84 protein-coding genes and 1 pseudogene are annotated in these 106170 nt (G+C 66.6%); 45 read left to right on the top strand and 40 right to left on the bottom strand.

What is annotated here, in order from left to right; genetic code table 11:
• Positions 1–161: succinate dehydrogenase, cytochrome b556 subunit (locus FHS02_RS30145; protein ID WP_443094250.1), on the bottom strand; the 161-nt coding region annotated here is incomplete at its 3' end.
• A 157-nt stretch (positions 162–318) separates the two neighbouring features.
• Between FHS02_RS30145 and FHS02_RS30140 the strand changes: the two genes are divergently transcribed.
• The 3 genes from FHS02_RS30140 to FHS02_RS30130 all read left to right on the top strand — a co-directional run bounded on the left by FHS02_RS30140 (position 319) and on the right by FHS02_RS30130 (position 2387).
• The gene (locus FHS02_RS30140) at positions 319–1278 is read left to right on the top strand and encodes a LysR family transcriptional regulator (RefSeq protein ID WP_137312153.1); all 960 of its coding nucleotides are present in this window, start codon (positions 319–321) and stop codon (positions 1276–1278) included.
• A complete protein-coding gene (locus FHS02_RS30135) occupies positions 1265–1732 on the top strand; it encodes a hypothetical protein (protein WP_137312154.1) in 468 nt (155 codons plus the stop codon). The genes FHS02_RS30140 and FHS02_RS30135 overlap by 14 nt, the downstream gene beginning before the upstream one ends.
• 205 nt (positions 1733–1937) lie before the next feature.
• Positions 1938–2387, top strand: a complete 450-nt coding sequence (locus FHS02_RS30130; protein WP_175424668.1) for a GNAT family N-acetyltransferase — start codon at positions 1938–1940, stop codon at positions 2385–2387.
• A gap of 145 nt (positions 2388–2532) precedes the next feature.
• On the opposite strand, the gene FHS02_RS30125 is transcribed toward FHS02_RS30130, so the two are convergent.
• Positions 2533–3075, bottom strand: a complete 543-nt coding sequence (locus tag FHS02_RS30125) for an ester cyclase (RefSeq protein WP_137312156.1) — start codon at positions 3073–3075, stop codon at positions 2533–2535.
• Between the two features lie 1967 nt (positions 3076–5042).
• Here FHS02_RS30125 and FHS02_RS30115 point away from each other — a divergent pair.
• Complete coding sequence (locus FHS02_RS30115) at positions 5043–5447, top strand: GFA family protein (protein WP_137312157.1); 405 nt, start codon at positions 5043–5045, stop codon at positions 5445–5447.
• A gap of 48 nt (positions 5448–5495) precedes the next feature.
• The gene (locus FHS02_RS30110) at positions 5496–5891 is read left to right on the top strand and encodes a hypothetical protein (protein WP_137312158.1); all 396 of its coding nucleotides are present in this window, start codon (positions 5496–5498) and stop codon (positions 5889–5891) included.
• 108 nt (positions 5892–5999) lie between these two features.
• On the opposite strand, the gene FHS02_RS30105 is transcribed toward FHS02_RS30110, so the two are convergent.
• Positions 6000–6896 (bottom strand): MBL fold metallo-hydrolase, encoded by an 897-nt coding sequence (locus FHS02_RS30105; RefSeq protein WP_137312159.1) that lies wholly within the window; start codon positions 6894–6896, stop codon positions 6000–6002.
• A gap of 121 nt (positions 6897–7017) precedes the next feature.
• On the opposite strand from FHS02_RS30105, the gene FHS02_RS30100 reads away from it, so the two are divergent.
• A complete protein-coding gene (locus FHS02_RS30100; protein WP_137312160.1) occupies positions 7018–7977 on the top strand; it encodes a GlxA family transcriptional regulator in 960 nt (319 codons plus the stop codon).
• Positions 7978–8040: 63 nt separating this feature from the next.
• On the opposite strand, the gene FHS02_RS30095 is transcribed toward FHS02_RS30100, so the two are convergent.
• Positions 8041–9063: a glycoside hydrolase family 43 protein gene (locus FHS02_RS30095; RefSeq protein ID WP_137312161.1), complete on the bottom strand. Its 1023-nt coding sequence runs from the start codon at positions 9061–9063 to the stop codon at positions 8041–8043.
• 305 nt (positions 9064–9368) lie between these two features.
• Between FHS02_RS30095 and FHS02_RS30090 the strand changes: the two genes are divergently transcribed.
• Together FHS02_RS30090 and FHS02_RS30085 are read left to right on the top strand one after the other, a co-directional pair.
• Complete coding sequence (locus FHS02_RS30090) at positions 9369–10328, top strand: alpha/beta hydrolase (RefSeq protein WP_137312162.1); 960 nt, start codon at positions 9369–9371, stop codon at positions 10326–10328.
• Positions 10329–10481: 153 nt separating this feature from the next.
• Positions 10482–11780: a glycoside hydrolase family 28 protein gene (locus FHS02_RS30085; RefSeq protein WP_175424670.1), complete on the top strand. Its 1299-nt coding sequence runs from the start codon at positions 10482–10484 to the stop codon at positions 11778–11780.
• A gap of 67 nt (positions 11781–11847) precedes the next feature.
• Here the strand turns inward: FHS02_RS30085 and FHS02_RS30080 are convergent, their stop codons facing one another.
• A complete protein-coding gene (locus FHS02_RS30080) occupies positions 11848–12942 on the bottom strand; it encodes a glycoside hydrolase family 43 protein (RefSeq protein WP_137312164.1) in 1095 nt (364 codons plus the stop codon).
• Between the two features lie 235 nt (positions 12943–13177).
• Here FHS02_RS30080 and FHS02_RS30075 point away from each other — a divergent pair, with 235 nt between their 5' ends.
• The gene (locus FHS02_RS30075; RefSeq protein ID WP_137312165.1) at positions 13178–13990 is read left to right on the top strand and encodes a TorF family putative porin; all 813 of its coding nucleotides are present in this window, start codon (positions 13178–13180) and stop codon (positions 13988–13990) included.
• A gap of 65 nt (positions 13991–14055) precedes the next feature.
• Entirely contained in the window at positions 14056–16002 is a 1947-nt protein-coding gene (locus FHS02_RS30070) for a methyl-accepting chemotaxis protein (protein ID WP_307722185.1), read from the top strand.
• A gap of 35 nt (positions 16003–16037) precedes the next feature.
• On the opposite strand, the gene FHS02_RS30065 is transcribed toward FHS02_RS30070, so the two are convergent.
• Positions 16038–17045, bottom strand: a complete 1008-nt coding sequence (locus tag FHS02_RS30065; RefSeq protein ID WP_137312166.1) for a serine hydrolase domain-containing protein — start codon at positions 17043–17045, stop codon at positions 16038–16040.
• A 651-nt stretch (positions 17046–17696) separates the two neighbouring features.
• Here FHS02_RS30065 and FHS02_RS30060 point away from each other — a divergent pair.
• Positions 17697–19643 (top strand): hybrid sensor histidine kinase/response regulator, encoded by a 1947-nt coding sequence (locus FHS02_RS30060; protein ID WP_137312167.1) that lies wholly within the window; start codon positions 17697–17699, stop codon positions 19641–19643.
• Between the two features lie 257 nt (positions 19644–19900).
• Here FHS02_RS30060 and FHS02_RS30055 read toward each other — a convergent pair.
• Positions 19901–20887, bottom strand: a pseudogene (locus tag FHS02_RS30055) (IS1182 family transposase); the annotation flags it as partial.
• A 254-nt stretch (positions 20888–21141) separates the two neighbouring features.
• Between FHS02_RS30055 and FHS02_RS30050 the strand changes: the two are divergent.
• Positions 21142–22131, top strand: a complete 990-nt coding sequence (locus FHS02_RS30050; protein WP_137312169.1) for a zinc-dependent alcohol dehydrogenase family protein — start codon at positions 21142–21144, stop codon at positions 22129–22131.
• A 105-nt stretch (positions 22132–22236) separates the two neighbouring features.
• Here the strand turns inward: FHS02_RS30050 and FHS02_RS30045 are convergent, their stop codons facing one another.
• Positions 22237–23148, bottom strand: a complete 912-nt coding sequence (locus FHS02_RS30045) for a LysR family transcriptional regulator (RefSeq protein ID WP_175424671.1) — start codon at positions 23146–23148, stop codon at positions 22237–22239.
• A gap of 63 nt (positions 23149–23211) precedes the next feature.
• Positions 23212–23622 carry a winged helix-turn-helix transcriptional regulator gene (locus FHS02_RS30040; RefSeq protein WP_137312170.1) on the bottom strand — a complete coding sequence of 137 codons (411 nt, stop codon included), beginning with the start codon at positions 23620–23622 and terminating at the stop codon, positions 23212–23214.
• A 120-nt stretch (positions 23623–23742) separates the two neighbouring features.
• On the opposite strand from FHS02_RS30040, the gene FHS02_RS30035 reads away from it, so the two are divergent.
• The 4 genes from FHS02_RS30035 to FHS02_RS30020 all read left to right on the top strand — a co-directional run bounded on the left by FHS02_RS30035 (position 23743) and on the right by FHS02_RS30020 (position 28173).
• Complete coding sequence (locus tag FHS02_RS30035) at positions 23743–24744, top strand: zinc-dependent alcohol dehydrogenase family protein (protein WP_137312171.1); 1002 nt, start codon at positions 23743–23745, stop codon at positions 24742–24744.
• Between the two features lie 530 nt (positions 24745–25274).
• Positions 25275–26204, top strand: a complete 930-nt coding sequence (locus FHS02_RS30030) for a LysR family transcriptional regulator (protein WP_137312172.1) — start codon at positions 25275–25277, stop codon at positions 26202–26204.
• A 123-nt stretch (positions 26205–26327) separates the two neighbouring features.
• Positions 26328–27323, top strand: a complete 996-nt coding sequence (locus FHS02_RS30025) for an MBL fold metallo-hydrolase (protein ID WP_137312173.1) — start codon at positions 26328–26330, stop codon at positions 27321–27323.
• The gene (locus tag FHS02_RS30020; protein WP_308700807.1) at positions 27307–28173 is read left to right on the top strand and encodes an NADPH-dependent F420 reductase; all 867 of its coding nucleotides are present in this window, start codon (positions 27307–27309) and stop codon (positions 28171–28173) included. Before FHS02_RS30025 ends, FHS02_RS30020 begins: the two co-directional genes overlap by 17 nt.
• Positions 28174–28281: 108 nt before the next feature.
• Here the strand turns inward: FHS02_RS30020 and FHS02_RS32015 are convergent, their stop codons facing one another.
• The gene (locus FHS02_RS32015; protein ID WP_137312175.1) at positions 28282–29868 is read right to left on the bottom strand and encodes a methyl-accepting chemotaxis protein; all 1587 of its coding nucleotides are present in this window, start codon (positions 29866–29868) and stop codon (positions 28282–28284) included.
• A gap of 288 nt (positions 29869–30156) precedes the next feature.
• On the opposite strand from FHS02_RS32015, the gene FHS02_RS30010 reads away from it, so the two are divergent.
• Together FHS02_RS30010 and FHS02_RS30005 are read left to right on the top strand one after the other, a co-directional pair.
• Positions 30157–31512, top strand: a complete 1356-nt coding sequence (locus tag FHS02_RS30010; protein ID WP_137312176.1) for a sugar MFS transporter — start codon at positions 30157–30159, stop codon at positions 31510–31512.
• 20 nt (positions 31513–31532) lie between these two features.
• Positions 31533–34127 carry a family 20 glycosylhydrolase gene (locus FHS02_RS30005; RefSeq protein ID WP_229422471.1) on the top strand — a complete coding sequence of 865 codons (2595 nt, stop codon included), beginning with the start codon at positions 31533–31535 and terminating at the stop codon, positions 34125–34127.
• A 13-nt stretch (positions 34128–34140) separates the two neighbouring features.
• Here FHS02_RS30005 and FHS02_RS30000 read toward each other — a convergent pair whose 3' ends face one another.
• The 4 genes from FHS02_RS30000 to FHS02_RS29985 form a co-directional block, all read right to left on the bottom strand.
• A complete protein-coding gene (locus FHS02_RS30000; RefSeq protein WP_229422472.1) occupies positions 34141–35211 on the bottom strand; it encodes a glycoside hydrolase family 43 protein in 1071 nt (356 codons plus the stop codon).
• A gap of 12 nt (positions 35212–35223) precedes the next feature.
• Positions 35224–36903 carry a glycoside hydrolase family 43 protein gene (locus FHS02_RS29995; protein ID WP_137312177.1) on the bottom strand — a complete coding sequence of 560 codons (1680 nt, stop codon included), beginning with the start codon at positions 36901–36903 and terminating at the stop codon, positions 35224–35226.
• Positions 36904–37029: 126 nt separating this feature from the next.
• Positions 37030–40233: a TonB-dependent receptor gene (locus FHS02_RS29990; protein WP_175424672.1), complete on the bottom strand. Its 3204-nt coding sequence runs from the start codon at positions 40231–40233 to the stop codon at positions 37030–37032.
• 515 nt (positions 40234–40748) lie between these two features.
• On the bottom strand, positions 40749–41723 hold the full coding sequence (locus FHS02_RS29985; protein WP_308700806.1) for an IS1595 family transposase: 975 nt from the start codon (positions 41721–41723) through the stop codon (positions 40749–40751).
• Between the two features lie 127 nt (positions 41724–41850).
• Here FHS02_RS29985 and corA point away from each other — a divergent pair, with 127 nt between their 5' ends.
• Both corA and FHS02_RS29975 read left to right on the top strand, forming a co-directional pair.
• Positions 41851–42819, top strand: coding sequence for a magnesium/cobalt transporter CorA (gene corA, locus FHS02_RS29980; RefSeq protein WP_137312179.1), 969 nt, complete (start codon positions 41851–41853; stop codon positions 42817–42819).
• A 231-nt stretch (positions 42820–43050) separates the two neighbouring features.
• Positions 43051–43338 (top strand): hypothetical protein, encoded by a 288-nt coding sequence (locus FHS02_RS29975; RefSeq protein WP_221403986.1) that lies wholly within the window; start codon positions 43051–43053, stop codon positions 43336–43338.
• A gap of 51 nt (positions 43339–43389) precedes the next feature.
• Here FHS02_RS29975 and FHS02_RS29970 read toward each other — a convergent pair whose 3' ends face one another.
• The 3 genes from FHS02_RS29970 to FHS02_RS29960 form a co-directional block, all read right to left on the bottom strand.
• Complete coding sequence (locus tag FHS02_RS29970; RefSeq protein ID WP_137312181.1) at positions 43390–43890, bottom strand: arsenate reductase ArsC; 501 nt, start codon at positions 43888–43890, stop codon at positions 43390–43392.
• Positions 43891–43974: 84 nt separating this feature from the next.
• A complete protein-coding gene (locus FHS02_RS29965; RefSeq protein ID WP_137312182.1) occupies positions 43975–44226 on the bottom strand; it encodes a hypothetical protein in 252 nt (83 codons plus the stop codon).
• A 96-nt stretch (positions 44227–44322) separates the two neighbouring features.
• Positions 44323–46632, bottom strand: coding sequence for a DOMON domain-containing protein (locus FHS02_RS29960; protein WP_175424673.1), 2310 nt, complete (start codon positions 46630–46632; stop codon positions 44323–44325).
• Positions 46633–46798: 166 nt separating this feature from the next.
• On the opposite strand from FHS02_RS29960, the gene FHS02_RS29955 reads away from it, so the two are divergent.
• Positions 46799–47275 (top strand): GNAT family N-acetyltransferase, encoded by a 477-nt coding sequence (locus FHS02_RS29955; protein WP_137312183.1) that lies wholly within the window; start codon positions 46799–46801, stop codon positions 47273–47275.
• A 15-nt stretch (positions 47276–47290) separates the two neighbouring features.
• Here FHS02_RS29955 and FHS02_RS29950 read toward each other — a convergent pair whose 3' ends face one another.
• Both FHS02_RS29950 and FHS02_RS29945 read right to left on the bottom strand, forming a co-directional pair.
• Entirely contained in the window at positions 47291–47914 is a 624-nt protein-coding gene (locus tag FHS02_RS29950; protein ID WP_137312184.1) for a response regulator, read from the bottom strand.
• Positions 47911–51078, bottom strand: a complete 3168-nt coding sequence (locus FHS02_RS29945) for a sensor histidine kinase (RefSeq protein WP_137312185.1) — start codon at positions 51076–51078, stop codon at positions 47911–47913. Before FHS02_RS29945 ends, FHS02_RS29950 begins: the two co-directional genes overlap by 4 nt.
• 228 nt (positions 51079–51306) lie before the next feature.
• Between FHS02_RS29945 and FHS02_RS29940 the strand changes: the two genes are divergently transcribed.
• On the top strand, positions 51307–51768 hold the full coding sequence (locus FHS02_RS29940; RefSeq protein ID WP_175424674.1) for a winged helix-turn-helix domain-containing protein: 462 nt from the start codon (positions 51307–51309) through the stop codon (positions 51766–51768).
• On the opposite strand, the gene FHS02_RS29935 is transcribed toward FHS02_RS29940, so the two are convergent.
• Positions 51716–52420, bottom strand: a complete 705-nt coding sequence (locus tag FHS02_RS29935) for an SDR family oxidoreductase (protein ID WP_137312187.1) — start codon at positions 52418–52420, stop codon at positions 51716–51718. The two genes, FHS02_RS29940 and FHS02_RS29935, sit on opposite strands and share 53 nt — an antisense overlap.
• Before the next feature lie 195 nt (positions 52421–52615).
• Here FHS02_RS29935 and FHS02_RS29930 point away from each other — a divergent pair, with 195 nt between their 5' ends.
• Both FHS02_RS29930 and FHS02_RS29925 read left to right on the top strand, forming a co-directional pair.
• A complete protein-coding gene (locus FHS02_RS29930; RefSeq protein ID WP_137312188.1) occupies positions 52616–54058 on the top strand; it encodes a catalase in 1443 nt (480 codons plus the stop codon).
• A gap of 56 nt (positions 54059–54114) precedes the next feature.
• On the top strand, positions 54115–54459 hold the full coding sequence (locus FHS02_RS29925) for a winged helix-turn-helix domain-containing protein (RefSeq protein WP_137312189.1): 345 nt from the start codon (positions 54115–54117) through the stop codon (positions 54457–54459).
• 18 nt (positions 54460–54477) lie between these two features.
• On the opposite strand, the gene FHS02_RS29920 is transcribed toward FHS02_RS29925, so the two are convergent.
• The 5 genes from FHS02_RS29920 to FHS02_RS29900 are packed head-to-tail and all read right to left on the bottom strand — an operon-like array spanning position 54478 to position 58080.
• A complete protein-coding gene (locus tag FHS02_RS29920) occupies positions 54478–54990 on the bottom strand; it encodes a DUF2306 domain-containing protein (protein ID WP_137312190.1) in 513 nt (170 codons plus the stop codon).
• An 11-nt stretch (positions 54991–55001) separates the two neighbouring features.
• Positions 55002–55556 carry a cysteine hydrolase family protein gene (locus FHS02_RS29915; protein WP_137312191.1) on the bottom strand — a complete coding sequence of 185 codons (555 nt, stop codon included), beginning with the start codon at positions 55554–55556 and terminating at the stop codon, positions 55002–55004.
• A 23-nt stretch (positions 55557–55579) separates the two neighbouring features.
• On the bottom strand, positions 55580–56386 hold the full coding sequence (locus tag FHS02_RS29910) for a hypothetical protein (protein WP_229422473.1): 807 nt from the start codon (positions 56384–56386) through the stop codon (positions 55580–55582).
• Positions 56387–56412: 26 nt separating this feature from the next.
• On the bottom strand, positions 56413–57363 hold the full coding sequence (locus FHS02_RS29905; protein ID WP_137312192.1) for an alpha/beta fold hydrolase: 951 nt from the start codon (positions 57361–57363) through the stop codon (positions 56413–56415).
• Between the two features lie 18 nt (positions 57364–57381).
• The gene (locus FHS02_RS29900) at positions 57382–58080 is read right to left on the bottom strand and encodes a dienelactone hydrolase family protein (protein ID WP_137312193.1); all 699 of its coding nucleotides are present in this window, start codon (positions 58078–58080) and stop codon (positions 57382–57384) included.
• Between the two features lie 177 nt (positions 58081–58257).
• On the opposite strand from FHS02_RS29900, the gene FHS02_RS29895 reads away from it, so the two are divergent.
• From FHS02_RS29895 to FHS02_RS29885, 3 genes are all read left to right on the top strand, one after another.
• Positions 58258–59382 carry a mannitol dehydrogenase family protein gene (locus FHS02_RS29895; protein ID WP_175424970.1) on the top strand — a complete coding sequence of 375 codons (1125 nt, stop codon included), beginning with the start codon at positions 58258–58260 and terminating at the stop codon, positions 59380–59382.
• The gene (locus FHS02_RS29890; RefSeq protein WP_137312195.1) at positions 59379–60218 is read left to right on the top strand and encodes an amidohydrolase family protein; all 840 of its coding nucleotides are present in this window, start codon (positions 59379–59381) and stop codon (positions 60216–60218) included. Before FHS02_RS29895 ends, FHS02_RS29890 begins: the two co-directional genes overlap by 4 nt.
• A 177-nt stretch (positions 60219–60395) precedes the next feature.
• A complete protein-coding gene (locus FHS02_RS29885) occupies positions 60396–62105 on the top strand; it encodes an amidohydrolase family protein (RefSeq protein ID WP_137312196.1) in 1710 nt (569 codons plus the stop codon).
• Between the two features lie 16 nt (positions 62106–62121).
• On the opposite strand, the gene cydX is transcribed toward FHS02_RS29885, so the two are convergent.
• From cydX to cydD, 5 genes are read right to left on the bottom strand one after another with little or no spacing between them, the layout of a single operon-like run.
• The gene (gene cydX / locus FHS02_RS29880) at positions 62122–62283 is read right to left on the bottom strand and encodes a cytochrome bd-I oxidase subunit CydX (protein WP_137312197.1); all 162 of its coding nucleotides are present in this window, start codon (positions 62281–62283) and stop codon (positions 62122–62124) included.
• 29 nt (positions 62284–62312) lie between these two features.
• Positions 62313–63470, bottom strand: a complete 1158-nt coding sequence (gene cydB / locus FHS02_RS29875) for a cytochrome d ubiquinol oxidase subunit II (protein ID WP_137312198.1) — start codon at positions 63468–63470, stop codon at positions 62313–62315.
• A gap of 4 nt (positions 63471–63474) precedes the next feature.
• Positions 63475–65067 (bottom strand): cytochrome ubiquinol oxidase subunit I, encoded by a 1593-nt coding sequence (locus tag FHS02_RS29870; protein WP_137312199.1) that lies wholly within the window; start codon positions 65065–65067, stop codon positions 63475–63477.
• A 52-nt stretch (positions 65068–65119) separates the two neighbouring features.
• Positions 65120–66823 carry a thiol reductant ABC exporter subunit CydC gene (gene cydC / locus FHS02_RS29865; protein ID WP_137312200.1) on the bottom strand — a complete coding sequence of 568 codons (1704 nt, stop codon included), beginning with the start codon at positions 66821–66823 and terminating at the stop codon, positions 65120–65122.
• Positions 66820–68502 (bottom strand): thiol reductant ABC exporter subunit CydD, encoded by a 1683-nt coding sequence (gene cydD, locus FHS02_RS29860; RefSeq protein ID WP_137312201.1) that lies wholly within the window; start codon positions 68500–68502, stop codon positions 66820–66822. Before cydD ends, cydC begins: the two co-directional genes overlap by 4 nt.
• A gap of 204 nt (positions 68503–68706) precedes the next feature.
• On the opposite strand from cydD, the gene FHS02_RS29850 reads away from it, so the two are divergent.
• Positions 68707–69258 carry a GbsR/MarR family transcriptional regulator gene (locus FHS02_RS29850; protein WP_229422474.1) on the top strand — a complete coding sequence of 184 codons (552 nt, stop codon included), beginning with the start codon at positions 68707–68709 and terminating at the stop codon, positions 69256–69258.
• 64 nt (positions 69259–69322) lie between these two features.
• Positions 69323–71326, top strand: coding sequence for a PAS domain-containing sensor histidine kinase (locus tag FHS02_RS29845; RefSeq protein WP_137312202.1), 2004 nt, complete (start codon positions 69323–69325; stop codon positions 71324–71326).
• Between the two features lie 526 nt (positions 71327–71852).
• On the opposite strand, the gene FHS02_RS29840 is transcribed toward FHS02_RS29845, so the two are convergent.
• From FHS02_RS29840 to glf, 7 genes are all read right to left on the bottom strand, one after another.
• A complete protein-coding gene (locus FHS02_RS29840; RefSeq protein ID WP_137317205.1) occupies positions 71853–73280 on the bottom strand; it encodes an efflux transporter outer membrane subunit in 1428 nt (475 codons plus the stop codon).
• A gap of 33 nt (positions 73281–73313) precedes the next feature.
• Positions 73314–74246 carry an efflux RND transporter periplasmic adaptor subunit gene (locus FHS02_RS29835; RefSeq protein ID WP_137312203.1) on the bottom strand — a complete coding sequence of 311 codons (933 nt, stop codon included), beginning with the start codon at positions 74244–74246 and terminating at the stop codon, positions 73314–73316.
• A complete protein-coding gene (locus FHS02_RS29830; RefSeq protein ID WP_137312204.1) occupies positions 74236–74445 on the bottom strand; it encodes a DUF1656 domain-containing protein in 210 nt (69 codons plus the stop codon). Before FHS02_RS29830 ends, FHS02_RS29835 begins: the two co-directional genes overlap by 11 nt.
• 5 nt (positions 74446–74450) lie before the next feature.
• The gene (locus FHS02_RS29825) at positions 74451–76547 is read right to left on the bottom strand and encodes an FUSC family protein (RefSeq protein WP_137312205.1); all 2097 of its coding nucleotides are present in this window, start codon (positions 76545–76547) and stop codon (positions 74451–74453) included.
• Positions 76548–76553: 6 nt separating this feature from the next.
• On the bottom strand, positions 76554–77003 hold the full coding sequence (locus FHS02_RS29820; protein ID WP_137312206.1) for a MarR family winged helix-turn-helix transcriptional regulator: 450 nt from the start codon (positions 77001–77003) through the stop codon (positions 76554–76556).
• Positions 77004–77096: 93 nt separating this feature from the next.
• Complete coding sequence (locus FHS02_RS29815) at positions 77097–79184, bottom strand: DUF4132 domain-containing protein (RefSeq protein WP_137312207.1); 2088 nt, start codon at positions 79182–79184, stop codon at positions 77097–77099.
• A gap of 206 nt (positions 79185–79390) precedes the next feature.
• Positions 79391–80545: a UDP-galactopyranose mutase gene (gene glf, locus FHS02_RS29810; protein ID WP_137312208.1), complete on the bottom strand. Its 1155-nt coding sequence runs from the start codon at positions 80543–80545 to the stop codon at positions 79391–79393.
• A gap of 212 nt (positions 80546–80757) precedes the next feature.
• On the opposite strand from glf, the gene FHS02_RS29805 reads away from it, so the two are divergent.
• Positions 80758–82203 carry a hydroxysqualene dehydroxylase gene (locus tag FHS02_RS29805; RefSeq protein WP_175424677.1) on the top strand — a complete coding sequence of 482 codons (1446 nt, stop codon included), beginning with the start codon at positions 80758–80760 and terminating at the stop codon, positions 82201–82203.
• On the opposite strand, the gene FHS02_RS29800 is transcribed toward FHS02_RS29805, so the two are convergent.
• From FHS02_RS29800 to FHS02_RS29790, 3 genes are all read right to left on the bottom strand, one after another.
• Positions 82187–83281 (bottom strand): calcium:cation antiporter, encoded by a 1095-nt coding sequence (locus FHS02_RS29800; protein ID WP_137312210.1) that lies wholly within the window; start codon positions 83279–83281, stop codon positions 82187–82189. The two genes, FHS02_RS29805 and FHS02_RS29800, sit on opposite strands and share 17 nt — an antisense overlap.
• A gap of 341 nt (positions 83282–83622) precedes the next feature.
• Positions 83623–87309, bottom strand: coding sequence for a TonB-dependent receptor (locus FHS02_RS29795; protein WP_229422475.1), 3687 nt, complete (start codon positions 87307–87309; stop codon positions 83623–83625).
• A gap of 240 nt (positions 87310–87549) precedes the next feature.
• Positions 87550–88575, bottom strand: coding sequence for a pectinesterase family protein (locus FHS02_RS29790; RefSeq protein ID WP_137312211.1), 1026 nt, complete (start codon positions 88573–88575; stop codon positions 87550–87552).
• 326 nt (positions 88576–88901) lie between these two features.
• Between FHS02_RS29790 and FHS02_RS29785 the strand changes: the two genes are divergently transcribed.
• The 15 genes from FHS02_RS29785 (at position 88902) to FHS02_RS29715 (ending at position 105929) form a co-directional block, all read left to right on the top strand.
• Complete coding sequence (locus FHS02_RS29785; RefSeq protein ID WP_371861447.1) at positions 88902–89195, top strand: UxaA family hydrolase; 294 nt, start codon at positions 88902–88904, stop codon at positions 89193–89195.
• Between the two features lie 2 nt (positions 89196–89197).
• On the top strand, positions 89198–90430 hold the full coding sequence (locus FHS02_RS29780) for a UxaA family hydrolase (protein ID WP_137312213.1): 1233 nt from the start codon (positions 89198–89200) through the stop codon (positions 90428–90430).
• A gap of 92 nt (positions 90431–90522) precedes the next feature.
• Complete coding sequence (locus FHS02_RS29775) at positions 90523–91482, top strand: aldo/keto reductase (RefSeq protein WP_229422935.1); 960 nt, start codon at positions 90523–90525, stop codon at positions 91480–91482.
• Positions 91483–91546: 64 nt separating this feature from the next.
• The gene (locus FHS02_RS29770) at positions 91547–92413 is read left to right on the top strand and encodes a fumarylacetoacetate hydrolase family protein (RefSeq protein ID WP_137312214.1); all 867 of its coding nucleotides are present in this window, start codon (positions 91547–91549) and stop codon (positions 92411–92413) included.
• 88 nt (positions 92414–92501) lie between these two features.
• Positions 92502–93809, top strand: coding sequence for an L-fucose:H+ symporter permease (gene fucP / locus FHS02_RS29765; protein ID WP_229422476.1), 1308 nt, complete (start codon positions 92502–92504; stop codon positions 93807–93809).
• Positions 93802–94566, top strand: coding sequence for an SDR family NAD(P)-dependent oxidoreductase (locus tag FHS02_RS29760; RefSeq protein WP_137312215.1), 765 nt, complete (start codon positions 93802–93804; stop codon positions 94564–94566). The genes fucP and FHS02_RS29760 overlap by 8 nt, the downstream gene beginning before the upstream one ends.
• 100 nt (positions 94567–94666) lie before the next feature.
• On the top strand, positions 94667–96811 hold the full coding sequence (locus FHS02_RS29755) for a TonB-dependent receptor (protein WP_137312216.1): 2145 nt from the start codon (positions 94667–94669) through the stop codon (positions 96809–96811).
• A complete protein-coding gene (locus FHS02_RS29750) occupies positions 96795–97076 on the top strand; it encodes a hypothetical protein (RefSeq protein ID WP_137312217.1) in 282 nt (93 codons plus the stop codon). The genes FHS02_RS29755 and FHS02_RS29750 overlap by 17 nt, the downstream gene beginning before the upstream one ends.
• A gap of 41 nt (positions 97077–97117) precedes the next feature.
• Positions 97118–98749, top strand: coding sequence for a PepSY-associated TM helix domain-containing protein (locus tag FHS02_RS29745; protein ID WP_217496881.1), 1632 nt, complete (start codon positions 97118–97120; stop codon positions 98747–98749).
• Positions 98742–99068 carry a DUF3325 family protein gene (locus tag FHS02_RS29740; protein WP_175424678.1) on the top strand — a complete coding sequence of 109 codons (327 nt, stop codon included), beginning with the start codon at positions 98742–98744 and terminating at the stop codon, positions 99066–99068. Before FHS02_RS29745 ends, FHS02_RS29740 begins: the two co-directional genes overlap by 8 nt.
• 234 nt (positions 99069–99302) lie before the next feature.
• On the top strand, positions 99303–101453 hold the full coding sequence (locus tag FHS02_RS29735; protein WP_137312219.1) for a TonB-dependent siderophore receptor: 2151 nt from the start codon (positions 99303–99305) through the stop codon (positions 101451–101453).
• Positions 101454–101462: 9 nt separating this feature from the next.
• Positions 101463–103322, top strand: coding sequence for an arylsulfatase (locus FHS02_RS29730; RefSeq protein WP_137312220.1), 1860 nt, complete (start codon positions 101463–101465; stop codon positions 103320–103322).
• 9 nt (positions 103323–103331) lie between these two features.
• Positions 103332–104384, top strand: a complete 1053-nt coding sequence (locus FHS02_RS29725) for a formylglycine-generating enzyme family protein (RefSeq protein WP_137312221.1) — start codon at positions 103332–103334, stop codon at positions 104382–104384.
• A gap of 94 nt (positions 104385–104478) precedes the next feature.
• The gene (locus tag FHS02_RS29720) at positions 104479–105057 is read left to right on the top strand and encodes a DUF2325 domain-containing protein (protein ID WP_137312222.1); all 579 of its coding nucleotides are present in this window, start codon (positions 104479–104481) and stop codon (positions 105055–105057) included.
• 152 nt (positions 105058–105209) lie between these two features.
• The gene (locus FHS02_RS29715; RefSeq protein WP_137312223.1) at positions 105210–105929 is read left to right on the top strand and encodes a DNA-binding protein; all 720 of its coding nucleotides are present in this window, start codon (positions 105210–105212) and stop codon (positions 105927–105929) included.
• Positions 105930–106170 lie beyond the last annotated feature (241 nt).

Below are 106170 nucleotides of genomic sequence, written 5' to 3'. Positions count from 1 at the left end.
AGGTACAGGATGAACGGCAGCAGCACGAACAGCAGCATGCCGCTGATGCGGTGCAGGATCGATACGATGGCCGACAACGGCATGCGGTATTGGCCTAGTTCACCGATGTGGATGTTGCGGTATTCTCTCCGCGGTTTTCTTTGGGTTTCTTGTACAGCCATTGGAGACCTCTCACCTGGTTATAAATCCCGCGCGTGACCATGCCCATGATCAACGCAGGTTGCAAGGCGTGGATTATCGTGGAATGCCGCTATACTGTCCAATATATGAAACGTTTTGAATCAAGACGATAATCAGATACCGGAGCGGGAGGTTGTCATGGAATTAAGACGTTTGCGCTACTTCGTTGCCGTGGCCGAGGAGGGCAATGTGACCCGCGCAGCCGAGCGCCTGGGCATCGGCCAGCCGCCGCTGAGCCAGCAAATCCTCACGCTGGAGCGTGAACTCGACGTGCCGCTGTTCCATCGGACAGGGCATGGCATGTCGCTGACCGAGGCCGGCAAGGCGCTGATGGTGGACGCGAGACGGCTGCTGAACGATGCGCAGAGTGCTGTTGCAAACGCGCAACGCGCGGGCCGCGGTGAAACGGGCCACCTGCACCTGGGCTTGACGGCCTCTGCGGCCTTTCACCCGATCGTGCGCGCGCTGATCCGCGCTTTCCGCGCCAACTATCCCGGTGTCGCGCTGACCCTGACCGAGGGCACCACGACCCAGTTGCTGGCCTTGCTGGAGGAGGGCCGGCTTGACCTGGCGCTGATGCGGCCGGGAACCCACTCGTTTGCCGGCATCGCGCTGTACCAGATCGCCAGCGAGCCGATGAAGGTGGTGCTGCCGGCCGGCCACCGGCTGGCGAAGCTCCGGCGCATTCCGCTGACGGCACTGGCCGGCGAATCCTTCGTGCTGATTCCCCGCGAGGAAAGCCCGATGCTGCACGACGAGATCCTGAATGCCTGCCGGCTGGCCGGCTTCGAGCCGGTGCCGGGCCAGCAGGCGCCCCAGCTGTCGTCGGTCGTCAATCTGGTGTCCGCCGAGTTCGGCGTATCGATCGTGCCCGCTTCCGTCAGCCAGATCCGCGCCGAGGGCGTCGTCTACGTGGACATCGCCGATGTGAATGTCGTCACCAACCTGGCGCTGGCCTCGCGCGATGCCGAACCGTCGGCGAAAGTGGTCAATTTCCTGGCACTGGCGGACCAGGCGCGCTCGGCGGCGTCGGCCGGGGCGCGCGGGCATCCCGCGAAACGGCGCAAGGCGAAGGAGGCGGATCATGCTCAAGCCTGATGTGGCGTCATGGCGGGTGGCGCCCGGCATCCTTGCCCGCGCCATCGGGCTCGGCTTCCTGTCCATGCTATTGGCGCTCGCCCTTGCGCACAGTTCCGTCCTGGCGCAGGGCCGCCTGCAGACCGGTACCAGCGGCACGGTGGCCTATGCCAGCGGCGGCAGTACCGTGGACGAGCGCGCCGCGCTGGCCGCCATGCGCGACAAGTACAACCTGCGCCTTACCTATGCGGTCCACGACAGCGGCGCCATGGTGACCAATGTGGCGCTGACGGTCGACGACGTGCGGCAAGGGCGTGTCTTTGCGCTGGCGGGCAGCGGGCCGCAGGTCTACCTGAAGCTGCCGGCGGGGACCTACACGGTGTCGGCCATCTGGAAGGGTGTCGAGCAGCGGCGCCGGGTCACGCTGGACCGTTCCGGCGACGGGCGCGAGCTGTTCCTGTACTGGATCCCGTGACGTCGATGGTTGCGGCGGACGTGAGCGGCCCGGACAGAGCACTCACCATGGCGGACAGCCGATCGTCGACGAGCGGCGATTCGACGGGCTGCGATTCGACGGGCTGCGATATTTCCGCATAAAATCGTCGTCCGTTTCTTATTTCAACTTTGTCATGCAAATCCGTCAGGCACGTCCCACCGATAATACGGAAGCCCGAGCCGTCGTGTTTAAATCCCTGGCTTCATTCGGCCTCGTCGCCGATTTCGAGACGCTGGACGCTGCCATTGGCGTTATCGGACAGCCCGGCTCGCCCAACGAGATCGAACTGGTGGCGGAGATGGCTGGCAAGATAGCCGGCTGCCTGGTGATCCAACGCCGAACAGATAGTTCCGCCAAGTTGTTCGGCTTCCATGTCGATGCCAGCATGCAGGGACGTGGCCTCGGTCGCGCGTTACTTTCCGAGGCCATCGCCGAGGCAGCCAGGCGGGGTTTCGCCGAGCTGGAACTGGAAACTTGCGGCGGGATGCACGCTGCGATTCATTTGTATGAGTCATTTGGGTGGAAGCGTGGGCCCGACCCGCTGCCGGGGAGTGGAGGGGATCGCTTTTATTCGCTGGCGTTGATTGAGCAGGCGCCGCGGGCAATTGGAAAGCGGGCTGCTTTGGGAACATGAGTGCGGCTTACTGAATGGCAGCAATCGGCTGGCGTTAGCAGTCGTTGCCTCGACCAACTTTATTGTTAGCGCCGCGGGCCCCTGCTCGATCGGGCACACCCGACGAACTACCACGCCGTATTCGCCGCCGGCGGCGCCTTGCGTCTTACTTCACCATGCCCAGCTGCTTGAACATGTTGATGTCTTCCAGGTGCCAGTTGTCAGTGATCTTGCCGTCGACGACCTGGTAAAGGTCCATGGCCTGGAAATCGATCTTCTGGCCTTTGCCCTGCACCTTGCCCATTTTGCCCGTGAACGTGCCCGTGAAATGCAGGCGCACGACGACACGGTCGCCGGCGGCGACGACTTCCTCCAAGTCGGCGCGCAGGTCCGGCACGGCGGCGCGAAACGCCTGCGACGCCTTGATCGGACCTTGCGGGCCTTGCGGACGGCCTGCCGGCAGCGTGCGGTCTGTGAAATTCGGGGCCAGCGCGGCCTCGGCGAATTCTGGCTTGCCGGTGTTCCAGAACGCGGCATAGCGGCGGGCGGCCAAGATATTAGCGGCGGTGCCCGGGCTATCGCCGTTGATCACGCGGGGCGTCGGCAAGTCGGCGTCCGTGGCGGCGTAGGCGGCGGGCACTGCCAGGGAGCAAACGGCTATGGCGGCGAGCAGGGAAAAGCAATGCGGACGGAAGCGGAAAATAGTCATGGGTCGATCCTTTAGCTGTGGATGAAATGGCGGGCGCCATCCGCATGATAGCGCTATCAAACGACGTGATCAATGATCCGTGAGGAACGCCGCGTGCCGGTTGCGCGGCAGGCGGCTGGTGCCCGTGATCTTCCGCCAGACCACCATTCGGGCATCGCCGTAGCACCGCGCACTTCGTTCGACCGAATGACCCGTTCCTCGACAAGCACGGCATCAAGCATGTCATCGACAAGGTCTATGCATTCGACGAAGCCGAGCAAGCCTACAAGCATCTGGCGCGTGGACCATTCGGCAAAGTGGTGATCAAGGTTGCCGATCAATCTCGACCGCTAGCCTGCCAGAAGTAGGCCCTGCGGAAGACAAGGCTAACGATAAGGACGCTGTGATTGAACGTCTGCAATGGGGTGGAACCTGACGGTCGTGACAGTTCCCGACCATTGCGGTGCGGCAAGCTGCTATGCTGCGTCTAGCGGCCGAGATCGGCCAGAAGCGGTCCTTGGGGTTCCCAACGGCGGCTGTATCGACACAACGTTTCAACGACTTTTGAAAGATCGGCATGCTACGACTCGGAAGAGTGTTGTTGGTAGCTCTGATGCTATTCCCTCTCCCTGGGCTTACCGCCGACTGTGAGGTAGTCCCTGGCGGCGAGTTCGGTTCCGAGATTGGCAAAATCTCGCGCGTTAGCCAAACATCCGGATTCATTGTCGAAGTACAGGACAGTGACGTTGCTGGGAAACGGAGGACGTGGGAACGATACCGCTTCGATGGCAAAAGATTTCTACGACTTAGGACGCCCTAGCTGCGTTTGTTGACCGTCTGCTTCGGGGCGGAACCTGCCTGTTGTGGCAGTAAGTGACGTTCCACCAGATCCGGCCCGCATGAGCTTCTTTATCAGCCTGCCGCTGCACATGCTGCAAAAGAATGCGGTCCACCAGCTGTTACAGATATCGGTCGCGCCGCCGCGCGATGTGCGGCGCGGCGCAGTGCACGCCGGAGGGCATTGAAAACCATCCACTGCCTGCGTCCTCGTTTTCTGCGACTCGTCTAAATCGATCTAAAAGTATCGAAAAAAGTCTAATGCGCTCTCGTTCCAACCACCTGCCATCGAATAGTGTCTAAAAGGTCGCCTGCCTGGGTCTATTCCTATCTATCTCAAACAAGAAAAAGTCTAAAGCGACCTAATCGCCGGGTGCCGATCCAAAGTTTATATCCGTTTAGAGAGAACGAATCATGGAACAGCGTTCCTGGCGACGAGGCGGATCCGCGCTGACGACTGACGGGCACTCAGATGCTCGTTCGCTAAACCAGTCTAAAAAACCAACAGGAACAGTCTAAAACGGTCTCAGACGACCGTGCCGAACGGTCTAATTCCGCCCGGAGTCCGCCGGAAAAAATCGATTCCGGTCTAATTTTTCGCGCGCAACGCCGATTTCAGACCTTATTAGAGCATTCGAGCTCGTTTTAGAGCGTTTTAGACCGGATGTCGTGAAGGGTAACGTGCATCCCACGGCCAGCCAGCGTCATGTCAGAGCCAACTGGACTGTAGGATCGCCCTCCCACATGGTCGGTCAAGCAATCGGTCACTGACTGACCTCTACTGGGCGGACACCCAAAGGTCCGCAATAGAGCGAGAGCTGCCGTTGCACTGCGCTGGAGCAGGCTGCCAAGTAAATAATTGCAAGGTAGGTATGACGCACTCTGCGAAAATCGTTCTAGTCTCGACTTCCGCCTATTTTCCTGAGCGCGACAAGCAATTTTTTGCAGGACATGATCGCTGCGCGAATCGAGCTTTCTGCGCAACAGGGGTGGGCACGAAGGGGTGGGAAGATGCCTTGATCGGGCCGGATAAGTCCCAAGTTATTCATCGGTGAGTGCATTAGTTCGAACGTCCGCTTGGAGGCGGAATCAGTTTGCCGCAGGTTCGGCAGCAAGAGCCCAGGATTGAGCTTTCTCCTACGGAGCACACAATGGCAACAAGAACCGCATCGTGCAGCTGCGGCCAGCTGCAGATCGAAGTGGCGGCCGAGCCGAACGGCGTCGGCATCTGCCATTGCCTGGCCTGCCAGCGGCGCACCGGCAGCGTGTTCGCGCCTGTTGCCGGGTTTCCTCTTCCCTATACCGTCAGCGGCCGCTCCACGGCCTACGTGCGCGTGGGCGACGCTGGCTGCGGCTTTGTCTACCATTTCTGCCCGGTGTGCGGCACGACGGTCTTTCACACGGAAGACGACGTCGACGATGAAGTGTTCGTGGCGGTCGGTGCTTTCGGCGACCCGGACTTCCCGCCGCCGCAGATATCAGTGTACGACTGCCGCCGCCATCCCTGGGTCCAGCTGCCTCCCGGAACCCGGGCGTTCGAACGTGATCCCGACTGAGTGCCACGGCACGCTTACAATCGCATCAACGAAACTGACTGGTCAACAATGCAGAAAATCGCTTTCGATACACTGATGCGCCTGGCACAGGCTTCCGCTGCCGTCACGGTTCCGTGCACGTGCAACATCGTGCCGGTTGCCGCCTGGAGCGCATTGCCGATGACGCTGGAATTGAATCGGTTCGAAGAGACCGGCGTGCTGTTCGACGATCCCTACGACGAGCCGACGTTTGCCGAGTTTCACCCCGCCGGGACGCGCTACGACAGCGACACTGCCCCGATCGCGCTGAATTTCTACCCCTACAATCGCTGCGCCGTGGCGCGCTGCCTGGACTGTGGCCGCCACTATCTGCGCTATAACGAGGCGGGCGGCTACTTCACGGAACTGCGTATTCGCGCGTTGCAGCCGGAGCTGATCGTCGATACCCCCGCACCGGGAGCGTAGCTGGCCAGTCTGGCACCAGCGCATGAATTACGGGTGGGATTCCAAGCGAAATGTCCGCTTCCCGGCAGGGTTTCGCAGTCATCGGAACCCGGCATGGAAGAATAATGTTCAGAACCTCAACACCTCGCCATCGGCAGGAATGCGCACGCGGTCGCCGATCTTGTGCTCTTCCACGTGGTCGCGCAGTTCCTTGCGGCTCAGCGTCATGTGGTTGATGGCATCCATGTGGGTGGCGATGATGGTCGCGTCGGGCATGGCCTGCCAGGCGTGCAGCACATCGTCCTTGCCCATGATGATGGAGCCGGTGTAACCCTTCATGCGGGCGTCGCCCGTATTGAGGATGACGACGTCGGGCTTGAACCTGGCCAGCGTGCGATCGACGGTTGCGTTCCATACCGTGTCACCCACGATATACACGGTCTTGGCGCCCGGTGCCTGGAACACGACACCCATTGCCTCACCCAGCGCGTCGCCCAGCGGCTTCTTGCTGTACATCTCTTCGGTACCGTGCCGGCCGCCCGTTTTGGTCAGGCGCACGCCCTCGAACTCGGTGCTGTCGGTCATGATGCGCACATCGGTATAACCCTGGCTGCGGATCACTTTGGCGTCGGCTTCATGCTGGACAAACAGCGGCATCGCTTTCGGGATGAATTTGTGGTCGCCGCCGTCCCAATGGTCGAGGTGGGTATGGGTGACGATCACCGCGTCCACGCCGCGCATGATGTCCTTCACCGGCAGCGGCAACTCTACCGTCGGGTTGCGCAGCTCGCTGTGGAACGTGCCTGGAAAGCCGGGGTAGGTGCCTTTCCTTGCCAGGAAAGGATCGACCAGGAAGGTCTTGCCGGCGTAATCGATCTTGGCCGTGGCGTTGCGGATCTGCTGGACCTGAACCGCTGCCTTGGCAGTGGCAGTGGCAGTGGCAGCGCCAGTGTCGGCGTGGGCGATGCCCACTGCGTTGCTGGCAGCCAGTGCCATGGCCATGGCCAGTGTTTTGAGGGCTTTCATTGTTACTGCTCCTGATGAAGTATCGACAGGCAGCATTGTGGCGGGGGCGGCGCGAACATGAAATCGACCCGAATGCCAACTATCGAAACTTTCGGGCCAAATCCGCTATCATCCGGCCATCATGCAGAAAAAGCCTCCGGTCGTTGCCCTCATCCTTTATGCCAGCTTCAGCCCGTTCCACTTCTCGGTGCCTTACCTGGTCTTCAGCGCCGCGCAGCCGGAAGGGCCGCTGTTCGATTTGCGCATCGTCTCGTCGGGCGCGGACTCGCTCAGCGCCGAGCGTGCGTTGACGGTGCATCCTGATGGCGGGCTGGAACTGGCGGAAACAGCCGATATCCTGGTGGTACCCGGGTGGCACGACCTGGACGCCCGCCCCGGTGACGATCTGGTGGGTGTGCTGACGCGCGCCCACGCCAGGGGGGCGCACGTGGTGGGACTATGCTATGGCGCCTATCCGCTGGCGTACGCCGGCCTGCTCGACGGCAAGCGGGCATCCACGCACTGGATGGCGGAGCAGGATTTCTGCCGGCGCTTCCCGCGTGTCAAGCTCGATATGAATGCGCTGTATGTCGAGGAGGACAAGCTGATCACGTCGGCGGGCACCGGCGCCGGACTCGATTGCTGCCTGTACCTGGTGCGCGAATATTATGGTGCCCGCGTGGCCAACAAGGTGGCGCGCACGATGGTCATACCGCCTCACCGCGAGGGTGGCCAGGCCCAGTTCATCGAGCAGCCGGTCGCCGCGTCCACCCAGGATGCGCAGCTCAACATCCTGCTCGACTATCTTCGCAATAACCTCGACCGGGCACACAGCATCGACGACCTGGCCGAGCGTACTGCCATGAGCCGCCGCACCTTTACCCGCCACTTCAGCAAGGCGACGGGCATGACACTGGTCGACTGGCTGGTCAATGAACGCCTTCACCGGACGCGCGAACTGCTGGAAACGACATCGCTGTCGATCGACAGGATTGCGGGTATGGCAGGGTTCCAGACGCCGACCTCGTTCCGCCAGCATTTCAAGAAGCGGTTCCAGGTCAGCCCGAGGGACTGGCGCAAGACCTTCAGCGCCATGAAATAGCCGGAAGTACCGTTGAAAAGCCTGCGTTGGTTCAGGCGCTGTTCGCGCCAAGCCGGGGCGCCATCAGGGACGGCTGCTGTCCGCCGCCTTGTCCGCCACCGGCTCGCCGAAATCCGGCGTACCGTCCGCGCGCCAGGCAATGGCCTGCGCGCGCGTATGCCGGTTCGGATCGTGCAATGAGTCGCCGGGAATGTGTTCGTAGGAGCGCGCGTGGTAGACCAGGATGTCGGTCTTGCCGTCCGGCGTGGTGGTGAACGAATTGTGCCCGGGGCCGTACTGGCCGGTGGCCTGGCTGCTGGCGAAGACGGGGCGGGCCGACTTCGACCATGAACGGGCATCGAGCAGGTCGGCGCCGGCATCGGCCGTCAGCATGCCCAGCGCATAGTTCGCATCGGTCGCGCTGGCGGAATAGGTGACGAACACGCGGCCGTTCTTCACCAGCACGGCCGGCGCCTCGTTGACGTCGAACTTGATCTTTTCCCACGGGTGCTCGGGCGTCGTGAGCAGGGTTGCCGCACCGGTGATCGACAGCGGCGTGTCCATCTCCGCCATATACACGGCGGTCATGTGCTTGTCCGACGCGGGCGGGCGCTGGGTCCACAGCAGGTAGCGCTTGCCGCCGATGGCGAACGTGGTGGCGTCGAGCGCGAATATTTCCCAGCCCGTCTTCAACTGCCCGCGCTCCTTCCATGTGCCCTCGAGCGGATTGGCGGCCGCGTTTTCCAGCACGTACAGGCGAATGTCCATCGGTGCGTCGGCACGGCCTGCGGTGAAGTAGATGTACCACTTGCCATCGATCCGGTGCATTTCCGGCGCCCAGATGCTGGCACTCATCGGGCCGGCCGCGTGCTTGCGCCACACCACCTTGCTCTCTCCCTTGCCGATGCCGTTCAGGTCGCGCGCGCGGCGCACCTCGATCCGGTCGTATTCGGGCGCCGTGGCGGTCAGGTAGTAGTAGCCGTCCGGCTGCAGCGTCACGTGCGGATCGGCGCGCTGCTGCACCAGCGGATTGTCGAACACCGGCGCGGCGCCGGCGGGCAGGGCGAGGAGGGCTGCGGCGATCAGGGAAACGAAACGGTAAGGCATGGCATCCGGAGGTCGTGGAAGTGCGGGGAGTGTGCCATCGCAGGCGCCGCGCGCACCAATCACATTTGCCCGCGCAAGGATGCCCGAATCGGTATCGCGGCCCGCCGGCGCTGCCGCGACGGAAGTTCCACTGTTGATGTTTGCGCTATCTTTCGGGGCGCGATTATGCGACCATTCATCCACGGTGGTGTATCTGTTTGCGCTACCTTGGTGGGCCGGACGGCACGCGATCACGGCGCTGTCCTGAACGCCTGATTGACCGGCCATGCCAGCCAGGCACGGCCGGAACCTCGAGAGGAGATCGAATGCAAGCCAAGATTTGCATGGAGACAAAACGCCGCCCGGTTCCGCTGGCGGCAAGAATGGCCGCCGGCGCACTGCTGCTGGCCTGTGCGTTCGCTACGCCGGCCATGGCGCAGGACGACCGGATGACGCCGATCGCGGCCCCGGCCCAGCCGGATGCGATCGTGCTGGACACCGGCCCGCTGCCGGGAGCGAAGGTGCAGGAATCGTGGCACCGCCAGTACGGCAGCGTGTTCGCCCGCAACGTCACCGTCGCCACGCTGACGCCGGTGCTGCCGGCCCGCGCCAAGGCGACCGGTGCCGCCGTCATCGTGGCACCCGGCGGCGGCTTCCGCACGCTGTCGATGAACAACGAAGGCTGGGACGTGGCGCGCGCGCTGGCCGACAAGGGCGTCGCCGCGTTCGTGCTGAAATACCGCCTGGTCCAGACACCGGCCGAGATGCCCGCGTTCGAGCGCAGCATGGCCGAGATGTTTTCCGGCGCCGCCCGCCCGCGGCCGCAGCAGAATCCGGCCGTCGAACTGGCGCCGCAGATCGCCGACGCCCGCGCCGCCTTCGCCCTGGTGCGTGCCCGCGCGGCGGAGTGGGGCATCGATCGCGACCGCATCGGCATGGCCGGCTTCTCGGCCGGTGCCATGCTGACGCTGTCCACGGCGCTGCATGGCCAGGATGCCAAGCCGGCCTTCATCGCCAACATCTATGGTCCGCTGACGCCGGTCACACCGCCGCCCGATGCGCCGCCGCTGTTCGTGGCGCTGGCGGCGGACGACCCGTTCTTCGCCAACGCCGGTTATGGCCTGGTCGACAGCTGGCGCGCCGCCAAGCGCCCCGTCGAATTCCACCTGTACGAGCAGGGCGGCCACGGCTTCGGCATGTATCCGAAGACGACCACCAGCACCGGATGGTTCGACGGCTTCACCCGCTGGCTGGGCATGCACGGCTACCTGCAGCGCAAGGGCTAGCGCCAGGTCCTAGCGCAAGGTTCTAGCGCAAGGTTCTAGCGCAAACGAGGCCGCGCGGCGGCACCGATCAAGTTCCTGAGTGATTCGGTGCAGCGCTGGCCTGCCGGGGCGGCCGGCTCTACCATGCCCTGTCTTGTCCATCGGAGAGCCGGCATGTCCCACCCTTCCACCGCCCGCCGCGGCGTCGCCCTGTCGCTGCTGGCGGCCCCAATGCTGGCACTGCCGGCCTGCGCCTCGCTGGCCCAGCCACGGCGGGCCGCGATCACCGACTTCGGCGCGCTGGCCGACGACCGGACCGTCAATACCATCGCGATCCAGAAGACCATCGACCACGTGGCCGGGCAGGGCGGCGGCACGGTGGTGGTGCCGCCCGGCGTATTCGTCAGCGGGGCGCTGTTCCTGAAGCCGAAGGTGCACCTGCACCTGGAGCAGGGCGCAGTGCTGAAATGCTCGACGGACATGCGCCACTTCCCGGCGCAGCGCACGCGCATCGAGGGGCATTTCGCGCCGAGCTTCAATCCGGCGCTGATCAATGCGAACGGCTGCGACGGCCTGAAGATCACCGGCGCCGGCACCCTCGACGGTGCGGGCCGGCCGATCTGGGACCTGTTCTGGAAGCTGCGCAAGGCGGCGCCGGATCCGCACAACTTCGCCAACATCGGCGTGCCGCGCGCCCGCCTGGCGCTGATCGAGCGTTCGCGCGGCGTTACCGTCGAAGGCGTCACGTTCAAGGATTCGCAGTTCTGGAACCTGCACCTGTACCGCTGCCAGGACGTGACGGTGCGCGGCGCCCGCTTCGAGGTGCCGGACGACTACAAGCAGGCGCCCAGCACCGACGGAATCGACCTGGACAGCTGCCAGCGCGTGACCGTCGAGGACTGCTATTTTTCCGTCACAGACGACTGCATCGCCGCCAAGGGATCGAAAGGCCCGCAGGCCCTCGAAGACAAGGACAGCCCGCCCGTCGAGCACATCCGCGTACGCAACTGCGAGTTCCGGCGCGGCCATGGCGTGATGACGCTGGGCAGCGAAGCCACGCTGGTGCGCGACGTGCTGGTGGAGAATTGCCGGGTCGGGCCGCGGGTGCAGAACGTGGCCGTGCTGAAGCTGCGCGCCGATACGCCGCAGCACTACGAGGACATCCACTTCCGCGGGCTGACGCTCGATTCGGACAGCGGGCTGATCGTGGCCATCCGGCCGTGGACGCAGTATTTCAACCTGAAAGGCGCGCCGCCGCCGAAGTCGATCGTGCGCAACGTCAGCCTGGTCGGCATCAAGGGGCGCTTCGGCACGTTCGGCAAGATCGCGCCGAATCCGGGCCAGACGGAGATCGGCGACATCCTGCTCAAGGATATCGACGTCGCGCTCGGGACGGGCACGCTGGACGCCACCGGTGCGCCCGGCCTGCGGCTGGAGAACGTGCGCGTCAATGGCAAGCCGCTGACGCTGTAGCGGCAAGCCGCTGGCGCTGGCGCTGTAGGCAGGTAAACGCCCCTTACCGCGCCTCTCGCTTTGCCGCTTACTGCGCGGGCTTGCAGTGGTCCCGTTTCGGCGGCGGCGACGGTGCCATCGCGTGGTCGCCGTCGAGGTCCACGCGCTGGTTCAGGACCTCGATCCTGCCGCCCGCGTCGCGCACTTCGTACAGCTTGCCGCGCGCGTTCTTGAACGGCCGGTGCACCACCAGCATGCGCTTGCCGTCGAACGTGTCGAACAGCATGCCGTGGCCGGAATCTCGGCGCACGATCGGCTCGAGCTGTTCCCACGGGCCGGCCAGTTCGCCGGATGCCGAGCGGGCCACCGACTGCACGTACCCGTTGCGGTCATAGCTCGACCACAGCATCAGCAGGCTGCCATCCTTCGACGGGTACAGTTGCGGGCCGTCGGTCACGTAGACATTGGCCTTGGCGGGCGTGCCGTCCGGCGCCACCGGCCGTTGCCCGTTCGACCACGGCGCGCTGGACGCCTTGAACAGCAGTTTCGGCGGTCCCGCCGGTTTCAGGTCCTGCGTCAGCGGCAGCGCCTCGATGGTGCCGTCGCCGGCCTGGATCCACTCGTGGGCATACACATACGACGGCTTGCCGGCGCGGTCCACGTACAGCGTGCCGTCGAGCGTCATCAGGCCTGCCGGGGCCACCGGCTCGCCGCCGTTGGCCACCGTGAACGGGCCTTCGGGGCGGTCGGCCACCGCCATCACGGTGCCGCGCCGGTAGGCCGGCCAGCCCGAGGCCGACGGCGCGGCGATCCTTGCCGCCTCGTTGTGCAGCGTGGTGAACAAATAATACTTGCCGCGCCACGCATGCACTTCCGGTGCCCAGGCGCCGCCGTTCGCCCACGAGTTTTCGGGCAGGCGGAACACCACTTTCGGCGTCGTCCACGTTTTCAGGTCGCGGCTCTGGTAAGCCATGATGCCGGTGCCGCATTCGCCGCTCACCGACGGCACGTTCGACGTGTACAGGTAATACGTGCCGCTGGCCTTGTCGGCCACCACGAACGGATCGTGCAGCGGCATGTCGGGCATCGCCAGGCCGCCCGGCGCGGCGGCACCGGCCGGCAGCGCCGGCGCGGCCAGTGCCGTCAGCAAAAGCGCGGACTGCGCGAGGGGGCGTGCTTGCATAGTGTCTCCGGGTCAAGATAACGGCCGAGTGTAGCCGACCGTGCCCGCCGCGGAGAAGAGCGGGCCGATCAATCGGCTGACCGGTTTGTTGCATCGGCGTCGCACCGCGGCAAAAAAGCCGTGGACAAAAGGGCAGCTTTCACGACGATAGCCACGGATCGGCGCTATTATTGCCGTGTGGCTACATCTCGCCACCGATCCCGCGGCAGATCCGCCGCCCCTTGCCCGACATCCAATGATTCAACGCCCATACCGGAGCCGTGCGCTCCTGCCCGTGCTTTGCCTTGCCGCGTGTGCGGCCACGCTACAGGCGCCCCTTGTCCAGGCTGCCGAAACCGCCGGCGAGCCGCCGGCGCCGCAATGGTCCGCGAACGCGGGCGTCGTGTCGCAATATGTCTCGCGGGGCATCCGCCAGACCTGGGGCAAGCCCGCCGTGCAGGGTGGCGTCGACTACGTGCGGCCGGACGGCTGGTCCGCCGGCACCTGGGCGTCCACGGTCAGCGACAGCTTCATGGAAGAGGGCCGTGCCGAGTGGGACCTGTACGGCGGCTACAGCGGCAGTGCCGGTGCCATCGGCTACAGCGTGATGGCGTATTACTACGCCTACCCGGGCGCCCGGATGAGCGCCACCGGCGACCGCTTCAACTATGCCGAACTGGCGCTGGGGGTGACCTGGCGCGCCGCGTATGCAAGGTACTACCGCACCGTCAGCGCGATGTTCTTCGGCATTCCGGATTCGCGCGGTACCGGCTACCTGGACGTGGGTGCCAATCCCGGTCTCGGCAACGGCTGGACGCTGAACCTGCACGCCGGCAATGGCCGCGTGGCCGGTGCCGGCAACGGCATCTGGAACTGGCGCGACGCGAAGACGGGCGTCACGAAGGACCTGGGCGGCGGCTGGAGCGCGACCGTCGCGGTAACGCGCGCGTGGGGCAGGACGAACATCTACAAGAGCTATACGACCGGCATGCCCGATGCGGCCGGGAACATCCGCCTTGCCAACGTGGCCAAGGCAACGGCCATCGTCGGCTTGAATCGCGCCTTCTGACCGCGCCTTCTGATCCCGCTTCTGAACCGCCTTCCGACTCGCACTCTCTCACGGAACCCGCATCAGTGAAAATCCTGAACAACCTGTCCCTGAACGCCCGCATCGGCACCGCCGCGACCACGCTGGTCATCGTCAGCCTGGCGCTCGTCGCAGCCATCACCGGCATCCGCAACCGCGACAGCGCGGAGCAGGCCGCGATGCAGCTCGCCCGGACGTCGGCCGCCGGGGCCGCGGCCACACTGGCGGGCCGCATCGAAACGAATTTCGCCGCCACGTCGACGCTGGCCGGCACCGTCGGCGCCACGCTGGCCGCCGGCCGCAACCTCTCCCGCGAGCAGGTCGACGAGGCGGCGCAGGCCATGCTGCGCGGTTCGCCGGACCTGATGGGCTCCTCGGTGACGATGGAGCCGAACGCGCTCGATGGCCGGGACGCCGAATTCGCCGGCCGGAAGCCCCGTTTCGACGCGACCGGCCGCTACATGCCGTACTACACCCGCCAGGCCGATGGCCGCCTGCACGTCGAACCGATCACCTTCAGCGACAAGCCCGGCGCCAACGACTGGTATGACATCCCGAAAAAGACCGGCAAACGCTACTTCACCGAACCGGTCGCGTATCCGGTGGACGGCAAGGATGTGCTGATGACATCCCTGATGGCGCCGGTCGTCGCGAACGGCGAGGTCAAGGGCGTGGTCAGCGGCGACCTGCTGCTGACGAAGCTGGGCGAGATCCTGGCCGGCATGAAGACGGTCGAGCAGGGCCGCCTGTCGCTGGTGTCGAACGAAGGGCTGTACGCCAGCCACCCGGATGCGGCCCGCAACGGCAAGAAGGCCGGCGACATGCCGGCCGAGGCGCTGGCCGCCGTGCGTGCCGGCCAGCCGTTCCAGTACGAGGTGGACGGCATCGTGCACCTGGTGGAGCCGCTGCGCCTGGAAGGCGGTGCCGCTCCCTGGTCCGTGCGCCTGTCGTTCCCGAAAAGCGTGGCGACCGCGCCGGCGCACCATCTGCTGATGTATACGGCCGGTGCATCGGCCGCCTGCGCAGTTATCGCGGCCTTCCTGATGCTGTTCACGCTGCGCCGGCTGATGCGCCCGCTGCGCGACCTGTCCGCAACGATGGCGCAGCTGGCCGGCGGCAATGCCGACCTGACGAAGCGCCTGGCGGTCGACGGCAACGACGAGCTGGCTGTCATCGGCAACGGCTTCAACGTCTTCGTCGGCAAGATCGAGAGCGTGCTGGCGCGGGTGCGCGACAGTTCCGCCAGCGTGGCCGTCGCCAGCACCGAGATCAGCCAGGGCAATGCCGACCTGTCGGCGCGCACCGAACAGCAGGCCAGCGCGCTGGAAGAAACGGCGGCGTCGATGGAAGAACTGACCAGCACCGTGCGCCAGAATTCCGACAACGCCGCGCAGGCGCGCCAGCTGGCCGACAGCGCGTCCGGCGTGGCCACGCGCGGCGGCGCGGCGGTGGCCGAAGTGGTCGAGACGATGGCGGCGATCAATGCCTCGTCGGGCAAGGTGGCCGACATCATCGGCGTGATCGACGGCATCGCGTTCCAGACCAATATCCTGGCGCTGAACGCGGCCGTCGAAGCGGCCCGCGCCGGGGAACAGGGCCGCGGTTTCGCCGTGGTGGCCAGCGAGGTGCGCAACCTGGCCCAGCGCAGCGCCGCCGCGGCGAAGGAGATCAAGGCCTTGATCGGCGAGTCCGTGGCCCAGGTGGAACGCGGCAGCGCGCTGGTGCAGGGCGCCGGCGCCACGATGGAGGAAGTGGTGGCGAGCGTGCGCGGCGTGGCCGGCATCATCGCCGAGATCGCGGCGGCCAGCGTGGAGCAGAGCGGCGGCATCGGCCAGGTCACGCAGGCGGTCGGCCAGATGGACGGCGTGACGCAGCAGAACGCCGCGCTGGTCGAGGAAGCGGCTGCCGCGGCCGAAAGCCTGAAGCACCAGGCGGCCACGCTGGTGGCGCTGGTGGGCGAGTTCCGGATCGGGGATCGGGCGCAGCAAGCCTGACCGATGCGTGCATAGCGACTGATCCGACTCGCGCGCTACTTCAGCGCGGCGGAAAGTATCCGATCCATGTCCGGCCGGGTACGCTGGCAATTGGCCAGATGAATGATCGATGTGCGGATTTGCGGGAGTCTGACGATCAAACTGCCAAATCCCCAAAGACTACCGCTGTGGAACACCACTTCCTGTCCAAACCTTTGCGTCACCTCCAACCCGAATCGATAGTCAGGTACCGTTCCGTCCAGCAGCGGCGAGGGCTGCAGCATGGCATGCACGAGGCTGGAACTGTCCGACCACTGGCGATGCCATTCCATTTCCCATCGCGAGAGCTCTGCGGTGCTGCCATAGATGCCGCCATCGCCGACCGTGTTGGCGTTACCGAGGTGCTGTTTGTAGCCGAACGGGCGCGACCGGTCCGACTCGTAACTGGTTACGCGGTGTTCGATCACAGCGAACCGGTCGTCATCGAAGGTCAAGCGATGGATGCCGACAGGCGCAAACAGGTTTTCTCTGGCGTAGTCTGTAAGCGGGATCCCGGCGAGGCGCTCGACCAGGGCAGCAAGCAGGATGTAGTTGCTGTTGCTGTAGCGGTGCTCGGTGTGCGTTGGACACTCGACCGTGTCCATGCACGCGATTATTTTCAGGATCGTGTCGTTATTGAAGTAGTCGGCTTCATGACGTCCCAGCTGGCATTGCAGAAACTGGAAATAGTCCGGGATCCCGCTGCTATGGTTCAATAAGGTTCGCAAGGGGAATGCTTGTTCGAACTTCGCCAGCTCGGGCAGATAAGTGCAAACGTCGTCGTCAAGGCTGACAATGCCGTGATGGACCAGGGTCATGACACAGGCCGCGGTGAACTGCTTTGATACGGACGCCAGGTAGTAGGCTGAATCGCGCGACAGCGGCACTTTCAGTTCGAGCGAAGCGAGCCCGTGATGGATTTCAAACACCGTTTCCGCATCACGCATGACGACTGCACTGAATCCCGGCCCCTGTGACGGTAAGTCCGCCGCCAGATGCCTGTAATAATCCCAAAGTTCTTGCACAGCGCCCCGGCTTCTGTTTAAGGAAAACCGGGATTGTACAAGTCAGGCGAGTGCGCAGTGTCAAGAAGTAATTTGGGAATGAATGCTCTGGGGTGGAAGCCGCCGTGCACTTGACGGCAGCAATCGGCCAGAAGCGGTCCTTCGACATCTGTGTCGCACTTGCCTATGCTTCGAAGGCGTACCTCATCACTTCTCGCTGCCCAGCCTGGGCAGTTTGTCCAACAGTATGGACGCTATGTTGCGGCGAACGGCCGAGATCGGCCAGAAGCGGGACCTTTGCCCTTGTCGTAACGACCGGTCTGGCAGCGCCCATCTCGGTCAAGGGCATCGCTCATCTAACGGAAAGAGGTCCAATCGTGCCCTATGTGCGATTTAACCTACAACCTGATGAGGGTATTTTAACCCCGCGCACATTTGCAAAAAACACACCCACCTCGTACGCTGATACTTTTGCATGCTTAGTATCGAAGCGCCGGTTTTGACCCCGCTGAGCGCCACGATCAGAAATTCCGCGCCAGTCAGGTTCAGCCATTAAAATTTAATCTGCTTATGCATGAGATCGCCTTGGATTATTGACGAGATCATTTTGCCAATAAGTGTCATGCAATACGATCATACTATCTTATCTGAAATCAAAAGGCGCGCAAAGATATGATCAAGCCGTATGCAGTCTCATCGCTCCCGCCCAACCAGCTGGCTGAATTAACCCGGTTGATGATAGAAGAAGTTAAGGAAGCAGCGGTTTTTTTTCTAGATCCTAATGGCGTCATAGAAAGCTGGAATAGTGCAGCGGAACAAATTAAAGGGTTTACCGCAGAAGATGCGATCGGTAGTCACTTGTCATTGCTGTACACAGATGAAGACAAGGCTCTGGGATGGGCGGACCATAACCTGCACGAAGCACTAATAAATGGGTTCTTCAGGGAAGAGCGTTGGCGGCAACGTAAGGACGGCAGCGTGTTTTGGGCTAGGGTTTTACTCACAGCCTTGCGCAATGAAGCTGGCGAACATATTGGGTTCTCAAAAATTACACTCGACCTGACAGAACATAAACTTCTCGAGCGCTGTGTCAAAGAAAAGGAAGAGACCAGGCGAGTGCTATCAGCTGCTAATGCAGGCACATGGACGTGGCATCCTGAGAAGGGGCAGATGGACGTTTGCAAAAACTTCTTATCTCTGTTAGGTCACACTGGCGATGACGCCACAATTACGTTTGTACAGTGGTTAAATTTCATCCATCCAGATCAGCGGAACGTGGTGAAAGACCAACTCGAAAGTGCATATGCCGGCGCCCATCGTGACTCGGTCCATATTGAAATGTTGATGCACGAGAAAGGCGGCACGTATCGTTGGTTTGCTGCGCGTGCAGAATGGCATCAGGAAAGACCAAGCGATCCGTACATGCTTCAAGGCGTAAACATCGATATTCAAGAGCTGAAAACCATTGGGGAGGAACGTCAGCAGGCGAATGAACGATTAAGGGCTGAGGATGTTCGTAAGAATGAGTTTTTAGCCATGTTGGCACATGAATTGAGGAATCCTCTTGCGCCTATTAGCGCAGGGGCAGACGTCTTGGCCTTAGTGAGGCAGGATGAGGAGCGGGTACGAAAGATCGGTGAAATCATCAGTCGGCAAGCCACCCATATGACTAATCTCATCAATGACTTGCTGGATGTGTCACGAGTAACACGCGGCTTAGCCGAGCTCGAAAATAAAACTCTGGATGTGCGCCATGTGGTGCCTGACGCCGTCGAGCAGGCAAATCCACTTATCCAATCAAAGCATCATCACTTGACTTTACATATCGCTCCGCAAACTGCGCTTGTCAGAGGCGACAAAAAGCGCTTGGTGCAGGTGGTTGCAAATCTGCTCAACAATGCGGCCAAGTACACCCCAGAAGGCGGAAATATTGCTTTGAGAATCGAAGTGCAGGAATGGCATGTGATTTTGGAAGCTACGGATGATGGAATTGGCATGGAGCCAGAACTGCTCGATCACGTGTTTGATCTTTTTGCGCAGGCAGAACGCAGTTCGGACCGTTCCTCCGGTGGGTTGGGGCTAGGGCTGGCATTGGTCAAAAGCATCGTTGAAATGCACGGCGGGAAAGTTTCTGCTGCAAGCGAAGGGATCGGTAATGGCAGCAGAGTTACCGTGGTCCTGCCGCGAATTCATCAGAATTTGGAAGCGCCAGTCGAACACGGCGGCGGTCACCCTCTACAAGACGGGTCGCATCTAAAAATTTTGGTAGTTGACGACAACGTCGATGCTGCAGCAATGTTGAGTATGATCCTGGAAGCATCGGGTCATCAAGTGGCTGCGGAAAACGAAGCGAGGCGAGCCTTGGAACGAGCGAGCCGGGAAGCACCGGACGTCTGCCTGCTTGATATTGGACTACCAGAAATGGACGGACATGAATTGGCCCGACGACTTCGTGCCCAGCCTACCACAGCGAATGCGGTGCTAATTGCAGTCACCGGCTACGGCCAGAAAAACGATCGAGAAAAAGCTCTCGCCGCTGGCTTTGACCATCATTTCACAAAGCCTGTAGACGTAAAAAAACTGAGTTTAATACTTTCCGAAATTAGCTTATCCAAATAGCTGCTGGTTCTTAGGCGCAGACCTAGGCAGCATGAGAGATCCGCTTGGGGGCGTTAGCGGACTCTACAGTACTCCGCAATCAGCCCAGAGCGTGTAAAAACTTACAACGAAGGGCTGGGAGCCGAATTGTTCGGACTAGGGCTAATTCTGGAATAAACGGAAGCGTTCCAGCCTTCGTAGACCGATTTGGGTGTTTTCAGCAAGACCAGCACGGAAAGCGCCTCAAGCAGGCTTGGGAGCGTCACAAAATGGGCGTATGCCCTGATCGCTGCCAGCATCCTCTCAGCCCCGAGAATCGTCATCAAACGCCTGAAGTTATAGGCGAGCGCGTGCAGGCTCATCTCAGCCTTCACACCCTCCAGGCCTTCCGTCAGGAAGTGTGTCGCTCCCATCCATGCCTTGATGGTTGCGTACGGATGCTCGACAGTCGAGCGCCGGATTCGCATCGCATCCGGCGTCTGCTCAAGACGCGCCTGCATCTCATCGAGCACGTCCTGATGTTCCCGGCGCGTTATGCGTCGTTGCGGGCTTGGCGTGCATTTGTCCTTGAGCGGACAGCCCTTGCAGTTCGAACTCCAGTACCGGTGGTTCGTCATGCCTTTCTCGATGCTTGCGAAGCGCCATATGAGGGATTCGCCTGCCGGGCAGCGGTACTCGTTCTTTTGCGGGTCGTAGATGAAATCGGCCTTGTCGCACCGACCGTCGGCTTTGGCGCCGGAGGTTTTCGTAGGCGGCACCAAAGTGCAGATTCCAGCTTCGTGGCAAGCCAGGATTTGTTCCCCCTTGAAGTAGCCGCGATCCGCAATTGCCGTCAATGTCGTCGTGCCGATCGCAGTGCGCGCTTTCTTGGCCATGCCAGACAATTGGTCGCGGTCGCTGCCGGTATTGGTTACCTCATGCTCTACGATCAAATGATGCTTGGCGTCGACCGCAGTCTGCACGTTGTGGCCAACAATTCCTGAACCGCGCATCATCATCGAGCGCGAGTCCGGGTCAGTTAGCGAGATCTGCGTTTCCCCAGTCTCTATCAGCTTCGCTTCAATTTCCTTCAGCGTAGCCATTGGCGATTTCATCGCTGCGATCTTGTCGTTCAGGCGAACGCTTTTCGCCTGTGCGGTAGTCGGTTCGTGCCGGTCGGCCGTGTCAAGTTCTGCCAGGTAGCGACTGATGTTTGCCTCGATCTCGGCCATCCTGCGCTTGAGTTTTGCATCGGTAAAATTGCGGGCGCTGCTGTTGACGCCACGTTTTTACACAGGCTGGGCCAACAGCGGCCCGTCAGCGATCAGGCCCCACCGTGCGTAATAACGCATCCTTGTGGCGATAGTTATCAATTCCGGAAACAATCAGTTGCCGTCAGCCGATCTTCTCGACGATCGAACACCTCTTTATAGTTTGCCGGTGTCCAGCTTACCTCGCCGTCCTTCGACGCTGGCGTAAGCGGATCCGTCAATTACCAATTCCGTCACCTTGACGGCATATCGAAAGCAGGAGAAGAGTTATGGCACGTCATGTTCGTTTTCACAAAACCGGTGGTCCTGAAGTTCTGCAAATCGACGAGGTACCCACGCCCGAGCCGAAGGCCGGCGAGGTACGCATCAGCGTCCGCGCGCTGGGCCTGAACCGCGCCGAGAGCATGTACCGCTCCGGTCGCTACGTGATCGAGCCCACCTTCCCGGCCACGATGGGCTATGAGGCATCGGGCGTGATCGACGCTGTCGGACCGGAGGTAAGCGGTCTGGCAGTCGGCGATTCGGTCGCCGTCATCCCGGCCTTCATGTTCGACCAGTACGGCCTGTATGGCGATCTCGTGATCGCCCCGGCCCGCGCCGTGGTCAAGAATCCGGCTGGCGTAAGCTATGAAGCCGCAGCCGCCACCTGGATGCCGTTCACCACTGCCTGGGGCGCACTGATCGACCTGGCCAACCTGGGCAAAGGCGACTTCGTGGTTCTGTCGGCGGCGTCGAGCAGTGTGGGGCTGGCCGCGATGCAGATCGCCGCGTCCGTCGGCGCCACCCCGATCGCCATTACCCGCAATGGCGAGAAGACCGATGCACTGAGGCAGGCAGGCTTCGCCCACATTCTGCAGACCGGCCTGGACGACATCACTGCGGAGATCATGCGCATCACCGGCGGCGCCGGTGCACGCGTGGTCTTCGATCCGGTAGGTGGCCCCGACTTCGAAAATATCGTCAAGGCGACGAGCAAGGATGCCATCGTGTTCATCTATGGTGCACTGAGCCGCGACGCAACCCCGGTGCCGGTGCTGCACGTGCTGGGCAAGCACACAACGATCCGCGGCTACGAATTTATCGAAGTCACGGCCGATGACGAGAAACTTGCCCGCGCCAAGACCTTCATCAGCGAAGGTCTGAGCGCTGGAAAGTTCAGCCCGCAGATTGCCAGGGTCTTCCCGTTCGATGAGATCGTCGAAGCCACCCGCTTCCTCGAGTCCAACGCGCAGTTCGGCAAGATCGTGGTCAGGCTGTAACGGTCAGGCTGTAAGTCTTGCCGGCGCACAGCCATGTGCGTCCGGAAGCCCCCGCTGCGGGGCTGTTGGCCGTGCAGGGGACGACGCTACCTGTTCATTCCCCGATTACTCAAGCCAGGTGCGGTCGATCGCGAGGAAGTGCTGTTGAAGCCAGTCCGAGAATGCCCGCAGCGGTGGCGCAACATGCGACCGGCTGGGATAGACCAGCGAGACAGGGCGCGGGGCGGGACGGTATTGCGCCAGGACCTCAACCAGCGTCCCATCGCGAAGATACCGATCCACCAGAATTCCCGGCACTTGAATCAAACCGAAGCCGGAGCGGGCGCACTGGACATAGGCGGCTGCGTCACTCACCAGCATCGAGCTGTCAGGTAGCAGCGATCTGCTCGTCCCATTCTGGCGGAAGTGCCATGGCAGCGTGCGCTTGCTGATTCCTGACAGAAAATTGACGCATCCATGCCGGTCAAGATCGTCCGGTTGCTCGAGCGCCGGTGCTGTCTCGAGATAGCCCGGCGCTGCGCAGGTAATCATCACGAGCGCACCCAGGCGGCGAGCCACCAGACTGGAATTCGGCAGTTCGCCGATGCGCAGCACGCAATCGACCCCTTCGGCGACGAGGTCGACCGAGCGATCGCTGACCCCCAGCGTGATCGACAACCTGGGGTACGCATTCCGGAACTGGCTGACCGACGCCATGAAGCCCTCTACGGCAAACGCCGAAGGGATATCGATCCGGAGCCGCCCGCTAACGGCGTTCCCCGGAGCCTGAAACATCGCCACCGCTTCCTCGACCCCGCCGAGAATCTCTTCAACCTTGGCCAGGAAGGCTTCCCCTTCGGCAGTCAAGCTGACCTTGCGTGTCGTTCTCTGGAACAGTCGTACATCCAGCGACGCCTCGAGCTGGTTGATGGCCAGCGTGACCTGCGGCCGGCCGATCTGCAAGGACTCGGCGGCCTTGGTGAAGCTTTGAAGCTGTGCCACCTTGGCGAACAGGCGCATTGATTGAAAGAGCTCCATCGTCACCTCTACTTCATTGTTTGCATTGCCGGGGTGGTGCAGCCGGCGCCCACAGTGCGGCGATCACTCCTCATTCCGGGGCGATATAGCGCGTCCAGACGCGGCCCTGTTACGCTCCACAGTGTCCAGCAACGTCGCGTTGGCTTCCGCCCAATCGTAAAGTGCCAGCAAGGGTTCGACGAATTTCTGTCCCAGCCCGGTCAGCGAATACTCGACCGCCGGCGGCACCACCTGGCGCACCTTGCGCGCGACAAGCTGGTCTCCTTCCAGTTCCCGCAGGGTTTGGGTCAGCATCTTCTTGGAGATCCCCGGCATGCTGCGCTGTAGCTGTCCGGTACGCAGTGGGCCGAAACTGAGCACGTAGATCACCATCGACGTCCACTTCGGTGTGAGCAGCATATGGATGCGTCGCGGCAAACACGTTTCGCTAACGACCAGCGGGTCGGGTGGTTGGCGGACGGTAGGAGTGGTCATGGTTACTCTTGGGTGCCTATGGTTCGAAAAAGTGCCTAATTTACTTGTGGGGCCGTATCGATCAATATTACTCCACACCTCATTTTATTTCCAAGAACCATTGTTAAAGGAAGCCCATCAATGACCACCCAAACCATGCGCGCGCTCGTGCTGAACGATTACGCCAACGGACAATTCAGCGACGCCCGGGTCCCACGGCCAGTGCCTGGCGCCGGCGAAGTCCTGGTGCAGATTTTTGCAAGCGGCGTCAATCCGATCGACTACAAGATTCGGAGGGGAGCCGCCCCGTACGCGGAGCCGGAGCTGCCTGCCATCCTTGGCACCGACCTGGCCGGCGTCGTGGTCGACGTCGGCCCCGACGTCACCGGCTTCAAGGTTGGTGACGAGGTGTACGGCCTGACCGGCGGCGTACGCGGCATGCCTGGGACCCTCGCCGAGTTCGCAGCGGTGGACGCACGCCTGCTGGCGCCGAAGCCGAAGAACCTCAGCATGCGCGAGGCCGCAGCACTGCCCCTCGTGTTTTTGACAGCGTGGGAAGGCCTCGTCGACCGGGCTCGTGTGCATGCCGGCCAGCGCGTGCTGATCCAGGGAGGCGCTGGCGGCGTCGGTCACGTCGCAGTCCAGATCGCACGCGCGTTCGGTGCCGCGGTCTACGCCACCGCCTCAAGCGGCAAGCACGACATCGTCAGGAGCTACGGGGCCACGCCGATCGACTACCGGACGACGAAGGTGGCCGACTACGTTACGCAGTATGCGGACGGGGTTGGCTTCGACGTTGTCTATGATACGGTCGGTGGACAGACGCTCGACGACTCGCTTGTCGCCGCCAAGCCGTACGGTCACGTGCTCAGCTGCTATGCGTTCAGCGAACACAACCTGGCTCCTGGCTCGCTGCGCTGCGTGACCCTGTCAGGTATCTTCGTGCTGCTGCCGATGCTCAGTGGAGAAGGGCGCGCCCATCATGGTGAAATCCTGCGCGAAGCAACCCGCCTGGCGGAAGAAGGAAAGCTCAAGCCGCTGGTCGACCAGAAGCGCTACACGCTGGCGGATGCCCATGCCGCCCACGATGCACAAGAAGCCGGCAAGGCATTGGGCAAGATCGTCATCGACATCGCATCCTGACCCATGGCCGGGCCGTCGCAAGCGGTCCGATGTCATGAATCGTCAGGGGCATGATCGGGCTGAGCCTTGCCGGTGTGACGGCACCCGGGCAACGGCCTGAATGTGGATCGCTGCGCGACGTCACCCCACCCGGCAGAATGGGCCGGGCGGGTGGCCGTGATCCGATCGTCAGTTCGAAGGAAATGCCGGCAGAACGAATTCCGACAGCTCCCGCAGCACGTTGCGTGCTGGCCGGCGAGAAGCCGCATGGCGCGCGATCCACTCCAGGTCCTGGCGGCTGCGTCCCGTCACGATCGTCGGGATTTTCCCATGGGCCGGTTTTGGCAGCAGGTCCGGCGAGCCGTCGAGCGAGCCAAAACGCCCAGACCTGCTGGTGTGTCTGCTGGCATTGCTTGTTCCTTCTTCGCTGGTAGCTGCGGCCTCAGGCGCTGTCGATGCATGCGGCGGATCTGGAAAGTCCAGTCGATCCCGGCAAGCGGAATAAGTAGGTAAAATTCCAGGCTTTCCAGCCCCACAGTCCATAATCCTCCATGGAAGATCGTTTCGTAGGCATCCGCGAATTTGTCCTGACCGTTGAGAAAGGAAGCCTGACTGCGGCTGCTGCGCAGCTCGGCATTACCGGCTCTGCGGTCGGCAAGAGCATCTCCAAGCTGGAGGCGCGGCTGGGTGTGCAGCTGCTGCACCGTACGACGCGCCGGATCGACCTGACAGGCGAGGGGGAGGCTTATTTGCTGAGCTGCCGCCGCGTATTCGAGGAGCTCGAGCAGACCGAGTCATTCCTTGCGACTGGTCACCAGCACCCGATAGGTCGGGTGCGTGTGGACCTGCCGACGACCTTTGGACGCCGCCACATCGTTCCAACGTTGCTGGATCTTGCGGAGCGCTACGAGAAGCTGGACCTGGACGTCACCTTGCGGGATCAGCCTGTCGACATGGTCGCCCAAGGAATCGACCTGGCTGTTCGTATCGGCGAATTGGGTGACCACCCCGATCTGATCGCCCGCCGGCTGGGCGAGCAGCATCTGATGACGTGCGCCTCGCCCGGATACCTGTCGCGCAGGGGCGTACCGCTGTCCTATGCCGATCTGTTCCAGCACGATTGCCTGACCGGGTGGCGACGTGGCGCCAGGCCTGCCTGGCTGTTGAAGGACGAGCAAGGGAAATTCGAACGACACGAGGTATCGGCACGGCATGAGCTGACAGACGGCGACGCGCTTCTGGAGGCGTGTATCCGCGGTGCTGGACTGGCACAGCTTCCTGTCTGGTTAGCCGGTGAAGCGATCCAGTCTGGAGCGCTGGTGCCAGTGCTCCCGGAAATTTCCGGCGCCTCGATGCCGATCCACGTGATCTGGCAGAAGACGTGGCACATGCAACCGAAGGTGAAAGTGACCGTCGATGCGCTGACCCAGCTGGCCGCCGCGCGTTCTGATATTTTCAATGCCAAGTGCGACGCATTGTAGAGCTGGAGGATGAAGTCTTCATCCAGGGATCTACTTACTGGAATTAGACACCGGATTTAGACTGCTATCAACGTTGTAGCTGAATGCATCAACGGTCGATCAATCGTTTATGAAAGCAGAACCATGAGTAAGAAATTCGGGATCCACGCGCGCAATCTGCTCTCCAACCTGGTCATTTCCTCGCTGATCGGTGCCACGGCGGCCCATGCCGCGGCACCGGTGCAAAGCGAGCAGGCCCCGGGCTTTTACCGGCAACAGGTCGGTGACGCGGTGGTCACGGCAGTCTACGATGGCTATCTCGATCTGGATCCCAAGGACTTGTCGGGAATGACCCAACAGCAGATTCAAGTCCACATCGCCAAGCTGTTCCAGGCAAAGAACTCCACGGTGCAGACCGCGGTAAACGCCTATCTCGTCCATACCAAGGACAACCTCATCCTGATCGATTCCGGCTCGTCGGATTGCTTCGGCCCGACGGTGGGGCGCCTGGTCGACAACATCAAGCTGGCCGGCTACGATCCTGCGGACGTCGATACCGTGCTGCTGACGCACCTGCACCCGGATCACGCCTGCGGCATCACGACACCGGGTGGCAAGCCGGCGTTTCCAAATGCGACCATCTGGGCCGACCGCAAGGATGCGGACTTCTGGCTCAAGCAGTCGTCGGCATCCAAACTGCCTGCAAGCCAGCATGTGTTCCTGAAGATGGCGCAGGCCGCAGTCGCACCGTATGCGGCGCAAGGCCGGTTCAAGACGTTCACCGGCAGCGACACGATCGTGCCGGGTGTCACCGTGGTGCCTTCCAACGGCCATACGCCGGGCCACTCGTCCTACCTTGTCGACTCCGGCGCGGAGAAACTTCTGGTCTGGGGTGACATCGTGCATTTCCATGCAGTCCAGCTGCCACACCCGGAAGTGACGATCGAAGTCGACGTCGCTTCCGAAGAAGCGGTCGCCTCACGCCGGAAGATCCTGGCGGAAGCCACTCAGCAGAAATGGCTCGTGGCCGCGGCCCATCATCCGTTCCCCGGGCTTGGCCATGTGCGCAAAGAGGCTATCGGGTATTCCTGGGTGCCTGTCGAGTACGCGCCGCTGAAGACCGCTGCCAAGGTCAAATAACCTGGGTAGCTCTCGGCCTGTCAGGCGCCATAAGCAATATGACCGGCCACATTATCTTGCTTCGTCAACTGTCAAAGCATTACACGTCCATGAGAGGAAATTTATGAAAATCGGCATTTTGGGAACAGGACATATCGGCAAGACGCTCGTCGTGCGCTTGAGCCAGGCCGGGCATGACGTAAAAGTCGCCAATTCGCGTGGTCCCGAGACGATTGATGTGCAGCTTCTGTCCTCCGGTGCACGTGCCGTGACCACCGAGGACGCACTCGTCGATGTGGACGCAGTCATTCTATCCATTCCACTTAACCGCATTCCCGGCGTCGCGCCCCTGGTCGCTCGCCTCCCGGAGAGGACAGTGGTGATCGATACATCCAACTACTATCCGTTCCGCGACGAAAAGATCGACGCCATCGAGCAAGGACAGGTCGAGAGCCTGTGGGTCGCCGAGCAGCTTGGTCGCCCGATCGCCAAGGCTTGGAATGCGATTGGCTCGGCATCCCTGGCCAGGAAGGCAAAGCCTGCCGGAGCATCCGACCGGATCGCCATTCCAGTGGCCGCGGATCGAGATCACGACCGCGAGGTAGCCATGTCGCTGGTCAACGATACCGGTCTCGATGCCTTCGACGCCGGCTCGCTCGCGGACTCGTGGCGCCAGCAGCCCGGCGCGCCAGCCTATTGCACCGATCTTTCCTATGCCGAGATCGGCGCTGCCCTGGATGCGGCGGAGCGAGACAGGCTGCCGAAGCGCCGAGACCTCGGCGTGGCGGTAATGCAGGAACGCCTTGGGGACGGCACGACCAACCCCGACGAGGAATGGGGCGTGCGCCTGGTCCGCGCTATCAACATGTAAATGTGGCCCCGCGCCGCGTCGATACATCCTGCAAGAGTGCATGGTCCGCAATGGGGCGGAAGCAGTCGTACGTGACCAAGGCCCAGGTGCCAGGCTGATGGCCGTGTTTCAGATGGCCGCCAGGGCCAGCCGCCGTGCCGGCTGCTCGTCCTCCACCGAGAACCGCCCCACGGCCGCCAGCAAGTCCCGGGTGCGCTGCTGCATCGCCTCGGCGCCGTGGGCGGCCTGTTCGACCAGCGCGGCATTCTGCTGCGTCACCTGGTCCATCGCGATCACGGCCTGGTTGACCTGGTCGATCCCGTCGCTCTGCTCGCGGCTGGTATTGCCGATTTCAACCATCAGCGCCGAGACCCGTTCGATCTCGGCCAGCACGGCCGACATGGTCCGGCCCGCTTCACCCGCATACCGGTTGCCGGCCTCGACCTTGCCGGCCGATTCCTCGATCAGCGCCTTGATTTCCTTTGCCGCGGCGGCCGAGCGCTGCGCCAGGTTGCGCACCTCGCTGGCCACCACCGCGAAGCCGCGGCCCTGCTCGCCGGCGCGCGCCGCTTCCACGGCAGCGTTCAGCGCCAGGATGTTGGTCTGGAAAGCGATGCCGTCGATGACGCCGGTGATGTCGCCGATGCGCCGCGACGATGCGCTGATGTCGCCCATGCGCTCCACTACCTGCGCCACTTCGGCGCTGCCCTGGGCCGCCACTTCGGCCGCCTTGCGGGCAATGCGGCTCGCTTCCTGGGCATTGTCCGCGCTCTGGCGCACGGTGCTGGTCAGTTCTTCCATCGACGATGCCGTTTCTTCCAGAGAGCTGGCCTGTTGTTCGGTGCGGCCCGACAGGTCGTGCGAGCTGTGGGCGATGTCGCCTGCCGAGCCGGAGATCGCATCGGCATTGGCGCGTACATCGCGCACGATGCCACCGAGGCTCTCGCTCATCGTGGCCAGCGCGCGCAGCAGCTGGCCCGTTTCATCGTCGGAACCGGCGACGATGCGTCGCGACAGGTTGCCCGCGGCGATTGTGTTGGCGATGTCGACAGCCTCGCGCAGCGGCAGCGTGATGCTGCGGCGCAGCCAGTACGCCATCGCCGCGGCGAAGGCCAGCCCGGCGCCGGCCAGCACCAGCGTCAGCGTGCGGCCGCTGGCATAGGTCTGCCCGGCCTGCACGGCGCTCTTTTCCATCAGTTCGCCGCCGAGGCGGTTCATATTGTGTACCAGGTCCATGTAGGTTCCGTGGCTGACGGACAGTGGCCCGAGCAGCAGTTGCGTCGCTTCCGGCTTGTTGCCGTCCGCCAGCAGTGCGAGGAAGCGCGCCTGGTCCGCCTCGTAGCGCTCGCGCGCCGCCATGACGGCCTTCATGCCGGCCCGGCCCTTGTCCGTGGTGATCCGGCTCTCGAAATCGCGCAGCGTTGCCGTGGCTTCCGCATCGCGCGCCTTCAGGCGGGCGCGCTCGGCCTGCAGTTGCGCGGGATCGTCGGCGATCAGCAGGCTGCGCATCGTCGTAGCCGCTTCCTGGATGCCGTCCAGTGCGCGCGTGCCCAATACCACTTTCGAATAGCGGTCGCGGACCACCAGGTCGATATCGTCGTATAGGGACGACTGGCGCGAAATGCTCAGCAGCGTGATGCCGGCGAGGACCAGCACGATGATGCCGAAAGCCAGCGTGAGGCGGGTACCGATGGAGGCGCGGATAATCATGGGCATGAATGAGAATGATGATTTTGGGCAATATCTGCCAGTTTACCGGTATTCGCCGTGCCGAGCCTCATTCCCTGCGTCGCCTGTTGCTTTTACGTCTTGACAGCTTGTCCACCTGCCGTTGGCCGAGGCCGGGGGCGTGCATACCACTTGCCACTGGTCTTAAAGCGGTACTACTGCTAGCATGATTCCCGGACAACATGGTTCACCGACAACACAGGGGAGTCGCATGCAGCAACCGACCAGGTTTCACCGCGCCGTACCGGCCACGCCATCGGAGCGCACGCCGTGGAAATGAGCATCGACACCGCCGGCGGGCCCGCCCGCCATTCGACGCGGGAGGTGGTGGCCGGCATGCTGTTCGTGGGGCTGCTGTTCTTCATCCTCGGCTTCGTCACGTGGCTGAACGGATCGCTGGTGCCGTTCCTGAAGATCGTCTGCGACCTGAACAATTTCCAGGCCCTGTGGGTGACGTTCGCGTTCTACATCGCCTATACCGTGATGGCGCTGCCGTCGGCCGCCGTACTGCGCAGGACGGGCTACAAGCGCGGCATGACGATCGGCCTGGGCATCATGGGCATCGGCGCGCTGCTGTTCATTCCCGCCGCGCACAGCACGCGCTACGAACTGTTCCTGGCCGCGCTGTTCGCGCTGGCCACCGGCATGACGCTGATGCAGACAGCCATCAATCCGTACATCGTCTGCCTCGGTCCGCGCGACAGCGCCGCCATGCGCATCAGCATCATGGGCCTGTTCAACAAGGGCGCCGGCGTGGTGGTGCCGCTGATCTTCACGTCGCTGATGCTGGCCGATATCGACCGGTTTTCGCATGCCTCGCTGGCCACGCTGGAGCCGGCGGCGCGCGCCGCGATGCGCGCCGGGCTGGCGCAGCGGCTGGTGTTCCCGTATGCCTGCATGGCGGCGCTGCTGTTCGCCATCATGGTCTTCATCCATTTCTCCCGCCTGCGCGATATCGCGCCCGAGGAGGATGCGCCCGACGCGCAGGCAGGGCAGGGAGCTCAGGTGGCAAAGACCGGCGTGCTGCAATTCCCGCAACTGGTGCTGGGCGCGCTGGCACTGTTTGCCTACGTCGGCGTGGAAGTCATTGCCGGCGACACCATCGGCCTGTACGGCCATGAACTGGGCGTCGCCAATTTCGGCGTGCTGACGTCGTACACGATGGTGTGCATGGTGCTCGGCTACCTGGTCGGCGCGGTGGCGATTCCGCGCTGGCTGTCGCAGCAGCGCGCGCTGCTGCTGTCGGCACTGGCCGGCATCGTGTTCACGATCGGCGTGGTCACCGGTTCCACGCGGGACGGCGCCATCGCGGCGGCGCTGCTGGGCTGGACCGGCATCGCGCCGGTGCCCGATACCGTGATGTGCCTGGCGCTGCTGGGCATGGCCAACGCGATGGTATGGCCGGCCATCTGGCCGCTGGCGCTGCAGGGGCTGGGCCGCTACACTGCCAGCGGGTCGGCGCTGCTGATCATGGCCATCTGCGGCGGCGCGGTGCTGCCGCTGCTGTACGGCCACCTGTCCGACCTCGCCACGCCGCGCGCCGCGTACTGGCTGCTGCTGCCGTGCTACTTGATGATCCTGTGGTACGCCGTGAGCGGGCACAAGCTGCGCAGCTGGCGCCGCACCGAATGACAACGCACCGGGAGACACGCTTGGGGAATCGAACGAAGGCCTGGGGCAGCGCCCCGGGCGCACGGCACTGGCTGGCGATGCTGGCACTGCTGGCGCCCGCATCGGCAACGGTGGCGGCAACCGCGCAGGCAGCCGTGAGTGCAGTGCCCGCGCAGGCCGCGTCCGCGGCGGTGCCGGATGGCGCGGTCAGGGCCGGCAGGCTGCAGGTGCGCTGGGAGCTGCAGCGCAATGTCTTCACGGAAGCGGCGCCGGACGGGCGTACCCAGGCGCGGCTGATCGTGACCAACAATGACAGCCAGCCGTTGCCCGCGCGCGGCTGGTCGCTGCATTTCAACAGCATGGATGCGCTGCAGACCGGCGCCGTCGGCGCTGGCCTGGTGCTGGAACAGATCGCCGGCGGCTATTTCCGCCTGAAGCCGGGCGACGGCTTCGCCGGGCTGGCGCCGGGCCAGTCGCTGGAAGTCAGCCTGCTGTACCCGTACCGCATCGTCAAGCTGGACAAGGCGCCATCCGGCCCCTACCTGGTGTACGACGCCGCGCCCGACGTGGGCATGGCCATCGCCGACTTCGCGCTGCTGCCGGTCACGCGGCCGGAACAGGTCGATACCGGCAAGACCGGCCTCAATCCGCGGGTCACGCCGGCCGACACGTATCGCCGCAACGCCCGTGCCGGCCTGCTGCCGGCGGCCGAGGTGCCGCCGGTACTGCCGACGCCACTGCACATGCAGCCCGGCGCCGGCAAGCTGCGTTTGACGGGAAATGCTTCGGTGAAGGCGCCGGCCGCGCTGGCTGCCGAAGCGGCGCTGGCGCGCGAACTGTTCAAGTCAGGCGGCGCCCCGTTGCAACTGGGCGTGGGCAAGGTGGAAGGGCACGACTCGCCCGAAGCCTATCGGCTGACCATCGGTGAAAAGGACGGCATTGCGATCACCGGCAACAGTGCGGCGGGCGTGTTCTACGGCCTGCAGACGCTGCGCGACCTGATGCCGCTGCCCGGCGCCGCCGATCCGGCATTGGCCGAGGTGGCGATCACCGATGCGCCGCGCTTCGGCCACCGCGGCTTCATGCTCGACGTGGCGCGCAATTTCCACGGCAAGGAAACGGTGTTCAAGTGGCTCGACCTGATGGCGCGCTACAAGCTCAATACCTTGCACTTCCACCTGACCGACGACGAAGGCTGGCGCCTGGAAATCGCCGGCCTGCCGGAGCTGACGGCCATCGGCGCGGTGCGCGGCCACAGCGCGAAACCGGGCGTGCGGCTGCAGCCCGCCTACGGCTCCGGCCCCGATCCGCGCGACGCGAGCGGCAGCGGCTATTTCAGCCGCGCCGACTACATCGAGATCCTGCGCTATGCCAAGGCGCGCCATATCGACGTGATCCCGGAAATCGAGATGCCCGGCCACGCGCGCGCCGCCGTGCAGGCGATGGAAGCGCGCTACCACCGGCTGAAGGCGGCCGGCAGCAAGGATGCGGCGAAGTACCTGCTGCACGATTTCAGCGACCGCTCGGTCTACAAGTCGCCGCAGCTGTACACGGATCACGTGATCAACCCCGGCCTGGAATCGAGCTTCACCTTCATCGGCCACGTGGTGGCGGAAGTGGTGAAGCTGCACCGTGCGGCCGGCGTGCCGCTGCGCACGATCCACATGGGCGGCGACGAGCTGCCCGACGGTGCATGGGAAAAGTCGCCCGCCAGCCTGGCGCTGATGCGCCAGAAAAAGCTGGAAACCAGCGCGGACCTATGGGATTACTTCTACGACCGCGTCGATGCCATCGTCAGGAAGCACGGGCTGTACGCTTCCGGCTGGGAGGAGATGGCCGCGCGCAAGACCCTGCTGGCCGGGCGCCACAAGCTGATACCCAACCCCCGTTTCACGCAGCGCGGCTTCTCCGCCTATGTCTGGAACAATACGGTGGGCGCCGAGGACCTGGCCTACCGGCTGGCCAACGCCGGCTACGACATCGTGCTCGCGCCGGTGACGAAGATGTATATGGACATGGCCGCCAACCAGAACCCCGAGGAGCCGGGTGTCAACTGGGGCGCCTACGTGGAGCTCGACGACGTCTACGGCTTCATCCCGTTCGACTACCTGAAGAACGCCAGCGCCGAGGCCCGTCTCGGCAAGGACGGCCTGACCGATTACGGCAGGCGCCGCGTGCGCGGCATGCAGGCCACGCTGTTTACGGAAACCGTGCGCGACCCGGCCCGCATCGACTACCTCGCGATGCCGCGCCTGCTGGCGGTGGCCGAGCGGGCCTGGGCGCCGGACCCGGCCTGGGCCACCGAAGGCGATGCGGACAAGGCGGCCGCGCTGTACGGCAGCGCATGGTCCGGATTCGTCAACGCGCTGGGCCAGCGCGTGCTGCCGCGCCTCGACCTGGAGCGGGTGGGCGTCGACTACCGCATCGCGCCGCCGGGCCTGCTGGTCGAAGGCGGCCGCGTGCTGGCCAACCACGTGCTGCCCGGCATGGCGCTGCGCTATACCGTCGATGGCAGCGCCCCCACTGCCGCCAGCAAGCCGGTCACCGGGCCGATCGCCGAACGGGGCCTGATCAAGGTGGCCGCGTTCGACCGTAACGGCCGGCCGGGTGTGGTGGCCAGCGTAGACAACCGCTGACCGCCAGCAATTGTCAGCGAGGCGGCGGTGCCGTCACGCCGGCCTCGGTCTGCACCACCGTCTTCATCGTGCCGTCCGGGTTGTACTGCAGGTGTTCCACGGTGACGGCGCGCCGGCCGATGGCGCCGTTCATGTCGCCGATCGCCAGCGTGGCGTTGTGCAGGAACAGGTACCAGTTGTCCTTGAACTGCACGATGCCCGGATGGATCGTGAAGCTGTACTTGCCGGAACCGGTGAGCAGGCCGCGGTGCGTCCACGGGCCTTCGATGCTGGGCGCGGTGGAGTACGACACGTGCTCGTCGCGCTGCGTGGTGCGGTCCAGCGACGCATACGTCAGGTAGTACATCTTGCCGCGCTTGTGCAGCCATGGGCCTTCCTCGAAATGCGGCGGCGTGATCTCGCGGATCGGGCCGTCGATCTCGGTCATGTTGGGTTTCAGCTTGGCGATGTAGCACTGGCGGTTGCCCCAGGCCAGCCACGTGGTGCCGTCGTCGTCCGTGAACACGGTGGGGTCGATGTCTTCCCAGCTGTGGGTACCCTTCGGCGTCATCGCGTTGGTAACGAGGGCCGAGCCGCGCGCATCCCGGAACGGGCCGGTCGGCTTGTCGGAAACCGCCACGGCGATGGCCTTGCCGGGATGCGTGCCATCGTGTTCGACGGCGGCATAGAAGTAGAACTTGCCGTTCTTTTCGATCGTCTGCGATGCCCACGCATCGGCCTTCGCCCACTTGAAATCCTTGACGTTCATGATGGGGCCGTGATCGGTCCACGTCTTCATGTCCTTCGTCGAATACACCAGCCATTCGCGCATGTTGAACATTTCGTCGCGCTGGGCCTGGTCGTGGCCCACGTAAAGGTACAGCGTGTCGCCGACCACCAGCGGCGCGGGATCGGCGGTGAACTTGTCGCGGATGATCGGGTTCGATCCGGGCGCAGCTTTCGATCCGGCCTGCGCGGGCTTGTCCTGCACAGGATTGACCTGCGCCGCCGGCGCGGCCATCGCGGTTGCCATCGATGCCGCGCACAGCGCAACGCCGGCCACGTAAAGTGCCCGGCGGGCTGGCTGTCTCGTTTCTGGTTTCATGGTGGTTTCCTCTTATTTATTGATGTTCGCCTGCACATACGGACCGACCACGACGCCGACGAAGCCCTTGGCCTTCTGCGTGGACAGGAACGTCACGTCGACGTCCGCTTTCAGTGTCTTCAGCTGCTTGCCGACGCCATCACCGTAGCGGTAAGCGGACTGTCCGCCGCGCATCTCCATGGCCAGTTCGACGCGGCCGTCCGGCGCCGGCGCGGTGCCGAGCAGCGTTTCCTTGCCGCCTTCGGACTTGTACAACGCCACGACGCGTTTTCCCTCCACCCGCGCCACGCCCAGGAACATCCACGCGCCATCGTTCTGCATCGCCAGCAGGCCGGCGCGGTCGCCGTCGCGCCGGGGCGCGTAGTCGACGACGGTCGATACGGTGGCGTCGTGGTGCTGCTGGCGCCGGCCGACGAAGCCCGGCACGCCCGCCAGGTCGCCCAGCGGCTGGCCCGCATGCAGCACCAGTGCGCCGTCTTTCAGCTCGTGGATCCTGCCGCGGGGCGTGCGCAGGCCCATCCAGTGCGGCGACAGCGGCGCGTCGAATTCGTCGACATAAGCGAAATCGCCGTTCAGCGGCACCGCCGGCGCGGGCTGCGCCGGCAGGTTCGGTTTTGCGTGGGTGTACGGCACCGGCTTGCCCTGTTCGAGGATCGTCGGCCAGCCATCCAGCCAGCGCACCGGCAGCAGGAAGGTATCGCGGCCGATGTTATAGAAATTGCCGGGGTAGGGGCGCGTGGCCAGGAATGCGGCCCACCATTCGCCGTTCTGCGTCTGCACGAACTTGGCGTGGCCGGCAGTGGTGACCGGGTTGGGGCGCTGCGGGTCCAGGTCGCGTTGCGTCAGGATCGGGTTCGCCGGTCCCGGCACGTAGGGCCCCATGACGTCCTTCGAGCGGAACACCACTTCCGAGTGGTTGTCGGCGGTACCGCCTTCCGCGCAGATCAGGTAGTACCAGCCGTCCTTCCTGAAGATGTGCGGCGCCTCGATCCAGATCGGGTTCTTCTTCGGGTCGACGCCGCCGTCGACCAGCACCTTCGGCTTGCCGATGCGCTGCAGCGACGAGGGATCGAGCTCGGTGATCCAGATGGCGCGGTGGCCGTCGTAGCGGGGCGTGCCTTCGGGTGCATCGTTGTGCACGACATACATCCTCTCGCCATCGCGGAAGATGGAAGGGTCGATGCCGTTCAGGCCCTGCACGGTGACGGGCTTAGACCACGGTCCGGCCGGATTGGTGGCCGTGACGATGAAGTTGCCCACGCCGCCGGGGCAGCTGGCGCAGGTGGTGATGATGTAATAGCGGCCATCGTGGTACGAGATGTCCGGCGCGAAGATGCCCTGCGAGCCGCGCACGCCGGTGAAGTCGATCTGGCCAGGGCGGTCCAGCGCGTTGCCGACCTGCGTCCACGTGACCAGGTCCTTCGAACGCATGATGGGCAGGCCGGGGAAGTTGGTGAACGACGACGCGACCATGTAGTAGTCGTCGCCGGCACGGACGATCGACGGGTCGGGGTAGTAGCCTGCGAGGACCGGGTTGACGAATTCGCCGGCGCGCGGCTTTGCCTGTTCCTGCGTCTGGCCCGTGTAGCCGAAGCGCTCGAAGCGCGCGCTGGTCGCGGGGTCGTCCGCAGCCTCCGCGCGCAGAATGGTCGTGATGCACAGTGCGGCCAGCAGTGCCGGTGGATATTTCATAGGAGGACTCAAGTAGATGTGCCTGAAAAAAAGTGCGGCCCCGTGATGGCAGGGCCGCCAACTCGCCGGAGCGAGACCATGAACCGTTACATTGAAACTGAAACCAAACTGAAACTGAAACTGAAACTAGAACGCCGTGCGCAGTGACACCGTGTAGCTGCGGCCCGGCTTGTACTCGTCGTAGATCGCGTTGCTGAACTGCGTGTAGGTCTGGCTGATCGCGTTGTTCAGGTTCCAGGCCGACACCGTCACGTCGGTGTTGTACGCGAAATTGAACATGCGCTTCAGGTTCATGCTCAGCGACAGGTCGACCTGCTTGCGCTCCGTCGTGTACGCGTAGGCGCCGCCATCCACCGACAGGCCCGTGCTGGTATTGACCACGTGCGACGCCGTGTACTGGCGCGACACGCGGGCCGACAGGCCGTTGCGTTCGTAGTACAGCGTGAAGTTGTTGGTGCGCGGCGGCACGCCGGCGACGGGCGGCGCATTGACGGCTTCGTCGGTCTGCTTGGTGTAGGTGAAGTTGCCGGTGAAGCCGAAGCCCTTCACGGGCAGCATGTCGAGCGGCTGCTGCCACGTCAGTTCAACGCCCCGCACCTTCAGCTTGGTGTCGATGTTGTACGGCGCGGTGATTTCCACCAGGTGGTTGGCCCGCCCGCCGCTGGAATCGACGGCGACCTGCTGCGCGTCCGTCAGGCCGATGGTGCCGTACAGCGCATCCAGTTCGGCCAGCGTGTACTGCAGCACGCGCAGGCCGGGGCGGCTGGTGATGTCCTTGGCGAACACGCTGCCCGCCACGTAGGCTTCGCGGCTGAAGTAGTACTCGAGGCCGGCATCGTAGTTGTTGGCGGCGAACGGCTTCAGGTTCGGGTTGGTGAGGTTGCCCTGGCGCGCGCCCTGGTCGCCGATGGAAACGCGGGTCTGGCGCAGGTCGGCCGGGTTGGCGCGCGTCAGCGATTTCGAGCCGGACAGCCGGAAGATCGTGTTCGGCGTGATGTTGTACGCCAGCGTGGCCGACGGCAGCGTATTGCTGTAGTGAACCGTCTCGTAGGCCCACGACGAGATGTTCGGATACAGTCCGCCGGCCTGCAGCCCGGCGTTGCGCGGATCGGCCACCGACGACAGGTCGCCGATCGTCTGCTTGGTGCGCGCATGGCGCAGGCCGGCGTTGTAGCGCAGCGTGCGGCCGAAGACCTCGGCGCGGCCATTGACTTCTGCATACGCCGACGACACCACTTCGCGGATGTAGCCGCCGCTGCCGCTGTTGAAGCCGTTGTAGATATTGTCGCGGAAGTACTGGTAATCCGTATCCTTGGCGAACTTCGGCCAGTCGACGGTGATGAAGCCGTGGTTGCTGGCGTGCGCGTAGTTCGGTACCGCGGCATTCGGCACCACCGAGCCCAGGTACGCCAGCGGCGCGCCGCCGGCCGTGTAGCCGGTGCCGTAGCCCGGGTAGGCCGTGGCGGCATCGGCGATCGGACCCGGCGTGCTGCGCCCGTCGCAGCCGGGCGTGCGCAGTTGCGGGTTCGGCCCGAACAGCCGCGCATTGACGTTATTGCCGCAGGCAACGTTCATCCACGCATCGGCCGTGCTGTAGCCACGGTAGCGCCGTTCGATGTCATCCCACGCCGCGCCCACTTTCAGCGACAGGTCGCTGTCGCCCCACGCCACGTTCAGGCGCGAACCCTTGGTGGTGTTGGTGCGCTCGTACAGGTCCATGCGCAGTCCGGACAGGTTCTGGCCGGCCTGGTACCAGCCGAAGTTGGCCGGGTCGTTGACGTCCAGGTTGCCCGTGTAGGTCGGCGTTTGCCCTGGCGTGGTGTTGTCGTAGTCGATGACCGAGTTCGCCGAACGGGTGGCCAGCAGCACGGTCGGCATGTCGCGCCAGAACGTGCTTTTCGTGTAGTTCACGTGGCCGTCGACCGTCCACTTGTCCGCCGGGCGCCATTCGAAGCCGGGGTTGAAGCTGCGGAACAGGGTCTTTTCCTTCATCGGCCGGAATTCCAGCGACCAGAACGTGTTGGCGAACGTGCCCTTGGTGATCACGCAGCCCGTGGTGCAGTCGCTGCGGTCGAATTCCAGGCCGATGGGAATCGGCGTGTTGGCGCGCGTGCCCACGTTCATGCCCTCGGACAGCATGCTGTTTTCCTTTTGCGCGAACAGCGTGTCGAGGTAGATGTCCCACTGGTCGTTCGGCTGCCACTGCACGCTGATCACTTCGCCGGCGCGCTTGCGTTCGCCCTGGTAGATGATGTGGCGGCCCAGGCGGCCCATCAGGCCGTTGTCGATCTGCTGGATCGTCGCGCCGGGGTTCAGCGCCAGCAGCATGTTGCGGTCGATCTGCTTGCCGGGCACGAGCACCGATTGCGCGTACGAGGGCAGGGCGGCGAGCGGCAGGCCGGCAGGTACCGTGTCCGGCGTCGATTGCGAGCCGCCGCCCGTGCTGTTCGGCTTGTCCGCCGGGTTGGCCTGGAATCCCTTCAGCTGCAGGTTGCGCATGTCGACGGTCTGGAAGGCGTCGGTCTTGTACTTCGTGTTCCCCCAGGCCACGCCGCCGAGGATGCCGAAGCGCCCGAAGGTGCTGCTGTTCCAGGTGTTGCTGATCAGGCCCGAGCCGGTATTGCCCCATTTGCCGTCGCGGTCGCGGTAGTTGCCGGACAGCGTGAACGCCGAGCGCAGGCCCTGCTTGTCGAACGGGCGCACGCTGCGCATGTTGACGGTGCCGGCGATGCCGCCCTCGATCACGCTGGCCTGCTGGCTTTTATAGACGCTGGCGCTGCGGAACAGCTCGGAGGGCAGGAAGTCCATGTCCACTTCGCGGTTGGCGCTGATGTTGCCGCCCCAGCTGCCGGCCGACGCCGACGCCATCGGCGCACCGTTCAGCAGCACGCGGGTAAACGCCGGCCCCATGCCGCGGATCGAGATGTTCATGCCTTCGCCGTCGATCGAGGCACGGGTGACCTGCACGCCGGGCACCCGCGACAGCGCGTCGGCGATGTTCGGATCGGGGAACTTGCCCATGTCCTCGGAGAACACGGTATCGGACAGGCCGATGTTGTCGCGCTTTTCGGCGGCCGACAGGCCCAGCGAGCTGCGGAAACCGCTGACGGTCACCGTGGCGACCGGTGCCGTCGGGTTGTTCGACGCATTCGGCGTGGCGGCCGTGGCGCCGGCGCTGGCATTGGCATTGGCGTTCGCGGGAACGGGTCCCGGCGGCGTGTCTGCCTGCGACTGGGCAAAGGCGCTGCCGACGATTGTCGAGATAACGCTCAGTACGAGCGCATCGCGACCCAAGCGGCGCCGGGCGGCGCCTGCAACTGTTTTGTTCATCCATGTCTCCGTTATTGTTGGCCTCGACGGGCGCTGTCGGCCGGTGGTCCCGTGCCGCATGTTCTGCTGGATTTTTATTGCTGGACTAACAACATCTTTGCTTGCTTCGACTGGTTCCTGGTGCCGTGCTCCTTGGGCCGCAATTGGGCTGTCGTGATACCGTTGATCAAAGAATGATATGCGCAACCATCGATCATCTGCGTGAGCGGTTGAGCCATCCTGGCCCCCATTTTCACTGCGCTGAAATATTTGCTGGGCGTGAAACGGAATCTAGACCTTGTTTTAACGCTAATCCAATAACTTATCACGCGAGATTGATATCTAAAACGATATCAAGTCGCCTGATTTCTTCGAATCGTCTCGTAAGTCTCTGGATTGAAATGAATAGCGCAATCATGACCATTGGTAGCGCTTCCAATTTCTTTTTGACCCCTGCACGGCAATTGACGTGTTTTTGCAACATCGTCCATGCTGCAGGCGCTGTCACCCGAACGTGTGGAAGTTTCGCCAGGTCATCAAGAAACGGCGCAATTGCCGCGCAGGGCGGCGATCAGGCAGTCTGCTGGCGCGGACCAGCGCTGCCCGTCGAGGCCATGGCGCCAGCCCAGGTAGTTCGGCAGGTATTTCCTCGCCACGCCGTTAAAGCGCGACAGCCAGCCATGAAAACGGCTGTGATAAGCGTTCACGTGTTGCAGGTGGAGGGCGCCTCGGCTACGTACACCCGCGCTCAGGTTGACTGCTTCATGTACGAAGCCGGCGCGGCGCGCAAATGTGCGGTAAGCAGCAGCGCTGTCCGACACCAGCAAGACATCGGCGGCCAGTACCGGCGGCAGGTGGCGCTCCAGTTGACGCGCCGTAACCGGGCCGCGGCCGCAGACAAAATCCCGCGTTTTGCCGTCACGGTCGCGTGCCAAGAGGATGCAGTCGAGTTCCTTGGAGATGCCGCGCCGCCTGGCCTTGCCGCCACGCCGGCGTGCCGGCCGGTCCAGGTGCCGGCTGCCCTTTTGCGATTCGAGCAGATAGGTCTCATCCGCCTCGACAATGCCTTGCAGCCGGGGTGGCCGGTCGTGCCGTGCTGATCCCATGAAACGATGGCGCCAGCGAAAGCTGGTGTTGCGGTGGATGCCCGTGGTGTCGGCAGCGCCCCGGACCGTGCGGGAATCCAGCACCGCCTGCAGGAAAGGCAGCCATTTGCCGCGCAGGCGCAAGAAAGCGAACGGTGTGCCGGTCAACGCATTGAAGGTGCGGCGGCACGTCACGCAGCGGTAGCGTTGCAGCCCACCAGTACTGCCGTGACGGTGGATGCGGGTCGCGGTGCAATGCGGACAGCGATCACAGGGGCGGCCATACTTTTCGATCAATTCCAGACAGGTCGCCAGTGACGAGGCCGACTCGAGCAGGGACCGCAATGTCGCCAGTTGGGCGCCTGAGAAGCCGTCGAGTTGCCCGCGCAATCGTTCCAGCAAGCTGTTGAAAACGCCGCCATGCATCGCCGCCTCCATCGTCAATACGGCTGAGACAGAAATGGGGACGAATGGTTCAGTTCACCCCACGGAATCGGGTGACAGCGCCATGCTGTAAGCTCATGCTTTTGCACCAACCTCTTGCACGTCACCCATGCTGATCAACTGCGTCGCCTACCAGGAAGGCAAGAAACTGACCGATGTTCCCGTGGTGGACATCAGCGAATACCTGAAAGAACCCGAGACCTTCGTCTGGGTCGCGCTGCGCGACCCGAATGTCGACGAGATCGCCGTCATGCAGGATGAATTCAGCCTGCACGAACTGGCCGTCGAAGATGCCGCGCGGGGCCACCAGCGGCCCAAGATGGAGGAGTACGGCGCCAGCATCTTCATGGTCGTGCACGTCGTGGAACTGGAGGACGACGAGCTGAAGATCGGCCAGCTGGCCGTCTTCGCGGGACCGAACTACGTGCTGTCGGTGCGGCGCGATTCGGCGCAGGATTTTCTCGGCGTGCGCAAACGCGCCGAGCGCGAACCGCACCAGCTCGGCAAGGGCGCCGGCTTCGTGCTGTATGCGCTGGTCGATGCCGTGGTCGACCGGTACTTCCCGATCGTCGACATGCTCGAATCCGAACTCGAATCGATCGAAGACCACATCTTCAGCCAGAAGGATGCGCAGCGCGCCAACGTGGAGCGCCTGTATGCGCTCAAGCGCAAGGCGCTGGTGCTGCGCCACGCCGTGATTCCGCTGATGGATGCGGTGGGACGGCTGCATGGCGGCAGGGTGCCGGCCGTGGTGGCCGATACGCAGGACTACTTCCGCGACGTGCACGACCACCTGTTCCGCATCGCCGGGCGGCTCGACGCGGTGCGCGACACGATCAATACCGCGATCCAGGTGACGCTGTCGATGGTGGCCATCGAGGAGAACGACATCAGCAAGAAACTGGCTGCCTATGCGGCGATCTTCGCCGCGTTCACCGCGTTCGCCGGTGTCTGGGGCATGAATTTCGAGTTCATGCCGGAGCTGAAATGGAAGTACGGCTACCCGTTCGCGCTGTTGACGATGGCGACGGTCTGCGGCTACCTGTTCCGGCGTTTCCGGAAAGCGGGATGGTTGTAAAGGCGCCGTTGCTGCCCAGATGGGGGGTGTGCAAAAAACCCCTCATGATGTAAGGAAATATTTACTATTTGTCATAAACACGTCATACTTCAAGCCCTCCAAGTAATGCTCCAGACGCAGCACTGATAACGCTAGCAGCACCGGTCATCGGAGCAGATAGCCCATTCGGAAGAATCCGCAGGCGCGTCACCTCGTGTGGCCGCGCCCGGTAGCTCGCTGAGGAGGTCGAAGATGAGAACAACGGTAATGGAAGTGGCAGTAGCGGATGCGCCGGTTGACGAGGCGTGCCGTCGGGTAATGCAGAAATTGCTGGAAGCGGGTTGCGTCATGGCCGACGTGCCATATTCGCTGGAACCGTTCCAGGTAGCCGAGCCGGATATGCGCTACCTGTTGCAGCACGGTGAAGTGTATGAACCGGGAACGTCCCTGGTGATGCCGGTGCTGCAATCCGTCTCGGTGGAAAAGAAGGGCGCCGATGTCGGCAAGATTTCGTTTGTGCTGGCGGTGAATTTGGCCTGATCGCTGACCTGATCGCTGGCTTGATCGCGCGGCGCGTTGCCGCGCCAGGCATCACGCGGCGGTGCGGCCGATATCCGTCACGTGCTGGTGGATCGCATTCTTTTCCAGCATGTGCAGCGGCAGGCTGACGAAAATGCTCATGCGCGCGCGGATCTGGTGGAACGCCCGGTGAAACGCGGCACGCTTGTGCTCTTCGGTATCGGCCGCAGCTGTCGGGTCTTCGACATCCCAATGCGCGGTGATCGGGTGGCCCGGCCAGTACGGGCACGCTTCGCCGGCGGTCTCGTCGCACACCGTGAAGACGAAATCCATCACCGGCGCATCCGGCGTCGCGAACTCATCCCAGCTCTTGCTGCGCAGCCCGTCCAGCGGATAGCCGGTCGGCCGGATCTGCTCGAGCGCCAGCGGGTCGATGCCGCCGTCCGGGCGGCTGCCCGCGGAATAGCCGCGGAACCGGCCATTGCCCATCGTCGACACCAGTGCTTCGGCCATGATGCTGCGCGCGGCATTGCCGGTGCACAGGAACAGAACGTTATAAACCTTTTCTTCCATCGAACTCTTTCAGGATTGGGACCGCGGCGGCGCCGGCAACAGGATCGCCAACGATAACCGGCATTCTTGACCGGTTCGTGACACCTAGCCCTGCAATTCGGGATAGCGCCGGAACAGGCGCTGGTACCAGGGCAGTTGCCAGAACAGGCAGCCGGCGGCCCGCAATGCGTCGCGTTCGGGCATGCCGGCTGCGATCAGGCTGTCCGCGGCGCGCAGGTGGGCCACCAGCCGGAGGCCATCGCGCAGCAGCCAGGCTGCCATGGCCGAGATCAGCCCGAGCGCGATCCAGGCTGCCGCGTCGCCGGCGGCAGGAAATGCGGAAGCGATGCGATTCATGGTGCTGCCCCGTGGTGAAATGCCAGCTTGCAGCGTAGAGCGCGATTGTGACAGCAGGATGACACAGTGGCATTCCTGCTCCGCGCCAGCGGTTCCCTAGACTTCCCACTGCATCTTGACCGTCAGCGAGCCGTTGACGGCGTTGGCCTCGCTGGCCCGGTCCCGCGCGTAGCCAACCGACAACGAACGGCCATGCCGCCACAGGTGCCGGTACAGCAGCGAGCGGTGCGAGCCGCGCTCGGCCCACGGCGCCAGGCCGGACACGCCATCGTCGCGCCGCGACGACGAGGTGTTCTGCGCCAGCAGCCGCAGCGAATCGCTGGCGGTGAAGTGCAGCATGCCGAGCCAGCGCCAGCCGTTGTCGGCAAACGCGGGGCGGCCCCGCGTGCCCTCGATCCATGCCCGGTTGACGCGCACGTCCGATTCCATCGCCCAGCCGCTGCCGGCCGGCCCCAGCGGGAAACGGAAGCCGGCATCGACGACGACGTTGCCGCCGCTGCCCACCCGGTCGGCATCCACGTCGAGCTGCCGGCCCAGCGTGACCTCGGCCTTCAGCACCGGCATCCACGGCAGCGGCGACGAAGCGAAGCCGAAGTGCAGGGCGCGCGTATCGTGCAGCCTGCCGTCGCGGTGGGCGCGCTGGCGGTCGAAGCCCAGGTTGGCCCACAGGTCGGTCTGGCGGCCGGCACGGAACCAGATGCCCGGCTGCACCTTGCGCTCGACCACCTGGTTGGCCTGCTGGCCCAGCGCGGCATCGGACAGCGTGCGGATCTCGTGCAGGCCCAGGTGCGCCTCGAGCTCGTAGAGCCTGAGCGGCGCGGCGCCGAACGGCGACAGGGGCACGTCGTGCTCGCCGAGCCGGCGATTCAGGTGGATGTCCGTTTTCACCACGCCGGTCTGCGGTACGAAGCCGTTGTCGTTGACGAAGCCCGGACCGATCGCCTCCACCTTGAACTCGTTCCACCAGTCGTCGCTGATATGGATGTAGCGCCCCTGCGCATAGCTGCCGCTGCGTGCTGGCACCCTGACCGTGGCCGGCCGCGGCTCTTCGACGAAGCCGGCGCTGTTCTGCGAATGCATCAGCAGCCACGAGGCCTGCTTGCCGCCGCCGCGCCATTGCCCGTCGAAGCCGGCCACCGCGTTGCTGCCGCCATCGCCGTAGTCGCGCTGCGAGGCGAAGGCGCCCAGCACCATGCCGCCGCGATGCCAGCGCCCGCGCACCAGGCTGGCCAGCGTGCGCCGCGTCTGCTCATACTCCGCCGTTTCATACACGCTGCCGCGCTGGACCACCCCGCCTTCCTCGTCGCGCAGGCTCATCGCGGTGGCATCGGCCTGCGCATTGCGCCACGTGCCACGCAGGCCCCATTGCGGGCTGGCGATCGTGCGCGAATAAAACGCCGACAGCGGCAGGCCCAGCACGTCGGCACTCTCCAGGAAGAAGCCGCGCTTCTCCGGCAGCGACAGGGCGATGCGGCTGGCGCCGGTCGGCATCGGCTCATCGATCTCGACCTGCGAGAAATCCGGATTCAGCGTGGCGTTGAAAACCCAGTCGGCGCGCGGACGGGCATTGATTTCCAGCCCCATGCTGGCCTGGTTGCCGTGCTGGCGACCGGCATCGTCCCGGTCGCGGCTGGCGCGCACGGTGAGTTCCGGCTTCAGGTCGACAAAGGCGCGGTCGCGCACGGCCTGCACGGTGCCGCCCATGCCGCCGATTTCCTGCAGCGCGTCGATATAGCTGAGCGAACCGGTCTTCAGCGGTGTGCTCGTCAGCCGCAGCCCGCCCGCATGCGGCACGCTGCGCTCGACCATCAGGCGCCAGGCCTTGCCGTCCGCATACGGGAAGCGCAGGTTCGACATCGGCCAGCGGATCTCCATGCTGTAGCCGTCGGGCAGGCGGCGCACCGCGGCGTCGACGGGGAAATCCGGGCCGAGGTCATCCTCGTCCTCGTCGGCGCGGTACATGCCGTCGCTGAGCACGCCGTCGATGTTGACACGCACGAACTGCGCGGCGCGGCCATGCCCGGTCGGATCGAGCCAGATGCCGATGAAGTCCTGGTCCTGCGCCACCTTGTCGCGCCGCGCCAGCGAGCTGCGCATGCCGGCCGGCGTGCTGTCCCAGGCACGGATGCCGAAGATCAGCGCATCGCCGTCGATCAGCAGGCGCACGGAGGTACGCAGGCCGGCCGGCGGCGGCTTGCCGTTCTCGGGCAGGAACTGGTGGAAGGTGGCGAACTCGGGCGCGGCCTGCCACGGCGCTTCCTGCAAGTCGCCATCAACGGTGACGAGCTGGTGGCGCTCGAGCAGCAGTGCGGGCAGCGAGGGCAGCACCGTGCCTTCATTGGCGGCGACGGCGAGCGGTGCGGCAAGAAGGCAGATCAGTGTCGAGGTTTTTCTGATGAAATCCATGGGAGACTGGATGCTGGCGTCGGGGTGACGCGGGGCGGCAGTCTAGCATTGCTGTTTAGATATTTCCACAGATGAATTGTCGCCCGTTGTCGGCATCCCCGACAAACCGGGCGGGCCGCCAGCGGCCTTATACTTGCCGGATCGCCACTCCAGCACTGGACCGCCCATGCAAAGCCGTCCCGCCCCGATCCTGATGCGCAAGGATCTCGATGCCGCCGATGCCGCCGCGCCGCCCGGATTTCCGGCTGGCGTACACGTTGTGCCGTTCGACCCCGCCTTGCATGCATGCGCAGCGTACGCGCTGCTCGCCGCCGCCCACCCGGACCGTTGCGAGGGCTTCGATGGATGGTGGGGCGCCCTCAGCAGCGATGCCGAATACGACCCGGAGACCTTCTTCATCGCCATCGATGGGGCAGGCGACATTGCCGCGCTCGCGATCTGCTGGAGCGTGCCGTTCGTGAAGGACCTGGTGGTGGCGCCAGCTTGGCGGTGCCGCGGCCTGAGCGCGGCACTGATGCGGCACGCGTTCGCCTGGTTCGCGCAGCGCGGCCATCGCCATGTCGGCCTGAAGGTGGACAGCGACAATCCGTACAATGCACGCGCCCTGTACCGGCGGCTCGGCATGCTTGAAGTGACGTCCTGACCGCGCCCGGGCAGCTCAGTCCAGCATGCCCCGGCGCAGCGCGATCACGACCGCGTGCGTGCGGTCGCTGGCCTGCAATTTCTGCAGCACGTTGCTGAGGTAGCTCTTGACGGTTTCCTCGGCGATGCCGAGCCGGCGCGCCACGTCGCGGTTGCCGAGGCCCTGGGCCACCAGCGCCAGCACGTCGTGCTCTCGCGCGGTCAGCTGTTCCTGCCGGCCCGCCGCCAGGCGGCGCGTCAGGTCGGGAGCCAGCACGCGCCGGCCGGCGTGCGCCGACCGCACCAGGTCGGCCACCCCGGAGCACAGCTCGCTCTTCAGCACGTAGCCGGCCGCTCCCGCTTCCAGCGCGCGGTGCACCTGGCCGTCGCCGGCATAGGTGCTGACGGCGAGGATGCAGGCGTGCGGGTCGTCGCGGCGGATCGCGCGGATCGCGTCGACGCCGTGGCAGCGCGGCATCGACAGGTCCATCAGCGTCACGTCCGGCCGGTGCTCGCGGTAGCAGTCCTGCGCGGCGAAGCCGTCGGACGCTTCGGCCACGACGACGATGTCGCCGGCCTCGTCGAGCACGCCGACGATGCCGCGCCGCATCAGCGGATGGTCGTCGACCACCAGCACGCGCAGCTTCGCCGCATGGTTCATTGCAGTTCTCCCTGGCGTGCGCCGGCGCCGCCGCCATGTTCCGGAGCATCACCGGCATAGGCCAGCCGGGCCGGTAGCCGCAGGCACCAGCAGGTGCCCTGGCCGGGCGCGCCGGACAGTTCCAGCGCGGCGCCCAGCTCGGCGGCACGCTCGCGCATGCCGGGAATGCCCCAGTGCCGGGTGCGGCCGTCGCGCCGCGCGGAATCGATGCCGGTGCCGTCGTCGCGCACGGCCAGCGTGAATTCGTGTTCGCCGTAATGCAGCGCGACGTCGATGCGCGCCGCCTGCGCATGCAGGAATGCGTTGCGGATCGCCTCCTGGGCGATCGCCAGCACCTCGTCATGGACCGGCGGATGCAGGGGCCGCGGCGCGCCGTCCCGGGTGACCGTGAACGCGGCCGTGCCCGGCGCGGCAAGGCGGCGGCCGTACGCTTCGAGTGGCGCCGCCAGGTCGCCGTCGGGGGCCGGCCGCGGTTCGCCCACCCGCAGTTCGCCGACCTTGCTGCGGCCTTCCTCGAGCACCTCCGCGGCCAGCGACAGCGCTTCCTGCATCATCGGCCGGGTCGGCGCGTCGTCCGGCGTGCGCAGCGCGATGCGGCGGAAATGCATGATCAGGCCCTGCACTGACTGCAACAGCGTGTCGTGCAGGTCGCGTGCGATGCGCTCGCGCTCGGCCACGCGGGCCTCGAAGGTGCGCGTCATGCGCTGCAGCGCCATGCGCAGCCGCAGCCGGTGCAGGCCGAACGCGGCCAGCGCCAGCGCCAGCGCGCACAGCACCTTGAACCACGTGGTCTGCGTGACGGTGGGCGGGATCTCGACACGCACCTGCGCGCCTTGCTCGTTCCACAGGCCGTCGTCGTTGGCCGCCTTGACGCGGAACGTGTAGGTGCCGGGTTCGAGGCGGGTATAGAAGGCCGAGCGGCGCTCGCCGGCATCCTGCCAGCCGGCATCGACACCCTCCAGCCGGTACTGGAAGCGCACGCGGTGCGGCACCGCGAGGCTGAGCGCGGTGTAGTCGATGCGCACGTTGCCGGGGCCGGCCGGCAGCCGGACCTGCGCCGCCGCGGGCCAGTTGCGGCCCGCGGCGGCGATGCCCGTCACGTGCACCGGCGGCACGACGCGGTTGCGTGGCGCACGGGCAGGGTCGAAGCGGTACACGCCGCTGGTGGTGGACATGACCAGTTCGCCGGCCGCGGTGCGCACCATCGACGGTGCCGGCAACATCGGCGGCGCGGTGCCGAACAGGCCGTCGTTCTCGTCGTAGCGGCGGAAGCGCACCCGATAGCCGGGGTCGGCCAGCGTGCGCTGCAGTTCGGCGCCGGCAATGCCGAACAGCCCGCGCGCGGTATTGGTCCACAACGTGCCGTCCGGCGCGAAGACGACGCCGGATGCGCCGGCAAACTGCTCGCCGCCCGCGCCGCGGATGCGCCGGGCGCGCTGGCCGTCGAAGCGGGCGATGCCTTCGTCGCCGCCCAGCCATGCGCCCGACGCATCGGGAACGATCTGCAGGACGCCGCCGATGTCGAGGCCTTGCGCCGGGCCGAATTTCTCGACCCTGCCGCCGCGCAGGATCGCCATCGCGCTGCCGATGGAGCCGAACCAGATGGCACCGTCCGCGGCGGTTGCCATCGTGGTCACTGCGAAATCCTTCAGCGCTGCGTGTCCGCCGTTCGGTACCCAGCCGCCATCCTCGGCGCGGAACGTGCCGCCCGGCCCGAACGACACCCACAGGGCATCGTCGGGACCCGTGGCGAACGAGAAGACGGCAAGCCACTTCGGCCGCCGGACTGGTTCCGGTACCGCTATCGGCACCTGCCTGAGTCCATCCATTTTCCAGATGGCGCCGTAGCCGCCGCCCCACACGGTACCGTGCCGGTCGCGATACAGGTGGGACACCAGGTTTTCCTCGCTGGGCGGCGGTCCGAACGTCTCCGGCTGCGCATCGCCGCCGGACAGCCAGGAGCGGTCGATCCACAGGCTGCCACCGGCGCCCGCCACCAGTGGCCGCGCATCGCTCAGGTAAGGCGGCAGCGCGATCTCGCGCATGCGGCTGGGGCGGAACTGGTCGAGGCCATTCTGCGTGGCGACCCACACGCTGCCTTCGCGGTCCTCGAACGCCACGAGGGCACGGTCGCCGCTCAGGCCCTGGCGCGCCGTGAACCCCTGCAGGCGCGGCTGGCCGTCCTCGAAAGCGATGCGCAGCACGCCGCTGGCGAGGGGAAACCAGAAATTGCCCCGGCTGTCGATGCTGAAGCGTTCGCCCGGCTTGACGCGCCGCAGCAGCTCGTCCAGGGGGCCGGAGGGCGCACTCGCTGGTGCAGCGGCCGGTGCTGGAAGTGGTGCCGTGCCTGGCGCGGCGGACGGTGCATCTGCCTGCGCCAGGTTATCCGCGCGGCGCAGGCCCCGCTGGCCGCCGTCGGACGCCCAGACCGCGCCGTCCGGCGCCCGCACCAGTGAGCCGGGTACCTGCTGCGGTGCCACCAGCGTGAAATGCGTCTCGCCCGGACGCATGCGGAAATTGCCGCGCGAGCCCTGCGCCCATACCGTGTCGGCGGCGTCGACCTGGACAGCGAAGATGCCGCCGCGCACCGAGCCGGCCTTGTTGACCTTGCGCCACTGCCCGGCGCCCTTGTCGAGCACGTGCAGGCCGCTGCCCGAGGCCAGCCACAGGCGGCCGTCGCGCGTGCCGGCGATACCGTTCACGAGGCCGCCCGCGAAACCGTCCTTCTGCAGGAAGACCTGGACCTTCTCGCCGTCGACGACATACAGGTCGCCAAAGTAGGGCGCGACCCACAGGCGGCCGTCGGGCAGCGTGCCCATGCGCCGGATGTTGACCGGCATGTCCAGCCCCGGCGGCGGGCGGTAGCGGCTGAACGTCACGCCATCGAAACGGAACAGTCCGGTGGGGCTGGCCAGCCACAGCCAGCCGTCCGGTGTTTGCGCGAGCGCCTGGATGTTGGGCGGCGCGCCGTCCCTGGTCAGCCAGCGCGCATGCAGCAGCGGAATCGCGGGCTGCTCCGCCGGCAGGGCTTCGGCGGATAGAGGTTCAGCTGGCTGAGGTTCAGCAGACAAAGGTTCAGCGGGCAATGCGGCCGGCGGGGCGGCAAAGGGCAGGGCGGGCGCTAGCAGGGACAGCCCGAGCACGGCGGCAATCAATGGTTTCATCCACATCCCCTGCGATCGTGGTCGCGTAATGGTGTTGTCCGGGCTCCGGTGGCGGCCGGCGGTACCGCCTGCTACCCCCGATCGAGCCTGTTGCGGGGATGCCAGTGCCCGTTATTCTTTCATTATGCTCTTTCCCGGCGTCAAATCAACATCGGCATGGGCACCTGTTTCCGCGGTTGCAAACGATGTCACAACCTGAATAACGAATTTTGTTTGGAGGGAATACGTATGGAGACCGCTTCGTTCGAGACGCTCGCATTCCTGGACTTCGAACTGACCCTGGCGCGCCGCCAGTTGTTGCGCGACGGCGTGCCGGTGGCGGTCGGCGGCCGCGCCCTCGAGTTGCTGGCGCAGCTCGCCGGGCATCCCGGCCAGGTGCTGGAGAACCGCGTGCTGATGCGCGCCGTATGGCCGCGCACGGTGGTGGAAGAGGTCAACCTGCGGGTGCAGATCGCGGCTCTGCGCAAGCTGCTCGGCGGAGACGGGCATTGCCCGTACATCGTCAACTACGCCGGCCGCGGCTACTGCTTCACCGCGCCCGTGACGCGGCTGGTGCCGCCCGGCCTGCAACCGGTACCGACGCAGCCGGTGCCGCTGCAATCCTTGCCGGCGCAGCCAGCCGCGGGGCAAACGCGGCTCAGGCCGGCGGCAGCAGATAGGCGCCCGGATCAGCCGATAATCCTCGCTTGACCTGCCGCGTGAGGTCGTCGGCCAGGATCTCCGCGGCACCCGCTTCCAGTGCCGCCAGCGCCTGGCGCACCACGTCCGCCGGTGCCGCCTTCGGGCCTGGCACGTGCGCCGTCATGTTGGTTTCCATGAACCCCACGTGCACGCCCAGTACCTGGGTTCCCTGGGCGCGCAGCGCGTGCCGGATACCGTTCGTCATCGACCAGCTGGCGGCCTTGGCCACGCAGTAGGGCCCGGCACCGGGCAGGCTGATCCAGCTGAGCACGGACAGCACGTTGATCAGCGCACCGCCGCCGTTGGCGCCCAGCACGGGGGCGAAAGCGCGGCACATGGCCAGCGTGCCGAACAGGTTGGTTTCCAGTTCGTGGCGCAGCACGTCGTCGCCGTCGGCAGCCAGCAGCTCGCCGCCACGGGCGATGCCGGCATTGTTGACGAGCAGCGTCACGTCGGCGCATTCGCGGGCGGCAGCCGCCACCTGTGCCGCGTCGGTGATGTCGAGCCGTATCGGGATCGCGCCGGGCAGGTCGACGGTGGCCGGATCGCGCGCCGCCGCATACACCTTGCACGCGCCCGCCTGCAGCAGCGCGGCGGCCCAGGCGCGGCCCATGCCGCGGTTGGCGCCCGTGACGAGGGCGATCGAATCGTTGACTTTCATGGCGGGCTCCGTGGTGGTTGGCAAACGGTGGTGCATCCAGCCATGTTAGGGATGGATGCACGGCGGGGCCAGTTAAAAACAGTGAAGGAGGCCGGGCGGTTTAACACCGTTTAACTTGTCCGGTCCCCAGGGCCATTCCATGATGGACTCGGCGCCGATCCCGCGCCTGCCGCCACCCACCCAGGAGGACCCATCATGAAGCACCTCACCACCGCCGCCGGCGCGCCCGTCGTCGACAACCAGAACACCATGACCGCCGGCCCGCGCGGACCGGCGCTGCTGCAGGATGTCTGGTTCCTCGAAAAGCTCGCCCATTTCGACCGCGAAGTCATTCCCGAGCGCCGCATGCATGCGAAGGGTGCGGGCGCGCACGGCACCTTCACGGTCACGCACGACATCACGCCGTTCACCCGTGCGCGCCTGTTCTCGGCAGTGGGCAAGCAGACCGACGTGTTCATGCGCTTTTCCACCGTGGCCGGCGAACGGGGCGCAGCCGATGCCGAGCGCGACATCCGCGGCTTCTCCGTCAAGTTCTATACGGAGCAGGGCAACTGGGACCTGGTGGGCAACAACACGCCGGTGTTCTTCCTGCGCGACCCGCTGAAGTTTCCCGACCTGAACCACGCGGTGAAACGCGACCCGCGCACCGGCATGCGCAGCGCCGACAACAACTGGGATTTCTGGACGCTGCTGCCCGAGGCGCTGCACCAGGTGACGATCGTGATGAGCGACCGCGGCATCCCGCGCAGCTACCGCCACATGCACGGCTTCGGCAGCCATACGTTCAGCTTCATCAACGCGGCCAGCGAGCGGCACTGGGTCAAGTTCACGTTCCGCACGCAGCAGGGCATCGAGAATCTCACCGATCCGGAAGCCGGCGCGCTGATCGGCGGCGACCGGGAAAGCCACATGCGCGACCTGTACGACAGCATCGAGCGGGGCGCCTTCCCGCGCTGGACGCTGTACGTGCAGCTGATGCCGGAGCGCGAGGCGGCCACCTGCCCGTACAACCCGTTCGACCTGACCAAGGTATGGCCCCATGCCGACTACCCGCTGCACGAAGTGGGCGTGCTGGAACTCAACCGCAATCCGGACAACCATTTCGCCGAAGTGGAGCAGGCCTCGTTCAACCCGGCGCACGTGGTGCCCGGCGTCGGCTTCTCGCCGGACCGGATGCTGCAGGGCCGGCTGTTCTCGTATGGCGACGCGGCGCGCTACCGGCTCGGCGTCAACCACCACCTGATCCCCGTGAACGCGCCGCGCTGTCCGGTGCACAGCTATCACCGCGACGGCCAGATGCGCACCGACGGCAACATGGGCGGCGCCACCTCGTATGAGCCGAACAGCCGCGGCGAATGGATCGAGCAGCCGGACTTCAGCGAGCCGCCGCTGTCGCTGGAGGGCGCGGCGGACCACTGGAACCACCGCGTCGACGACGATTACTTCAGCCAGCCGCGCGTGCTGTTCCGCAAGATGTCGCCGGCGCAGCAGCAGGCGCTGTTCGAGAATACCGCGCGCTCGATCGCCGGCGCCTCGGCCCCCGTCAAGGCGCGCCACATCGACAACTGTTCGCGCTGCGATCCGGACTATGGCGACGGCGTGGCGCGCGCCATTGCGCAACTGACGGAACTGCGCTGACCTGCATGGCGGCAGGCACGTGCCTGCCGCATCGATTTCGGGAGAAGGTCATGGGAATGAACGAAAAGTTGGACGAACGGCAGGCGGGCGGAGAGTGTCCGATACTGCTGTTCGGCGAATTCCGCCTCGATACGGCGCAGCGCCGGCTGTTCCGCAACGATGCCGTGCTGCGGCTCGGCGGCAGGGCGCTGGACCTGCTGGCAACCCTGGCGGAACGGCCGGGCGAGGTGCTCAGCCACGGGGAACTGGAGGCGCGCATCTGGCCCGGCACGATCGTCGAGGACAGCAGCCTCCGCGTGCATGTCGCCATGCTGCGCCGCGCGCTCGGCAAGGAGCGCTATATCGCCAACGTGCCGGGGCGCGGCTACAGTTTCGTCGGCAGCGTCGCGCGCGGCGGCTGACGCTGCCATGGTGCATGCCTACGCCGCGCTGGCTTGCGGCTGTGGTGTCGTACCGTGCAGCGCGCGCAGGTGGCGCACCTGCAGCCATGCGCCGACCAGGAAGAGCACGAACAGCGCGCCGACGACCGCCTTCAGCCACGGCTCTTCGGTGCTGGCGGCCAGCGGCGCGCCGACCGGCAGCCGCAGCGAGGTTTCCGTGATGCCGGGAATGAAGTGGAAGTACAGCGTCAGCGACAGCGCGACCGTTTCGACGTACGGCGAGCGGCTGCCGAGCCGCCGGCGTGCCGCCAGCCAGGCCACGCCCAGCGTCAGCAGCGTGATCACGCCCAGCATGTGGGCCTCGTTGAAGCCGCCGCGGCGGAAGATGCCGAAGCCGGTCAGGCAGGTCAGCAGCGTGGCCACCACATAGACGCGGCCATGCCGGGTGTGCCAGCCGATCAGGCCGCTGCGCGCCAGCGCGCTGAAGCCGGCGGCCAGCGCCACCAGGCTGATGGCCGTGTGGAGCGTGCCGAGCGATGTGAGTCCGAACATGATGCCTCCCTTCAGTGGACCGTATCGATGAATTGCCCGGCGCTGCTCATGCGCGCATAGGCGAAGCCCAGCGCCGCCATGAACGCCGCATGGGCGTGCGCCGCCGGCACCCGCACGCCGTCGAATTCCAGGTCGCGCGATGCGCACGCATCGTGGACGACCGTGACGGCGAAGCCGAAATCGTTGGCCGCGCGAGTGCATGCATCCACGCACATGTGGCTCATCGCGCCGCAGATCACCACTTCCTCGACGCTGTGCTCCTTCAGCGTGTCCAGCAACGGCGTGTCGCGGAACGAATTGATGTGATGCTTCAGCAGCACCGGTTCGCCCGGCGCGGGCGCCGCCGTCGGGTGGATCGCGGCGCCTTCGGAGCCTGGCGTGAAGAATGGCGCGTCTTCGCTGGGGAATTCGTGGCGGATGTGGACCACCGGCGCCTGCCGGGCGCGAAAGTGCGCCAGCAGCGCGGCCACGTTGGCGGCAGCGGCATCCATGCCCGCCTGTTCCCATTTGCCGCCGGGGAAATAATCGTTTTGCACGTCGATGACGATCAATGCCTGTCGTTTCATGATGTTCTCTCCTGGATGGGGTGTTACTGATTGACTTTGCCGGGCAACGTCAGCTTGCCCGAGGCGACTTTGAACACGTTCGCCACGCACAGCAGCGGACTGTGGACGCTGGCATTGACGCGCAGTGCCGCGCTGACGCCGTCGAAGCCGGCGTTGTTGACGGCGCCGATGTCGTCGAACGGCACGCGCACCGTCAGGTCGGTGCCCTTGAACACAGGGCTCCAGCCGGGGCTGTCGATCAGGATCGGCAGGTTGGGCCATGTCTTCGGCACTTTCGGCTTCGTGCCTTCCGGGATGTCGACCACCTTCAGCGCACCCTTGCCGCAGGCGTCGTCCAGCTGCAGCACCACCCAGTGCGAATGCCACAGGTCGCCGTCGTTGGCCAGGTCGCCGTCGCCATTCTCGTCGTACAGCGGCGTGTCGTCGAAATCGGGATGCGACGTGACCGCGAAGGCCAGGATGCCGCTCTTCGCCTCGAAGCCGATCGCGGAAGGGTCGATCGTGGTCGGCCACACGTACGAGAACACCGCGCTGCCGGCCAGCTTGCCGACCTTGCTGGGAAGGGATTTGCCGGCCTTGCCGGACACGGCAATGTGGAACACCGCCACGTTGCCTTCGGTGGTGATCTTCGTATGGAAGATGTCGAAGTCGGCCTTGACGCCCTTGGCCGGCGCGCTGCGGATGCCGCCCCTGTGTTCCTTCTGCTCCTTCTGTTCCTTTTCCTGATGGCCATGCCCCTTGCCTTCGTGGGCGCCGGCGGGGCCGGGGCAGAACATCGCCAGCGCGAGTGCGGCGGCGGGAAAGGCCTTGATGCGAGATGCTGTTCTCATGCGGATTCCTCTCTGGTATGGGAAGGTCAGGCGCGTGCGAAGGCCAGCAGGTCGGCGTTCACCTGTTCCTTGTGGGTGTCGGTCAGGCCGTGCGGCGCGCCGGAATAAACGATCAGTTTCGCGTGCTGCACGATCTTCGCGGAGGCGCGGCCGGCCGCATCGATCGGCACGATCTGGTCGTCGTCGCCATGGATGATCAGCGTGGGCCGGTCGAATTTCGCCAGGTCGGCGCGGAAGTCGGTTTCCGAGAATGCACGGATCGAGTCGTAGGTATTCTTGTGGCCGCCCATCATGCCCTGCGCCCACCACGACTGGATCAGCCCCGGCGACACCTTCGCGCCGGGCCGGTTGAAGCCGTAGAAGGGGCCGGCCGGAATGTCATGGTAGAGCTGCGCGCGGTTGGCCGCCTGGCCGGCACGGATGCCGTCGAACGTTTCCACGGGCAGGCCGAGCGGATTGTCGGGCGTTTGCACCATCAGGGGCGGCACCGCGGAAATCAGCGCCAGCCTGGCCACGCGTTTCGTGCCATGCCGCCCGACATAGCGGGCCACTTCGCCGCCGCCGGTGGAAAAGCCGACCAGGATCGCATCGTGCAGGTCCAGCGTGTCGATCAGCTGGGCCAGGTCGTCGGCGTAATGGTCCATGTCGTTGCCGTCCCACGGCTGGCTGGAACGGCCGTGGCCACGGCGGTCGTGGGCAATCGCGCGGAAACCGTTATCGGCCATGTGGAGCATCTGCGATTCCCAGCTGTCGGCGCTGAGCGGCCAGCCATGGCTGAACACCACCGGCTGGCCCTTGCCCCAGTCCTTGTAGTAGATGTCCACGCCGTCGCGCGTGGTGATGGTGCTGGCGTTCTTGCGCACAGGTGCCGCGGCGGCGGACACCGGCACCGCCTCGGCCTCGGCCGCGGCAAGGACCGCTCCGGCCGCGAACGCGGCGTGGCGCCCTTCATTCACATCGTGGTTATTGGTCAGCATGGGATGTCCTTTCGTCGGTCAGCGCAGCGTCTGCGCGAAAAAGCGGTCGGTACGGTCGTTGGCGAGCGTGGCGCTGGCCGCGTCGTAGTGGCTGCCGCCCGGGCGCGCGAACGCGTGGTTGCAGCCGGGGTAACTGTGTACGGTTGCGGAGGGCACGGCGGCCAGCGCGGCGCGTATGGCAAGCTGAGCGTCGCGGCCGATGTATTCGTCCTCTTCAGCCAGGTGATACAGCAGCGGCGCACGGATGCCGGCGGCGCGGTCGACGAAACGCTCGGTGCCGCCGCCGTAGTAGGCGGCAAACGCATCGCCATCGGTGCGCGCCGCCAGGAACGTCAGCAGCCCGCCCAGGCAGTAGCCGGTGACGCCCACCTTGCCGGAGCTGCCCGGCAGGGTGCGCGCCAGCGCGATGGCTGCCGCGATATCGTCCACGCCGCGGTCGAAGTCGTAGGCGTTGTACAGTGCGAATCCGCGCTCGGCGTGGGCCGGATCCGTTTCGGACATCGACAGATGGCGCTCGCTGCGCCAGAACAGGTCGGGACACAGCGCCAGGTAGCCCGCTTCGGCATAGTGCGCGGCGATGCTGCGGATGCCGGGGTTCACGCCGAAGATTTCCTGCAGCACGGCGATCACGGGGGCCGGCCCGGGCGCCGCGGGGCGCACCAGCAGGCAGTCGAACACGCCGTCCTGCACGGCGACCTGCACGGTTTCGCTATCCATTCGTTCTCCTTTCGTGTTGCGTTGGCCGGTAGGAAAAGCATAGGCGCGCAGCGGCGCGGCGGGCGTTAAAACTTGTGATGCCCGCAGCGGGACCGTGATTGAATGTCCAAAATATATACAGTACAATCGGGCGGCCCACATCACGGAACCACGCGACCGGAGACGCGCCCCATGCCCATCACGACCTCGATCCTGCAATTCGGTACCAGCCGCTTCCTGCAGGCGCATGTCGACCTGTTCGTCGACGAGGCACTGCGGCGTGGCGAGGCGCTGGGCCGCATCGCGGTGGTGCAGACCACCGGCAACCCGCAAAGCCTGCGCCGCATCGCCGCGCTGGCCGCGCCGGATGGCTACCCGGTGCGCATCCGCGGCCGCGCGGGCGGGCAGGTGATCGACGAGGAACGCCGGGTGACCGCGATCGCGGCCGGCTTCGATGCGGCGCGCGACTGGGCGGCGATCCGCGACCTGGTGGCCGGGACGGTGCAGGTGATCGTGTCGAACACGGGCGATCGCGGCTACGAGCCGGCCGGCGGCGATGGCCCGCACCTGCTCGATGGCGACGTGCCGCCGCGCGGGTTCCCGGCCAAGCTGCTGGTGCTGCTGCACTGGCGCTGGCGCCATGGCGGCGCACCCGTCACCCTCTACCCATGCGAACTGGTGGCCGGCAATGGCAGCGTGCTACGCGACACGGTGGCGAACCTGGCGCGCGCATGGCGGCTGGACGAGGACTTCATCGACTGGCTGCGCAGCCGCTGCCTCTGGATCGATTCGCTGGTGGACCGCATCGTCGCCGAAGCGATCGAACCGGCCGGCGCGGTGGCCGAGCCTTACGCGCTGTGGGTGGCCGAAGCGCAGCCGGGCATGGTGCTGCCATGCCGCCATCCCGGCTTTGTCGTGACGGACCGGCTGGCGCCGTACGAGCGGCGCAAGCTGTTCCTGCTCAATGCCGCGCACACCTTCCTGGCCGAGCTCTGGCTGGCCGGGGACGGCGCTGCCGATGAAACGGTGCGGCAGGCGATGGCCGATCCGGCGCGGCGGCGCGAGCTCGAAGCCCTGTGGGACGAGGAAATCCTGCCGGTCTTCGACGCGCTGGGCGAAGGAGCCGAGGCGCGCGCCTACGTGGACCAAGTGCGCGAGCGCTTCGGCAATCCGTTCCTCGCGCACCGGCTGGCCGACATCGCCCAGAACCATGCCGAGAAGAAGCGCCGCCGGCTGCTGCCGCTGGTTGCGCTGGCCAGCGAACTGGAGACGGGCCTGCCGCAACCCCGGCTGTATGCCGCGCTGCACGTGGAGGCCGCATGAGGATCGACGCCCACCAGCATTTCTGGCGCCTGGCGGCCCGCGGCGGCGGATGGCCGCCGCCGGAACTGGCCGCGATCCACCGGGATGTCGAGCCGGACGACCTGCAGCCGCTGCTGCGCGAACACGGCATCGACGCCACCGTGCTGGTGCAGTCGCTGCCCGACGAAGCCGATACGCGCTACATGCTCGGCCTGGCCGACCGCTATCCGTTCGTCGCCGCCGTGGTGGGCTGGACGGACCTGAAGGCGCCCGATGCGCCGCGGCGCATCGCCGCGCTGGCCGCGCACGGCCGGCTGCGCGGTTTGCGGCCGATGCTGCAGGGTCTCGACGATCCGCGCTGGATCGACGACCCTGCGCTCGGCGAGGCTGTGGAGGCCATGCTGCGCCATGGCCTCGCGTTCGACGCGCTGGTGCTGCCGCGCCACCTGCCGCCGCTGCTGGCCTTCGCCACGCGCCATCCGGAGCTGCCGATCGTCATCGACCACATCGCCAAGCCGGATATCGCGGCGGGCGACGCCGGCGCCACTGCCGGGTGGCGCGACGATATCGCCAGGCTGGCCGCGCTGCCGCAGGTGCACTGCAAGCTGTCCGGCCTCGTCACCGAGGCGGGGCGGGACTGGACGGTGGAGCGGCTGCGCCCCTGGGCGGCGCACGTGCTGGAGGCGTTCGGCGCGCACCGCGTGCTGTGGGGCAGCGACTGGCCTGTGCTCGACCTGGCGGCCGATTACGGCCGCTGGCTGGCGGCCAGCGAGGCGCTGCTGGCCCACCTGGACGAACCGTCGCGCCAGGCGATCTTTGGCGGCAACGCCGCACGGTTCTACCGCATCGGCTCGTAGAAGCGGTGCGTACCGAGCCGGGCTGGCGTATCACTGCTGCTCCTCCCGCTGATCCTTATTGCAACCGGATACCGACAATCCGACTACAATTCCACTGAACTTTCGCCGTGCATCCCGTGCCATCCTCGCCGGCATTCATTTGCCGATATCCGCCACCAATGGCGCAAGGGAGACACGATGATCCACTTCAATGACGTCCAGCTGCAGGACAATGCGCGGGACAGTGCGCAGGACAACATCACGCAGCTGGGTCGCAGGAAGATCCTGGCCGGCGATATCGTCACGATGGACGGCCGGCGCACGATCCACCGGCAGGGCCGCGTATGCATCGACGGGGCGGTGATCGTCGCGGTACTCGGCCAGGGCGAGCCGCTGCCGGCCGGCTTCGCGGGCGTCGCCGTCACCGCCACGGGCGGCACGATCTTCCCCGGCCTGATCGACCTGCACAACCACCTCACCTACAACATGCTGCCGCTGTGGCAGGTGCCGAAGCGCTACACCAACCGCAACCAGTGGCGCACGGAGGAGGCCAGCTATCAATCCGACGTGGCCCGGCCGGCCAGCCTGCTGGCCCGGCATCCGGACGCCGGCTACACGCGGGCGATCATCCGCTATGCGGAATGCCGCAGCCTGTTCGGCGGCGTGACCACGGCGCAGGGCATGTCGCTGTCGTCGTCGAACGGCACGCGCAAGCTGTTCGAGGGGCTGGTGCGCAACGTCGAACAGCCGCTCGAGCAGGACTGGCCCACGGCCGCCTGCCAGACGCTCGATTACCATCCCGACGAAATCGCCAGCAAGCTGGTGCCGGCACTGGCGACGGGCATGCCGTTCTTCTATCACCTGAGCGAGGGCACGGACCGCGTCGCGCGCCAGCGCTTCCGCGACCTGCTGCTGGACGACGGCAAGTGGGCCGTCGGCAAGTCGATGATCTGCATCCACTGCGTGGGATTGAAGTCGCGCGACTTCGACGTGATGGCGCGCACCGCCGGCATGGTCTGGTCGCCCACCAGCAACCTGCTGCTGTATGGCAGGACCGCCGATGTCGCCGCCGCGAAAAAACGCGGCGTGCCGATCGCGCTGGGCGCGGACTGGAGCCCCAGTGGCTGCAAGAACCTGCTCGGCGAGCTGAAAGTGGCGCGTGCCGTCAGCGCGAAACGGGGCGGCCTGTTCAGCCCGCGCGAACTGGTGGAGATGGTGACGTCGCAGCCGGCCGCGATGCTGGGCTGGGCCCGCCACGTCGGCACCATCGCCGCCGGCCTGCGCGCCGACCTGCTGGTCATCGAAGGAATCAACGCCGACCCGTACACCGCGCTGATCGACGCGGAAGAGACGGCGATCCGCGCCATCCTCATCGACGGGCGTATCCGCGTGGCCGAGGCAGGCGCGCTGACCGCCGCCGATCCGCTGACGAGCGAGTCGTGCACCATCGGCGGCAAGCAATATCACATCGACCTGGTTGAAAAGGGTGACGATGCGATGGGCGGCATGACGCTGGCCGAAGCGGTGGACAAGCTGGCCCATGGCCTGGCGAACCTGCCCAGGCTCGCCGAAGAGCAAGCGCCTCCCGCCGGGCTGATGGCGCGGGGCGCGGGCATGGCGGCGCGTGAGGAATGGCGGCTGGAACTGGACATGGAAGACGGGGAACACGGCCATGGACATGGCCATGCGCACGAACATGCGCACGGCCATGGTCGCGCCAGGGCGGCGGCGTTTGCCGCGCCGGGCGGGAAAGTCGCGCCCCGTGCCGCGGCCGAGGCGCCGGTGCGGCCGATGGCGCTCGATCCGCTCACCGCCGTCGACGACGAGGATTTCATCGAACGGCTGCTGGGCAATCCGAACCTGCCGGGCTATGTGCGCAAGAGCCTGCGCAGCGGCGCGCCGTCGTAGCCCGATGTTGTTGCGCTCAGGCGCGCAGGCGCGCCGGTTCGTCGTCCTCCAGCGGCGCGGGAGACGGGGAGGGAGCGGGGCGCCGCTGCGCATCGTCGACCAGTTCGAACCACATCGCGTTCAGTACCGCGAACGCGGCGGCGAGGGGCAGGCCCAGGAGCCAGGCGAAATACCACATGATGTTTCCTTTCTAGTGTCGATATCGATTCAATAGGCGTGCTGCTTGCCGCCGCTGATGCCTGCCGCGTCGACCTTGCCCCACATGACCTTGTAGACCCAGCTGGTGTACGACACGATGAGCGGCAGGAAGATCGCCGAGCCGACCAGCATGATGAACAGCGTCAGGTGGCTGGACGACGAATCCCACACGGTCAGGCTGGCCGCCGGCTGGAGGGAGGACGGCAGGATGAACGGGAACATCGAGGCGCCCACGCTCAGCACGATGCCGGCCACGGACAGGCCGGAACACAGCACGGCCGCGCCTTCCCGGCGCCGCGCCAGGGCCAGCATCGCCAGCAGCGCGCCGGCAAAGCCGGCCGCCGGCGCGGCGATGGTCCACGGATGCGCCGCATAGTTGGCGAACCAGGCACCGCCGGCGCCCGCCTGCACGGTCTTGAACAGCGGGTTCGACGCGCCGGCGGTGACCACCTCGCTGGTGATCCGGTAGCCGTCGATGAAGCTCCACAGCGCCGCGCCGGCCGCCGCGTACAGCACGACGGTCGCCACGGCCGCGCCGATACCCCAGGCGCGCGCGCGGGCCGCGACCGCGCCATCGGTCTTCAGCACCAGCCAGCCGGCGCCGTGCATCACCAGCATCGCCACCGACACCAGGCCGCACAGCAGCGCGAACGGATTCAGCAGGCCGAAGAAGCTGCCTTCATAGTAGATCTGCATGTCCGGCGCCAGGCGGAAAGGGACGCCCTGCAGCACATTGCCCATGGCCACGCCGAAGATCAGCGCGGGCACCAGGCCGCCGGCGAACAGCGCCCAGTCCCACGCGGCGCGCCAGCGCGGTTCGTCGCGCTTGCTGCGGTACTTGAAGCCGACCGGGCGCAGGATCAGCGCCAGCAGCACGGCCGCCATCGCCAGGTAGAAGCCGGAGAAGGACACCGCGTACAGCTGCGGCCAGGCGGCGAAGATGGCGCCGCCGCCCAGCACCAGCCAGACCTGGTTGCCTTCCCACACGGGGCCGATGGTGTTGATGACGACGCGGCGTTCCAGGTCGGTCCTGGCCACGAAGGGCAGCAGGGCGCCGGTGCCGAGGTCGAAGCCGTCCGTCACGGCGAAGGCGACCAGCAGCACGCCCAGCAGGATCCACCAGGTGAAGCGCAGCGTGTCGTAGTCGAGCAGGGTATGAAGAATCATGTTGTCACTCCGTAGTCATCAATGCGGCGGCGTGGGGAACGGCCGCCGGTTTCGCGGGAACGGGCGCCAGTTCGGCGTCCGGGCCCTTGCGGATCGCTTTCAGCATCAGCTTCATCTCGATCACGAGCAGGATCGTGTACAGCACCACGAAGCCGATCAGCGTGCCCAGCACGGTGCCGATGCCGAGGTTCGACACCGCCACCGCCGTCGGCAGCACGCCTTCGATGGCCCACGGCTGGCGGCCCAGTTCGGCGACGATCCATCCCGCTTCGGCGGCGACGAACGGCAGCGGGATCGACAGCACGGCCAGCTTCAGCAGCCACGGGTACGCATCGAGCCTGCGGCGCGCCGACAGCACGAAGAACGTGGCGGTCAGCGCGATGAAGTAGATGCCCAGCGCAACCATGATGCGGAACGACCAGAACAGCGGGGCGACGCGCGGTACCGTATCGTTGGCGGCCTGCCGGATCTGCGCGTCGGTGGCCTGGCGCGGATCGTCGACGTAGCGCTTCAGCAGCAGCGCGTAGCCGAGTACCGCGCCGTGTTCCTCGAAGCGGGCCTGCAGCGCGGCCGGTACCGTGGCATTGCCGCCCAGCGCGCGGATCTGTTCCAGCGCGTCGTAGGCCTGGATGCCTTCGCGGATGCGCGTCTCGGCAACGCCCACCAGTTCGTGGATGCCGGGGATCTCGGTATCGAGCGAGCGGGTGCCGATCAGGCCCATCACGAACGGGATGTGGATCGCGTAGTGGGTCTCGCGGGCCTCCTGGTCGGGGAAGCCGAACGCGGTGAACGGCGCCGGCGCCTTTTCGGTATGCCACATGGCTTCGATCGCGGCCAGCTTCATCTTCTGGTGTTCGGTCGACAGGTAGCCGCTTTCGTCGCCCAGCACGACCACCGACAGCGACGCGGCCAGGCCGAACGAGGCCGCCACCGTCAGCGAGCGCTTCGCCAGGTCGACATGGCGGCCCTTCAGCAGGTACCAGGCGGACACGCCCAGCACGAACAGCGCGGCGACGACATAGCCGGCCGACACCGTGTGCACGAACTTGGCCTGCGCCACCGGGTTCGTGATCACGGCGAAGAAGTCGGTCACTTCCATGCGCATGGTCTGCGGATTGAGCGCGGCGCCGACCGGATTCTGCATCCAGCCGTTGGCGATCAGGATCCACAGCGCCGAGAAATTGGTGCCGATCGCCGTCAGCCATGTCACGACCAGGTGCTGGGTTTTCGTCAGCCTGTCCCAGCCAAAGAAGAACAGGCCGACGAACGTGGCTTCCAGGAAGAAGGCCATCAGGCCTTCCATCGCCAGCGGCGCGCCGAACACGTCGCCCACGTAGTGGCTGTAGTAGCTCCAGTTCATGCCGAACTGGAATTCCATCACGAGACCGGTCGACACGCCGATCGCGAAGTTAATCCCGAACAGCACGCCCCAGAACTTCGTCATCTGCCGCCAGATCGGGCGGCCAGTCATCACATACACGGTTTCCATGATGGCCAGCAGCATCGACAGGCCCAGTGTCAGCGGGACGAACAGGAAGTGGTACAGCGCCGTCAGCGCAAACTGCAGTCGGGAGAGCCCGACAACGTCGAGTTCCATGGTGAATCCTTTCTAGTATCAACAAACAAGTAACAGCGATCAAAAATCCGGTTCAGTCGGGACGCAGCGCCGATAGCGCCGCGTCGAATTCGTTCGTGCCGCGCCGCACGTCGGCGACGAGGCGGCCGCCGCGCATCACCAGCAGGCGGTCGGCCAGTGCCGCTTCGCGCCGCAGGTGCGTGGCGACCAGCACCGTGCGGCCGGCCGCGTGCCGGGCCAGGCGCGCCAGGACGTCGGCGGCCGTGGCGCCATCGAGCGCCTCGGTCGGCTCGTCGAGCAGCCAGAAGGCGGCATCGCGCAGCAGCAGCCGGGCCAGCGCCAGCCGGCGCGACTGGCCGCCGGACAGGCCCAGCCCGCCTTCGCCCAGCGGCGTGTCGAGGCCGCGGGCGAAGCGGCGCACGTCCTGTTCCAGCCCGGCGGCGCGCAGTGCTTCCCACAACCGCTCGTCGCCGGCCTGGGGCGCTGCCAGCAGCAGGTTGTCGCGCAGGGTGTCCTGGAACAGTTCCGTGCGCTGCGTCAGCCAGGTGCACGGCAATGCGCGCACAGTGCCGGACTGCGGCGCCAGTTCGCCCGCGGCCAGCGCCAGCAGCGTGGACTTGCCGGCGCCGCTGGCGCCGACCACGGCGACCCGTTCGCCGGCGGCGATGCGCAGGCTGGCGTCGCGCAACGCGGCGCATTCGCGGCCTGAGTGTTGGACCGTGACATCTTGCAGCGTCAATGCGTCGCCGCTGGCCGCGCCGGCGCTGAGCTGCTGTGCGCACGGGACGCCCTGCGCACGCAGGCGCGGGGCGATGCGCCGTGCCGCCAGCCAGCTGCGGCCCGCCTCGATGGCACCGCGCCGCAGCGCGGCGAACGGTTCCAGCGCCGCCAGCGCGACCAGCAGGGCCAGCGCGGCGCCAGGCGCGCCCACTGCGCCGTGCCGGGCCAGTGCCCCGGCCGCGAGCAGCACGCCGGCTACGGTCACATGGCCCGCCGCGGCGTACGTCCAGCCGGCGCGGGTCTCCAGGCGGTGCAGCGCGTCGTCGGCGCGGGCCAGTTGCAGGTCGCGGTAATACAGTTGGTCGCATTGCGCCGGCAGCCTCCCGGCCATGGCCAGGTCGGCCTGGCCGGCGACCAGGTCGATCGCCCCGGCGCGCAGGCGTTCCAGCGCGCGGGCCCGGCGCAGTGCCGCCGGCCGGGCCCGGCGTGCCACGACCACGGCGGTGCCGGTGCCGGCCACGACCAGCCAGGCGCAGACCGCCGCGCCCAGCCGCCAGTCGATGGCGCCCAGCACCAGGCCGGCCAGCAGTGCCGCGCCGCCCGCGGCCAGTGCCGGTACCAGCAGGCGCAGGTAGACCGATTCCAGGGCATCGATGTCGCTCGTCAGGCGGAACAGCAGGCGCGACGGCCGGCGCAGCAGGGCGCGCGCGGCATCCGGCCCGGCCCAGCCGCGGAACAGGCGTTCGCGCAGCGCGGCCAGCACGGCCAGCGTTGCATCATGCGTGACCAGCCGTTCGGCGTAGCGGCCGAACGTGCGGCCCAGCGCCAGCAGGCGGATCGCGGCGCTCGGCACGAACACGTTGAACAGCGCGCCGGCACCGGCCAGCGCGGTGGCGGTGATGAACCAGCCCGACGTGCCCAGCAGCGCAATCCCGGCCAGCACCACCACCGTGGCGAGGAACGCGCCCAGCGCCAGCCGGCGGCCGCCATGCCGGGCGAACAGCGCGAGCACCCGCGCCACATCGCTGTCCACGAGCTGTGTGCGTAAGGGCTTCATGCTGCCTCCCGCATGCCGCGCAGCGCGCCGATGTCGATCACGCGGCCGATGCGGCGGGCCAGCGCCAGGTCGTGGGTGGCGACGACCAGCGTGCGGCCTTCGGCCAGCCGGAGCAGCGCGTCGACCACGCCGGCCGCGGTGTCGCGGTCGAGGTGGGCGGTGGGTTCGTCCGCCAGCAGCAGGCCGGCCTGCGGCAGTACGGCGGCGCGGGCCAGGGCCAGCCGTACCAGCTCGCCGCCGGACAGGCCGGTACCGCCTTCGCCCAGGCTGTCGTCCGGCGTGGCGTGCTGCACGTGGCCCAGGCCGGCGCGGTCGATGGCGGCGCTGACGCCGGCCGTGGTCACGCCGGGGCGTTCCAAAGAGACGTTGCCGCGCACCGTGCCGGCAAAGACGTGCGGTTTCTGGCCGATCCACGCCATGCGTGCGCGCAGGCCAGCCGCGCTGTCCCCGTCCAGCGCCACGCCGCCGATGCGCACGGTGCCGGCCGCGGCGGGCACCAGGCCGGCGACCAGCGACAGCAGCGCCGTCTTGCCGCTGCCGCTTGGGCCGACGAGGGCGACGTGTTCGCCGGCGCCGATGTGCAGCGCTGCGCCGGCGAACAGCGGCGCCTCCCCGGCATGCGCGAAGTGCAGGTCGTCGACGTCGACCGCCACGGCGCCGGCCGGTGCCGCCACGGGAGCGGCCAGCGCACCCGGCAGCGGCATGCTGTCGCCATGCAGTGCGTCGAGCGCCGCCAGCGCCGCCTCGCCGGCCGCCTTGTCGTGCCAGACCGCGGCTAGTTCGCGCAGCGGTTCGAAGAATGCGGGCGCCAGCAGCAGGATGAACAGGCCCTGTTCGAGCGTCAGCCGGTGGCCCCAGCTGCCCGGATCGATCTGTCCCAGCAGGTGGAAGCCGATATAGACGGCCACCAGCGCAACGCCCAGCGCGGAGAACAGTTCCAGCGCGGTCGAGGAAAGGAAGGCGATGCGCAGCACCCGCATCGTCCCGGCGCGCACCGCTTCGGCGGTCGCGCGCAGCCGCGTGGCCGTGGCATCGACGGCGCCGAGCGCGCGCAGCGTCGACAGGCCGCGCAGCCGGTCGAGCAGGAAGCCGTTCATCCCGCCCGCCAGTTGCAGCTGCGCGGCGCTGGCATCCCTGGCGCGCCAGCCGATGACGGCCATGAACAGCGGGATCAGCGGCGCGGCGCCGGCGAGGATCAGCGCCGCCGCCCAGGATTGCGTGGCGACCACCAGCGCGATCGCCGGCAGTACCAGCATCGCGCGCCAGCGCGCTGGCTGGTAGCGCACCAGCCAGGGCAGCACGGCTTCGGCCTGCTCGGCCAGCACGCTGGCGGCCGCGCCGGAAGGCAGGCGGCCGCGGTCCAGGGGGGAACGGCCGGCCAGCGCCCGGGCGGCGGCCGCGCGCAGCACCGTGACGCGCTCGCGCGATGCGGTGTACAGCCGGCGCGCAGCCCAGGCCTCCGCGCTGGCACGGGCCAGGCCCAGCAAAAGGTAAGCGATGGCGGCGCTGGCCAGCGTGGCCAGGCCGGCGCCGTCGGCGAGCCCTTGCACCGCCCAGGCGAGCAGCGCGGCCTGAGGGATCCACAGCAGTGGCGCCGCGCCGATCGCCAGTGCGGCGCGCAGGCTCCCGGCGGCGGGGGGCGGGCGCCGGGCTGTCACTGGATTGGGGGAAATGCGCATGGTGTCGGTCACGTCTGGTGTTTTGGGTTTACCAAATCTTTTGAACTTTCAGGAATTATTGAAAGTATGCCTGAAAATTTTATTGCTGTCAGGAAGCCCGAGTGGCGCGGTCGGATATTGCTGGACTGATAACGAAGTGAAAGCCGGGGCCATGTCGGTGCCGTGAGATAATCGGATTTCCTGAAACTTCGAAAAGTGCACAACGTGACGCCACTTGTCCAAACCTTTGTCAGCCACTTCGGCGAGATGGGCAGCCGCTGGGGCATCAACCGCACGGTGGGGCAGATCTACGCGCTGCTGTTCGTCACCGAGCGGCCGATGCATGCCGACGATATCGGCGAAAAGCTCGGCATCTCCCGTTCCAACGTCAGCATCGGCCTGAAGGAACTGCAGGCCTGGGGCCTGGTGCGCCAGAGCCGCCTGCCGGGCGACCGGCGCGAATACTTCACGTCGCTGGGCGATGTGTGGGAAATCTTCCGCGTGGTGGCGGCCGAACGGCGCCGCCGCGAAGTGCTGCCCACGCTGTCGGTACTGCGCGAATCGCTGCTGGTGAAGGCCGGCACGCCGGACGATGCCTTTGCCCAGCAGCGCATGCGCGAGATGCATGAACTGGTCGACATGGCCAATACATGGTTCGACGACATGCAGCGGCTGTCGCCAGAATCGATGGCCCAGCTGATGAAGATGGGCAGCCGGGTGCAGAAGCTGCTGTCGGCCAAGGACCGCCTGCTCGGCGCCGCCGCGAAGGACGAGTGAGCCCCGCGGTCCGGTGAACGAATAGTCCAGTAGAATCGGGCCTTCCTCTCTACCGGCTACTTTCGTGACAGACCATGACCAGCTTCTCGCCTTCACCCTCAACGGTGGCGCCACCGGCGCGCGCATGCGCGCGCGCGACTGGTCCGGCCATCCGCTGGGGCCGCTGCATGGCTGGCCGTCGGCGCTGCGCACCACGCTGGGCATCGTGCTCGGCTCGTCGTTCCCCACCTTCGTGACCTGGGGCGAAGCGAACTACCTTTTCCACAACGATGCCTACCTGCCGATGCTCGGCAAGAGGGCGGACGGCACGCTGGGCCAGCCCTACGAGGAAGTCTGGAGCGAGGTGTGGTCCGACCTGGGGCCCTACGTGGCGCGGGTGATGGCCGGCGAATCGTTCTTCTTCGAAAACTACGCGACCACGCTGTACCGCAACGGCGCGCCGGAACAGACCTGGTTCACGTTCTCGTTCAGCCCAGTGCGCGACGAGGCCGGCATCGTGCGCGGCCTGATGTGCACGGTGATCGAGGTCACCGACAGGTTGCTGGCGCTGGCCCGGCACAAGGAGGCCGAAGAGCGGCTGGCGCTGTCGCTGGAGGCGTCCGGCAATATCGGCACCTGGTCGGTCGACGTGGAGACGGGGACCACCCACGTCGACGAACGTTTCGCGCGCCTGTTCCAGGTCGATGCCGCGCTTGCGCGTGCCGGCACGGCGCTGGTGCGCTTCACCGACATGATCCATGCCGACGACCGCCCTGGCGTGCTGGCAGCGATCGACGAAGCGATCGCCAACGGCACGCTGTACGACATCGAATACCGGATCCCGCAACGGTCCGGGCTCGACGTGTGGGTCAACGCGCGCGGCAAGCTCTTCGCCAGTCCGCAAACGGGCAAGGTCAGCTTCGCCGGCATCGCCATTGACGTCACCGATCGCAAGGTGGCCGAACAGCGCCGCATCGACAGCGAGCGCAAGGCGGCGGACAGCGAAACGCGCTTCCGGCTGATGGCCGACGACATTCCGCAGATCGTCTGGGCGGCAAACGGCGCCGGCGTCAACGACTATATCAATACGCGCTGGTTCGAATACACCGGCGAGCCGCCGCCGCGCCGGCCCGACTGGGACTGGCGGCCGCAGATCCATCCCGACGACTTGCCGCTGCTGGAGGACGCGTGGCGCGTCAGCCTGGCCACCGGCCGCCGCTTCGAGATCGAGCACCGTCTGCGGCACCATTCCGGCCAGTTCCGCTGGGTACTGAACCGCGCCGTGCCGTCGACCGACGCGGTCGGCCCGGAGACCCGCTGGCTGGGCACGCTGACCGACATCCACGACAAGAAGTCCGGCGAAGAGGAACTGCGCACGCAATCGCGGCGCAAGGACGAGTTCCTGGCCATGCTGGCGCACGAACTGCGCAATCCGCTGGCGCCGATCAGCACGGCCGCGCACATGCTGGCGCTGGGCCGGCTCGATCCGCCGAGCGCGCAGAAGACCAGCGAGGTGATCGTGCGGCAGGTGCGGCACATGACGAGCCTGGTCGACGACCTGCTCGACGTGTCGCGCGTCACGCGCGGCCTGATCGAACTGGAACTTGAAACGGTCGACCTGCCATCGGTGCTGGCCAGCGCGATCGAGCAGGTCAGGCCGCTGGTCGATGCGCGCGGCCATGCGCTCGCGGTGGAGGCGCACGGCCCGCTGCCAAGGGTCCACGGCGACCGCGTGCGCCTCGTGCAGATCGTGACGAACCTGCTGAACAACGCGGCAAAGTACACGCCGCCGGGCGGCCGGATCGCCGTGTCGGTCGCCGTCGCGGCGGACAGCGTGGCGATCGCCGTGCGCGACAATGGCGTCGGTATCGCCGCCGACGTGCTGCCCCACGTGTTCGAACTGTTTACGCAGGCAGAGCGCACGCCGGACCGTTCGCAGGGCGGCCTGGGCATCGGCCTGGCACTGGTGCAGAGCCTTGTGCAGCTACATGGTGGCACGGTCTCGGCCCGCAGCGCGGGGCTGGGGCAGGGCTGCACGTTTACGGTCACGCTGCCGGTCGCCGGCGCAGGCGCGCCGGCCGGCATGTGACCGGTTCATGACAAGATATCGTTTTTCGTGATGATTGGTATGGCCAATATAAATTGGCCTGACCGGGTGGCAGGTGGCATGATGCACCTGTCTCCTCCAATTTCCCAAGAATTGGAATTTTGCCGGCCTCAGGGTCGGCATTTTTTTTGCCTGCAACATGGGAAAAGGCACGAGAAAAGGCACGGCGAAAGCAGGCCAAAAGCAGGGGGAACGCTTCCACAGGGATGACTGCAAATGCGTATGGTTCGCATTTCCCGAACCAACGTTCATATTAGTTCGGCTTATATATTCGGCCCGGACGTTCTACACTTGGCCTGGCGATACAGCTCGCACAGTGTTTCGACAGCGCCTGCCCCATGGCGCGCTTCCCTTCGCGGTGGTCCGGTTTCCCGGCCGCCGCTTTTTTTTGGGCGCTGCTGTGAACGACCCTGAAACACTGCGCGAACCGCATTTTCGCCTGCTTTTGCGAAGTACGCCAGTCCCGCTCGGCAGTAAAGGCGTCCGCCATCCCGCAAGGCGGGTGCGTTCAGCCGCCCGGCTGTTCCCAGCCGCCGCCCAAGGCGAGGAAAAGCGCCACCTGGTCGGCGGCCACCTGCGCATCGGAGGCGGCCAGCGCGCTGTCGCCGGCGGCCAGCGTGCGGTCGGCGTCCAGTACCGGCAGGAAGTCGATCTTGCCGGCCTCGTACAGCCGGTGCGACTGGCTGGCGGCCAGCGCGCTCTGCTCGCGGGCTGCGCGCAGCGCGGCATTGCGATCGAGCTCGCGGGCATACACCGTCATCGCCGTTTCCGTTTCGCGCAGCGCGTTCAGCACCAGGCCGTCGAAGCGCGCCAGCGCGGCCGCCGTGGCGCCTTCCGCTTCGGCCACGCGGGCGTGGCCGGCGTTGGTCGGCAGCGTCCACGAAATCAGCGGGCCCACGCTCCAGCGCAACGCATTGCCGGCGCCGAAGCGCTCCAGTGCGCCGCTGCTGCCGGCGGAAAGGCCGAGGCTCACGCTGGGATACAGTTCGCTGACGGCCACGCCGATGCGCGCGGTGGCGCCAGCCAGGCTGCGTTCGGCACCACGGATGTCGGGCCGGCGGCGCAGCAGGGCGGCGCCATCGCCCACGGGCACCGGCTGTGCCAGCCGCGGCGCGGCAGTGCAGGCAATTTCGCTGTCCGCCATCTCGGCGGGTGCACGGCCTGTCAGCGCGGCGAGCCGGAACTGGGCGGTACGGGTTTGCGCCAGCAGCGGCGGAATCGCCGCACGCAACTGCTCCAGCTGGGCGCGGGCGCGGGCATCGTCGAGCGCCGTACCGCGGCCGGCACGGATGCGCCGCGCGGTCAGTTCCACGAAGCGCTGCTGCAGGTCGACGGACTGGCGCGCCACGTCGAGCTGGTGGCGCGCGCCGCAGGCATCGACGTAGGCACGCGCGGTATCGGCGGCCACGGTCACGCGGGCCAGGTCCAGCGCCGCCTCGGCCGCTTCGCGGTCCGCGCCGGCCGCCTCGACGCCGCGGCGGATCTTGCCGAACAAATCGAGCTGGTACGAGACGCTGATGCCGGCGTCATGGCTGTAGCCGTCCGCCAGCGCATCCGGCAAGCCCTTCGCCGCCGCCGATGCGCGGCCATAGGCCGGTGCGGCGGAGGCGCCGACCACGGGATCGGCGGCGCCCGCCACTTCCTGCACAATGGCGCGGGCGCGCGCCAGGTTGGCCGCCGCCACGCGCAGGTCGGTATTGGCGGCGAACGCCTTGCCGACCAGTGCGTCGAGCGCCGGATCGCGGTACAGCCGCCACCAGTGGGGCGGCAGCGGTTCGCTGCGAAACACGGGTTCGCCCGCGCTGGCGAACGGCGCGGCCGCGGCAGGGCGCTGTATCGCCGCTTCCGCGGGTACCTTGTAGTCGGGCCCCACGGTGCCGCAGGCCGCCAGCACGGCCAGCGACGCAAACAGTGGCAAATGCCGCGAAATACGCATCAGCTTATGCATCTGGTTGTGCATCAGTCCTCCTCAGGAATGCGTGGCGCGCGCCGGGGTTATGCGGCGTTCGGCGACGGCGTCAGGGGCGCGGACATCGACCGTGACGGTCTGGCCCGCGACGAGGCGGATGCCGGCCGGCAGCGCGTCGAGCTTGACGCGCACCGGAATGCGCTGCGCCAGCCGCACCCAGTTGAACGTGGGGTTGACGTTCGACAGCAGGTTGGCCGACGTGCTGCGGTCGCGGTCCGCGATGCCGCCGGCGAAGCTCTCGACGCGGCCGCGCAGCACCTGCGAGGCGCCCATCGGCGTTACCAGCACCGGGGCGCCGATGCCGATCGCGCCCAGCTTGGTTTCCTCGAAATAGCCTTCCACATAGAACGAATCGCGGTCGACCAGCGCCATCACCGCATGGCCCGCCGTCACATAGGCGCCGGCCCGCAGGTCCAGGTTGGTGACGGTGCCGTTGACGGTGGAGACGACGCGGGTGCGCTCAAGATTCAGTTTCGCCACGTCGCGGCTGACGAATGCCTGGGCCAGCGCGGCGCGCAGTTCCTCGACCCGGCTCGAGGACTGCTCGCGCACTTCCTGCGCCACCAGGTCGGACAGTTCGGCATTGCGGCGCGCGTCCCTGCCGGCCTGGGCAAGGGCCACGCGCTGCGCCTGCACGGCCGCCTCGGCCTGCCGCAAGGCCAGCGCGAAGCGCGCGGTGTCGATCTCGAACAGCACGTCGCCGGCCTTGACCTGCTGGTTGTCGTGCACCAGCACGCGCGTGACCTGCCCGGTGACGTCCGGCGCCACCTGTACGACGTCGGCCTTGACGCGGCCGTCGCGCGTCCAGGGCTCCACCTCGTAGTGCTGCCACAGGCGCCAGCCGAGGAAGGCGGCGGCCGCCAGCGCGGCCATCGTGACGAGAAAGCGCGCCAGGGCCAGCGCGGAGGATTTAACGGTCGATTCAGTAGCCATAGCGGTTCACCAGCAGGGAGAAGCTGCCCAGCAGGATGCCGAACAGCGCGAAGTCGAACAGGGCGGGATGCCATACCAGCCGGTAGAAGCCCAGCCGCAGCAGCAGCTTGCCGAGCACGCGGGTACAGGCCAGCGCGGCCAGCGCCAGCAGGAGAAGGGTGGGCACGTACAGGCCGTGCAGGCTGATTTCAGCGCTCATCGGGATCATCGGGACGTGGTTGATGGATCGGAAAACGGTTGATAGGACGCCGCGTGCGGGAACAGGTCGCGGCGCATGCTGGCCAGCGCGGCCGCCGCCGTGGCCTGCTCTTTGCCATCGCCCTGGCCGCCGGCCGACCGGCAGACGGCGCGCAGCGTCGCATCGAGCTGCGCCAGCAGGCCGTGAGCGGCGGAGGATCCGGAGCCGGTCCGTGCCGCGGAAGCACCCGCGAAATGCGCGGCCAGCTGCTGCAGCAGGGCGGCCAGCGGCACGCCGCGCGGTTCGAGCTGCGGCGCCAGGCCGCGCAGCTGGGCGATGTGCAGGCCCACGCGCAGTTCGCGGATATTTTCCAGCGCGGCGGCGCGTACCTCCGGCGCCGCTTTCGCCAGCGCCAGCCGGGGCATCAGCAGCGCCACCCGGTCGACCACGCGGGCGGAAACTTCCAGCAGCGCCGGCGCGCGCGGTGCGCGGGCCAGCTGTACCAGTTCGGCGCGGGCGCGTTTCAACATGCGGCGCGCCATCCACGGCGCATCCACGGTGCGGATGGTGCGGGTGACCAGCGCCGCGGCGATGTAGCCGGCCAGCTGCGCCAGCAGGCCGTTGGCGAACGATGCCATGTCCAGCTGGTTGGTGTCCTGCAGGGCCAGCGTGCTGGCGATGCCGATCACGAACGTGAGCGCGTTGCCGTAGGTGGCGGGGCGCGCCATGTACACGCCGAGCAGCAGGAACACCGGCGCCAGCGTCAGCACCAGCATTTCGTAGCTGTGCACGGCCGGCAGCACGACGAGGATGTAGAACGCCGAGACCGGCACCGACCACAGCGTGTACTTGACGAAGCCGGTGATGGCGGGAACCGGATCGTCCATCGTCGCGAAGAAGCAGCAGGCCACGCCGGCCAGCATCGGCGCAGCGGCGCCGGCCGGCCAGCCGGTCAGGATCCAGAACGCGCAGCAGGCCAGGATGGCGATCGCCGCCGCCAGCGCCGAGCGCAGCGCCATGCCGTGGTCGCGGTGCAGGACCGACGGCGTCAGGTGCGGCGGAGCGGACGGCGGCTCGCCATGCATCACGGCGTCGATGCTGTCGCGCAGTTCCAGGCTCTCCTGGCACGCCCTGACCAGCGCCGCGAGCCGCTGCGCCAGGTTCACCTGGAGGATGGTGCGCCATGCGGCATCGGGCGCCAGCGGCGGGGCCAGCGCATCGAGCCGCGCGCGCAGCGCCGCAGCGCGTGCCGGGTCGGCGGCCCGGCCTTCGCCGATCCACTGCGCCACGTCATCGAGCATCGCCTGCCATGCCGGCTCCACCGGCCCGTCCTCCGCCAGCGCCTGCAGGCGGTCCTCGACGGCCAGCAAGAGCGGCACCATCACGGCCAGCCGGTCGTGCAGCGCGTGCACCATCGCGCCGGTCCAGCGCAGGTGCGAGGTGTCGAACGGCAGGTGGGTGGACATGATGCGCATGTCGCTGATCTCGGCGGCGAGGGCCAGGCGCACGTGGGTGTCGCGAGTGGCGGGACCATGCTGGCCGCCGGCGCCAGGTTGCACCGAATGCACCGCTTCCAGCATCCAGCGCCGCGCGTCGCCGATCGCGCGGTCCAGGCGGCCCAGCAGCGCCGGGCCGACGCCCTGCGGGAACACCAGCGAGTGGACCAGCGTGGCCGACAGGATGCCGATACCGATCTCCTCGACGCGGGCAATCGCCGTATCGAACACGGAGGCCGGATCGGCCACCGCCGGAAAACCGATCAGGCCGGCCGTATAGCCGGCCAGCATGAAGATATAGGAACGGGGTGTGCGGTCGAGCAGCGACACGTACAGGCATGCCGCCACCCAGCACGCCAGCGCCAGCGACAGCAGTTCCGGCGCATTGGCCAGGTTCGGCACCAGCGCCACCGTGGCCGCCGAGCCGGCCAGCGTGCCGCACACCCGGAAAATCGCCTTCGAACGCACCGCGCCGGCCAGCGGACTGGCCACGATGTAGGCCGTCATCATGGCCCAGAACGGGCGGGGCAGGCCGGCCGCCATCGACACGTACAGCGCCAGCATCGACGCGGCAAAACACTTTGCCGAGAACAGCAGCTCGCGCGGCTGCGGGTATGCCGGCAACATCGCCGCTCAGCCTTTCGCGCGGGCGGCCAGCGCCGCATCCAGCCGCGTCAGTACGCGCACGCAGGCTTCGATGTCGGCCTGCGGCAGGTCGCCGAACAGTTCGCGCCGGAACGGCAGCAGCAATTCTTCCAGCTGGGCCGCGCAGTGGCGGCCTTCGGCGGTCAGATGCAGCGTTTTCGCGCGCCGGTCGGCCGGATCGTCCTGCCGCGTCACGAGGCCGGCCGCGACCAGCTGGTCGACGATGCGCACCAGCGACGGCGGCTCGACGCCGAGCGCCTCGGCCACCGTGCCCGGCCGCACGCCATCGCCGAGGCGGGCGATCATCACGACCGGCCAGCCGCTGGCATGGGACAGCGAGAAATTGCCGGCCACCCGGTCCGCCGCCGCCTTGTACGCCCGCGCCGCATGGATCAGCGTGTGGGTAAGGGACATCAGGGTCTTGTCGAGGTCGGTCATGGCGGCGTTTTAGCTTAGGATGCGAAAGTTTAGCATCCTAAGTAAAAAGGCGCAAATGCCGGCGTGACGGCCGGGGGGGGCGGTCCGCGGAGCTTAGCGGTTGCCGGCGCCGTCCAGCAGTGCGCCCACGCTGTGCACCACCCGCTCCAGCAGCGCTTCGTCGTAGGGCAGCCATGGAACCGCGCCCAGCCGTTTCGAGGCCGGTTTCAGCGCCAGCTCGACCGGTGCGCCGCCACGCAATACCCGGCCGGTGCGCAGGCTGATTTTCGTGTCGCCAACGTGCACATGGAATCCTTCCAGCGACACGGTACCGGCCGCGATCTGTGCCGCCAGTACGCGTTCCAGCACCTGCCGCCGCGTGCCGTCGATGCCGGCCTGGTCGCGCAGAAGGAACAGGCGGTCGGTACGCGCCTGCCAGGACGATTGCCCGTCGTCCGTCTCCAGGGCGATGGCCGAGACGGAGACCAGCAGGTCGACGGCGCGGCATGCTTCGGAATATGCGCGCGGCGGCACGTCGCGCGGCGCCACCTGCTGCGCGCCACGCCAGAATCCGATCGGCCCGCTGGCGACGATACCGCTGAAGCCCGGATACAACCGGCCCACGTCGAAAACTGCCCGGATGTCGCCGAACTGGCGCGCCATGCCGTCGAATTCCAGGCGCCAGCCGTCGCGCCCGGCCAGGCCGATCAGGCGCCGGCCATCCAGTTCATAGCCGCAAAACGCTGCGCTGCGCTCGCCGTCGGGCGCCGCCGCATAATGTTCCCGAAAGGCCTGCCGCAGCGCCTGGCGCAGCTGGCGCCGCAGCAGGCGCGCGCGCCACGCGCTGCGCTCCGGCTCATCCGCTTCCACCGGGTGCCACAACACGATGCCGGCGTCGCCGGCGATCGCCACGGGCGTGCCTTGCGCATCCACCGGCTGGTCGTTCTCGTCCAGCATGAAGGACCCGGCGGCGCGCCAGACCAGTGTCCGCGCAAAGTCGGCCGCCGCCCCGGAGCCGAGCAACCGCTCGCGCCACTCGTGGTAGGGAAGCGAGATGGGGCGGCTGAAGCATGCCTCCAGCAGGGCGGCCAGCATGGCGCGCTGCTGCTTTGGTTCCAGCCCGGCCAGGCGCAGCGCCACTTCGGGCCTGGTCGCCAGCCGGCGTTCGGCAGGCTTCAGGTTGCGCGCCAGCTTTTTTTCCAGCCCCGCATGGCGCACCGCCTTCAGGGCCGTGCGCAGGGCGGCCACGCCTTCGGGCGTCGGCACCGCCTCCGTTACGTAGCCCAGTGCGATCGTCAACGACTGCGAAGGGGCGCTGCGGGCGGCCGTGGGGGCCACGCAGGCAAGCGGCAGCAGGCGGCCGATGACGGCGCGGTACCAGGGCTCGTCGCCCAGCGCCCCCACCCGTGCCGCCAGGGCCAGTACGTGGCCATCGTCCGAATCGTAGAAGTCGGCCTTGTACGGTATCTCGCCGGCATGCATCCGTTCCAGTACCTGCGCTGCTTCCTCCAGCGCCGCGCGCGCGAACGCCGCGTAGTGCGGGTCGCCAAGCATGGCTTCCGACGGGTGGGGCTGCCCTTCCTCGTCGCCGCCGCGGACCCAGAACGCGCCGCCGCCGGCCAGCGCCATCAGCGCCGCCGGTGCCGCCCTGGCGAGTACCTCCAGCTCGCGGGCCGGCAATCCATTACCGTAGTGTTCCCGGATGCTGTCCAGCAGGCGGGCCGCCAGGCGGCGCGCGCCGGCCACCCGGGCCATCGCCAGGATGCCGTAGCGCCGGTAATGCCAGTGCTCGACGGCCGGCAACAGCAGCGCCAGCTGCGCTTCCAGCATGGCCGCTTCGTCCGCGGAAGCGGGCACGGCGGCAAGATGGCCGACCTGTGCGACGAGCCAGTCGAAATCGTCGAAATAGGTGCCCGGCGTGGTCCGGTCCTTTGGCGGCAGTGCGCGCAGCGTGGCGATCAGCAGGGCGGCGTCGAGGCGCGGCGCCAGCCCCAGCTTGCGTGCCTGGGCCAGTACATCGTGCGCCAGCTGGAAGCGGGCCGGATCGCCGTCCCGGGCTCGCGCCGCCGGCTGCAGCAGTGGCCAGAGCTTGCCCAGCTCGTCCGGCGCCAGCCCTTCGATGTCGACCGGCGGGCCGGTGAAGCGTTCGTGGTCGGGAAAGGGGCCGGCAAGGCGGGCATGCAGTTCGGCGAAGGTAGTCATCGGCGGTCCGGTCGGGTGGACCCGTGATTGTGACGGATGCAGGCCGCGTACATTCTCGCCGATTGTCACGACGCTATTGTTTCGGTTGTTTCTATTGTTTCAGCGGATGCAGGAAGAATCGGGCGCCCAAAGCAAAGCGGCGGCAAGCCCCGTGAAGAGGCCTGCCACCGCCGTTTGCCGGTGCGGCGTGACTGTCAGTCCTGCGGTCAGCCCAGCGGATTGATGACGAACGCCGGCATCTGCGCCTTGTCGGCCGCGGATTCGAGGAACTTGTCGGCCGTGCGCAGCGCCTCGTCGATCGTCACGTCCATGTCGAGGTAGCGGTAGGTGCCGAGGCGGCCGATGAAGGTCACGTTCGGTTCGTCGTTCGCCAGCCGCACGTATTTTTCCAGCTGCACCTTGTCGCGCGCCAGGCGGATCGGGTAGTACGGCGTGTCCTTCTCTTCGCACTGCCGGCTGTACTCGAAGTAGCAGACGGTGCCTTCGTGCTGTTCCCACGGCGAGAAGTGCTTGTGCTCGGTGATGCGCGTGTAGCGCTGCGCATTGTCGCAGTAGTTGATCACCGCATTGCCCTGGTAGTCGCCCTGGTCGCGATGCACTTCGAAGTCCAGCGTGCGGTACGGCAGGCGGCCTTCGCGGTGGCCGAACCACGCGTCGATCGGGCCGCTGTAGAACACGTGGCTGTAGTCGCCTTTCTGTTCCGGGCTGAACGCGGTGTTCAGGTGCACGGTAATGCCCGGCACGTCGAGGATCTTTTCGACGATGGCGGTGTAGCCGTCCTTCGGCATGCCCTGGTACTTGTGGCTGAAATAGTTGTCGTCGTAGTTGAAGCGCACCGGCAGCCGCTTCAGGATGCTGGCGGGCAGTTCGGTCGGCTGCAGGCCCCACTGCTTCACGGTGTACGTCTTGAAGAACGCTTCATACAGTTCGCGGCCGACGAAGCGCAGCGCCTGGTCTTCGAAGGTGACCGGGTTCTCGATCGACTTGTCGCCCAGCGAGGCAAGGAATTCCTGCGCCTCGGCCGGCCGGAACGTCTTGTTGAAGAACTGGTTGATCGTCAGCAGGTTGATCGGCAGCGTGAACACGCGGTTGTTCGTGATCGCCTTCACGCGGTTCACGTACGGCATGAACTGGGAAAACTCGTTGACGAATTTCCATACCCGCTCGTTATCGGTGTGGAAGATGTGCGGGCCATAGACATGGACCAGCACATTGGTTTCTGCATCGCGCTCGGAATGGCAGTTGCCCGCGATATGGGATCGTGATTCGAACACTTCGACTTGGTAGCCCGCTTTTGCGAGCTGGTGCGCGATTACCGCGCCGGAGAAGCCTGCCCCGACAATAGCTACGTTCTTTGTCATCACGCTCACTTGGATTTTTAGGTTGATCTGCAATGCCGCTTGTGGCTCCGGATGCCGGGCGACGTGGCAAGATTACCATGTAAAAAAAACAAGCGTTGCACGGTTAACGTGGCGAATCGCGCGTGCGCGACATCGGCGCTTGCGTTCGCCGCCGCACATTGCCCGCCGCGGCGGTCGCCTATCATCGGCCCGTTCGGAAAACGGGAGAGCTGGTGGCTGAAGACGTACTGATCATCGGTGGCGGCCTGGCCGGCCTGGCGTGCGGCGTGGCGCTGGCCGACCGCGGCCTGCGCTGCCGCGTGTTCGAGGCCGGCGAACGGCTGGGCGGGCGCGCCGCCAGCTGGCGCGACGAGGTCACCGGCGACACGGTCGACATCGGCCCGCACATCTTCCATTCCGAATACCACAACATGCTGGCATTCCTGCGGCGCCTCGGCACTGCGCAGCTGATCACCTGGCAGCCGCGCAAGGTGCTGGCGCTGGCCAGCAAGCCGCGCCCGGTGCACCTGCGGCACGCGCCGCTGCCGCCTCCGCTGAGCCTGGTGCCGAGCGCGTTGCCGGCACCCGGCCTGACGATGCTCGACAACCTGTCGATGGCGCGCCTGGCCTGGAGCGGCATCACCTTCCACGAAGCGGACGTGGCCCGGCTCGACGGCATCAGCGCCGAGCAGTTCCTGCGCGACAAGGGTGTCAGCGAGCGGATGATCGACTGGTGGTGGCGGTTCGCCGCGATGGTGGTGACCAACCTGCCGCTTGAGCGCTGTTCGGCCGCGTCACTGCTGCGCATCCACGCGCTGTTGAGCAATTACCGCGGCCTGCACTTCGGCTTCGGCGCCGTCGGCCTGGCCGAGCTGTACGCCACCCAGGCCACGCAGGCCATCGTGGCGGCGGGCGGCGCGGTGTCGGTGGACGCGCCGGTGGCCGGCTTCGTCGGCGGCGAGCGCGTCGAAGGCATCGTGCTGGCGGACGGCACGCGCATCGCCGGCGACGTCGTCAGCGCGCTGCCGCCCACCGCGCTGAAGACCATCGTGCCGCCCGCATGGCGTGCGATGGCGCCATTCCGCCAGCTGGACGCCTTCGAGCCGAGCCCGTATGTATGCGTCTACCTGTGGTTCGACCGCCAGTTCCGCGTCGAGCGTTTCTGGTCGCACCTGTATTCGGCCGGGCGGCTCAATTACGATTTCTACGATTTGCGCCAGATCCGCGCCGGCTGGCAGGGCAGGGCCACGGTGGTCTGCTCGAACATCATCTACAGCCACCGCGCCCATCGCCTGAGCGACGACGACATCGTGCAGGCCACGCTGCGCGAACTGGTCGAGGGGGCGCCGGAAGCGGCGCACGCGCGCCTGGTGCATGCGCGCGTGCACCGCGTGCCGATGGCGATCCCGTGCCCGGTGACGGGATTCGAAACGGCGCGGCCGGCGCCGGAAAGCCCGGTCCCGGGCCTGGTGCTGGCCGGCGACTGGGTGCAGACGCACCTGCCGTGCACGATGGAGAGCGCGGTGAAATCGGGCTTCATGGCGGCCGAGCGCGTGCTGGCACGGCGCGGGATGGCCGCGCAGCTGGCGATCGCCTCGCGGCCGTTCGACGGCCTGACGTGGCTGGTCCGCAAGCTGGCCGGCGTGCCCGCCGGCCCGGAGCTCACGGCACGATCGTGATGAACAGGTAGACCGCGAAGATCACCACGTGGACCATGCCCTGCATGATCGTGGTGCGGCCGTTGCCCAGCGAGATCGTGGCCACGATGATCGACAGCAGCAGCAGCACGGTGGACTTGACGTCGATGCCCAGCGACAGGGTCCAGCCGTTGGCCAGCGACACGATCGCCACCGCCGGAATCGTCAGGCCGATGCTGGCCAGGGCCGAACCGAGCGCCAGGTTCAGGCTCGTTTGCAGCCGGTTCGCGCGCGCCGCCTGGTACGCGGCGATTCCCTCGGGCAGCAGCACGACGGCCGCGATGATGATGCCGACCAGCGCCTTCGGCGCGCCCAGTGCCAGCACGGCCGCTTCCAGCGGCGGCGACAGCGACTTGGCCAGCAGCACCACGCTGCCCAGGCATGCCAGCAGCAGGGCGCTGCTCCACCACATGACCTTCGCGGACGGCGGCGGCGCGTGCACCGCTTCGTCCGCGGTGGCGACTTCGGGCAGGAAGTAGTCGCGGTGCCGCACGGTCTGCACCAGCACGAAGGTGCCGTACAGGACCAGCGAGATCACGGCGATGAAGATCAGCTGGCTGCCGCTGTAGTACGGGCCCGGCGTAGTGGTCGTGTAGTTCGGCAGCACCATCGTCAGCACGGCGATCGCCGACAGCGTGGCCAGCGCGGCGGACACGCCGGTCTGGGTAAAGCGCTGTTCGCCATGGCGCCGCGCGCCGGCCAGCAGGCAGATGCCGACCATGCCGTTCAGGATCAGCATCACCGCGGCGTACACGGTGTCGCGCGCCAGGCCGGTGGTCGATTCGCCGCCGGCGATCATCAGCGACACGATCAGCGCGACCTCGATCGAGGTGACGGCCACCGCCAGCACCAGCGTACCGTACGGTTCGCCGATCCGGTGCGCCACCACTTCGGCATGGAACACGGCCGCCAGCACGCCGGCGAACAGGCCGGCAGCGAGCAGGGCGATATAGGCCCCGCCCAGCATCTGGTCGACACCGGCAGCCTTGCCGGCCAGCAGCAGCCAGGCGGCGACGGGCGCGGCGATCGTCCACGCGGGCAGGGAACTGGATATTTTCATGGCATTCCGCTCTCTTGTTCATTGACGTCGGCGGCCCGCCTCGGCAAAGCAAGGCAGGCACGGGCGCAGTGTACACGCTCGAGCGAGGAGATCTTTACGTGCCTTTTCCTTTGGCGTGGTTCAGCTCGCCGACGCGGTGCCGACGATGACGTCGCAAACAAAGGGAGGGCGACAGGCGAACGGGGGGCGGAGCAGCGGCAGGTCGGCAGGACCGGGGCCGCCGGGCAACGTGGTCGATACCTGCGCTTGACGAGGAGCGCCGGGAGCCGGTGTCGGCCAGAGGCCTTTCGAAAAGGGCCGGACACCCTGCGGGTATCCGATCCCCTCCATGCGCGCGTTGCCTACAGCGTGCGGAACGACACGCCCACCATGATGCGGCGGCCGGCGTAGGCATAGTCCAGCAGGTTCGGCACGCCGTCGCTGAGCGGTGCGTACTGGGCCTGGCTGTTCGACGTGGTGGCGTTGCCGATGTTGCGGCCTTCGATGAAGAACTCCACGTCCGGACGCCATTTCCAGCCGATCTTCGCATCGATGAAGCGCGTGGCATCCTTGAAGTTCGGCGAACCGGGCGAGTAGATCTTCGGCGTGGAATTGTTGGCGATCACGCCCTGCGCCGGGTAGTTGATCAGCTCGCGCGGGGTCTGGGTGCATGGCGAGATGCAGGTGAACCAGGCCGCGGCACCCTGCAGCGCCACGCGGGCCGACAGCCGGCCGTCGTCATACCACAGCGCCACGTTGTACTGCGATTCCGATTCGCGCGCCGGCGGCAGCGCGGTGCCGGTCAGCAGGTCGACGATGGCCGCGTTCACGTGCTTCGACTTCACCTTCGTGTAGTTGGCGTCGAAGCCCGTGTTGGACAGGAAGCCCGGCAGGAACGTGAATGCCGTCTTGGTGCTGAATTCGGCGCCCTTGCGGGTCGACACGGGGCCGTTCACGTAGGTCGCGTAGTTGAACGGCAGGTCGGACAGCTTCACGCCCGTCTGCGGGTCCACCAGGTCGGAGCCGGCGAACAGCTGGCCGCCGCTGACGCCTTCGGTGATGAACTGGCCGACCTTGCCCTTCTGCGTGAAGTAGGCGAGGCTGAACATCGTGTCGCGGTTCGGATAGTACTCCAGCGACAGGTTCTGGTTGACGTTCTTGCGCGCCTTCAGCGCCGGGTTGCCGATCGTGCCGTTGCAGCGCTGCGTGCCGTCGGAATCGAGATCCACGGCGCGTTCGTCGTAGATGCAGGTACTGGCCGGCAGCAACTGCTGGATCGGCGGCCGCGCCACCGTCTTGGCCACGCTGTAGCGCAGCACCAGTTCGTCCGGGCGCAGCCACGTCGCCAGGTTCAGGCTGGGCAGCACGTCGGTGGTTTCGGCGTCGACCGACGTGTTCTGCACGATCGACGACTGCACGTAGCCGGCCGAGTTTTCCGGGTCTTCCGCGTCGTACAGCGCCGTCTTCGAGTACGACGTGAACGTCATCGTGCCGGTGCCGTTGACGCGGCTGCGCACGTAGCGCACGCCCACGTTGCCGTCCAGTTCCAGGCCGAACGGCAGTTCCCGTCCGGTGTACGGCACCTGGTCCAGGCCGAAGTCGGTCATCAGGTAGAACGCGTCGATGCGCTCCTTGAGCTTGTTGACGGGCTGTTCGTACACCTTGCCGTCGGTGGCCGTGCAGGTCTTCACGCAGTCCCAGTTGCGGTTGGCGAAGTTGGTCAGCTTGACGGCGTTGGCAATGTCGATGCCCATCCAGTTCTGCGGCAGGATCGACGGGCGGTCCCTGGCGCCGTGGAAGAACGACGTGCCGGTAGCCGGCTTGGTCAGCGTCTGCGCGATGATGTTCTGGAATTCCTGCGGCGTCAGCACCAGTGTGCCATCGCGGCCCGAGCGCGGGTCGCCCGGTGGATTCATGCCGTACTGGCAGGCGTCGCCGCCCGGCGCCAGCGACGCGGCGGTGTTCTGGCAGCCCTCGAAGCGGTTGTCCACGCGCGCCTGCGGCAGGTAGATGCCGGGGACGTAGCCGGCGGTCCCATAGGTACCCTGGGCCGCGCGGACCGTCCGGTCGCCGGCACCGCCTTCCCACGAGTTGCTGTAGCTGTCGCGCAGGTTGAAGCCGGCCTTCAGGCGCTTGAAGAACGGGATGCTTTCCGGCGTCATGTACGTCACGTCCAGCCTGGCGGTGCGCTCGCCAGTTTCGCGGATCTGCGGCAGCCACAGGATGCCGGTCGCCATCGTGCGCAGCGGCTGCACGGCGGCCGGGTAGTTCGGCCGGAAGATGGTGTTGGTGTTGCCCAGCCTGGCGTCGCCGACGGTGCGCGGGAACAGCGCCGCGTAGCCGGCCGGGTCGGCCTGGTTGACGCCGCTCGGGAACTGGAAGCCCCACAGGCCGCTCGGATCGAGTTCGAACGTGGTCGGGCCGGTGTTCAGCGTGTAGCTCATGCGCTGCTGCACCCGGCGAAAGTCCGAGCGGGCATCGGCCAGGAAGAATTCGGCCGTCAGTCCATTGCTCCTGTAGGTGCCGCCCGTCTGCAGGTAGCGGCTGACGGTGCGGGCGAATTCCAGCGTCTGGTCGGGAATCGCCTGGCCGTCCGAAACCGTGAAGCGGGTCAGGTGGTGGCTCGGGTCGACCAGCACGGAAGCCGGATCGATGTTGGTGACGGCGCCGCGGATCGGGTAGTTGTTCGAACGCGTCGAATAGCCGTTCGGGTACAGGTGGAAGCCCGAGCCGGGCGCGACGCCGCGCACGTTGTTGACGTTGTCGTCGGCGAATACCGTGCCCGTGTAGCCGGGCGTGACCAGCGGATTGGGCAGCTGGTTCGGATTCTTCACGAGGCCGAGCTGGTAGGTCATCTGCTCGATGCGCGTCTCGCGGCGGTTGAAGCTGCCCTTGGCATACACGGTGAGCTTGCTGTTCACCTTGAAGTCGGCGCGCAGGTCCAGGTTGTCCTTGCGGTCGTGTTCTTTCTTGATGAAGTAGCGCACGTTGGACGGCGTGTAGTCGTTCCACTGGTTCAGGCAGGTGAGCAGTTCGTTGCCGCGCTGCGCCCGCGCCGGGCCCTGGCCGTTGGTCGGGATCAGTGCGAGCTGCGCGGCCGACAGGTCGGGGAACAGGTTGTGGCAATCCTGTTTGGTCTGCGCGCCGGCCGACTTGGTGATCAGCGACAGCGGCGACTCCGAGTTCAGGAAGTTGGTGCCGCCCATTGGCGTGCGCAGGATCGGCGTGGTGGCCGTGCTGTCGTCGCTGGCCACGGTGCCGGGCAGGAAGCTGTAGGTTTTGTCGGGCGAGTTGTCGAAGTCCAGCAGCCGGTAGTAACCCTGCTGCGCGGTCTGCGACACCTGCATCGAATGCGCTTCGTTGTTCAGCGTGCTGTGCGACGCGTTCAGCATCAGGCCGAGGCGGCCGTCCAGGTACTTGTTCGCCAGGATCAGGTTGGCGTCCGGCTTCCACTTCTTGTCGAGCGAATTGTGGCTGCCGCCCAGCCGCAGCGAGGCGAACGGCTTCTTGAAGTCGAGGCCGGTGCGGGTCTTGATGACGATGCCGCCGCCCAGCGCGCCTTCGGTCATGTCGGCCGTCGAGCCTTTCACCACGTCGACGCTCTTGATCAGGTCCGCGGACAGCTGGCGGAACTCGGTGCCGCGGCTGTTCGCGCCGCCGGACCCGCCGGCGTCGGTGCCGCCGGCCGACTGCACGCTCTGGCCGTCGAGCTCCACGCGGGTCAGGTCGGCGCCGTTGCCGCGCACCGAGACCGTCACGCCTTCGCCATAGTCGCCGCGGTCGAGCACGATGCCGGCCATGCGCGAGATCGCCTCGCCCACGTTCCGGTCGGGCAGCGAACCCACGTCCTCCGCCACGATCGAGTCCATCGCCGTGGCGGCGTTCTTCTTGCGTTCGATGCCGGACTGCTGCGAGGCGCGGGTGGCCACCACCTCGACCCGGTGCACCGGCCCGTTATCGGCCGCCGTGCCGGAATCGGCCGCGGGGCTGGAAGCCTGCTGGGCCAGCGCGGCTTGGCTGGCGACAAGCGAAACGAGCGCCAGTGACACTGCGCGCGTTAAACGTTTAACTTCAAAGTGACGGCTAGTGTGACGGTTCATGGTCTCCTCCATTGGGCTTTAGTGTTGTGTGCAGGCGTGCCGGGTCCGGCCGTGCCTGGTTTTGTCATGAAACGGGATACAGGACCTTAGCGGCCGGGAAATGTTTCCCGAAAATGGGCGGTCCGGCGCACCGGTACGTCCGGAACGCCGGACCGCCCATTTTTCGAGCAACAGTTGTCTGCGGGACTTCTACAAGGCGCCGGGTAACGTTTCCTGCGGCCGCCAGCCGTCGCTGCCGCCGAGGATGTTCGCGACGGTGTACTGCCGCGCTTCGGCGTCGGTCAGTTGCCGCGACCAGGCGACGCGCTGGCCGGGATGGGCACCGGGGCCGCGGCTGTTGTACTCCACATAGCGCGCGGTTTTCTCGTTGTCCGGCTTGCCCCAGTTGTGCCAGCCCTCGGGCCGGATGTGCGCGCCCATGTCGGTATTGATGAACGCGACCGCGCCATGCGGCCGCCACGGCCTGCCCAGGAAGGCCAGCGGCGTCGGCGCCTTGGCTTCGATCCTGCCGGTGGGGTCGACCCACGGTGCCGGATCGCTGGTCAGCCGGCTGTCGATGAAGACGAAGCCATAGGGCCGCTCGGCCGGCGTGCTGGCCGCCGTGACATAGCCGCCGTTCTTGCTGCGGATCTCGCACCGCTCGAATACCGACGTGCCGCTGCCGTAGATGAAATCGACGCGGCCCTCGATGTACGTGTCGCGGAAGTAGTGCCGGCCGTGGTTCAGCATCACCGTATCCTGCCAGCCGAGCAGGCGGCTGCTGGTGACCACGGCGCGGTCGCCGTCGATGCGCAGCGCCAGCGCCTGGCCATGGTCGCCCGAGGTGTTCCGGAAGGTCAGCCGGTCGGCGCGGAAGCCGTCCGCCAGCACGACCAGCGCGGTGCCCTTGTGGCGCGGGTCGGTGCCGTGCGGCTGTTCCTCGTTGGTGTTGACGTGCCAGGTCAGGATTGTGGTATCGGCCACCTCGCCCTGCAGCGTGACGTTGCGTTTTTCCTTGCGCAGGATCTTCTGGCCGTCATACACGCCCGGCTTGACCAGGATGACGGTGCGTTCCGGGCTGTTGTCGGGCACGGCCGCGAAGGCTTCCTGCACCGTGCGGGCGTCGCCGCTGCCGTCCGGCGTCACGACGATCGTGCGCGTTTCGGCGGATGCACCGATGGCGCTGCATAGCAGCAGGGCGGCGCCGGCCAGGGCGCGCGCTAGTGGCTTGTTCATGTCTCCTCCGTGAGGCGCTTCGTTGTTTTCTTTTTATTGATGCTACAAACAACCACGGTGTAAGTAAAACGTTTTTTGTTTGCGCTCACAACAGTGTCGTATAAATGTTTGCGCAATCAATCACGCATTTGATTGCTGTAACCATCGGCCGAAAAACCAGTTGACGGTACTGAATATATTTAATACATTGAGCATGGAAGATCGAACATGAAACATTGACCGAGTTGCCCGGGTTGCCCGAGTTGACGGAGATTGCCGCGATGTACCCAGATCCGGCGCCAGCGGCGCCCCCCCAGTTGGAAGCACAGTTACCGCAGCTGTTGCTGATGTCTCCCGAGGACAATTGCCTGATCGCCCGGATGCCGCTGGCCGCCGGCGAGGCGGTGGACATCGACGGCGTCCGCGTGGCATTGCCGGACGCCGTGCCGCTGGGTTACAAGGTGGCCCGCGTCGCACTCGCGCCGGGCGACAAGGTGCTGCGCTACGGCGCGCTGATCGGCAGCGTCACGGCGCCGGTGGCGCAGGGCGCGATCCTGCACACACACAACCTCGTCAGCGACTACATCCCCACGTACACATTGGCCGACGACAGCACATCCTTCATCGGGAGCACCCACTGATCATGAACGACCGCTCTTCGCTGCCGGCGCTGGCCGGCTACCTGCGCGACGATGGCCGCAAGGGCATCCGCAACGTCGTGGTTGTCATCTACACGGTCGAATGCGCGCACCACGTGGCACGGCTGGTCGTGAACACCTTCCATGGCCAGCCGGTGCACCTGATCGGCTTCCCCGGCTGTTACCCGAACGACTATGCCGACCGCATGATGAAGCGCCTGGCCACGCACCCGAACGTGGGCGCGGCACTGATCGTGGCGCTGGGCTGCGAAAGCTTCAACCGCCGCGGCCTGGAGGAGACCGTGGCCGCCAGCGGCCGGCCGGTACACACGATCACGATCCAGGAAAACCGCGGCACGCGCACCAGCGTGGCCGATGGCGTGGAATGGGTGCGCTGGGCGCTGGAGTCGCTGGCCGCGCAGCCGCGCGTGCCGATGCGGCTGGACGAACTGGTCGTCGCCACGATCTGCGGCGGTTCCGACAGCACCAGCGGCATCACCGCCAACCCCGCCGTGGGCGTGGCCTTCGACCGGCTGGTCGGCGCCGGCGCCACATGCATCTTCGAGGAGACGGGCGAACTGGTGGGCTGCGAATTCCACATGAAGCGGCGTGCCGCGACTCCCGAACTGGGCGACGCGATCGTGCGTTGCGTGGACAAGGCGGCGCGCTACTACACGGTGCTGGGCCACGGCAGTTTCGCCCCCGGCAATGCCGATGGCGGGCTGACCACGCAGGAGGAGAAATCGCTGGGCGCCTATGCGAAGAGCGGGGCGTCGCCGATCGCCGGCATCCTGAAGCCGGGCGACCAGCCGGCCACCGGTGGCCTGTACCTGCTGGACGTCGTGCCGGACGGCGAAGTGCGCTTCGGCTTCCCGAACATCTCGGACAATGCCGAGATCGTGGAACTGCTGTCGTGCGGCGCCCACATCACGCTGTTCACCACCGGCCGCGGCTCGGTGGTCGGTTCGGCCATCGCCCCCGTCATCAAGGTATGCGCCAATCCCGCCACCTATGAACGGCTGGCCGAGGACATGGACGTCAACGCCGGCCGCATCCTGTCGGGGCAGGCGTCGCTGCAGCAGGTGGGCGACGAGATCGTCGACCTGGTGGCACGCGTGGCGAACGGCGAGGAAACCTGCTCGGAGGCGCTGGGCCACCAGGAATTCATCCTGACCTATAAACAGTTCGATGCGTCCGGGCCCGCCGTGCCGGGCTGCCATCCGCTGAAGGCTGCCTGATGGAGCTTCACGCGATGCGCGGCATCGGGCGTACCCCGGAAGGCCGTATCCCGGGCGGCCGTACCCCGGGCGGCCGTACCCCGGCCACCTGCATGGGCCTCGGCTGCGCGCAGCTGGGCGGCCTGTACGAGGCGATGGACGAAGCGGCCGCGCGGGCCATCGTCGATACCGCCTGGGAGCTGGGCATCCGCTACTTCGATACGGCGCCGTATTACGGCTTCACGCTGTCCGAACACCGCCTCGGTGCCGCCCTCCGGGAGCGGCCGCGTGGCGACTATGTGATCAGCACCAAGGTCGGCCGCCTGATGGAACCCGACCGTTCCGTGCGGCCCGGCGAATGCGGCTGGGCGGCGCCGCTGCCGTTCCGTCCCCGTTTCGACTACACCTACGAAGGCATCCTGCGCTCGCACGAGGACAGCCTGCAGCGCCTGGGCATGGACTTCGTCGACATCCTGTACGTGCACGACATCGGCCGGGTCACGCACGGCGCCCGGCATGCGTTCTACTGGGACCAGCTGACCAGTGGCGGCGGTTTCCGCGCGCTGGTGAAACTGCGCGACGAGGGCAGCATCCATGCGTTCGGCCTCGGCGTCAACGAATGGGAGGCCGTGGCCGATGCGCTGGCGGTGTGCGACCTCGACTGCGCCTTGCTGGCCGGCCGCTACACGCTGCTGGAGCAGGCGTCGCGGGAACCGCTGCTGGACCGCTGCGCCGCGCGCGGCGTGGGCATCGTGATCGGCGGGCCGTTCAATTCCGGCATCCTGGCCGGCAACCGCAAATTCAATTACGAGGATGCGCCGGCCGGCATCGTCGCCCGCGTCGAAGCGATCGAAGCCACCTGCCGCGAGGCCGGCGTGCCGTTGCAGGCAGCCGCGCTGCAGTTCCCGATGGCCCACCCGGCCGTGGTGGCGTGCATTCCCGGCGCGCAAAGCCCGGCGCAACTGCGCCAGAACGCGGCCTGGTTCGTGCAGGCCATTCCACCCGGCCTGTGGTCCACGCTGGCGCGCGACGGCCTGATCGATCCGCGCGCGCCGGTGCCGGCGGCTTCCTGACCACGCACCGGCCCGCCGTGGTCACTCACCGATTGATCGTTGTTTTAATCTGCAAAGGAAACCCATGAAATTGCTGCGCCATGGCCCGAAGGGCGACGAGAAACCCGGCCTGCTCGATCCCGAAGGCCGCATCCGCGACCTGTCCGGCCACATTCCCGACCTGGCGTCGGTCCACCTGGGCAAGGAGACGCTGGCCCGCCTGGCGGCGCTCGACTGGCGCACGCTGCCCGCGGTGCCGGCCCCGGTGCGGCTCGCGCCGGTGGTTGCCGATACCGGCAAGCTCATTTGCGTGGGCCTGAATTACTCGGACCATGCGGCCGAATCGGGCATGGCCGTGCCGGGCGAGCCGGTACTGTTCATGAAGGCCACCAGCGCGATCGTCGGCGCCAACGACGCGGTGGTGCTGCCGCGCGGCTCCGTCAAGAGCGACTGGGAAGTGGAACTGGGCGTCGTCATCGGCACCCGCGCGCGCTACGTGGAGGAAAGCGAGGCCCTGAACCACGTCGCCGGCTACTGCGTGGTCAACGACCTGTCCGAACGCGAGTACCAGCTGGAGCGGGGCGGCCAGTGGGACAAGGGCAAGGGCTGCGACACGTTCGGTCCCGTCGGCCCATGGCTGGTGACGGCCGACGAGGTGCCCGACCCGCAGAACCTCGACCTGTGGCTGGAAGTGAACGGCAAGCGCTACCAGCAGGGCAGCACGCGTACCATGGTGTTTACGGTGGCGCACCTGGTCAGCTACATCAGCCGATTCATGACGCTGAACCCGGGCGATATCATCAGCACCGGCACGCCGCCCGGCGTGGGCCTGGGCCAGAAGCCCGACCCGGTCTACCTGAAGCCTGGCGACGTGATGCGCCTGGGGATCGCCGGCCTGGGCGTGCAGCAGCAGACCGTGCACGCATGGAACGAGGAACTGATCGACGCATGAAGCTTGGCCGCAGGCATTGACCGCTGGTAGTTGTCCTAACCCGAACAGGGCCGCGCAAAGTACGCGGCCCGCAATGGAGACGTTAGACATGACCGTACCGACCGCCCGGCGTTCCTACAAGTTCGCCTTCCTGATGCTCACCACGCTGTTCTTCATGTGGGGCTTCGTCCATAACCTCGATCCGATCCTGATCCCGCACCTGCGCCGCTCGTTCAGCCTGACCGTGCTGCAGGCCGCGCTGGTCGATTCGGCCGTCTACGTGGCCTATTTCGTGATGGCGCTGCCGGCCGGCCTGCTGATCCGCCGCGCCGGCTACCGCTGCACGATCATCGCCGGCCTGCTGCTGTTCGGCATCGGCTCGCTGCTGTTCCTGCCGGCGGCCGACACCCACCGCTACGCCGTATTCCTCGCCGCGCTGTTCATCATCGCCTGCGGCCTGACGCTGCTGGAAACGGCGGCCAACCCGTATGCGGCGCTGCTGGGCCGCCCGGAGCGGGCCACCCAGCGCCTGAATTTGGCGCAATCGTTCAACGGCCTGGCCGCGGCCATCGCGCCGATCGTCGGCGCGCGGCTGATCCTCGTCGAAGGCGCGACCGATGCGCAGTTGCGAACCATGGCGGCAGGCGCCCGGCAGGCGGCGCTGGCGGCTGAAGCGGCCAGCGTGAAAGGGCCTTACCTGGTGCTGGGACTGGTGATCTTCGCGATCGCGGTCGTGTTCTATTTCATCCGGTTGCCGGAACCGGAGCGCAAGGCCGCCGAACCCGGCGAGCGGGTGGCCGGTGCCATCGGCCGCGCATGGCGGCACGGACCGGTGCGGCGCGCCGTCGTCGCCCAGTTCTTCTACGTGGGCGCGCAGGTGTGCGTATTCAGCTTCTTCATCCTGTTTGCTGCCCAGGCGGCCGGCCTGTCGCAGATCGCCGCGGCCGACTACCTGGGCTGGGGCTGCGGCGTCGCCTTTGTCGCGGGACGCTTCGCCGGCACCTGCGCGATGAAGTACGTGGCACCGGCCCGGCTGCTGCTGGCGTACGCGCTGGTCTGTTCGCTGCTGTCCGTATTCACGATGTTCGCCAGCGGCATGGCCTGCGTGGCCGCGGTGATCGGCATCGTGTTCTTCATGTCGATCATGTTTCCCACCATTTTCGCGCTCGGCATCCAGGATGCCGGCGCGAATACGGAAATGGGCAGCAGCCTGATCATCATGGCCATCGTCGGCGGCGCGCTGCTGCCGCTGGCCTTCGGCTTCATCAGCGACATCACGCACAGCATCCAGCTGGGCTATGGCGTGCCGCTGGTGTGCTTCCTCGTCGTCGCCTGGTTCGCCCGCACCGTTCTCGTGCTCGAACGCACCGCGGCGCCGGTTCCTCCACTAACGAACGGAGCTCTGAAACGTGTTTGAACTGAACGACAAGAAGGCCGTCATCACCGGCGCCGGCAGCGGCATCGGCAAGTCCATCGCGAAACTGTTCGCGGCCCGGGGCGCGGCCGTCCACGTGCTCGATATCGGCGAGGATGCCGCGCGCGAAGTGGTGCAGGAAATTCGCCGCGACGGCGGCACGGCCACTGCCCATGCCTGCAATGTGGCCGCGCAGGCCGACGTGCTGGCCGCGTTCGCGGCCATCGGTCCGCTCGACATCCTCGTCAACAACGCCGGCATCGCCCACATCGGCAAGGCCGACACCACCGGCGAGGCCGACTTCGACCGCGTGATGGCCGTCAACGTGAAGGGCGTCTACAACTGCCTGCACGCGGCCATCCCCCAACTGCGGGCGAATGGGGGTGGCGTGATCCTGAACATGGCATCGGTGGCCGCGTCGGTCGGCGTCGCCGAGCGCTTCGCATACTCCACGGCGAAAGGCGCCGTGATGGCGATGACGCTGTCGGTGGCCAAGGATTACCTGCAGGACCGCATCCGCTGCAATGCGATCTCGCCCGGCCGCGTGCACACGCCGTTCGTCGACGGCTTCCTGGCGAAGAACTATCCGGGCCGCGAAGAAGAGATGTTCGAGCGGCTGTCGAAGACGCAGCCGATCGGGCGGATGGCCCGGCCGGACGAGGTGGCGGCGCTGGCGCTGTACCTGTGCAGCGACGAGGCGTCGTTCGTCACTGGCACCGATTACCCGATCGATGGCGGGTTCATGACGCTCAATACCTGAAACGTCCCCGTTGACGGAAAAGCATCGGCCGCGCTACCATCGCCGATTCAGCCAGCCTTCAGCACGAGAGCCAGCCATCGACCCTCGCTGAAGGAATCGCATGTTGTCACCACTCCCGCCGCGCCGCCGCGCGCGGCTCGGCGTTCTTGTCTCGGCGTCGTTGCCGATATTGGCGGCCCACGGCGCCTGGGCCCAGTCCGCGCCGGATCCGGAACCGTCCACGGTCGTCGTCTCCGCCACGCGCTCGAACCTGACCGCCGACGATGCGCCGCAAACGGTGCTCGTCATCGGCAAGGAGGACATCGCGCGGCAGCTGGCCATTTCCGGCAATTCGTCCGACGTGCTGGCCAGCCTGCTGCCGTCGTTCGCGCCCAGCCGGGGCAAGATGACGGGCAGCGCCGAGACGCTGCGCGGCCGCACGCCGCTGATCCTGGTCGACGGCGTGCCGCAATCGAACCCGCTGCGCCCCACCGGGCGCGAGGCGCACACGATCGACTATGCGCTGGTCGAACGCATCGAGGTGATCCAGGGCGCCAATGCCGTCAATGGCCTGGGTGCCACGGGCGGCACGATCAACATCGTCACGCGCCGGCCGGGCCGGGGCTCGCTGAGCCAGTCCATCGACGTGCAGACTACATTGCCGACGTCCGGCATCGGCAGCAGCATCGGCAATGATACGGCGAACTTCAAGGCCAGCTACCGGCTCGAAGGCCGGGGCGACGCGTTCGACTACCTGTTCGCGCTGAGCGCCGAAGACCAGGGCCTGCACCTGGACGGGCAGGGCCGGCCGCTCGGCACCGACAATACCCAGGGCGACCTGATGGATTCGCGCGCGTTCGACGCGCTGGCCAAGCTGGGCTACGACATCGATGCCGACCAGCGCCTGCAACTGTCCGTCAACCGCTACCGGCTGAAGTCGAAGGCCGGCTACCTGGCGGTGGCGGGCGACCGGGCGCGCGGCATTCCCACGCTGTCGGTGCCGGGCGAGCCACCGGGCACGCCGCCGTGGAACGATGTGTGGACCACCGCGCTGACCTACCGCCACGCCAGCCTGGCCGGCATGGAACTGTCGGCAATGGTGTTCAACCAGGAATTCGAAGGGCTGTTCGGCGCCGACAACTCGGCCACGTTCCAGGATCCGCTGATTGCTCCGAACGGCACGCTGTACGACCAGTCGCGCATCGTGGCGTCGAAATACGGCAGCAAGGTGGGGCTGACCAAGGACGGCCTGCTGGACGGCCGGCTGAAGCTGACTGGTGGCTTCGACACCCTGTACGACGAGGGCGAGCAGGACCTGTACGGTACTGGCCGGACCTACGTGCCGCCGTCGGAATTCCGCAACCTGTCGCTGTTCCTGCAGGGCGAGGCGCAGGTCACCGGTGCGCTGGCGCTGCATGCCGGCGTGCGCCGCGAACGCTCGGACGTGCGTATCGACAGCTACACGACGCTGGCCTCGTTCCGCCGCGTGGCCGTGGAGGGCGGCAAGCTCGATTTCAACGAAACGCTGAAGAACGCCGGGCTCGTGTTCAAGCCGCTGCGCCAGGTCAGCCTGTTCTCCAGCTATTCGGAGGGCTTCGGCATGCCCGACATCGGCCGCGTGCTCCGTTCGATCAACACGCCGGGTGTCAGCGTGGCGCGCATGCGCGACCTGCAGCCGATCCTGACCCGCAGCGCGGAGGCCGGCGTGCGGGTGCGCGAGGGCGCCTGGGACCTCGATGCCAGCTGGTTCCGTTCCCGCTCGGACCTGGGCGCCCGCGTCGCCACCGTCAACGGCGCGTTCGTGATGGCGCGCGAGAAGACCCGCATCGACGGTTTCGATGCCGCCGCCGCTTACCGCTTCGACAAGGCGCACCGGGCGCGGATCGCATACGCGCGCACCAACGGCCGCTACGACAGCAACGCCGACGGCACGCTGGATGCAAGGCTCGACGGCCTGAACGTGGCGCCGGACCGGGTGATCGCCAGCTGGACGGCCGACTGGAACGGGCGGCTGTCGTCGTTCGTGCAGGCGCAGCACGCGTTCGGCGACACGTTCGACGACCCGGCCATGAAGTTCAAGGGCTACACGCTGGTCGACGCCAGCGCAAACTGGAAGCTGCCGGCGGGCGAGCTGCGCTTCGCGGTGGCAAATGTGTTCGACCGCATGTACATCACGTACTTTTCGCAGAGCGGGCTGGTCGAGCCGAAGCGCTACTTCGCCGGCAGGGGCCGCGCGGTGAGCCTCGGGTATGCGCTCCGTTTCTGACAGACTGCAACTGGCAGTGCGCATCGCCGTCACGATCGGTGGCGGCTATGCGTGCACGGCGCTCGTGGTGACGGTGGGCGCCGCGCTGCTGGCCAGGGCCGGCATGGCCCGCTCCGAAGCGGTGGTGCTGATGGCGATGCTGGGCTTTCCGCTGCACCTCGCGCTGCTGTTGTGGGGATTCGGTGCGCGGCGGATGCGCACCCTGTGGCTGCTGCTGGGTACCGCCATCGTCGTCCGCATGCTGCTGCGGATCACCTGGGGCTGACGATGGGCGCCAGATGATGGGAGCCACATGATGGGAGCCACATGACGGGAGCCAAATTCGGCAAGTCGATGGCATTGCTGCATACCTGGGCCGGCGTGCTGGTCGGCGCCGTGCTGTTCGCCGTGATCTGGACCGGCACGCTGATCCTGTTCCGGGGCGAGATCGATCAGTGGATGATGCCGGATACCCGCCTGGCGCCGGCATCCGCGCCGATGTCGCTGGACCGTGCGGCGCGGCTGGTGCTGCCGCTGGTGCCGGACGGCGCCACGCAATGGCGCATCGACCTGCCGACGGCGCGCACGCCGGTCGCGGCATTCAGCTACAAGCTTGCCGGCGGCGAGGAGCATGCGCGGCTGTTCGATCCGGTGCGCTACCGGCTGCTGCCGGAGCCGGGCACGGATGGCGCTTCCGGCTTCCTGGTGCCGCTCCATTACAGCCTGCACCTGGCGTGGAAGGACGTCGGCAAATGGCTGGTGGGCCTGGCCGGCATGGCCATGCTGGTGCTGCTGGTGTCGGGCATCGTCATCCACAGGAAACTGGTCGCGCAGTTCTTCACGTTCCGGCCCCGCAAGCGGCTGCCGCGCAGCGCGCTGGACCTGCACAACCTGTCGGGCGTGCTGCTGCTGCCGTTCCACTTCATGCTTGCCTTGTCCGGCCTGGTCATCTTCATGACCGTGTTCTTTCCGCAGGCGCACGTGGCGGCTTATGGCACCGGGCCGAAGGCGAAGGCGGCGTTCATGGCCGAGGCTTACGGCAGCCGCAAGGCCGGCGCGAAAGTGGCAGGGAAGGTGGCCGGAGATGGGGGCGAAGAAGGGGCCGAAGAAGCCGCCCCGCCTGCATCGCTGGACGGCATGCGGCGCGAGGCGGCACGCCTGTGGGGTGCCGACCGGACATCCCATGTCGAACCGTATTTCGTCCGGGCCTGGCAGCCGGGCAGCGCCACCGCGCTGATCGAGTTGCGCCGCTCGTATGCGCGCGAGGTGACGATGAACCTCGACCAGCTTTATTTCGACGCGGCCACCGGCCGGCTGGTGCGCCGTTTCGAGGCGGGGCCCGTGATGACGGTACAGCGCGCGTTCTCCGGCGTGCACTTTGCCCGCTTCGATCACGGCACGCTGCGCGGCCTGTATTTCCTGGGCGGGCTGGGTGGCTGCGTGCTGGTCGCCACCGGCTTCCTGTTCTGGCTGGAGGCACGCCGCGGCCGGCATGCTCGGCAAGGACTGGGCGGCGTGCGCCTTGTCGAGGCGCTGGCGGCCGGCAGCATGACGGGCATCGTGCTGGCGACGCTGGCCTTTCTTGCCGCGAACCGCCTGCTGCCGGCCGGCGCCGAGCTGCCGGGCTGGGACCGGGCCGCGCTGGAACGGCTTGCCTTCTACGCGATGTGGCTGGCCGCCTTCGCCCATGCGTGGCGGCGCCGCACGGCCGCGTGGCGCGAGCAGTTGCTGGCCATCGCCGTGCTGGGTGTCGCGGCGGTACTGCTGAACTGGATCACGACGGGCGATCACGTGGCGCGCGCTCTGGGCAATGGCCTGCACGCGGTGGCGGGGGTGGACTCGGTGCTGCTGGCGTTTGCGGCCCTGGCGTGGCACGCCGCGCGGCGCATCGGCGTCACGGACAGGCGCCGCGACGGGCCCAGCGGGCCCGGCGTGGGCGGGCAGGGTGCGCATGGCTGAACTGCTCTCGACTGTAGCGGCGCTGGCCATGTGCGGCGTGGCCTGTGCCTTGCTGGCATTGTCGCAGCGCGAGCATTGGGCCGCGGCCGCCAACCTGCTGCCGTACCCCGCGCTGCAGACCGTGTGCAGGATACGTGTCGTTGCGTCGGTGCTGCTGGCAGCCGCGCCGGTGTCCTGCGTTGCCGCGCACGGCGCCGGCTTTGGCCTGCTGCTATGGATGCTGCTGCTGGCCACGGGCGGGCTGGCGACTGCGTTCGTGCTGGCATGGCGGCCACGCTGGCTGGCGTCGCTGGCGTTCTTTATGTGCGATATCGTATAACAATCCTCGTTTTTATTCCTTCTGCATTCAGTTGCCTGATTTTATGATGCGAATCAGTCAAGCCGCTCAGCGTTATCCACGTTGATGCGCTGCCGTGTCCGAGCGCCCGCTGCGATTTTTCCGCACCGCTGTGCGGCACGCCTGACGACCGGTTCGCCGCGTTGCCGCCCGCACGATCCCGTGGGCGCCAGCGCCGGCCGTCGATCCCGTTCATAACAATAATCAGGAACCACCATGCATACCTCTCTTCCGGGCGTCCCTCGCCGGCGCCTTGGCCTGCTCGTTGCAGGCCTGTTTGCCACCGTGCCTCACATCCATGCGATCGCGCAGGAAGCCACCGTCGGCGCGATGCTTACCGTGACCGTCAACGGCGAACGCGAGAGCGACGCGAAGCAGGCCCGCTCGCGTGGCGCGCTCGGTTCGCTGTCCGACCTGGAAACGCCGTTCGCCACCGCCACCGTCGGCAGCGAAAGGCTCGAGGACCGGCAGGTCACCACGCTGGCCAACGTGTTCTCGGAAGATGCCTCCGTCAGCACCAAAGGCGGTACCTACACGCAGAGCGCCTACGCGATCAACGTGCGCGGCCTGACGCTGGACTTCACCAACGGCTACAAGATCGACGGCCAGCCGTTCCAGATGTACGGCGTCGAACTGCCGCTGGAGACGGTGGAATCGGTGCAGCTGCTGAAGGGCGCGACCGGTTTCCTGTACGGCTTCGCCGCACCGGGCGGCATCATCAACTACGTGACGAAGCGCCCGACCGAGCAGCGCACCTTCAGTGCTTCCGCCGGTTACACCAGCGGCGGCCTGCTGCGCGAGCATATCGACACGGGTGGGCGCTTCGGCGACAACGGCCGCTTCGGCTACCGCGTCAACCTGGCGCACGAGGAGGGCGACACCTACAACGGCGCCGCCCTGGACCGCGATGCGGCATCGGTGGCGCTGGATGCGCGCCTGTCGCAGGACGTCACGTGGAGCGCGAACTTGCTTTACCAGGAGCGCGACCTGAAGGGTGGCGTGCCGACCGTGTCGCTGCAGGTCTATCCGGCCGCCAGCGCCGGCCTGCCCGTGGCGCTCGACGGCCAGGCGGACCTGGGAGCCTACCCGACCACGTACTACGATTCGACAATGTACATGGGCACCAGCGCCATCGACTGGCGGCTCGGCAGGGACTGGAAGCTGAACGTCAATTACGGCTATTCGCTGAAGCGCATCGACAGCTCGATCGAAACGCTGTACCTGACCAGCCAGTCGGGCAACTACAGCAACCGCCTGAACCCGTTCTACCGTCCGGAGCTGACGTATCACGCGGTGAATGCGATCGTCGAAGGCTCCTTCGCTACCGGCGCGCTGAAGCACCGCGTGTCGTTCGGTGCCGGCCGCCAGACGCTGACGCGGATGCTGAACGTGCAATCGGCCCTCAGCCTGTTCGGGCCCGACACGGTCGGCAACCTGTATGCCGCGCCGCCGGCGCTGGTCGACACGTCCGTCAACAATCCGCGCGTATTCAAGATCTCCGATTATGCGCAGAAGTCCGTCTTCGCCAGCGACAACGTCGACATCGGCGAGCACTGGTCGGTGCTGGCGGGCGTGCGGTACATGGACTACCGCAACCTGAACTGGAACGCGGCCGGCGCACAGACCTCGGACTACCACGAAAAGCCCACCACGCCGACCGTGGCGCTGCTGTACAAGCCCTCGGCCGACACCACCTTCTACACGAGCTACGTGGAAGCGCTGGAGGACGGCGGCACCGTCAGCACCACGTACGCCAATGCCAACGAGTCGCTGCCGCCGCTGACCAGCCGCCAGGCCGAGCTGGGCGTGAAGACGGACCGCGGCAACTGGGGCGCCTCGGCGGCGCTGTTCCGCGTCAAGCGCGGCGCCGCGTACGCCGACTACAGCAGCAACCCGCAGGGCATCTACGTGCAGGCCGGCGAGCTGCGCTACCAGGGCCTGGAAGTGTCCGGCCACGCCGACCTGCAGCGCTGGCTGACGGTGAACGCCGGCGCGACGTGGCTCGATGCCGAGTACCGCGCCACCACGCCGGCCATCGTCGGCAACCGCATCGAAAGCACGCCGCGCTTCCAGGCCGTGCTGGGCGTGAATGCGAAGGTGCCGCAAGTGGCCGGCCTGTCGCTGCACGCGGATGCCAGCTACGTGGGCGCCCAGGAGGTCAACAGCGCGAACACGTTCGAGGTGCCGGCGGTGACGCTGCTCAACGCCGGCGGCGCGTGGCGCACGCGCATCACGGACCACTACGTGACGCTGCGGCTGCAGGTGAACAACCTGGCCAACCGGGCCTACTGGTATTCGACCGGCTCGAATTCGCTGCAGGTCGGCGCGCCGCGCCAGGTTTCCGTCAACGCGCGCTTCGACTACTGAGGAGATAAGATGACACCCATTCCACACCGGCTTGCACTGGCAGCCGTGGCAGCCACCCTGCTGGCATCCTGCGGGCCCGTCAGGGCACCGGTGGGCGAGACCGCCGTCGCGGCCAGGCGCCCGAATATCCTGTACATCATGGCCGACGACCTGGGCTACTCGGACATCGGCGCCTTCGGCGGCGAGATCGAGACGCCGAACCTCGACGCGCTGGCCCGCGAAGGCCGCCTGCTGACCAACCACCATACCGGCACCGTGTGCGCGATCACGCGCGCAATGCTGATCTCGGGCACCGACCACCACCTGGTCGGCGAGGGCACGATGGGCGAGCCGCGCGACGAGCGCAAGGGCCTGCCCGGCTACGAAGGGTACCTGAACGAGAGCGCCCTGTCGGTCGCGCAACTGCTGCAGGACGGCGGCTACCACACCTACATGGCCGGCAAGTGGCACATCGGCAGCGGCCGCGAAGGCAAGGGCAAGACGCCGGACGCGTGGGGCTTCGAACGCAGCTACGCGCTGCTGCCGGGGGCGGCGCGCAACCACTTCGGCGGCGAGGCGCCGGACGCGAAGAACTACACCGAGGATGGCCGGTTCGTGCAGCCGGGGCCGGGCTTCTATTCGACCGACTTCTATACGCGCAAGCTGATCGAGTACATCGATTCGAAACGGGGCGACGGCAAGCCGTTCTTCGCCTATGCGGCCTACACGTCGCCGCACTGGCCGCTGCAGGTGCCGGAACCATGGCTGAGCAAGTACAAGGGCCGCTACGACGCCGGCTACGACGCGGTCCGGCTGGCGCGCATCGAGCGGATGAAGAAGCTGGGCATCCTGCCGGCCGGGTTCCAGCCGTACGCCGGCTTGCCGGAGACGCTGACCCGGTCGCCCGCCACGCCGAACAGCGGCACGCCGCAGGCGAAGTACGTGAACGCCATCAACGGCGCGCCCCAGGGCTACGTCGACCATGGGCCGGGCCGCGTCGCGAAGCGCTGGAGCAGCCTGACGCCGCTGGAGAAGAAGGCGCAGGCGCGCTACATGGAAATCTACGCCGGCATGGTCGACAACCTGGACCACAACATCGGGCTGCTGATCCGGCACCTGAAGGAGATCGGCGAGTACGACAACACCTTCATCATGTTCCAGTCCGATAACGGCGCCGAAGGCTGGCCGGTCGACGGCGGCGCCGATCCGAAAGCCACCGACGAAGCCAATGCCGCGCCGGAGGTGTTCGCGAAGCTGGGGACCGACCAGGTCAAGCGCATCCAGTACGGGCTGCGCTGGGCGGAGGTCAGCGCTGCGCCGTTCCGCAACGTCAAGGGCAGCGCGCACGAGGGCGGCGTGTCGACGCCGCTGATCGTGCGGCAGCCGGGCGGACGGGGGCAGGGCGCGAACGTGGACGTGAAAGATGCGACCTACGTCACCGACAATACGGCCACGTTCCTGGCCCTGGCGGGCATCACGCCGCCGAACCAGCCGGCGCCGGCGGACATCGATCCGGCCACTGGGCGCGACCGCAACGCCGGCAAGGTCGTCTATAAAGGCCGCAATGTCTACCCGGTCACCGGCACGTCGCTGCTGCCGCTGCTGGCCGGCTCGCAGGCGGCGCCACGCGGGTTGCCGCTGGCCGACGAGTCGTATGGCCGCGGCTACGTGTTCAGTACCGATGGCCGCTGGAAGGCGGTCTGGATGGAGCCGCCGCAGGGGCCGGTGGACGGCCACTGGCAGCTGTTCGACCTGCGCACCGACCGCGCCGAGAACCACGACGTCTCCGCCCAGCATCCGAAGGTGGTCGCCGGGCTGGTGGCGCAGTGGAAGCGCTACATGACGGCGGTGGGCGGCGTCGAACCGTTGCGGCCGGCCGGCTTTTACTAGGAGCATGCCATGCCGGGGAAATGGAACAAGCCGCTGACGATACTGGGCCTGCTGGCCTGCATCGGGCTCGCCGCCTGGACGGGAGCGGGAGCGGAAGCGGGGGTGGGGGCAGTGGCCACCTTGCCGCAGTCTGCGCTGGGTAATGCATCGCTCTGTGCAGCCGCCAGCGGCCTGCCGGCGGGTTGGGGCAGCGATGCCCGCGCGGGCATGGTGCGGGTGCCGGATGGCGAGTTCGTCTTCGGCAGCACGCGCGGCTATCCGGACGAGCGGCCCGCTACCGCGCACAAGGAAACGGTGGCGGCGTTCTGGATCGACCGCACCGAGGTGACGAATGCGCAGTTCGGGCACTTCGTGCGCGCCACCGGCTATGTGACGCAGGCCGAGCGCGAGGGCGCAGCCGTCGTTTTCCACCGGCCGGACGAAGCGGAACTGAATGCCCGGCCCTACGCCTGGTGGCGTTACGTGCGTGGCGCGAACTGGAAGCATCCGGGCGGGCCTGCCATGGACGGCACCGTCCCGGCCGCGCCGCCGCCGAACCAGCCGGTAACGATGATCGCGCGGGCCGACGCGCTGGCGTATGCGCAATGGCTGGGACGCGACCTGCCGACCGAGGCGGAGTGGGAGTATGCGGCCAAGGGCGGGCGCGACGACGCTACGCTCGATGATGCGCCGGTGGACCCGGCCGGCCGGCCCACCGCCAATTTCTGGCAAGGGCCGTTCCCGCTGGCCGATGCCGCGCAGGATGGCCATGCCGGCCTGGCGCCCGTCGGCTGCTATGCGGCGAATGGCTTCGGTCTGTTCGACACGATCGGCAATGCGTGGGAATGGACGAAGGATCCGTACACCGGCGCGCGCCAGCCGCATGCCAATGGCGACACCTCGGCGGTTGCCGCCGCCGCTGCGGGCCCGCGGCGCCCGGACGAAGCCACCGTCATCAAGGGAGGCTCGTTCCTGTGCTCGCCGAGCTATTGCGTGCGCTACCGTGCCGCCGCCCGCGAATCGCAGGAAGCGGACCTGGGCGCCAGCCATATCGGTTTTCGCACGGTGTTAAGGGTGCTTTAACGCCCTGCCGCCATACTGGATGCCATTGTAATGAGAATTATTCTCATCTAAAATGGATTGGCATTCAAGCCAGGGTTTCATAAAGGATCACACGATGCACTTCAACGCCGACGACTTCGACCAGCTGCTCAGGGAACACGCCGCATTACTGCGGGCACATGGCGAGGCACAGGCGCGCTGCAGTGAAGTGATCCGCGCCCAGGCGACGGAAATCGCGCGGCTCGATGCGCAGGCCATGCGCCTTCGCATGGAGCTGGTGAAGCGGGAAACGGCGCTTGCCTGGGCGCGCGAAGACCGGGCCGCGCTGGAGCAGCTGGTTCCGGGCTTGCCGAAACGCGCGGTCCAGGCCCGGCAAGTTGAGGCGCTGCAGGCGCGCGTGCGCGAGCTGTCGGACGAACTCCATCGGCGCGACGTGCGCCAGGCGTTCGCGCCGGCACGGGCGTCGCACGTCGAGGAACTGGAAGGCCTCGAAGAAGATCTCGCCGCCGCCGACCTGGTGATCTGCCAGACCGGCTGCATGAGCCACGGGGCCTACTGGCGCGTGCAGGATCATTGCAAGCGCACCGGCAAGGCGTGCGTGCTGGTCGAGAATGCCGATGCGCTGCATATCGTGCGCATCCAGCGCGCCGGCGAAGGGCAGGGCGCGGCGCTGGTCGCGTCGCAGCAGGGCTGAAACGCTCCTTTGATGGCGATTTCGTTATCCATGTATACACAGAGTGCGGGGATACCACGGTTTTGTTGTCGAGTCGTGCTCGGCAGCTACCAGAATGGTGCCGTGGAAAAAGCTTCTGTAGTAAGCTGCGCGCTTCACAAAACGGATACGACATGCAGGACCAGACTCCAACATTCGAAGAGGTGGCAGCGGCCGCAAGTGCCCTGCACAACGACGGCAATCCCGTAACGGTCGAGGCGGTGCGCGACGCGCTCGGCGCCGGTTCTCCCACCGCCATCCACAAGCATCTTTCCACCTGGCGTGCCGACAACGTGCCGCCGCCGGAGCCGCCGAGGGCGGAGATTCCCGAGCCGCTGGCGGCGGCGCTGGCCGACTGGGCACGGCAATTCGCCGAGCAGTCCGGCGCCGGCAACCGTGACAAGCTGGCGCAGGCGGAGAGCGACCTCGAAGCGCTGGCCCGTTCCGGCGAAATGCTGGAGGCCGAGCGCGACGATCTGCTGACCCAGCTGTCCACCGCCAACGCGCTGGCGGCCGAGCGGGCCGAGCAGATCGAGCGCCTGACGGTCGAGTTGCGCGATGCCCGCGAAGTGGCCACCAATGCACTGGTCGGCAAAGCCAAGGACCAGCTGGCCATCGACGGCAAGGATCGCCAGCTGGCGGACCTGCGCGCGCAACTGGAGCGCAGCGTTGCCTCGGCCGCATCGGATTCGGACGCGCGCCTGACCGCGGAGATGGATCTGGTCGGCGCCGTTACCGCACGGGACAATTACGCGTCCGAACTGAAGGCCCTGCGCGCGCAGCTCGAATCGCTGAATGCCGACCGCACCGCGCTACGTGCCGAGGTGGATGGACTGCGTACGCGGCGTCCATGATTTTTCGCGAGGGGCTTGCGCAGAGGCATTGCGTTTGCTATAGTTCTGTCCCTCGCAGCAACGTGCCTTACACGAAAGTGACAACGGCAAGTTGATACGGGTAGAAAAGAGGGGTTGACGAAGCGCACGAAACACTGCATAATATCGCCTCTCTGCTGCTGACAAACACAACGATTTGTCGACAACGCGGCACCGCTGAAAAGCGAAGAATTCTTTAACAATCAACAGTCGATAAGTGTGG

Source organism: Pseudoduganella umbonata, assembly GCF_014192225.1.
GTDB classification, from domain to species: domain Bacteria; phylum Pseudomonadota; class Gammaproteobacteria; order Burkholderiales; family Burkholderiaceae_D; genus Rugamonas; species Rugamonas umbonata.
Note: the sequence above shows the minus strand (reverse complement) of the source record. Positions and strands in the feature narration are given on the sequence as shown.

What these genes read in the sequence shown, in the direction of transcription:
- FHS02_RS30140 (WP_137312153.1), top strand. Translation starts at nt 319, where the DNA reads ATGGAATTAAGACGTTTGCGCTACTTCGTTGCCGTGGCCGAGGAGGGC.
- FHS02_RS30135 (WP_137312154.1), top strand. Translation starts at nt 1,265, where the DNA reads ATGCTCAAGCCTGATGTGGCGTCATGGCGGGTGGCGCCCGGCATCCTT.
- FHS02_RS30125 (WP_137312156.1), bottom strand. Translation starts at nt 3,075, where the DNA reads ATGACTATTTTCCGCTTCCGTCCGCATTGCTTTTCCCTGCTCGCCGCC.
- FHS02_RS30115 (WP_137312157.1), top strand. Translation starts at nt 5,043, where the DNA reads ATGGCAACAAGAACCGCATCGTGCAGCTGCGGCCAGCTGCAGATCGAA.
- FHS02_RS30110 (WP_137312158.1), top strand. Translation starts at nt 5,496, where the DNA reads ATGCAGAAAATCGCTTTCGATACACTGATGCGCCTGGCACAGGCTTCC.
- FHS02_RS30105 (WP_137312159.1), bottom strand. Translation starts at nt 6,896, where the DNA reads ATGAAAGCCCTCAAAACACTGGCCATGGCCATGGCACTGGCTGCCAGC.
- FHS02_RS30100 (WP_137312160.1), top strand. Translation starts at nt 7,018, where the DNA reads ATGCAGAAAAAGCCTCCGGTCGTTGCCCTCATCCTTTATGCCAGCTTC.
- FHS02_RS30095 (WP_137312161.1), bottom strand. Translation starts at nt 9,063, where the DNA reads ATGCCTTACCGTTTCGTTTCCCTGATCGCCGCAGCCCTCCTCGCCCTG.
- FHS02_RS30090 (WP_137312162.1), top strand. Translation starts at nt 9,369, where the DNA reads ATGCAAGCCAAGATTTGCATGGAGACAAAACGCCGCCCGGTTCCGCTG.
- FHS02_RS30085 (WP_175424670.1), top strand. Translation starts at nt 10,482, where the DNA reads ATGTCCCACCCTTCCACCGCCCGCCGCGGCGTCGCCCTGTCGCTGCTG.
- FHS02_RS30080 (WP_137312164.1), bottom strand. Translation starts at nt 12,942, where the DNA reads ATGCAAGCACGCCCCCTCGCGCAGTCCGCGCTTTTGCTGACGGCACTG.
- FHS02_RS30075 (WP_137312165.1), top strand. Translation starts at nt 13,178, where the DNA reads ATGATTCAACGCCCATACCGGAGCCGTGCGCTCCTGCCCGTGCTTTGC.
- FHS02_RS30060 (WP_137312167.1), top strand. Translation starts at nt 17,697, where the DNA reads ATGATCAAGCCGTATGCAGTCTCATCGCTCCCGCCCAACCAGCTGGCT.
- FHS02_RS30050 (WP_137312169.1), top strand. Translation starts at nt 21,142, where the DNA reads ATGGCACGTCATGTTCGTTTTCACAAAACCGGTGGTCCTGAAGTTCTG.
- FHS02_RS30045 (WP_175424671.1), bottom strand. Translation starts at nt 23,148, where the DNA reads ATGGAGCTCTTTCAATCAATGCGCCTGTTCGCCAAGGTGGCACAGCTT.
- FHS02_RS30040 (WP_137312170.1), bottom strand. Translation starts at nt 23,622, where the DNA reads ATGACCACTCCTACCGTCCGCCAACCACCCGACCCGCTGGTCGTTAGC.
- FHS02_RS30035 (WP_137312171.1), top strand. Translation starts at nt 23,743, where the DNA reads ATGACCACCCAAACCATGCGCGCGCTCGTGCTGAACGATTACGCCAAC.
- FHS02_RS30030 (WP_137312172.1), top strand. Translation starts at nt 25,275, where the DNA reads ATGGAAGATCGTTTCGTAGGCATCCGCGAATTTGTCCTGACCGTTGAG.
- FHS02_RS30025 (WP_137312173.1), top strand. Translation starts at nt 26,328, where the DNA reads ATGAGTAAGAAATTCGGGATCCACGCGCGCAATCTGCTCTCCAACCTG.
- FHS02_RS32015 (WP_137312175.1), bottom strand. Translation starts at nt 29,868, where the DNA reads ATGCCCATGATTATCCGCGCCTCCATCGGTACCCGCCTCACGCTGGCT.
- FHS02_RS30010 (WP_137312176.1), top strand. Translation starts at nt 30,157, where the DNA reads ATGAGCATCGACACCGCCGGCGGGCCCGCCCGCCATTCGACGCGGGAG.
- FHS02_RS30000 (WP_229422472.1), bottom strand. Translation starts at nt 35,211, where the DNA reads ATGAAACCAGAAACGAGACAGCCAGCCCGCCGGGCACTTTACGTGGCC.
- FHS02_RS29995 (WP_137312177.1), bottom strand. Translation starts at nt 36,903, where the DNA reads ATGAAATATCCACCGGCACTGCTGGCCGCACTGTGCATCACGACCATT.
- FHS02_RS29990 (WP_175424672.1), bottom strand. Translation starts at nt 40,233, where the DNA reads ATGAACAAAACAGTTGCAGGCGCCGCCCGGCGCCGCTTGGGTCGCGAT.
- FHS02_RS29985 (WP_308700806.1), bottom strand. Translation starts at nt 41,723, where the DNA reads ATGCATGGCGGCGTTTTCAACAGCTTGCTGGAACGATTGCGCGGGCAA.
- corA (WP_137312179.1), top strand. Translation starts at nt 41,851, where the DNA reads ATGCTGATCAACTGCGTCGCCTACCAGGAAGGCAAGAAACTGACCGAT.
- FHS02_RS29975 (WP_221403986.1), top strand. Translation starts at nt 43,051, where the DNA reads ATGAGAACAACGGTAATGGAAGTGGCAGTAGCGGATGCGCCGGTTGAC.
- FHS02_RS29970 (WP_137312181.1), bottom strand. Translation starts at nt 43,890, where the DNA reads ATGGAAGAAAAGGTTTATAACGTTCTGTTCCTGTGCACCGGCAATGCC.
- FHS02_RS29965 (WP_137312182.1), bottom strand. Translation starts at nt 44,226, where the DNA reads ATGAATCGCATCGCTTCCGCATTTCCTGCCGCCGGCGACGCGGCAGCC.
- FHS02_RS29960 (WP_175424673.1), bottom strand. Translation starts at nt 46,632, where the DNA reads ATGGATTTCATCAGAAAAACCTCGACACTGATCTGCCTTCTTGCCGCA.
- FHS02_RS29955 (WP_137312183.1), top strand. Translation starts at nt 46,799, where the DNA reads ATGCAAAGCCGTCCCGCCCCGATCCTGATGCGCAAGGATCTCGATGCC.
- FHS02_RS29950 (WP_137312184.1), bottom strand. Translation starts at nt 47,914, where the DNA reads ATGAACCATGCGGCGAAGCTGCGCGTGCTGGTGGTCGACGACCATCCG.
- FHS02_RS29945 (WP_137312185.1), bottom strand. Translation starts at nt 51,078, where the DNA reads ATGAAACCATTGATTGCCGCCGTGCTCGGGCTGTCCCTGCTAGCGCCC.
- FHS02_RS29940 (WP_175424674.1), top strand. Translation starts at nt 51,307, where the DNA reads ATGGAGACCGCTTCGTTCGAGACGCTCGCATTCCTGGACTTCGAACTG.
- FHS02_RS29935 (WP_137312187.1), bottom strand. Translation starts at nt 52,420, where the DNA reads ATGAAAGTCAACGATTCGATCGCCCTCGTCACGGGCGCCAACCGCGGC.
- FHS02_RS29930 (WP_137312188.1), top strand. Translation starts at nt 52,616, where the DNA reads ATGAAGCACCTCACCACCGCCGCCGGCGCGCCCGTCGTCGACAACCAG.
- FHS02_RS29925 (WP_137312189.1), top strand. Translation starts at nt 54,115, where the DNA reads ATGAACGAAAAGTTGGACGAACGGCAGGCGGGCGGAGAGTGTCCGATA.
- FHS02_RS29920 (WP_137312190.1), bottom strand. Translation starts at nt 54,990, where the DNA reads ATGTTCGGACTCACATCGCTCGGCACGCTCCACACGGCCATCAGCCTG.
- FHS02_RS29915 (WP_137312191.1), bottom strand. Translation starts at nt 55,556, where the DNA reads ATGAAACGACAGGCATTGATCGTCATCGACGTGCAAAACGATTATTTC.
- FHS02_RS29910 (WP_229422473.1), bottom strand. Translation starts at nt 56,386, where the DNA reads ATGAGAACAGCATCTCGCATCAAGGCCTTTCCCGCCGCCGCACTCGCG.
- FHS02_RS29905 (WP_137312192.1), bottom strand. Translation starts at nt 57,363, where the DNA reads ATGCTGACCAATAACCACGATGTGAATGAAGGGCGCCACGCCGCGTTC.
- FHS02_RS29900 (WP_137312193.1), bottom strand. Translation starts at nt 58,080, where the DNA reads ATGGATAGCGAAACCGTGCAGGTCGCCGTGCAGGACGGCGTGTTCGAC.
- FHS02_RS29890 (WP_137312195.1), top strand. Translation starts at nt 59,379, where the DNA reads ATGAGGATCGACGCCCACCAGCATTTCTGGCGCCTGGCGGCCCGCGGC.
- FHS02_RS29885 (WP_137312196.1), top strand. Translation starts at nt 60,396, where the DNA reads ATGATCCACTTCAATGACGTCCAGCTGCAGGACAATGCGCGGGACAGT.
- cydX (WP_137312197.1), bottom strand. Translation starts at nt 62,283, where the DNA reads ATGTGGTATTTCGCCTGGCTCCTGGGCCTGCCCCTCGCCGCCGCGTTC.
- cydB (WP_137312198.1), bottom strand. Translation starts at nt 63,470, where the DNA reads ATGATTCTTCATACCCTGCTCGACTACGACACGCTGCGCTTCACCTGG.
- FHS02_RS29870 (WP_137312199.1), bottom strand. Translation starts at nt 65,067, where the DNA reads ATGGAACTCGACGTTGTCGGGCTCTCCCGACTGCAGTTTGCGCTGACG.
- cydC (WP_137312200.1), bottom strand. Translation starts at nt 66,823, where the DNA reads ATGAAGCCCTTACGCACACAGCTCGTGGACAGCGATGTGGCGCGGGTG.
- cydD (WP_137312201.1), bottom strand. Translation starts at nt 68,502, where the DNA reads ATGCGCATTTCCCCCAATCCAGTGACAGCCCGGCGCCCGCCCCCCGCC.
- FHS02_RS29840 (WP_137317205.1), bottom strand. Translation starts at nt 73,280, where the DNA reads ATGCGTATTTCGCGGCATTTGCCACTGTTTGCGTCGCTGGCCGTGCTG.
- FHS02_RS29835 (WP_137312203.1), bottom strand. Translation starts at nt 74,246, where the DNA reads ATGGCTACTGAATCGACCGTTAAATCCTCCGCGCTGGCCCTGGCGCGC.
- FHS02_RS29830 (WP_137312204.1), bottom strand. Translation starts at nt 74,445, where the DNA reads ATGAGCGCTGAAATCAGCCTGCACGGCCTGTACGTGCCCACCCTTCTC.
- FHS02_RS29825 (WP_137312205.1), bottom strand. Translation starts at nt 76,547, where the DNA reads ATGTTGCCGGCATACCCGCAGCCGCGCGAGCTGCTGTTCTCGGCAAAG.
- FHS02_RS29820 (WP_137312206.1), bottom strand. Translation starts at nt 77,003, where the DNA reads ATGACCGACCTCGACAAGACCCTGATGTCCCTTACCCACACGCTGATC.
- FHS02_RS29815 (WP_137312207.1), bottom strand. Translation starts at nt 79,184, where the DNA reads ATGACTACCTTCGCCGAACTGCATGCCCGCCTTGCCGGCCCCTTTCCC.
- glf (WP_137312208.1), bottom strand. Translation starts at nt 80,545, where the DNA reads ATGACAAAGAACGTAGCTATTGTCGGGGCAGGCTTCTCCGGCGCGGTA.
- FHS02_RS29800 (WP_137312210.1), bottom strand. Translation starts at nt 83,281, where the DNA reads ATGAAAATATCCAGTTCCCTGCCCGCGTGGACGATCGCCGCGCCCGTC.
- FHS02_RS29790 (WP_137312211.1), bottom strand. Translation starts at nt 88,575, where the DNA reads ATGAACAAGCCACTAGCGCGCGCCCTGGCCGGCGCCGCCCTGCTGCTA.
- FHS02_RS29785 (WP_371861447.1), top strand. Translation starts at nt 88,902, where the DNA reads ATGTCTCCCGAGGACAATTGCCTGATCGCCCGGATGCCGCTGGCCGCC.
- FHS02_RS29780 (WP_137312213.1), top strand. Translation starts at nt 89,198, where the DNA reads ATGAACGACCGCTCTTCGCTGCCGGCGCTGGCCGGCTACCTGCGCGAC.
- FHS02_RS29775 (WP_229422935.1), top strand. Translation starts at nt 90,523, where the DNA reads ATGGGCCTCGGCTGCGCGCAGCTGGGCGGCCTGTACGAGGCGATGGAC.
- FHS02_RS29770 (WP_137312214.1), top strand. Translation starts at nt 91,547, where the DNA reads ATGAAATTGCTGCGCCATGGCCCGAAGGGCGACGAGAAACCCGGCCTG.
- fucP (WP_229422476.1), top strand. Translation starts at nt 92,502, where the DNA reads ATGACCGTACCGACCGCCCGGCGTTCCTACAAGTTCGCCTTCCTGATG.
- FHS02_RS29755 (WP_137312216.1), top strand. Translation starts at nt 94,667, where the DNA reads ATGTTGTCACCACTCCCGCCGCGCCGCCGCGCGCGGCTCGGCGTTCTT.
- FHS02_RS29750 (WP_137312217.1), top strand. Translation starts at nt 96,795, where the DNA reads ATGCGCTCCGTTTCTGACAGACTGCAACTGGCAGTGCGCATCGCCGTC.
- FHS02_RS29745 (WP_217496881.1), top strand. Translation starts at nt 97,118, where the DNA reads ATGACGGGAGCCAAATTCGGCAAGTCGATGGCATTGCTGCATACCTGG.
- FHS02_RS29740 (WP_175424678.1), top strand. Translation starts at nt 98,742, where the DNA reads ATGGCTGAACTGCTCTCGACTGTAGCGGCGCTGGCCATGTGCGGCGTG.
- FHS02_RS29735 (WP_137312219.1), top strand. Translation starts at nt 99,303, where the DNA reads ATGCATACCTCTCTTCCGGGCGTCCCTCGCCGGCGCCTTGGCCTGCTC.
- FHS02_RS29730 (WP_137312220.1), top strand. Translation starts at nt 101,463, where the DNA reads ATGACACCCATTCCACACCGGCTTGCACTGGCAGCCGTGGCAGCCACC.
- FHS02_RS29725 (WP_137312221.1), top strand. Translation starts at nt 103,332, where the DNA reads ATGCCGGGGAAATGGAACAAGCCGCTGACGATACTGGGCCTGCTGGCC.
- FHS02_RS29720 (WP_137312222.1), top strand. Translation starts at nt 104,479, where the DNA reads ATGCACTTCAACGCCGACGACTTCGACCAGCTGCTCAGGGAACACGCC.
- FHS02_RS29715 (WP_137312223.1), top strand. Translation starts at nt 105,210, where the DNA reads ATGCAGGACCAGACTCCAACATTCGAAGAGGTGGCAGCGGCCGCAAGT.